Raw genomic sequence first — 115,343 nt, 5'->3', positions numbered from 1 at the left:
AATGATAAAGATGGTGGTGACTTGGTCTACTTCCAAGGTCATATTTCACCGGGTATCTATTCTCGTGCTTTCATCGAAGGACGTTTGACTGAAGAACAATTAGATAATTTCCGTCAAGAAATTCATGGTAAAGGTTTACCATCTTATCCGCACCCTAAATTGTTACCAGAATTTTGGCAATTCCCAACCGTATCAATGGGATTAGGGCCGGTAAGTGCTATTTATCAAGCTCGCTTCTTAAAATATTTAAATCATCGTGGACTAAAAGATACCTCTGAACAAACTGTGTACGCTTTCTTAGGTGATGGTGAAATGGATGAGCCAGAATCTAAAGGTGCAATTACGGTGGCAACCCGTGAAAAACTGGATAATCTAGTATTTGTTGTCAACTGTAACTTACAAAGACTTGATGGCCCAGTTACCGGTAATGGTAAGATTATCAACGAACTTGAAGGGATTTTTGCTGGCGCAGGTTGGAATGTTATTAAAGTGCTTTGGGGTGATCGTTGGGATAAATTATTACAAAAAGATAAATCAGGTAAATTGATTCGTTTAATGAACGAAACCCTTGACGGTGACTATCAAACTTTCAAATCAAAAGATGGTGCTTATGTGCGTGAGCATTTCTTTGGTAAATATCCTGAAACGGCTGAATTAGTAAAAGACATGAGCGATGAAGAAATTTTCAGACTCAACCGTGGTGGTCAAGATCCAGAGAAGATGTTTGCTGCCTTTAGTCGTGCTAAAGAGACTAAAGATCGTCCTACCGTGATATTAGCACATACTATCAAAGGCTATGGTATGGGTGAAGCCGCTGAAGGTAAAAATATTGCTCACCAAGTGAAAAAAATGAATATGGACGGCGTTCGTCATGTTCGTGATTTCTTTAACATCCCGGTTAATGATGAATCACTTGAAAAATTACCTTACATTAAATTTGAAGAACATACACCAGAATATAAATATATTCATGAACGTCGCCAAGCATTACATGGTTATGTACCTTCACGATTAACTAAATTCTCAGGCACAGTGTCAATTCCACCGTTAAGTGAATTTGCACCACTTCTTGAAGAACAATCAAAAGAAATTTCGACCACTATTGCTTTTGTTCGTGCGCTTAACATCATGCTTAAAGATAAAGATCTTGCACCACGTTTAGTGCCAATTTTAGCAGATGAAGCAAGAACATTTGGTATGGAAGGTTTATTCCGTCAAATTGGTATTTATAATCCACATGGTCAACAATATACGCCACAAGACAAAGAACAAGTGGCTTATTATCGTGAAGACGAAAAAGGGCAAATTCTACAAGAAGGTATTAATGAATGTGGTGCAACCGCTTCATGGCTTGCAGCCGCAACATCTTACAGTACCAACGACTTGCCAATGATTCCATTTTATATTTACTACTCAATGTTTGGTTTCCAACGTATCGGTGACTTAATGTGGGCTGCTGGGGATCAACAAGCACGTGGATTTATGATTGGTGGGACTTCAGGACGAACAACGTTAAATGGTGAAGGTCTACAACACCAAGACGGTCACAGTCATATTCAATCTTTAACTATTCCTAACTGTATTTCATATGATCCAGCTTACGCTTATGAAGTAGCAGTAATTATGCAAGATGGCTTACGCCGTATGTATGGTGAGCAAGAAAATGTTTACTATTACATTACCACATTGAATGAAAACTATGCACAACCTGCAATGCCAGAAGGTGTTGAAGACGGTATTCGTCGTGGTATCTATAAACTCGATACGGTTAAAGGTAAAAAAGGTAGTCCAACTGTTCAATTATTAGGTTCAGGGGCAATTTTACGTCATGTTCGTGAAGCGGCAGAAATTTTGGCTAAAGATTACGGCATTGGATCCGATGTATATAGTGTTACTTCGTTCACTGAATTGGCTCGTGAAGGTCAAGATTGTGAGCGTTATAACATGTTACATCCAAGTGAAAAACCAAAAGTACCTTATGTAACACAAATTATGAATAATAACCCAGCCGTGGTTTCAACAGACTATATGAAACTGTTTGCTGAGCAAATCCGTGCCTTTGTACCAGCTGAAAGTTACAGAGTACTGGGTACTGATGGTTTTGGTCGCAGTGATAGCCGTGAAAACTTACGCCATCATTTTGAAGTGGATGCATCTTATGTTGTTGTTGCAGCATTAGGTGAGCTTGCTAAACGTGGTGATATTAAAGCCAGCGTTGTTGATGAAGCGATTAAAAAGTTTGAAATCAATGCTGACAAATTAAACCCACGTATTGCATAAGAGGTAACCAACATGAGTATTGAAATTAAATTACCTGACATTGGCAGTGATGAAGTCGAAGTCACCGAAATCCTTGTAAAAGTGGGAGACAAGGTAGAAGTCGATCAATCATTATTAACGGTTGAAGGCGATAAAGCCTCAATGGAAATCCCTGCGCCACAAGCAGGGATCGTAAAATCTATCTCAGTCAAAGTCGGCGATAAAGTTAAAACTGGTGTCGATATTATGGTATTTGATACCGAGAATGGCGCAGAATCTGCGCCAGCTCAAGCAGAGTCTGCCCCGAAAGTCGATGTTGCTCCAGCGGCTGCAACCGTAAGTCAAACAGTCGATGTTAATGTGCCAGATATTGGCGGTGACGAAGTCGAAGTGACCGAAATTTTAGTGAAAGTCGGTGATACTATATCGGTAGATGATTCACTTATTACTGTTGAAGGCGATAAAGCCTCAATGGAAATACCTGCCTCTATCGCAGGTGTGGTTAAAACGATAACAGTTAAAGTTGGCGATAAAGTGAAGACAGGTTCCAAAATTATGGAATTTGAAACGGCATCCAGCAGTGCGCCAGCTAACGCTGCAACTGCAACGCCAGCGCCGACAGCACCAGAAAAATCAGCTTCAGTTGCTGCACCGGTGAGTAATGTTTCTACTCCTGCTGCAACGGCTTCTACAACGGCAAGTAATGATTTTGTTGAAAATGATGCATATGCACATGCAACACCTTCTGTTCGTCGTTTAGCGCGTGAATTTGGCGTGAATCTGGCTAAAGTATCACCAACAGGGCCTAAAAACCGAATCCTACGTGAAGATATTCAAGCTTACGTTAAAAATGCGGTGAAACAAGTTGAGAGTGGTACAGCAGGCGGAGCATTACCGGGATTATTACCATGGCCGAAAGTTGATTTTAGCAAATTTGGTGAAACTGAAACTTTACCATTAACTAAAATCCAAAAAGTGTCAGGAGCAAATTTACATCGTAACTGGGTCATGATTCCTCATGTTACTGAATTTGACGAAACCGATATTACGGATTTAGAAGCATTCCGTAAACAACAAAATGCCGAAGCAGAGAAGAAAAAACTTGATCTTAAAATCACGCCATTAGTGTTTATTATGAAAGCGGTGGCAAGTGCATTAACTGCTTATCCACGTTTTAATAGTTCATTATCGGAAGATGCGCAAACCTTGATTATCAAAAAATACATCAATATTGGTGTCGCAGTTGATACGCCAAACGGTTTAGTCGTACCGGTATTTAAAGATGTCAATAAAAAAGGCATCGTTGAGTTATCTCGTGAACTTGCCGAAATCTCGAAAAAAGCTCGTGAAGGTAAATTAACCGGTGCGGATATGCAGGGCGGATGTTTTACAATTTCAAGTTTAGGTGGTATTGGTACAACTTCATTTACCCCAATTGTGAATGCACCTGAAGTCGGTATTTTAGGGGTGTCACGCTCAAGTATGAAACCTGTATGGAATGGTAAAGAGTTTACGCCACGTTTAATGTTACCTTTATCTCTGTCATTTGATCATCGTGTGATTGATGGTGCAGACGGTGCACGCTTCTTAAGCCATATTGTTAACGTCTTATCTGACTTACGTCGATTAGTGATGTAGTTTAGGAGAATAAATTATGAGTCAAGAAGTTAAAACACAAGTGGTGGTTTTAGGTGCTGGTCCAGCAGGTTATTCTGCTGCGTTCCGTGCCGCCGATCTTGGATTAGACGTAACGTTAGTTGAACGCTATTCTACATTGGGTGGCGTATGCTTAAATGTGGGATGTATTCCTTCTAAAGCACTTTTGCATGTAGCTAAAGTCATGGACGAAGCCAAATCACTGACAGAACATGGAATTCATTTTGGTACACCTAAACTTGAACTGGATAAAGTTCGAGGTTGGAAAGAGAAGGTCATTAATCAGTTAACTAATGGATTAGCAGGTATGGCTAAAATGCGTAAAGTCAATGTTATTCAGGGCGAAGCGCAATTTACCGGTAGTCATACTATGGATGTGACATCTGCAAAAGGTATTACTAAAATTACGTTTGATAATGCTATTATTGCAGCTGGGTCTCGACCAATTAAATTACCTTTTATTCCGCATGATGATCCTCGTATTTGGGATTCCACAGATGCGCTTGCTTTGACAACCATTCCTAAAAAATTATTATTAATGGGTGGGGGAATTATTGGGCTTGAAATGGGCACGGTTTATCATGCCTTAGGTTCAGAAGTTGATGTGGTTGAAATGTTTGATCAGGTCATTCCTGCTGCTGATAAAGATGTGATCAAAGTCTTTATAAAACAGATTCAGGATAAATTCACCTTACGTCTTGAAACAAAAGTAACGACGGTTGAAGCAAAACATGATGCGATTTACGTCACTATGGAGAAAAAAGACGGAACCACTGAAACACACACTTATGATGCCGTATTAGTGGCAATTGGACGTTCGCCAAATGGAAAACTAATTAGTGCTGAAAAAGCCGGCGTGAACGTTACTGATCGTGGTTTTATTGAAGTCGATAAACAAATGCGCACCAATGTTCCACATATCTATGCTATAGGTGATATTGTTGGTCAACCAATGCTTGCGCACAAGGGCGTTCACGAAGGACATGTGGCTGCTGAAGTGATTGCGGGCAAAAAACACTATTTTGATCCAAAAACGATTCCTTCTATTGCTTATACTGAGCCAGAGGTTGCTTGGGTTGGTTTAACCGAAAAAGAAGCGAAAGAAAAGGGTATCGATTATGAAGTGTCTATCTTCCCATGGGCAGCATCTGGGCGAGCTATCGCATCGGATTGTTCACAAGGGATGACTAAGCTGATCTTCAATAAAGCAGATAATCGCCTTTTAGGTGGCGCAGTCGTTGGTGCTAATGGCGGTGAATTGCTTGGAGAGATTACCCTTGCGGTTGAAATGGGGTGTGATGCCGAAGATATAGCCTTAACTATTCATGCGCATCCAACACTTCATGAATCAATTGGACTTGCTGCTGAAATTTATGAAGGAACGGTAACTGATTTACCGAATCCGAAAGCAGTAAAAAAATAGTTTATATTCAGTCATTCTATCTATCTTAAAATTTATGCCGTCAATGATTGACGGCTTTTTTTTAATCACTCACTTTTGCAAAACATCCTTTCCCACTATAACTATAATATTTGGCATGATACGCAATAAACACCGATTCCCCTTTATTTAAAGTGAGTACTTCATGTTTTGTTGTTAATGTAATAGCACCATCTACACAAAATAGGATTTGAGGGCTGTTGACTTTTTCTTTTCTTAATTGAAGATCACTTTGAATGATTTCAAATTTAAAATCATTAACGGGAACAGGAAAATCAATTTTATTATGATTAATTAACGGATTAATTAGCAGTTCACTAGCATCAGTACTGCTAAAGTTCGTATTCGCTATTAATGCGTCAATATCAATAAACTTATGGGTTAAACCTGCTCTTAAAACATTATCTGAATTTGCCATCACTTCAAAACCGGTTCCCGATAAATAACAATGCGGTGTTTGGGCATGTAAAAACATCGCTTGAGATGGCTTGAGTTCAATCACATTTAAAATTAAAGGCATAAACAAACCAATATCGTTAGGATAATCTTTTACCAGTGTATGAATGGTTAAAAAAGGCTCTTGATTGAAACTTCTAGTACAGGCTAATAATTGATGAATAGCTTGTAATTTTTGGTCTGGTGAAAGATTCAACAAGAATTGAAAAAAGTGTTTCAGTTGTTTTGGATAAGGATTATTTTGTAATTGTGCTAATTCATGGTTAAAGATAGGGATAGTTATTTGCGAAAAAAATGATAATATTTGCTCAATCGGTCGAAACGAATTCATGGCTTTAAATGGCGTGAGTGCATACAATAATTCTGGTTTATGATTGGGATCTTTAAAATTTCGGTTTGGTGAATGAAGATCGATACCTAATTTATTTTCTTTTCAAAACCTTTTTTTGCATCAGCTTTAGTCGGATGAACCTGAATTGAAAGGGGTTTATTTGCTGCGAGTACTTTGAATAAATAGGGAAGAGTACCGAAAAGTTGATAAGTATTTTTACCCAAAATCTGCAATGGGTTTTGATTGATAAGCGCATTAAGATTTATCTTTTCGCCATTTAAACCGATAATCTTTGAACAACCCAGAGGATGTATACCCATCCATATTTCAGCCATCGGCTTTTGGCTTGGGTTTTTAATACCAAATAAAGTCGTAATACTATCGATACTTCCCCAATCATAATCTTTAATACAATTTTCAAGTTTCCATATCGTTTGCTTCATATTATCAACCTGTAAAAGAGTGAATGTGATGCGAATATTGATATTTAAGCTTATTCCTTCTTAATAAACGTTATTTAACAGTAAAATCTGTGCTTTAAACCGATCATTTAGCATATTTTTAGTTATCTTTTCCTGTATTCATAAAAAGCGTTGAATAAAGTAAAGACCTTTTAACAAAGTAATCAATCAACTGAATTATAGTAACGTCTAAGCAAATTTTTGAAAAGATTAAAAAGTGATTTTTGTGAAATGAATAACACTTTTTGAATGTCTGTGTTTAAAATAAAATTCTGAGATATTTCACAGTATTATTAATAGTTGCAAGGATGAAAAAGTAGGGAAACTGTATTTTAAAGGCGATTAAGTATATAATGCCCCGCAAATTCATTTATTCACGATTAAAAATAGACTTTTATATGAAACCCTCAATTATCAGTAAGTTAGAAACTTTGCAAGAGCGCTACGAAGAGGTTCAAGCGTTATTGTCTGATGCCTCGGTGATTGCCGATCAAAATCGATTCCGTACTCTTTCTAAAGAATATGCACAATTAACGGGTGTGGTGAAATGTTTTACAAGTTGGAAGCAGACTCAAGAAGATATTGAAACTGCTAAAATGATGCTTGCCGATCCTGAAATGAGTGAAATGGCTCAAGAAGAGTTAAATGAAGCGTTAAACCGTATCGAAGAGCAAGAAAAGCAGTTACAAGTTTTATTATTACCTAAAGATCCCAATGATGATTATAACTGCTTTGTTGAAGTTCGAGCTGGAACAGGTGGAGATGAAGCAGCAATATTCGCTGGCGATCTTGCAAGAATGTATACAAGATATGCAGAATCCCGTCATTGGCGAGTTGAAATTATGAGTGCCAATGAGGGTGAGCATGGTGGCTATAAAGAAGTGATTATGTTAGTCAGTGGCGACGGCGTTTATGGTAACTTAAAATTTGAATCGGGTGGTCATCGTGTGCAGCGTGTACCTGAAACAGAATCGCAAGGTCGTATTCATACATCTGCATGTACGGTAGCGGTGTTACCTGAAATTCCAGAAGCAGAAATGCCTGAAATTAATCCCGCTGACTTAAAAATTGACACTTATCGTTCGTCTGGGGCAGGGGGTCAGCACGTTAATACAACCGATTCAGCTATTCGTATTACGCATATTCCAACAGGAATTGTGGTTGAATGTCAGGATGAACGTTCTCAACATAAAAATAAAGCTAAAGCGATGTCGGTGTTAGCAGCACGAATCCAAGACGCTGAAACCCGAAAACGCCAACAAGAAGAGGCGTCGACCAGACGTAACCTTTTAGGTACTGGTGATCGTTCAGATCGTATTCGAACCTATAACTATCCACAAGGACGAGTAACAGATCATCGTATCAATTTGACGATTTATCGCTTAGATGAAGTTATGGAAGGCAAGTTAGAAATGTTAATTGATCCAATTGTACAAGAATATCAGGCAGACCAGCTTGCTGCATTATCGGAACAAGATGAATGACTTATTTAGAGTGGCTTAAATATGCATCTCAAACCTTAAGTGAAAGTGAAAGTCCCAAGCGTGATGCGGAAATACTATTGAGTTTTGTGACGCACAAAACGCGAACATTTTTAATGGCGTTTAGTGAAACTTCATTATCAGACGATGAGTTAACGCGCCTCAATGCATATTTAGCTCGTCGGCAAGCGGGTGAACCGATTGCTTACATTACCGGTGAAAAAGAGTTTTGGTCTTTAAAATTTAATGTGTCGGACTGTACCTTGATTCCAAGACCAGATACCGAAAAATTAGTTGAGCTGGGATTAGAATACCTACCTAAAATTCCCTGTGAAGTTTTAGATCTTGGAACAGGTACAGGAGCCATAGCCATTGCTATGGCAACAGAGCGCCGAGACTGTCTTTTTACTGCTGTTGAAAAAAATCGAGATGCGCTAATATTAGCTCAACAAAATGCGACACAAATCGGTGTAAATAATGTTTATTTTTTACAAGGTGATTGGTATAAACCACTAAAAACCCGTAAATTTTCGATGATAACATCCAACCCGCCTTATATTGAGCCAACAGATATTCATCTATCTCAAGGTGACGTTCGTTATGAGCCAAGAACAGCACTTGTGTCAGACGACGATGGACTTGCGGATATAAAGTTAATTGTCAAAGGGGCTACCAAACATCTGAATCAATATGGTTGGTTACTAATCGAGCATGGTTGGAAGCAAGGCTCTGCAGTACAAACGATTTTCAAACAACATGGATTTCAATTAGTTGAAACCTTCACAGACTATAGTGGCAATGATCGAGTGACGCTTGGTCGTTGGTTCAAACCTTAACTAGGAAACAATTTATGATGAAGCAAAAACAAGTAAAAGTCAGGGATATTACGGTCGCAAATGATCTTCCATTTGTGTTATTTGGTGGTATGAATGTGCTTGAATCACGTGATTTGGCAATGAAAATTTGTGAGCACTTTGTGACGGTCACGGATAAACTCAACATCCCTTATATTTTCAAAGCTTCGTTTGATAAAGCGAATCGTTCTTCTGTTCATTCCTATCGTGGCCCTGGTTTGGAAGAAGGTATGAAAATTTTTCAAGAATTAAAACAACAATTTGGCGTAAAAATCATTACTGATGTTCATACCGAACAACAGTGTCAACCCGTTGCCGATGTTGTTGACGTTATTCAACTACCGGCTTTTTTAGCCAGACAAACCGATCTCGTTGTGGCAATGGCGAAGACAGGTGCCGTCATTAACGTTAAAAAACCACAATTTGTTAGTCCCGGACAAATGGGCAATATAGTTGAAAAATTTGAGGAAGCAGGCAATGATCAAATCATTCTTTGTGATCGTGGTAGCTGCTTTGGTTATGATAATTTAGTGGTTGATATGCTTGGCTTTAATATCATGAAAAAAGCCAGCCATGGTTCACCGGTAATTTTTGATGTCACTCATGCCTTACAATGTCGTGATCCTATGGGAGCAGCATCTGGTGGACGTCGTGGACAAGTGACCGAACTTGCTCGTGCAGGCATGGCAGTGGGTATAGCAGGGCTATTTTTAGAATCACATCCTGATCCAAGTCATGCAAAATGTGATGGACCTTCAGCACTTCCCTTAGCTAAACTTGAGCCATTTTTAAAACAGATGAAAGCTATTGATGAGTTAGTAAAAAGTTTTGATGAAATTAATACTGAAAATTAAAATTGATTGATGTGATTAAATCCCTATTAATAAATTAAATTTTATCAATAGGGTTTAATCTCAGTATTGGTAATAAGAATTTTTTGATTTTTCTTTTTTCTCTCCCTATATTTTCATTTCTGACAAGCAAATTTATTTAAACATAGGATTTATACATCTGAATGCGTTAAGCGATCGTCTGGGTTAGTTGAAAACTCTATTAATCTTTTCTTATTTTTTAATATAAAAAAAGTTGTGATATTTATCGAAAAATTAGAAAAAAAAAGGGGTATTTTGGTGATTCGGATCACGATTTAACAACATTTAATTTGATAACCAAAATATGTTTATGCATTATGAAAACACCTTATTCACAGGAGTTTTAGATTAATTTAGTAAATTTAACCAATTGTTTGTACAGAAGATTGACATTAATTTTGTCGTATTTTATTGATTTTAGGTAGAAAATGATTTTTTGATCCATAAAGATAAGTTGTTAACGGACTAATCTGATCGTTGATTTAAAAAAGTCATTTCAAGGAAGCAGATATGAATTTTTATAACCCCCTATTGACCACTCGTTCACTCAGTCGTATCACTAAGCTCATTTTGTCTTGCTCCATTTTAATCAGTGCGTTGCCTGCACAAGCAGAATATACCCATCCCTTTGTTGAGGATGCTTCATTAACCGGTAATGTCTTTTTTTGGAATCGTGATCGGGAAAGAAAGAATGTCACTCAACATAAATATGAGAAAAACCTAAGGCATACTTCTTTCAATACCAATCTGGATTTTAAAACAGGTTATATAGCCGATATGTTTGCTTTAGAATTGGGCGGCTATGGTGCTTGGGAAGTCAGTAATGGTGGTAATGGTCATCCTAATGAAATCGGTTTTAGTGGTGCCAATAATCGTTGGGACGAAAATTGGAAAAAAGATATTAGTGGTCTTAGTTTCTATAAAGCCCAAATGAACTTCAAACTTGATGAACTATTTTGGCTCAAAGCGGGGTATATTCAACCGTCAGGACAAACGTTGCTTGCTCCACACTGGAGTTTATTACCAGGCACTTATCGAGGCGTTGAATTTGGTACAAAGCTTGATTTTGACTCTGCGGGGGTGTTATCTATGTCCTATATGTGGGCAGATAAATATAAAGCACCTTGGTATAAACGACTTTATGAATTTAGACAATGGCAAAAAGGAAGAAAGATCGATTACTTACATTCTGCTGGTTTGAAGTATGATTTTAAAAATAATGTCGTGCTAGAAGGCGCATTTGGTCAATCCCATAACTATATGAATCAGTTTTTTGGTAAAGCGTCTTATCAATTAGATATTTTGGATAACCCGTTAACAATGAGTTATCAATTTTATGGTGCGAAAGATCAGTCTCATAAGGGAGCTAAAGTATATGATGGTTTAGCATGGTTACAAGCTGCGACGTTAGGTTATCAAATGGGGCCAGTAGGGTTACGTCTTGAAGGTGTAGCAGTTAAAGCAGAAGGTGAACAAGGATTCTTTTTACAACGAATGACGCCTGATTATGCTTCCTCAAATGGTCGTTTAGATGTCTGGTGGAATTCACGTTCAGATTTTAATGCCAATGGTGAAAAAGCATTATTTGCAGAAGTTACCTATGATTTAAGTCATCTATCACACTATTTATCTGGTTGGAGAACTGGCGCTTCGTATGCTTATGGCTGGGATGCTAAACCAAGTACTAATAAAGATTTTGACCAAAAAAGACGGTTGATTGAATCAGCGTATAACTTCGATTTAGGTTATACCGTACCACAAGGTTTTGCTAAAAACACCTCTTTCCAGTTACATTATACCAAATATAATAACCACTCAAAAATACCAAGCTGGAGTGAAGGTTATGGCAATATTTTCCAAGATGAACGAGATATCAAATTTATTGTTACCGTTCCATTCACTATATTTAATGCAAAACAAAAATAGGTAATAAAATAATGAAAAAGCTTAAAACTGCAATACTTGCAACCTCGATAGCCTCTTTATTAAGTGTAGGCGTTACACAATCAGCTTATGCAAATCAAAAGACAGTTGATGTAATGAGTGCTCAACTTAATGTTAAATATACTGTTAATGATAATCAGGCAAATGATCATGGTATCAATTGTGCTACTTTAGGTGCGGATTGGGCTGCATGTAATAAAGTGACTATTTCGTTAACAAATAAAGGTTCAGCAATTAATGATAAAGATTGGGCAATTTATTTTAGTAGTATTCGTATGATTTTGTCGGTTGACAATGAGCAGTTTAAAATTACACACCTAACAGGTGATCTTCATAAAATTGAGCCGACGGATAAATTTGTTGGTTTTCCTGCTAAAGGCACTATCGAAATTCCTATGATTGGTGAATATTGGATCTTGAGCGAAAGTGATATTATGCCTCGTTGGTATGTGACATCGACCAATGCAACCCCTAAAATTATAGCAAATACCAATACAGATTCTGATAATTTATCGGCATTTGTGTCGCCAATTAATCAACACTGGAAAAGAACGGCTGATGATCATAATATTTTAATGACACCCGTCAATCGTTTTCAAAATAATGCCGATATTGAAAACTTATCGGCAGAAGCATTACGTGGGCAAATCTTGCCAACACCAAGTAAAATATCCATTGGAAATGAAGATATAACGCTCGATTCGCAAGGGGTAAATTTAGTTTTAAATGGATTAAATCAAGACAGTTTAGCCGTCATACAGACTGAATTTAAAGCATTAAATATCCCGATTACTCAACAAGGCTTTAAAATACAAGCAACAATCGAACCTGAACAATTTTCCCAAAAGCAAGCAGGGGCTTATCAATTAGTAATCAACAAAGACAAAGCAATCATTACAGCTTATGATGAGACTGGAATTTTTTACGCGATCCAATCCATTTTATCGACAATTTATGTCGATCATTCTCATACCATTCCAACACTTAATGTCATTGACTCGCCTCGATTTGAATATCGTGGTGTCATGCTTGATATTGGCCGTAATTTTAAATCTAAACAGGCCATTTTGCGTTTATTAGATCAAATGGCAAAATATAAAATGAATAAATTTCATTTTCATTTAAGTGATGATGAAGGTTGGCGAATTGAGATCCCAGGATTACCAGAACTCACCGAAATTGGTAGTAAACGTTGCCATGATCTTACTGAACAAACTTGTTTACTTCCTCAATTAGGATCTGGTCCTGATAGTAATACATCTGTCTCGGGATATTTAAGTCGTCAAGACTATATTGAAATTATTAAATACGCTAAAGCACGGTTTATTGAGGTCATCCCAGAGATTGATATGCCTGCTCATGCTAGAGCGGCGATTGTCTCTATGGAAGCACGTTATAACCGTTTAATGAAAGAAGGCAAAGCACAGCAAGCGAACGAATTCCGTTTAGTTGACCCAACGGATACTTCTAACACGACAACTGTTCAATTTTATAATCGATTAAGTTATTTAAACCCTTGTCTTGACTCGTCTAAACGGTTTGTAAATAAGATTATTGATGAAATAGCTAGCATGCACATCGAGGCAGGCCAACCTTTGACAACTTGGCATTTTGGTGGTGATGAAGCTAAAAATATCCATTTAGGATCTGGCTACCAAGATTTACAGCTTAAAGAAAAAGTTGCTTTTAAAGGTATTATCGATCAAAGCAATGAAGACCATCCATGGGCTAAATCACAAGCATGCCAAGCTTTTATATCTAAGGGTATTGTCAAACAAATTGAACATCTACCAAGTTATTTTGCTGAGCAGGTTAGTACTATCATTAAGGAACATGGTATTGACCATATGCAGGCTTGGCAAGACGGCATGAAACATGCCGACAGTGCTAAATCTTTTGCTGTTGATAAAGTCACGGTGAACTTTTGGGATACTCTTTATTGGGGTGGGGCTGACTCAGTCAATGAATGGGCAAATAAAGGCTATCAAGTCATTATTTCGAATCCGGATTATGTCTATTTAGATATGCCATACGAAGTCAATCCTAAAGAAAGCGGTTATTATTGGGCTACACGTTACAATGATGAACGTAAAATATTTACTTTTGCGCCTGATAACTTACCTCAAAATGCTGAAACGTCGTTAGACCGCGACGGCAATCCATTCACCGCTAAAGGTACACTTAATTGGTCGGGCGCTTACGGATTATCTGCGCAAATTTGGACAGAAGATATTCGTAGCGATAATAAAATGGAATATATGGCATTTCCTCGTTTGCTAGCGGTGGCAGAAAGAGCGTGGCACCAAGCCGATTGGGAACTTAGTTATCAAAAAGATCGTGAATTCATACAAGGGAAAACACAGTATGTGGATCAACAAAAATTACGGCAAGATTGGGTACGTTTTGCTAACTTAGTTGGTCAGCGAGAATTAGCGAAATTGGATTTAATGGGAATAGATTATCGATTACCTATCCCAGGGGCTAAAATTGAGAACAATCAGCTCAATGCTAATATTGTTTTTCCGGGATTAATTATAGAATATTCGACGGATAATGGTAAAAATTGGCATCGCTATACTGATCCCGTGACAATTAAAAAAGGTGATGTTGTATCAGTACGTAGTCTTTCAGCTGATCGAAAAAGAATAAGTCGTATTGAGCAAGTTAACGAGTAATCGAAACAGTTTACCATTTTTATCCAATCACCATTGGATAAGAATGGTAAATAATTAGTTCAATGTTTCTAGGCTATTAGTGTAACGTTTCATTATCAAAGACGCTATCATCTAAAATATCGTCACTTCCGTCTTCAAAATAAGTGCCCCAACCGTCATAATTCACATTAAATTGGTGCGCCAACGTCATAATTTGGGCAATTTGTGCATTGATTAAATCAGCACTGAGGGGGCTTTCAGCGATGATATCAAAACCAATAATAACGTTACCAGAATCATCGACATCTTCATCAGGATCTGTTGCTTCATAACCTAATTTATAGGCTTCTACTGCAACTTTTTCAAGTTTATCAAAGTTTTCTGAAGAAATATGATGTTCTATCAAATACAGCGCATGGGGATCACTCCCATCTTCTAAAAGTTCATCAATAATTGATTGAGTATCTTGTTGGGCAAGCAGAATTTGATCTTTCATAATATACCTTTTAGTGGTCACGCAAATTGTGTGGTATATTACACGTTTAAAAATAATTTTCGAGAAAAAAGTGATCGTAGATTTGCATTCTCATACTATAGCCTCTGATGGTGTTCTATCACCAAGCGAGCTGGTTAAACGTGCTGTCGATAACCAAATTGACATATTAGCGATAACGGATCACGATACCATAAAAGGAATTCCCGAAGCGCAAAAGTTGATCTTAACTGAAAATCTTCCGGTTAAACTGGTGAGTGGAGTTGAAATATCAACCGCTTGGAAAAATAATGAAATTCATATTGTTGGATTGAATATTGATATTGAGAATCAACAATTATTAACATTGCTTCAAGCTCAAGAACAAGGTCGGATTGATCGCGCAATGGCAATTAGCTATAAATTGGGCAAGTTACATATTGATGATGCTTATGAACAAGCAAAGACTTTTTCAAAGGGGGATATTGTGTCTCGTGCACACTTTGCTCGATTTCTTGTTGCTCAAGGTTTGGTCAAAGATGTGAAAACGGCATTTAAAAAATATCTTGGAAAAAGTGGATATGCTTATGTACCAGCAAAATGGTGTAGTATTGAAGAGGCAATAACGGCGATTCATGTGGCAGGTGGACTTGCAGTATTAGCGCATCCGACTCGTTATGATTTAACTGGCACTAAATTAAAATTATTAATTAATGATTTCAAAACTTGGGGTGGTGATGCTATTGAAGTTTCGCAAAGCCGACAAACACAAGATGACTTACAGCGATTAGCTAAATTAGCCAACGAATTTGAACTGCTTGCTTCGCAAGGTTCGGATTTTCATGATCTGGTTAACTATTTAGATTTAGGAAAAACGCCCCCTTTGCCAGGCAGTGTCACACCGATTTGGCATAATTGGAAACTAAATTAATATGGACTAAAATTGCTTTAAGTTAACATGCTATCAACCTTCATGATAGCCAATCTGACATTGTAAAAAGTGTTTTAAATTTAATATTAATATAGAAGAACATTATGAGCCAAACTTTTTATATTCATCCGGACAATCCTCAAAATCGATTATTAGAACAAGTTGTTAAAATCTTAAAAGAGGGTGGCGTTATCGCTTTTCCTACTGATTCCGGTTATTCATTAGGTTGCTTGCTTGATAATAAAAATGGTGTTGAGCGTATTTGTAAAATACGACAGCTTGATAAATATCATAATTTTACGTTGATGTGTCGAGATTTATCGGAATTATCTTCCTATGCAATGGTCGATAATATTATGTTTCGACTGTTAAAAAATAATACGCCCGGTAAATACGTTTTTATTCTACCTGCAAGTAAAGAAGTACCACGTCGCTTGATGAATGACAAGCGAAAAACCATAGGGTTGCGTATACCGGACAACAAAATTGATTTAGCGTTACTGGATTTATTAGGGCAACCATTGATGACCACAACGTTAATTTTACCAAATGAAGAGGAAGCGCAATCCGATCCGGATGAAATTGAGGATAGAATTGGACATCTACTTGATGCTGTTGTCCATGGTGGTTATATAGGTCAACAACCTACAACCGTTATTGATTTAACAAATGATTACCCTGATATTATTCGTCAAGGAAGTGGTGATATAAAACCTTTTGAATCGTGATCAAATATTTCAAGAGCTCACTATTAAAAGCATCTGGATTATTTAATCATGGTAGCTATTTATTATGTGTTTTTGAAATATTGAAGTTCAAATTATGGATAATCTAAAGATTTTGTTTGGTAAACACTATCCATTTTTAAGTTAGTCAAGCTGAGCACTATCGTATTAATTGTAATGCTAGTAAAGCAATATGAGTAAATCGTCGTTTTTCACAAAACGAACAAAGATATAGTTAATCTGATACCTGTGAAGGTAGCGAGGAAAATATGAAAAAAGTAAATGACAATACTGAAAAGTTGCAAAAAGTGTTAGCTAATTTAGGTAATGGCTCACGTCGTGAAATTGAGGCGATGATAGCCGCAGGAAAAATTAGCGTTGACGGAAAAATTGCAACATTAGGTGATAGGGTTGATGTAAATGCTAACCCTAAAATTCGAATTAATGGACACTTAGTTCAGCTAAGAAGTAAAGAAAAAACGGTTTGTCGTGTATTAGCCTATTACAAACCTGAAGGGGAAATCTGTTCGCGAAGCGATCCACAAGGGCGAGCAACGGTTTTTGCTCGATTACCGCGTTTAAAAAATGCCCGTTGGATTAATATTGGACGATTGGATATTAATACTTCCGGTTTACTCCTTTTTACCACAGATGGTGAATTGGCTAATCGATTAATGCATCCTCGTCATGAAATAGAACGTGAATATGCGGTACGTGTATTTGGAAATGTGACTGATCAGCAAGTTAATCAATTACGCAAAGGGGTGCAACTTGAAGATGGCCCAGCTTCTTTTAAATCTGTAAAAGCGCAAGGTGGTGATGGTTTAAATCAGTGGTTTAATGTCGTCATAACTGAAGGGCGTAACCGTGAAGTGCGACGAATGTGGGAAGCGATTGATGTACAAGTAAGCCGTTTGCTGCGTATTCGTTATGGCAATATAACCTTGCCTAAAGGTTTATCACGAGGAACTTGGATGGAGTTAAGTATTGATTCGGTTAATTATCTACGTGATATTGTCGGATTAGCAAAAGAATCCAAATCATTCATTGACGCCAAAACGGATAAACGTAGTTTCAGACCAAAAAGAACTAAACTTAACAACTTGTCAAAATCATCAAGACAAGCCACAGCCAAAAAACCAACACGAATCTAAAAACTAAATCACATCCTCAATAAAAAACATCAATTTATTGGGGATATGATGACATCTATCCAATTTTTCTTACATAAACAGTAAACCACTTATCATTAACTTCACTGATTAAGTTGATAAACTTAATTTTAATTTATAAATTATTTGGTCACTCAATTGTGGTTTAGACCTTGTTATTGTTGTTGTAGATTTTCCAAATTTAGACTTAAATAACTTGAAATTAACAAATATAAATAAAGTAAAATGACTACGAAAACATTAAGCGTCAAATGTTCACAATGAAGGTGTATTAAGCATATTTCATTAAGCTATATACAACTACCTATAAAAATAAACAATAAAAAATCTTTTTCGTACATTCATAATTAAAAGCCGACATAACGTCGGCTTTTTTGTTTCAATTACTTAATGGCATTAGCAACAATTTGTTGTGCTTCTTCTTGAAGTAAAGCTAAATGCTGATTGCTGATAAAACTTTCCGCATAAATTTTATACGCATCTTCAGTGCCAGAAGGTCGGGCTGCAAACCAGCCATTTTCAGTGATAACTTTCAATCCACCAATTGGGGCATGATTAGCTGGCGCAGAGGTTAAACATTGGGTAATTTTTTCACCCGCAAGTTGATCGGTTGTCAGTTGGCTTGCATCAAGTTTGGCTAGTTTTTGTTTTTCAGCAAATGATGCGGGTGCCTGGATTCTGCCATAATAAGAAACGCCAAATTTATCCTCAAGTTGTTGATATTGTTCTTGAGGGTTTTTGCCTATTTTGGCGGTCATTTCTGCTGCCAGTAGACATAAAATAATCCCATCTTTATCGGTTGACCAAACTTTACCATTCGTTCGTAAAAATGATGCGCCTGCACTTTCTTCACCGGCAAAACCTAATTGACCATCATAAAGTCCTTGGGCATACCATTTAAAACCGACAGGATATTCTAAAAATTTTCGGTTTAAACTATTTGCAACGCGATCTATCATTGAACTTGTCACCACTGTTTTGCCAATGGCAACATCTTTATGCCACTCTGGACGGTGCTGAAATAAATAATTTACACAAGCTGAAAGATAAGCGTTTGGGTTCATTAATCCTTTTGGCGTAACGATCCCATGGCGATCAAAATCGGTGTCATTACCGAATGCTAGATCAAACTTGTCTTTTAAATTTAACAAACCATCCATTGCCCAGCGGCTTGAACAATCCATTCTGATCACTTCGTCGTGATCTAAATGCATAAAACTAAAGGTAGGATCAATTTTGTTATTTACAATATCAAGATTCAGACCATACTTTTCAGCAATTCGAGGCCAATAGGTAATACCTGCGCCACCTAATGGATCAACGCCTATTTTAAGCGATGAAGATTTAATCAATGCAAGATCAACAATGTTTTCCAGATCGTTAATATAATCAGTCTCATATTCTTTGGTATGAATAAATTGTGAATGAGTGGCTTTGTCTAATGAGACCCTTTTCACACCGTCTAATTGCTGTTTAAGGAGTTCATTTGCTCGATGTTCGATTTGTTTAGTGATGTCAGTATCAGCAGGGCCACCATTTGTTGGATTATATTTAATTCCACCATCTTCTGGGGGATTATGGGAAGGAGTAATGACAATACCATCAGCAAGCTGTGATTTTTTATCTTGATTATACGTTAAAATTGCATGTGAAATAACTGGAGTAGGGGTATATCCCCAATCATGTGCAATAACAACAGTCTGTTCGTTAGCAACGAACACTTCAAGCACTGATTTGAGCGCTAATTCAGATAAAGCATGCGTATCTTGACCAATAAAACAAGGACCAGTGATACCATGGGATTTACGGTATTCGGCAATAGCTTGAGCGATAGCGAGTATATGGGCTTCATTGAATGTGCCTTTATTTGAACTACCTCGATGTCCTGAAGTGCCGAAAATCACCAATTGGCTGATATTATCGGTATCGGGTTTAATTCGAAAATAGTTATCTTGTAAGGTTTCCACATTGATTAGATCAGAAGGTTTAGCTAATAATCCCGCTCGGCTATGGTTTGCCATTTTTCGCTCCTCTACATAATTTTTAATCATTTGATAATGGTTACAGCGCTTTTCTGATTAATATGTGACCACAGAAATTTTATTTCACTGATGTTGAAAACACATCTTTAATTTGGTTAATCGTATTTTCTGAAATCCCCATGTCGCTCATGATTGATTCAATGATATAAATTTTTCTTGCCGTATTGGTATTACTGATTACCCAATAAGGTGTGCCAATAATTTCACGAGGTTTAGTATTTTTACCCGAAATCTCTAAAGATTTTTTATCTTTGGCTAGATATTGGCGTTTACTACCATGAAGCGATGTCGCCGCAATGGCAAAAAGTGCTGGATTATAGTTATAAAGCGCAGCGAGTAATAATAAAAAACGACTGATAATCGATTTTTCATTCGTAAAGGTATCGCTGGTTAACAAATCATTGAACATCGAGTAATGACTTTCTAAATGAACTTTGGCGTTTGAGTTAACAGGATCCGCTTCTATTTTTAACAAACGTCGCAATATACTTGATGCATCTTCACCGATGTGTTTTGTTTGCCCTGCAATAAATTTATATAATTCGTCGTCAATTTCGATAGTTTTCATTATGTTAATTATGCCTATTAGATTATCTTACTGGACACCCTTGTACAGCAATATTGTCAATTTTATGTAAGTTTTTTGTTACGCTATTATTTAAACAATCATTATGAACCTCATCTTGCGGCTTAATGTTTGTTATTACGTCATTTTTTTGTTGTTGATATGAATTATGACAGGCCGATATCATAACTGATAATAATAATTGAAAAAATAACCGTTTCATATACTTATTGTATGTCATATAAACTATTAACTTGAGTATACTCCAACTTAAATGTAAATTGTATTATCTATTGATAAAATAATGAAAAAGATATTGTTGTTATTGTAAAAGAATATTATGCTTAATCTGACAAAAAAAGTATAACTTCAATAATATATATGGGGAATCAAATATGAAAAAAATTGTTTTGACAAGTATCATAGTTGCTATCCTTTCGGGATGTAGTAATAGTGATATCTATTCTGGCGATGTTTATACAACCGATCAAGCGAAACAAGTTCAACAAGTAAGTTATGGCACTGTTGTTTCAGTAAGACCAGTTAAAATTCAAACAAATGCATCTAATGGACGAAGTGAAAATGTGGTAGGTTCATTAGGTGGTGCTGTGATTGGTGGTGTACTTGGTAACACCATTGGTGATGGAGCCGGTAGAGCTTTAGCCGTTGCAACAGGTGCGATTGGTGGTGCGTTAATTGGTAACACAATCGAAGATAAAGCAAGCCAATCAAATGCGGTTGAATTAGAAATTAAGCAAGCAAATGGTGCAAATATTGTGATTGTGCAAAAAGGCACAACCAAAGAGTTTTATGTTGGTCAACAAGTTAGATTAGTGAGTAATGGAAGGCAGATAAGTGCTTCTCCTCGTTATACTACTTCAACACAATAGTTGTCATTAAAAGTTACTAACCCATTTATTATTAGTTTACATTCCAAGACTTTTGTTTATACCTTGTATAAATAAAAGTCTTTCTATCTATTTTATATGAAAGCGATTTCATACTCTACTTCATCTAAACTACTAAACGTTTTATCACTCGGTTGATAATGTTTTGCCTGCTATGACACCAAAAAAATTTGCGTCACTAAATATGAACATATAAACTCAATATTAATTTCACTAATAAAAAGGAATATTTTAGCAATGCGCATTTTACATACGATGATACGTGTAGGAGACTTACAACGTTCTATTGATTTTTATACTCAAGTTATGGGAATGAAAGTATTAAGAACAAGTGAAAATACAGAATACAAATATTCGTTAGCTTTCGTCGGTTATGATGATGAATCTGTCAGTTCCGTTATTGAGCTAACGTATAACTGGGGAACGCAAGAGTATGACCATGGTAATGCATTTGGTCATATTGCTATTGGTGTTGATGATGTCGCCAAAATGTGTGAAGATGTTAAACTTGCTGGTGGTAACGTAACCCGTGAAGCTGGTCCCGTGAAAGGTGGAACGACCATTATTGCCTTTGTTGAAGATCCCGACGGTTATAAGATAGAACTCATTCAGAATGATCAGGCTGATCAAGGACTAGGTAATTAACGCTAACGCTTTTATATATCGCCGATAACATCGGCGATATGTGTATTAAATAAGTATCAAATGATTAGTACTCAACTATATCAGCATGATTAATAATTATTGTGCGTTAAAAGTTTTGTGAAGAATGATTGATGAATGACTTCTTGTTTATCACGCTCTAAACTTGCAGCAATAATGATAGAATTAAGGGCGTTTAATGAAGTGTTAAAATCATCATTAATAATCACATAGTCATATTCATGATAATGTGAAATTTCAGCTTGTGCTTTTGCCATTCTTTTACGAATAACTTGTTCGGTATCTTGTCCTCGCTTAATAAGACGATGTTCAAGTTCTGCTAACGAGGGTGGTAAGATAAAAATACTTTTGGATTGTGGCATTTTTTCTCTAACTTGCTGTGCACCTTGCCAATCAATATCTAAAAATACGTTAACTCCTTGTAATAAGCTTTGCTCAATTTCTGCTTTCGAAGTACCATAATAGTGATCAAATACGTTTGCATATTCGACAAATGCCTGCTGACTAATCAATGACTCAAAATGGTCATGATCCACAAAATAATAATCTTCACCATGTTCTTCGCCTGGTCTTGGCGCTCGGGTGGTATGCGAAATTGAAACTTTTGCCGGATACTGATTTTTTTGCTCTAAATAAGCCCGAATCAAACTTGACTTTCCTGCTCCACTCGGAGCCGAAATAATAAAAAGTGTACCCGTATACTGGTTTGATATGTTATTTTTCATATAAAATCGATTTTGATTATCTTAAAAAACAATTTAAAGGATTATAACAAATTTACAGGCGGAGTGGTGCATAGTCGAACTATTTATCTTAATAATTACTATTAACCCGATCAAACTACATTACTGAGTGTAATTACGTTAATGTGATCCTTGTTAAAATAAGTGAATATTTTGCCTAGACTGAAAACGCATAACAAACTGGTCAATCATTTCATTTAAAATAAATTTTAAGATTAATCATTTATTGTTTGACAGTACCGTGTTAATAATTATGATGAAGTTTTTATCAAGAGAATGCGTTATGTCACTCACATTTAAAGATGGTGTTTATGCTTGTATTCCAACGTTATTAGGCTACGTTGGTATAGGTATTGCTGCTGGCGTTGTAGGAAAATCGGCAAATTTAACGATTTTAGAAGTAACTCTACTTGCTGTGATTGTTTATGCTGGAGCGGCTCAATTTATCATAGCTGGATTAATGTTAGTTGCTACACCCATTTCAGCCATTATTTTTACTGTTTTTCTGGTTAATTCCCGCCATTTTTTAATGAGCATGGCAACTGCGCCTTCTTTTCGCCGTTTTTCATTACTGGATAATATTGGTATTGGTAGTTTGCTCACAGATGAGAGTTTTGCAGTGGCCATGAATGCAATTGCCAATCATAAACCTGTCAACGCCGTATGGATGCATGGACTGAATGTCACGGCTTATGTTGCTTGGATATTATCCTGCTTAATAGGTGCTTTAATCGGTGAGTGGTTACCCGATCCCACTATGTTTGGTCTGGATTATGCTTTAGTGGCTATGTTTATCGGTTTACTTTATTTACAGTTGATAGGTGACAAAACAAAAAGTATTTATAACAAGATTCTTGTTATGCTCACTGTTTCAGTACTGCTGATCATCTTAATGCGATTTGTATCCCCTGAAATGGCAATATTAATTAGCACATTTGCTGGATGTTTTATGGGAATAGCGATGGAGCGTAAAGTATGACTACTTATAGTTTACTCATCATTATAGGATGTGGATTGGTAACATGGTTACCTCGAATTATTCCTTTTATACTTGTTAGAAAGTTACATTTGCCTGATATTGTGATTCGATTTTTATCGTATGTTCCACTTTGTATCTTAACGGCACTTTTTGTACAAAACCTATTTATTGCAAAACAAGGGCATTTTCCTGATTTTAAGATCGAATACTGTTTAGCTAGTCTTCCCACTATTTTGGTGGCTTTATTGACGAAAAATCTGATGTGCATTGTTGTGACAGGGATGTGCTTTATGGCGTTGATTCGATATTTTTTATAATACAAAATATTTTATACCTAAAAAAAATAGGGCTTGTCGCCCTGTTTTTATGTTCTTTCTTGATCTTTAATTTTAGCCACTGATTCCAGCAATTTATCTGCTTCGACAGTTTGGCCAAGTTGTTTAAGGTAGTTAGCCATTGCTTTTTGATACGCAGTATTATTAAGTATTGCTTTTGGCTGTGATTTCCACCATTTAATTAATGCGAGCGGATCATTATCGGTTGATAACTGTTTGATTCGAGCAATATAAGCAGCTTGTTTAAACTGATCTAATTGAGAATCACTATATGTTTTTACTTTATACATAATAGGTAATAAATCAATAACAGCTTGATAATTACCCATTTCATAATAAAGTTGATCTGCAAGCCTTAATACTTCGGCATTACGTGGCTTTTCATTTAACAAACTTTCAATAATAGTATGAGCACTATCATATTCATGATTCTTAAGCTGTAAGCGAACTTGAACCAATTGGAAAGCAAATTTTTCGCTAGGTTGGCAAGTCGCTGCGGCTGCTTCGAGCATTTGGTTAGCTTGAATCAACTGATCATTATCAATATTCGCTTGTGCCGCTAATAAATAAGATAATGTTGTATTGGTTGCACCCTTAGCACTTTTCATGAAAAGTTTAGCTGCTTGTTGGTAGTTACCTTCAAGTAATAAAAATTGTGCTTGTTCAATTAATTTTTTTGCTTTATGCGGCGATTTTAAACGAAGCCAATTACCGAAAGCTGTTTTAGAATTGAAGATTTTTTTAAATAATCGATCAATCAAATAAAGACAAAAAAGCGCCAACAATAATAAAATAACAAAGGAATTGAAGGACATGCTAATTTTATAATTGGCGATGATAAATACAGCTGAACCTTGATTGAATTGCAATAAAGGCCCTAAAAAGAATCCCCCAACTAATGCTAAGAAAATAACTAATATTTTAATCATTATTATTCTCCTATTTAGCCAACATAGAACGAACACGAGTTTGCATTAACTTCTCAAGTTCACTTAAGCTAGCTAATCTGTCAGGAACACTTTTATTACTAATGGTTTGATTTTGCAAATTATCAAGATCACTTAGGAAGGCTTTAACACTTGACGAATTATTATCAAAATAAGCATTAACCCAAACTGCAACATCATTAAGCGAACGTTGATAAATCAATTCTTGATGTCGAGGTACAGCTTGTGCGGCTATTAACAGACGGAAACGAATATTTTCACGAAGATACAGTGATTGTTCTAAATTTAGTGGGGTACTTAAAATATGGCATCTAACGATCTGTTTTTCATCTTTGCCTGCTTGTGACAAACAGGTCGCAAAGTTATTGTCATTTTTATCCAATTTTTCAATGGTAATAAATTTTTGCATAAAAGAATCAATGTTTGCCCATAAATTATGCGACCAATCAGAAATTGACGAAGTGACCACATTGTCGGAACTTTTAGTTGGGTCAATTTTATTTTCTGAATCAGCATCTGAAGATGCGCTGTGAGAATCATCAACTGGCAAAGCATCATTATACTGCGTTAAGCCAAGATCAATATCATTATAATTCTCAACCAAAGGAAGATCGGTCAACGAATCCGAAAGACTAATTAAATTCAAAACAATACCGTCAGAATCGATAAAACTCAATTCAGAAAGCGAACTGATATCTTTATTAATGGCTTGTCTGGCAGGCAATAAACTGGGATCATTTGTTTGTGCTAAACTTTCATCTGCATTTCTTAACAACAAACGGGCAGTGGTATAATCTTGATCACTCCAGATTTTTCGAGCTGCTAAATGGACTAAATAGTTAGCTTGCGATATCAGCCAAACATTATTATCAGTGCTCGACATTGCTGATAATCGTTCGTTAAAGTTATGAAGATTTTGTTCATTTAACCTAATTGTGTCATTAATTTGATTGGTTAACTGTCGTTGTAACTTTTGTTGCTCATTTAACTGATTAGTAACACGCTCTTCAAGCGAAGAAAACTGCTGGTCTTGTTTGGTTACTGCATCATTAATATTACTTTCTAAATCCTTAACAATACTCTGCTTGGTAGTTTGTTTTAAATTGGCTATTTCCATTTCGAGCATTGAAATAGTGCGGTTTTGTTTTTCAGTTTGTTCATGGCCGTGATAAAAAACAAAGCCACCTAAGCCTAAAGTTAAAGCAATAGCTACAAGCGATAGTTTTGAAATGGGTGTTTTATTGACATTATTTTTGCTGGATGAAGAAGTCGATTTTTTTTCTGTTGTTAGACTTGAATTTGTCGTTATCGTATTTTTTTCTTCTTTCATAATATTGTTCACTTGTGTTAGTGCATCGGTTGTAAAAGGTTTGCTAAATGAGGTGGTACTAATCGTTGAACTGGTTGCATTAGCTCCATAAAATCGAATCGGCATAAAAACCTCATTTAGATGATTTTATATAATTGATATTATTATGACATAGACTTATCATTGTTTTAAATAAAATTTGATTATTTGCGCTTTTGGCTAAAACAATATTTTGCCAGTTTAGGTGCTTAGCTTCCTCAAAAATTCTTAGACTGGTCACCACTAAACAAGCTTGTTTTTTATGTTCTGTTTGGCAATACAACTCAAGTTGATGTAAATGTTCAATACTGGTAATGATAACGAGCTGATGCTCAATGGAATTACTCAGTATGTCCAACGGATAGGATATAGCATGACGAGAATAACACTCTACCAGTTTGACTTGGGCTTGTTTGGCACTTAATGTATCGGCAATTAGCTGTCTTCCTGAATCACCGCGTAAAATTAAAACTCTTCGGTTTTTCACCATATCAGCATCAAATAAGGCAAGTAATCCTTCACTATTTTCTTGTTTTGGAAAACTTACCGATTTATGGACTAATTGACGAATCAGTTCCGCCGTTTTATTTCCTATGGCAAAATACTGTAAATGTTTAGGAAAATTAAGATGCGGATTAAATGTGGTAATAACATTTGCGACTTGTGGCGACACTGCAATAACAATATCATTTGGTAACAACTGGTTTAAATTATATTGTAAATTCAGCAGATCCTTACCTGCTGAAATCCTAAATAAAGGAAGATGGGTAGCCTGTAAATTGGCTTGATTTAATAATTTAGTCAATGCTTCACCTTGCGGTGAAGGGCGGGTGACGAAAATCATTCGCTATTCAATTCCTCTAAAATTGCTTTAGCACCAAGCATTAACAATTCATTAGCGACATCTCGTCCTAACTGTTCTGCTTGAGTAATGCTACCGGACAAAGGGACTTTGATTATTGTAGAACCATCTGTTTTGCCAACTAAACCCTTTAAAAATAGCTTGTCATCCAAAATTTGGCTATAACAAGCAATAGGAACTTGGCAACCACCTTGCAATTGTTGATTCATTGCTCTTTCAGCTTGTATGCAAATTCGACTATGTTGGTCATCTAAAGGGGCCAGTAAAGCTAAAATTTGCTTATCATTGGCACGTGTTTCAATACCAATTGCCCCTTGACCGACAGCAGGTAAGATTACATCAGTATTAATATATTGTTTAATACGGTCTTGCAATGATAAACGTTTTAATCCTACTGCCGCTAAAATAATTGCATCATATTCTTGATTGTCTAATTTTGCTAAACGGGTACCAATGTTGCCTCGCAAATCTTTAATATGCAAATGTGGGTAAAGCGCACGTAATTGACATTGTCGTCGTAAACTTGAAGTACCAACCACCGCACCAGAAGGTAACTGTGATAAATTTTCGTAGCGATTTGAAATAAATGCATCTCGGACATCATCCCGTTTGCAGATTGTTGCAAGTGTGAGTCCATCGGGAAAATGCACGGGAATATCTTTTATGGAATGCACTGCAATATCAGCTTCATTATTTAAAATGGCTTCTTCCAATTGTTTAACAAATAATCCTTTGCCACCTATTTTTGATAATGGGCTATCAAGTAATATATCACCTTTTGTCACCATAGGGATAAGCTCTACAGACAAATCAGGGTGAATGGCTAATAGCTGCTGTTTAACATAGTTAGCTTGCCAAAGAGCTAAAGGGCTTTTCCTTGTTGCAATGCGGATTTTCAATGGATGTTCCTATAAATACTTTTAATGTTATTTTATTATTGATGTCTTAAAGGTGAATAAGAATAACCGTTTGTTATTTAATCACAAATTGACATCATTCAATCATGTATTGTGATTCAATATAATCTGAAACATTATTCAATGATGTTTCAGATTATTAACCAACAAAAGATAATCAAAGTTTATCAATAAACGTTGATGCGTAACCAATATAGTTGGCTGGTGTTAACTGTTTCAAACGTGATTTTTCATTTTCTGGTAAATCTAACGAATCAATAAACTGCTTCATTCCTTCGGCATCGACACGTTTTCCTCGCGTCAATTCTTTTAGTTTCTCGTAAGGCTTTTCAATACCATAACGTCGCATCACTGTTTGAATGGGTTCAGCTAAGACTTCCCAGTTACGATTGAGCTCATCCAACAAGTACTCTTGATTCACTTCAAGTTTGCTTAATCCTTTTAAGGTTGATTGATAAGCAATGATTGCATAACCAATACCCACACCAAGATTACGCAAAACGGTTGAATCTGTTAAATCACGTTGAAAACGAGAAATTGGCAATTTGCTACCTAAATGATTCATAATGGCATTAGCTATGCCAAGGTTGCCTTCAGAGTTTTCAAAATCGATTGGATTGACTTTGTGTGGCATGGTTGACGATCCGATTTCGCCAGCTACCGTTTTTTGTTTAAAGTGATTTAGTGAAATATAACCCCAAATATCACGATTAAAGTCGATCATAATGGTATTAAATCGAGCAACACAATCAAAAAACTCGGCAATATAATCATGCGGTTCGATTTGAGTTGTGAATGGATTCCATTGTAAACCCAAAGAACAGACAAACTCTTCACTAAATTGATGCCAGTCAATATGAGGATAAGCCACAATATGCGCATTATAGTTACCGGTAGCCCCATTGATTTTACCCAGTATTTCTACCGATTGTAGCTGTTTTAATTGACGCTGTAAGCGATAAGCAACATTAGCAAATTCTTTACCAATCGTTGATGGGGTAGCTGGTTGACCATGAGTTCTGGAAAGTAAAGGTAAATCACGATACTCTTTAGCCTGATCAGTAATTTTATCAATTACTTTTTTCCAATACGGGATTAAAACACTTTCTTTCGCCGTTTTTAACATTAAAGCATATGATAAATTATTGATATCTTCGGATGTACATGCAAAATGAATAAACTCATTGACGGCATGCAACTCTTCATTCGTTTTCACTTTTTCTTTAAGAAAATACTCAACCGCTTTAACATCGTGATTGGTTGTTTTTTCGATCGCTTTAATACGTTTGGCATCATCTTCGTTAAACTGTTCAACAATTTGATTAAGATGCGCCAAAGCCGATTGGCTGAGTGCAGGCACTTCAATAATTTCGGGGTGTGAAGCTAATTTTTGTAACCAACGAACTTCGACTTGTACACGGTATTTTAATAAACCATATTCGCTAAAAATAGTACGTAATTCTGTCGTTTTATCTCCATATCGACCATCAATAGGCGAAAGGACGGTAAGTGCAGATAATTCCATCGGGATAACTCCGTTGCGATGTTAAAATAGTAATAAAAAATTAAAGTGAATTTGCTTTTTCAATTTCTTGCAAAAGCGCCTGAGCCGTTTTTATTAAGCGTTTTCGTTGAAAAAATAGCTGTAAACGGCTTCCTCCTACTTGGTACCATAAAATAGCAGAACGAATACAACCCAACAACGACGTTCTCACCTTTGCTTGAACTAAAGAATTTTGTAAATACTCAATTTTACCCAACACTTTAATTTTAGTGGTTAATGGGCTAATAATATCGGAATAAATACCGGCTAACGAATAAGACAGATCATCTACATGTGAACTAATCGTTTCTTCATTCATGACAGGATACAATCCCGAAATACGCGTTAAACGCTGGTCAATATTATTTAATGCATCATTATTTTTTATTAATCTACTGGTAATACTTAATGTTCTTAACAGATAGCGAACAACATCCAGTTGTTCTTTTTGCCCTGATGAAAACAGATAAACTAATGTTTGTAAACCCGTTTTAATATTCTGAATACCACCATACACTTCTTCGGTCGTTTGTGGTGAGGTAATAAAAAGGCTATGTATAGTTTGCTCATAAAGTGTTGAGCTACAGACCCCAGTATTGGCCAACTGGGGAACCAAAACAGAACTTTGTATCACACCGGCAAGGGCAATAGTAGTATGGTAATACTTATTCGTCACTCGAACTCTCCTTACTACGAATAATACGTTCCTCAATAATGCCGCCACCTAGACACACTTCGTCTTGATAAAACACAGCAGATTGTCCAGGAGTGACTGCCGCTACAGAGTTAGCAAAAATCACTTCGATTTTGTCTTCTGATATTGGATTGACCTGGCATTGAATATCTTGTTGACGATAACGTGTTTTCACCGTACAAGTAAAAGGTTTGGTCACAGCTTTTCTATCAACCCAATGTAGTTGTTGTGCAATCAGACCATCTGAAAATAGCGCAGGGTGATCATGACCTTGAGCAACAATAAGTTCATTATTTTTAATATCTTTATCCACAACATACCATGGGGTATCATCGGCTTGCTTTAATCCACCAATTCCCAGTCCTTTACGTTGTCCTAAAGTATGATACATAATTCCTTGATGTTTACCGATAATATGTCCGTCCACCGTACGAATTGCGCCAGCTTGAGCCGGTAAATATCGAGCTAAAAAGTCACTAAACTTTCGTTCGCCAATAAAGCAAATTCCTGTAGAGTCTTTTTTAGATGCAGTAGCTAATCCTAGCTGCTCAGCGATTTTACGAACTTGCGGTTTTTCAAGTTCCCCAACAGGGAACAGACTTTGTCTAACTTGGTCTTCGCTTAACGTATATAAAAAATAACTTTGGTCTTTATTATTATCTACCCCTCGCAATAATTCGACTTTATCGCCAGTGGTACGTTTACGAACATAATGACCAGTTGCAATATAATCGGCACCAAGATCTTGCGCTGCATACTCTAAAAATGCTTTAAATTTGATTTCTTTATTACATAAAATATCGGGATTAGGGGTTCGCCCTGCTTTATATTCTGATAAAAAATGTTCAAATACGTTATCCCAATATTCGGCTGCAAAATTAATAGTATAAAGTTTAATATTGAGTTTATCACAAACAGCTTGAGCATCGGCTAAGTCAACAGCCGCTGAACAGTATTCATCTGTGTCGTCTTCTTCCCAGTTCTTCATAAATAAACCAACAACTTGATAACCTTGTTGCTGAAGTAAATATGCAGAAACAGAAGAATCAACGCCACCAGACATACCGACGACAACTTTTGGGGAAGTATTCATATTTGGCATAATAACTAACATTGTCTATAAAAAAATAATGGCTAATTTTAGCATAAATGACCCCAAAAGCATAAATTTATGCCAATAAGAATTCTGATTGAGAACATTTTTTTTACTGGAACATAGACGGATACTTAAACATTTTTACGTTTTTTTACTCAGTAATCTTTCTAAAATCTAAAGAAAAAAAACGAGTGCCTAAATTTCTTAATAAGTGGTTCTATCAACATTAATCAACAAAACCACATATTTTATATGCCATAAAAAAATACAATCAATACACAATATTGTTAATAAAGATCCTTTAACAGATAAACGACATGACCAATAATTTTAAAATCTTGAGGTTCATTTTTGTCTACAGTTATAGACGGATATTTTTGATTATCACAGAGCAAAGCAATGTTAGAACCCTGATTTTGGATGCGTTTAATACTTATCTGATCATCATATTGCACGGCATAAAGATATCCATCAATCGGTTTGCTATGTGCAGTATTTATAATCAAAATATCATGATTGGATATCGTCGGCTCCATGCTATCACCTTTAGCCCAAACCGCCCGCAAGTCATCATTATCAAAAAGTTGATGTTTAATCAATGTGATATCAAACGGTATTGCCTCGATTTGTAAAAGTGACTTATTATTACCGAATTCATTTAATTTATAAAAAGGGATATAGACAAAACCACGACGTTCAGTATCGGGAAGTAACCGACACTCACCTTTACCTGTTGCTAACCACTCAATAGGGATATCACATTTTTGTGCGATAATTGCTAATCTATTAAGAGAAGGGTAAGTTTTACCAGATAAATAGTCACGAATAACGGCTTCAGACATTCCCACTTTTTTGGCAAAGGCATTACCCGATAAACTCTCTAAAACTAAGGTAAGTCGATGCTTAAAATCGATAACACCTGTTTCCTTAAGAATTCGTGTTTTTTCTTGATCTTCAGTTGTTTTTATGTTGCTTTCTTTCATTTTTATAATCCATTTTGCGTTATTTTTTATTTTTCTTGTTTTAATTCGTTTTTTTATGTGTTATTCTTTTGCTTGGAATTTACACCATGCTAGTGTTGTATACCGATAATCTTTTGGATAGCAATAAAAATAAACTTATAGAGGATCTCATAATGAGCGAACAAGATCAAGACTGGACTCCATCAAGAGTAGTAGGCGAAATTAAAATTAGAGGTGGAAATTTAAGAGGTCTATCTCGTGCGAGTGGCTTGCAAGCTGATACTCTACGAAACGCACTTTATCGTCATTGTCCTAAGTATGAACATATTATTTCAGAATATTTAAAAGTTCCTGCTGAAAAAATTTGGCCTTCTCGATATAACTCAAAATCAAATAAAGTTAAATATAAATAAATTATTTAAGTTTCTATTGAAAGACGCCAATCTGGCGTCTTTTATCTTATTGTTAAGTTTTAAAAAAATTAATTCTTTGCTTTTTCCGCTGCTTTAACAATAGCTGCAAATGCATCTGCTTTTAATGATGCGCCACCCACTAATGCACCATCAATATCTGGTTGAGTAAATAACTCAGCGGCATTTTTATCATTGACCGAACCACCGTATTGAATAATGACTTGATCAGCTACTTTTGCATCTTGTTTTGCAATATGGTCACGAATAAATTTATGAACAGCTTGAGCTTGTGCAGGCGTCGCTGATTTGCCTGTACCAATTGCCCATACAGGTTCATAAGCAATAACTGCACCATTGAAAGCTTGAACACCTAATGCATTAATCACCGCATCAATCTGACGAGCACAAACAGTTTGAGTTTGACCCGCTTCGTTTTCGGCTTCGGTTTCACCAATACAAAGTACAGGAACTAAACCTGCTTCTTTAATGACTCCAAATTTTTTAGCGATAAATTCATCTGATTCTTTATGATAAGTACGACGTTCAGAATGACCAATAATAATATGCGTGACCCCAACTTCTTTTAGCATGTTAACAGATACTTCACCAGTATAAGCGCCAGATAAATTAATTCCGACATCTTGAGCGCCTAAAAGAATATTTGATCCACCTAATTGGTGTTTAACAAAATCTAAATAAACGACTGGTGGAGCGATCGCAACATCACATTCGACATCCGTAGATAGCTCATTTCTTAGTTCGGCAACTAAGTTTTTAGCCATTTCAATACTACCATTGAGTTTCCAGTTACCCATCACGAGAGGTTTACGCATAATTTTCTCCAACTTAAATTTTAAAAAGGTGTTGATTTTAGAATGAATTCGTTATAATAGTAGACATTATACACCAAGTAAATAAAGTCTGAGGAAAAATATGTCATTAGAAATATTGAATCAATTGGAAAATAAAATCCAACATACTGTGAATACTATCAGTACATTACAACAAGAGATTGCAACGTTAAAACAAGGAAATCAAGAATTAGAACAGTTGATTAATGACAGTTCAGACGAAATGAAAGCACTACGTGATGAAAACGAAAAATTAAAACAAGATCAACAAGTTTGGCAACAACGTATTCAAACTTTATTAAGTAAAATTGGTGAAATAGCACAGTAATATATTTAACTTACACAACGCGACTTAAGTCGCGTTTCTTTTATGCTTCATTAATCTCATTTTAAGATAAGTATAATGCGAGAAAAGTTAAAATCTTTATGGCTTGCTGAAACGATACGCTTGATTGAAAATGAATCAGGTCGATATGCCGATCAAGACATCAATCGAAAGGCAAGGGCTACACAATCATCATTATCCGATCGAATTATCCTACGAGCGGTGATGTTGTCTAAGCAAAATGGACTTTATACTGCACAAACGCTATTACTGCATGCGATAAAAATTTCTTTTGTTCTGCTCCTGTTACTTTCCGTTTTTTTAGGCGTGACATTAGCGTTTAGCGCACTCAATCAAAACCCTGTTAATTTATACTGGGCACTTTTCAGCTTATTAGGCGTTCACCTCATCACCTTTTTAATCTGGGTTTGTTCCTTTTTTTTCTTTTCCAATATGGGCGGAAGTATTCTTATTCATTGTTGGTTATGGTTAGCTAAAAAGCTTTCTCAGAAAAAGACCATACAAGAACTGATTCCTGCTTTTGTACAACTATTTGGGGGTAAAATCCGCTGGCTAATTGGGTTTGTCCTTAATCTTTTTTGGACAATCATATTAAGCTTTGCCCTTGTTGTACTGGTGGTTTTGTTTTCGACACAACATTACAGTTTTGAATGGAAATCAACCCTACTAAACCCCGATGCAATTATACAACTGACCCATTATCTAGGGTTGTTACCTTCAATATTTGGGTTTTCAATTCCGCAAGATGAGATTATTCGATACAGTGAACGCGCACTTAATGCTAGCGAAGTTCGATCTGCGTGGGCGATTTGGTTACTTGGCGTGTTTATTGTTTACGGATTAGCAGTACGTTTTATTTGCATGATCATTTGCGGTATTAACTGGATAGTCAGTTGCCGTAAAGTAAAATTGAATTTAAATTTACCTGAATATCAAATTTTGGCTAATGATTTACAACCGATTTCAATCCACGTTGTGGATGAAGATACGCATAAACAAGATCTTAATATTGATTTAACCAAACATTTTATAAACAATGGCGAAGGAATTTTTTTAGTTGCGGTAGATATTCCTGAAAGCTGGACACCGCCAGCATCTGTTACCTTTTTAGGTTTTGTAAATACGCGTGAACAGCGCAAACAAATTTTAGATTATCTTCAAATAAACCCAGCTAAAAAATTATTAATCGCTATTGATACCGACCGATCACCCGATCGAGGAGTATTAAATTTACTTAGTCAATTAACTGAAAAATCGCAACAAAACCGTATTTGGTTCATCAATCAAGGTCACCAGCTTAACAACTGGCAATCTTTACCGTTTGAGTTTGCTCAACCCTCATGGTTAAAAGAGGAACTGTAAAATGTTAACAACATTAAAATTAGCCGTTGTTGGTCATGCTAATGTTGGTAAAACCTCATTATTACGGACATTAATTCGCAATAGTCATTTTGGTGAGGTTTCGAATAAACCTGGCACAACAAGGCATGTCGAATCCATAAAAATAAAACTAGGCAATCAAAAATCGATTATTTTTTATGATACACCTGGTTTAGAAGATAGCTTGGCTCTATACGACTATATTAATCAACTTTTGCCTACCAATCATAAACTTGACGGCATTGATAAATTAACGATTTTTTTACAAAGCCCAGAAGCGGAAAACCAATTTAACCAAGAAGCAAAAGTTATAAAACAACTCCTAAATAGTGATGCAGCTATCTATGTTATTGATGTGAGAGAGCCTATACTACCTAAATTTCATGATGAATTAGCTATCTTAGCCAATAGTGATAAACCTATTTTAGCGGTGTTAAATTTTACTGCACAACAAAATCAGAATGAAAAAGAATGGAAAATGTTACTTTCACGAGTCGGGATACATGCTATCATAAGGTTCGACGCGATCGTGCCACCATTGGACGGTGAAGAAAGATTGTACAAAAGCCTTGCGCTTATGATAGAGCCAGCTAAAGCTATTTTAGATGAATGGCTAAATAAGATAACCGAATTACGAGACTCTCGCAACCGAAGCGCTAACTTAATTATTGCAGAAACATTGGTTGATGTGACTGCATTTTATCAAATGGCGAAAACAGATGATAAACAAGCCATAGTTGATATGCAAAATAAAGTAAGAAAGCGAGAACAAAAAGCAATTGATGAATTATTATCGCTTTATCAATTTGATGCTGAGCACGAAAGCGAACAAGGTTTACCCTTAATTAAAGGGCGCTACAAAGCGGATCTTTTTAATATTGATGCGTTAAAAAGCATGGGCGTTCATTTAACCAAAGGTTTTGTATCGGGAGCCACTATTGGTGCAAGCATCGACTTAGCAACCGGAGGATTGACCTTCGGATCTGCTGCGTTAATTGGTGGTGCTGTAGGTACGCTAATGCAAACGGCCAAACATTACGGATCTAGAATGCGCTACCAGCTATCTGGATACAGTAAATTAAGTGTTGACGATGCAATTATCTGTTTTCTTTCATTGCGATTAATTCGTCTTAAAGAAAATTTGAATAATCGTAGTCATGCAAATACCGACCCGATTCAATTGTCTAATTTGGATAATAGCGAATGGGAAAAGGGTGTATTACCCAAAAGTCTAAAAGTTGCAAGACGTTATTCACAATGGTCAAACTTAAACAAGGGAACCAAAAGATATGACAAAAAAAGGCAATCAACGATACGTGACGTTGCTAAGCAGTTGTTTTAGTCTAAGGAAACGTTGTTTTATTCTCACGTTAATTTTATCTATGTTTATGCTATTTGGCTGTAGCAGTAGTCGGGGACAAGTGACCTCAAATACGCTAAGATCAGAAACGGCTATGTTAGCTAAAATAGAATCCCATTACAAAAAATGGCAAGGTACGCCATACCGTTATGGTGGAACAACCCTAGCCGGGAGCGATTGTTCAGCTTTAGTCATGAACTTCTTTAAAAATAAGCTAGCTAAACGATTGCCTAGAAGTGCAGCTGAACAAGCTAAACTAGGTTACAAAGTGACGAAACCCAAAGCGGGGGATTTAGTCTTTTTCAAAACCGGTGGACGGGGTAGTGGATTACATGTCGGCATCTATTACACGGATGGAAAATTTTTACATGCCTCGACGTCGAAAGGTGTCATCTATTCCAATTTAAACGAGTCTTATTGGAAACAGCGCTATTGGATGGCAAGACGAATAAATGATATTTAAAAACGACTAAAATGCTCACTCATCACATCATGACAAGTGAGCATGATACTATCAGCACAATCAGTAATTTCAACTTAAATCAAAGACTGACTTTTCAAATTTCGCATAACATTTGCAACATAAAGCATTTCACTTGGTGTCCCTAATGATATTCGACACCAATTTGTGGCAGGCTCAAAATCTCGACCTATTAAAATAAAATTTTGTTTCATGAGTTCTCGATATTTTTTTAAATCAATGGGGCTTTTATGAAACAAAAAGTTCGTTTCAGATTTAAGATAATGTAAACCTAAATCTGACAAAGTCTTTTCCATTATCGTCCGTGACACATCAACCGCTTTTTTAGAATAAGTTAAAAACTGGACATCATCCATTGACGCTAAAGCCGCACAGACACCGCAATAATTTAACTTTTCGCCTGCAACATACTGAGCAATATGACGAATATTATCTGCTGAACTCACCACATAACCGACACGTAGACCAGCCATAGCATGAATTTTTGAAAACGTTTTCAGTAAAACGATATTATCAAACCCCTTCGATATTAAGTAATCAACCGACTTAAAAGCTGGATCATTGACGAATTCGGCATAGGCTTCATCGACAATAAATACCGTATTTTTGGGTTTACTTGTTAACCATGATTCTATTTCGCTATTGGCAAATACAGTCGAAGTAGGATTATTAGGGTTGACTAAATAAACGATTGAAGAGCCTTGATAATCCTCAACCGCTTTTTGTAAGCCTTTAATATCAATTTGCCAATCGGCTAAGCAGGGCACTTTGGTTACCTTTAATTTAAAGATTTTAGCAAAATGTTCGCCGTCACTATAAGTTAATTCTGGTATCACTAACTGTGTATCCGGTTTCACATAAGCTGCTAATGAACTTCGAATACCTTCAGATGATCCTGCCGTTAGCAAAATGTGATCATCGCTTACATGATGATATTGAGCCAATCGTCTATTTAACAGGGGCATTTCAGCTTTAGCATAACGGTTTGCTTTAGGAATCGCGTCAATGGCTGCTTGTTTAGCTGCGCCTGACATACCAAGCGCATTTTCATTAAAGTTCAGTCTAACGGGATTGTTAAGGTTAGGTATCACAACGTTATCTTGTATGGGTAACGAATATGACACTGTTTTTTGTTGTTCTAGCGCATGTGCTTTAGCCAGTAATTGATTAACCGTCAAACCTGCAATTGCAGCGGAAGACAACGTTAATAGTTTTCTACGGTTGATATTCAAATTTGCGACCATTTTTCACCTCTCGATTAATGATTTCTTTACAGGCTAATTAAACAGTGCAAAAAACATACCAAATATAATAATAATCATTAAAAGCGTATTGATACCCTAATTGGGGTCAACAATGGTCCATTTTGAAGATGATAACGATTAACTTGATTAAAAAAACGCACTTAACTGGTGCTAGTTTGCACTAAAGCGCATCACGAATAAAAAAACATTGCGTATGCTGCATAACATACGCAATAGTCTTAATTAAGATGATATGATTCTAATCACAACAGCGATTGATTAGCTGTCTGCGGGCGTTTCGATATCAGAATACGTGGATAACATTTGCAAGAACTTAAATCTAGCGTTTACCATTTTGGTTGAACGTTCATGCAAGGTATTGGCAATCACCGGTTCCAACGTTTCTAAACGTCTAAAACGCTGCTCTTTCAATAAAATACTAGATAATAATTCACTATTTGGTGATTTAGAATCAAGCACCAGACCAGGTTTACCTTCTGCCGTACGTCGTGGATCATAACGATATAGCGGCCAGAATCCTGATTTAACTAAATCTTTCATCTGTTCATGCGATTTTGCTAAATCATAACCATGTTCTTCACAAGGGCTATAAGCAATCACTAAAGAAGGGCCGTCATAGGCTTCGGCTTCTTGCAGGGCTTTTAACGTTTGATTAAGCTGTGCACCTAATGCAATTTGCGCAACATAAACATGCCCATACATCATCACACTCACGCCTAAATCTTTGCGTGCTTTATGTTTACCTAAATCGGCAAATTTAGACACGGCTCCCATTGGCGTTGCTTTAGATTGCTGACCACCAGTATTAGAATAGCATTGTGTATCTAATACCAAAATATTAACGTTATCGGTCAAACTCATTACATGATCCAGTCCACCAAAACCAATATCATATGCCCAACCGTCCCCACCAATTGCCCAAACTGACTTATCGATTAAATAATCCGCATCTTGAATTAACTCTTTTGCTTCAGGCGAGTCCAAATGAGCCAGTTGATCACGCAATAAAGCAACCTGCCTGCGTTTATCATCAATAGTAGAATCAAGGGACTGTAACGCAATGACAATTTCGGGCGAAATCTCACCCGCTACATGTTCAAGCAAACGTAACGCCCGTTTTTTATGTTGGTCATAAGTGATCCGATAACCTAAAGCAAACTCGGCATTGTCTTCAAATAACGAATTTGCCCAAGCAGGGCCACGACCGTAACGATCGGTAGTATAAGGGGTTGAAGGTAAATTACCGCCATAAATTGAAGAACAACCGGTTGCATTAGCTATGGCAAGATGATCACCATAAAGTTGCGTTAACAATTTAATGTAAGGGGTTTCACCACAGCCGGCACAAGCGCCCGAATACTCAAACAATGGTGTTAATAACTGCGATGTGCGGACATCAATACGTTCAAGTGATTTAATATCACGATCAGGCAACTCATTAAAGAACGCAAAATTGGCGCGTTGCGTTTCTAAATTATCAATGCGTGATTGCATATTAATCGCTTTAATATCAAAATTATTACGATCCCGAGACGGACACACCTCAACACACAAATTACAACCCGTACAATCTTCCGGCGCAACTTGTAAAACGTAGCGTTGACCTCGCATATCGCGGGCTTTTACCTCGAGCGAACTCAATGAATCGGGTGCGTTTGCCAAATCGTCAGGTAACACCACTTTAGCTCGAATTGCCGCATGTGGGCACGCAACTGCACAATGATTACATTGGGTACAAAGGTCGGGTTGCCAAATTGGAATCGCTTCGGCAATGTTTCGTTTTTCCCATTTTGTGGTGCCCGTTGGCCAAGTGCCGTCGAGTGGAAAGGCAGATACTGGCAAGTTATCGCCTAAACCGGCAAGCATTGATGCCGTCACTACTTTCACAAAGTCAGGCGCATTACTTGGTACTATAGAAGGGCGTGATGCGCTACTTTGATCGACACAACTTAACGGAATTTGCTCTAAAGAAGCAATCGCTAAATCAAGGGCTTTCCAGTTGTTTTCGACTAATTCTTGACCTTTGCTACTGTAACTTTTGGCTATCACTTCTTTAAGCTGTGTGATACTAAAATCATTTTTAAATATTTCAGAAAGATGAAAGAAAGCCGCTTGCATAACGGTATTAATACGGGCTCCTAAATTACATTCTCGGGCAATTTTAGCGGCATTAATAATATAAAAGTGTGCTCTTTTCTGGATTAATTGTACTTGAACTTCTTTCGGTAAACGATGCCAAACTTCATCTTTACTATAAGGTGTATTAAGTAAAAAGATCCCGTCATCTTTTAGTTTTTCAACAATCTGGTATTTATCGATAAATTGATCTTGATGACAGCCAATAAAATGTGCGCTAGTGATTAAATAAGGAGAATCAATAGGCTCCAAACTTACTCGTAAATGCGAAGTCGTTAAGCCACCGGCCTTTTTAGAGTCATAAACAAAATAGCCTTGCACATAAAAAGGTGAGCTATCACCAATAATTTTAATATTATTTTTAGTCGCCGAAACCGTACCGTCACTACCCAAACCATAAAATAATGCTTCAAGCGCAGATTTTTGTGGAATAGATTGTTCGGGTAATTTTAATGACAACCCAGTTACATCATCATAAATCCCAACGGTAAAACGAGGTTTAGGTTTTTCTGCTAACAGCTCGTTAAAGATAGCCAAGACACAGCGAGGATCAAACTCTTTCGATGACAAACCATAACGTCCACCAACAATGGTTGGTAAACAATGGCGTTCACCTTGGCTAAAGCTTTCGGCAAAAGCAGTCATAACATCTAAGTACAAAGGTTCGGCCTGGGCACCAGGTTCTTTTGTTCTATCTAAAACCGCTATATTTTTAACAGAATCCGGAATGACCGCTAACAAATGTTTTGCAGAAAAAGGGCGGAATAATCTAACAATCACCACACCGACTTTTTCATGATTATCAATCAGATAATCGACAACTTCTTTACAAGTACTCACGCCTGAGCCCATTATGACAATCACACGTTCGGCATCACTTGTCCCATAATATTCAAACGGTTGGTATTGTCTGCCTGTCTCTTTTTCAAATGCTTGCATAGCATCGACAACATGCTGATAAGTCTGATCATAATAAGAATTTACTGCTTCACGACATTGAAAATAGGTATCAGGATTAGCCGACGTGCCACGAATGACAGGATTATCGGGCGTCAAAGCACGGCTACGATAAACTTTTATAGCATCATGCGGTAACAGGTTATGAATTTGTTCATCGCTTAAAGGATGAATTTTATTCACTTCATGGGACGTTCGAAAACCATCAAAAAAGTGGACAAAAGGCACACGACTATTCAATGTTGCCATTTGCGCAATTAACGCAAAATCTTGGGCTTCTTGAACTGAACTTGAACACAGCATAGCAAAGCCCGTTTGTCTGATTGACATCACATCGGAATGATCACCAAAAATTGACAGCGCATGGGTGGCAACCGTACGAGCAGCGACATGTAACACAAAAGGTGTTAATTCACCGGCTATCTTATATAACGAAGGGATCATTAACAACAAGCCTTGCGATGATGTAAACGACGTCGCTAATGCGCCCGTCATTAAAGAACCATGCACAGTTGAAATAGCACCCGCTTCGGACTGCATTTCAACTACTTTTGGAATATCGCCAAAGACATTAGGCTTATTAAATTCAGCCCAAGTGCTTGCTTGCTCAGCCATGGTTGAGCTTGGCGTAATAGGATAAATTGCTATGACTTCATTGGCACGATAAGCAACGGATGACACCGCACTATTAGCATCAGATATGATCATTAAAAAACCTTGTGTTTTATAGTGTTACGACATTACTTCATTATTATAAATTTAGACTATTGTATCAGAAACCAAGATAGCTTTGAGTTATTTTTGAATTAAAATTTTTTGATTTGAAATTAGTGTTCAATAATTGGATTAGGATTAACTAAATAAACCCAACCTTTTTTAAACATGATTGATGACTTTGTAGATATTAAAAAAGAATTGCATAGTTTCATTCATCTAATATGTGCTCGATAATGAACAAATGAAATGGTTTTGGCATTTTACATTGAATAGATTGTTACTATACAATTTATCTAAATTATATAGTAACAGATGTCTATTTTACAGAATAATGACTTGTTCATCCGATGTTGACTGTTTTATTTCACCCATTAACCACGCTTTTTCACCATGGTTATTGAGTAACGTTAAGGCGTCATTAACACAATGTTGGGGTAAGACAATAATCAAACCTACACCGCAGTTAAAAGTACGGTACATTTCGTGCCGACTGACATGACCTGCTTGTTGTAGCCAATTAAATAGTGGTGGCCATTGCCAACTGCTTTCGTTAATGATTGCTTGCATATTGTCGGGTAGCACTCGTGGAATGTTTTCCCAGAATCCACCGCCTGTAATGTGCGCTATGGCATGTACATTGACATGTTCAATTAAATCAAGAATCGATTTGACGTAGATTTTGGTCGGTGCAAGGAGGTGAGCAGCAAGTGGCATACCATTTAATTGTTCAGTTGCCGGATTTACCCCACTGACTTCAATAATTTTTCGAATTAATGAGTAGCCATTAGAGTGCGCCCCACTCGATGCTAACGCAATGATGGCATCACCGTCTTGTACTTGACTGCCGTCAATCATTTTTGATTTTTCAACGACACCCACACAGAATCCAGCTAGATCGTAATCGTTATCCTGATACATGCCTGGCATTTCGGCCGTTTCGCCACCGACCAGTGCACAACCAGCTTGTTTACAACCTTGTGCTATTCCTGTCACTACCGTTGCTGCAATGTCAACATTGAGTTTTCCTGTTGCATAATAATCAAGAAAGAATAGGGGTTCAGCACCTTGAACAATAAGATCATTTACACACATGGCGACTAAATCAATGCCGATAGAGTCATGGCGTTGTAAGTCCATTGCTAACCGTAATTTAGTCCCGACACCATCTGTACCCGACACTAGAATCGGTTCGTGATATTTTTGTGGGATTGCGCATAGTGCGCCAAATCCACCTAATCCACCCATGACTTCAGGACGTTTGGTTTCTTTGACAACTGATTTAATACGATTAACCAGTGCATTACCGGCGTCGATATCGACACCGGCATCTTTATAGCTAAGAGGCGTTTTATTTGACACGAGAAGCAGTCCTTAAATAAGAAAACTGCTGATTATTTTAGCAAGTATGTAAATGATTAGCGATGAATTATTTGTAAAATAAATAAAAGGTTAAAATAGTTAATGGTTTTCAAACCAACTTTCTAAAATAATAATTGCCGAAGTAGCATCAATATGACCTTTTTCAAGTGCACGGTAACCACGTGACGCAAAGATGTGCGATTTAGCTTCGACCGTCGATAATCGTTCATCCTGTAAATGAACTTGATAACCAAACATGCCATGTAAACGGTTAGCAAATTTTCGTGCTCTGGCTGTCAGTGGTTGTTCGCTACCGTCCATGTTGAGGGGTAACCCAACCACTAAGTAATCAGGTTTCCACTCTTTAAGTACCTTTTCAATAGTTTGCCAATTAGGAATGCCGTCTCGTGCTTTGAACGAACAAAGTGGATTGGCTGTTTTGGTGATGTCTTGTCCAATCGCCGCACCAATACTTGAGGTTCCAAAATCAAATGCAATAATGGTTGCCATTGTTTATGCATTTCCCATTTGATGCGATATGCGATTGATATTAATCCCTAGCGATTCGGCGGCTTTTTGCCAGCGTTCTTCAATAGCAACATTAAAAATAATATTGGGATCGGCTTCTGCCACTAACCAATCGTTGCGGGCAACTTCTGATTCAAGTTGCAGTGATTGCCAACTTGAATAACCTAATGCAAGAAAAAGATCTTTCGGTTGTTCAGGTGTCCCAATCGATTTTAATGCATCAAGTGATGTGGTTATCATCACGTCATCAGATATTTGAATGCTCGATGAAAAGCCCGATTGTGGAGTATGTAAAATAAATCCTTGTTCATCCGCTAAAGGGCCACCACAAAATACAGGGTATTCTAGTTCAGCACAGTTTTTTGGTGCCATAATTTCAAGACGAGTCAATACGGTGGCAACATTGAGTTCAACAAGAGGTTTGTTAATGATGATACCCATTGCTCCATCTCGATTATGTTCACAAATATATACCACCGATCGGCTAAACAAGGTTTCGGATACGTTTGGCATTGCAATGATAAAATAATTTTTTAGATTCATATGCTCACATTTTAGTTTTATTTAAATTGCACACTTGCCGATTTTTACGTTGTGTTCAACTAAGCAACGCATCAATAATTCGGGTTCATTGGTTTCTTCATTGATGGATTCGGAAACAATTTCAAAATTTTGTGAAAGATAAAAATTAATAGCTGTACTATTTTGTTTGTAGACATGAACAAGTAATTCGTTGTAACGCTGTTTCGCTTTATTAACCAGTGCTTTTCCTGTCCCTTGTCGGCGGAATTCTTCGTCAACAAATAAACCAGAAATATAGTTTTCGGTTAAGCCAATAAATCCTTTTACGCCATTAAGATCTTGCACGTAAATGGTTGACATTGGAATGAGCATTTTAACAAATTCATAATTTTGTTTGAAAAATTCAGGATCAATAAAATTATGGGCTTGAATATTTCCTTCAAGCCATAGTTGCATAATTTTATCGAGATCCGTTTTTTTATATTCTCTAATCATGTTTAGCTCTTTTTATTTAATCGTTTTTCAATGGCATCCATTAACATGCCTGTAATAGATATGTCTGGGTTTGCCGCTTCAATTTCACGTACACAAGTCGGGCTGGTGACGTTTATTTCAGTTAATTTATCACCAATAATATCTAAACCAACAAACAATAGTCCTTTTTCTTTTAAGGTTGGTGCTACGCTTTTAGCTATTTGCCAATCACTGTCACTGAGTGGTCTTACTTCGCCATATCCCCCAGCTGCCAGATTTCCACGAGTTTCCCCTTTTTGAGGGATTCTAGCAAGACAGTAAGGCACCGGTTGACCGTCAACGACCAAAACACGTTTGTCGCCGTCTTTAATTGCAGGAATAAACGCTTGAGCCATGCAATATCGGGTGTTCATTTCGGTTAGGGTTTCGATAATAACGGATATATTGGGATCATCTTGTTTTATTCTAAAAATTGACGATCCGCCCATGCCGTCAAGTGGTTTTAAGATGATATCTTGGTGTTCTTGATGAAATGCTCGTATTAATTGAGTTTGACGAGTCACGAGGGTTTCTGGCGTAAATTGGGCAAACCATGCTGTAAATAGTTTTTCGTTACAGTCACGTAAGCTTTGTGGTTTATTTACCACAAGTACACCATTTGCTTCTGCTCGTTCTAAAATATAAGTTGAATAGATAAATTCAGTATCAAAAGGGGGATCTTTACGCATTAGTATGACATCAAGATCACTTAATGGTAGTGTTTGTTCTTCATCCATATCAAACCAATGATTGAGATCGTGATGAACGGTTAACTTTCGTGTTGTTGCATAAGGTTGACCATTACGTAAAAACAGATCGTTCATTTCCATGTAAAAAAGTTGATAACCCCGTTTTTGTGCTTCAAGCAACATTGCAAAACTGGTGTCTTTTTTTATCTTGATATGACTGATTGGATCCATAACAATACCAAGCTTAATCATGGTAACTCCTTTTGTATTGTTCAATAAAATATGAATTGTGACAGATAGTGTTTTTATCACTATGCAAAAGCTTTGGCAACTATCATACTCGTAACAGATTAAGATGCAATGTAAACATGATGAATTATGATTTTTTACAGTTAATTATCCTAAATCACCAAATTGAACTTGTAGTGCTGTTAAGGCTGTAAGCGCTGCTGTTTCGGTACGCAGTATTCGTGGCCCTAGTAAAATATCGGTAAATTGATACTGATGTGTCATGTTGATTTCGTCATCAGATAATCCCCCTTCAGGCCCGATTAGTAAACTGATATCCGTTTGTCCGGTAGGAAGGTGTTTTACTCCATGCGTTGCTTTAGGGTGTAAGTTTAAACGTAAACCGCTGTTTAAGTTGGCACACCAATTTTCTAGTTTCATGACGGGATGAATCACCGGAATGATATTACGACCACATTGTTCACAAGCTGAAATCACAATTTTTTGCCACTGATTCACTTTTTTGTCTAATCGTTCTGCATCGAGTTTTACTCCACAACGTTCAGAAAGTAGGGGCGTAATACTGGTTACCCCTAATTCGACAGATTTTTGTATGGTAAACTCCATTTTTTCACCGCGTGATATGACTTGTCCAAGATGAATTTTTAAAGGGGATTCACGGTTGTCTAATAGGGTGGTCGCCGTTTTGACGGTTACCGATTTTTTATTGATTTCATGTATTGTTGCTGGTGTGATGTGATTAGTACCATCAAAAAGGATAATATTTTCACCTGTTTTCATTCGTAAAACCCGAATAAGGTGATTAAATGCATTATCATCTAATGTCATGATGCTATTTTCAATAATCGAAACAGGTTGATATATACGGGTCATAAGTGCTATGGTTAATTTCATTACAATTTAAAATAAATTATAGCGTAATTTGTTGAGATTCGGTAATCTTCTGTTTAAAGTAGATAAACTTAATCTGTTTTTAGGGTGAAATATGCGCATAAATAATCATGATCGTGTTTTGATTGAAGGTTTAACTATTTTTACAACCATTGGGGTCTATAGTTGGGAAAAAGACATTAAGCAAAAGCTTATCTTGGATTTAGAGATGGCTTGGAATAATCAACCGGCAGGCAAAAATGACGATGTTTCGCTCTGTTTAGACTATTTTTTGGTTAGTCAGTCTGTTACTTTGTTTGTTGAAAGTCAGCAATTTGAATTAATTGAAACCGTTGCTGAACAGGTTGCTGAGCATGTTATGCAAAAGTTTTCAGTTGGTCATATTAAAATTAAAGTCTCTAAACCCGATGCTATTGCTAATGCTAGTAATGTCGCTGTGTTAATTGAGCGATATGCAAATTAATAAGGGTCGTTTTAATGAGTTATGAACAGAAAAATATCGTTGATCAATCTCACCATAACGGTAAAAAATTTAAAAATCAGGAGCCGTTTAAGCTTACTTTAAGTGATACTTGTCGTTGGTATTTTAATCGGAATGTTTTGCCCCCACAAGCAGGTTATCTTGGTTTTAATCATCAATGGTGTCAATCGATTGATATGACGTTAGACGATGATAGAATTTGGTGGATAGGGCATTCAACTACGTTGATTCGTCTTAACGGTAAAATGATTTTAACCGATCCTGTTTTTTCTGATCGTGCTTCACCTTTTCAGTTTTTAGGCCCTAGACGCCGTACACCACCCGCACTGAGTATTGAAGAACTTCCTAACATTGATTTTATTGTGATTTCACATAATCATTATGATCATCTTGATTATCATAGCATTCGACAATTAGTGAGTCGTTTTGCAAATGTTGTTATTTTAGTGCCATTAGGTTTAAAAACTAAACTTCATAAGTGGGGGGCGAAGACGGTTATTGAGCTGGATTGGTGGGGATCGGCGGATATCGATAATCTTACTTTTACTGCAACACCTGCCAAACATTGGAGTAAACGTGGTTTATTTGATGTGAATAAGGTATTGTGGTGTGGTTGGGTGATTCAATCAAATGTGGCTAATGCTAATCAAACAAAAACACTCTATTTTATGGGCGATACCGCTTATTCATCAGTTTTAAAGCATATTGGTGAATATTTTACACATATTGATTTGGCACTTATTCCAATTGGTGCTTATGCGCCTCGTTGGTTTATGCAGTCACAACATATCGATCCTGAGCAAGCAGTACAACTTTATGATGAGTTACATTGCCATGCCGCAATGGCAATACATTGGGGAGCGTTTGAGTTAGCCGATGAACCTTTAGATGAACCGCCAACTTTGTTATCTCAATACCGTGAAGCTCGAGCCTTTCATTTGTTAAAAATAGGTGGTAGTCTATCTATTCATCAAACAGATTCTAAAATAGAATAACAATTATTAATCTATATAGCTTGAGTAATCATTTCTACATTAACATCGGAGAAAACCATGAAAACAGTACTGATTACATTGTCTTGTGTGATACTGAGTTTAAGCTTAATTGCTTGTGGTGGTAAGAATGATCACGGTAAACAATATCGTTGGTCAAAAGCGCACGGTGTGTTAGAAGGTTGTGATGGTGTGATGAGTAATTCACAACAATGCCAAAAAAATTCAAATAACCAGCAATATATGATTCAAATAGACAGGAATTAAAGATGAGTGCTTGGCTTATTTATGCCTTGTTGTCTGCCATTTCTGCGGCTTTCGTGGCAATTTTGGGCAAAATTGGTTTACAGCATCTTGATGCAAATACGGCAACCGCAATTCGAGCTATTGTTATGGCGATATTTTTGGTTGGCGTGGTGGCAGTTCAGGGTAAATTAAACTTAATTAATACGTTTTTTAATGATAAAAAAGCATTACTGATTATTGCATTAAGTGGTATTGCCGGTGCGTTGTCATGGCTGTTTTATTTTATGGCAATCAAAGACGGTAAAGTGTCGCAAGTTGCCCCTATTGATAAGCTAAGCGTGGTGTTTGCAGTGGTATTTGCCGCGGTTTTATTTGGTGAAAAAATTTCATTTTTATCAGGCGTAGGGGTTGTGATGATTGCCGCTGGAGCCATTTTAGTGGCACTATTTTAATAAGTCATTAAACAGCGTAATGGTGACATATTCTCCTTTACTGACGTTTCCGCGTTCTTGTTCTAATATTATAAAACAGTTAGCTTTATTGAGCGATTGGGTAATATGTGAACCTTGTTGACCCGTTGATTTAACTTCTAACTCGCCTTGGTCATTTGGTTCCACTCTACCACGTTGAAAATCTATGCGCCCAACACTTTTTTTAAGATCGGTTGCTGTTTTAACTTGAAAAGTTAAATCCGCTGATAGCGTTTGTTGTCCTGCAAGCGCTGAAATTAAAGGTTGAACGAGTTGATAAAATGTCACTACTGTTGAAACAGGGTTACCGGGTAAACCACAAAATAGCGCTTTGCCAATTTGTCCAAAGGCAAATGGTTTACCGGGTTTCATCGCTATCTTCCAAAAATTAATTTGTCCTAACTCTTCTAAAGCCGTTTTGGTGTAGTCAGCATCGCCTACCGATACCCCACCACTGGTAATGATTAAATCAGCTTGGGTTGAGGCTATCATTAAAGCTTGTTTAATTTGGTTAGGATCATCAGGAATAATACCTAGGTCGATCACTTGGCAATTCAGTTTTGTTAATAGCTGTTTTAATGTGAAACCATTACTGTCATAAATAGCACCATTGTCGGTTAACGGTTGACCAATTGGCGTTAGTTCGTTGCCGGTTGAAAAGATAGCAACGTTTAATGTTTTATACACGCAAACTTGATGAATGCCAAGCGTTGCTAATGTCGATAAAGTAGGAATTGATAAGCGTTGACCTTTGGCAACTGTGATTGCATCTTTTTTGATATCTTCACCGATTCGGCGAATATTATCCCCAACTTTAATATCTTTAAGAAAAGTAATGTGTTGACCTTTTACTTGTGTATGTTCTTGCATAACAACCGCATCAGCATCATTAGGAACAGGCGCACCTGTCATAATTCGTAAACAACTGCCAATTGCCCAGTTAAGATCACCGATATCATCACCTGCATAAACAGTCTTAGAAACCGGTAAGGTTCTTGATTTTTCAATATCAGCTAATCTGACAGCATAACCATCCATTGCCGAATTATCAAAACGAGGGACGTTAATGGGGGATATAATGGGTACAGCGGTAATTCGGTCGAGTGCATCATTTAATGATACTGTTTCGTGTTCAAGTGATTTTACGGTGGTGCAAGCTTGCAATATTTTTTGTTTTGCTTGGTCGAAAGTCAGTAACATAGTTTTTCCTTACCTAGTTGATGCATCCATTTTATCAATAGTGTTAATGTTTTATTAACATGGTTATTTGTGTTTCAATGGATCGACTCGATGTGTTTTGATTATTGTTTAATGATTTAGGCTTTGGTTATCGTGTTTTTTATCGTTAAACGTTAACGCCACCTTGTGGTGACGTTAATGTATTTCATCATACGTGTTACTATTAGACATTAAATAAAAAGTTCATAATGTCGCCGTCTTGTACGATGTAGTCTTTACCTTCAGAACGCATTTTACCTGCTTCTTTTGCCCCTTGTTCACCCCCGTATTTGATAAAGTCATCAAATGCGATAGTTTGCGCTCGGATAAAGCCTTTTTCAAAATCAGTGTGGATTTTTCCAGCCGCTTGCGGTGCGGTATCACCAACGGATATTGTCCATGCCCGTACTTCTTTCACACCTGCGGTAAAATAGGTTTGTAAATTAAGTAATTTATAACCTGCACGTATGACACGATTTAACCCCGGTTCAGTTAATCCTAGGTCTTGCATAAATTCATCTCGGTCGGCATCATCTAGTTCTGAAAGTTCCGCTTCAATGGCAGCACAGACAGGAACAACAACCGCTTTTTCTGCTTCTGCAATGGCTTTAACTTTATCTAAATAAGGATTATTTTCAAAACCGTCTTCGTTGACATTAGCAATATACATGGTTGGTTTTAAGGTTAAGAAGCTAAGATACTTTATTGCGTTTAGTTCTTCTTTGCTTAAATCCAATAGTAATAATTTTTTACCTTGTTCTAAGTGGGGTAGACATTTTTCTAAAATTTCAAGTTCAAACTTGGCATCCTTGTCACCGCCTTTTGCTCGTTTTTGTAGTCGAGTCATAGCACGTTCACAAGCTTCAAGGTCTGCTAACGCTAGCTCGGTGTTAATAATTTCAATATCTTCGGCAGGGTCAATTTTACCTGCTACGTGAATGATGTTTTCATTTTCAAAGCATCGTACGACATGACCAATTGCTTCGGTTTCACGGATATTGGCTAAAAATTGGTTTCCAAGCCCTTCACCTTTTGATGCACCTTTCACTAATCCAGCAATATCAACAAATTCCATTGTGGTTGGTAAAGTGCGTTGTGGTTTGACAATTTCAGCAAGCTGATCGAGACGAGGATCGGGCATTGGCACTACACCAGTGTTTGGCTCGATTGTACAAAACGGAAAGTTAGCCGCCTCAATGCCTGCTTTAGTTAGTGCGTTAAAAAGTGTTGACTTACCAACATTTGGTAGTCCGACGATCCCACATTTGAATCCCATACTGTTTGTTACCTTTTATCATTAAATTACTTGAAAATAGTGGCTAATTATATACTAAATCGCACTATTTGTGCCAATGTTCTTATCGATGTTTTACTGTCTAATTTTATTCGAGGTTAACGCTTTCTTACTATTTAGCTAGTAAGTTTGTTTTAGCTCAATAGCTATTAATTGTTAGTTGATTGATGCTTTCATTATTCCAAACTCAATCCAATTTGATAAAGTTGGTTCTTTTTAAGTCCGTATATTTCGGCGGTGATTGCAGCCGCTTTTTTTAATGGAAGCTCTTTGGTTAATAACTTTAATGTGTGAATGACATTGGGATCGATATCCGTGTCAGTTTTAGTATGGCCTTCAACAATTAAAACAAACTCCCCTTTTTGACGGGCAATATCTTCATTTAGCCAATTAATTAATTGAGTCACCGGATAGCTAACAATCTTTTCCCATGTTTTTGTTAGCTCTTTGGCTAATACGATTTGTTTGTCTGCGCCAAATACAGTTTGCATATCATGTAAGGTATCAAGTAAACGATGTGTTGATTCATAAAATATCATCGTTCGTGTTTCATTCACCAGTGTCATTAAATAGTCCTGACGAGCTTTACTTTTAGCGGGTAAAAAACCTTCATAGCTGAATTTATCTGACGGTAGTCCTGCAACCGATAAGGCTGCAATCGCTGCGCAAGCGCCAGGAATAGGAACAACGTTAATCTCATTTTCACGGCAAGCTTTCACTAAATGATAGCCTGGATCATTTATTAAGGGAGTTCCTGCATCAGATATTAATGCTATCGATACGCCAGACTTGAGCTTTTCAATTAATAGCTGAGATTTTTCTTGCTCGTTGTGATCGTGCAGTGCAAAAAGTTTGGCTTTGATTCCCAAATGTTGCAACAGTAATCCACTGTGGCGAGTGTCTTCGGCAGCAACTAAATCAACCTTTTTAAGGATCTCAATTGCGCGAAGCGTGATATCGTTTAAGTTTCCAATTGGGGTGGCTACAATATATAAAGTCATTAGATTTGGTCACATTTTAATTTTGAAAAAAATACCACAAATATACTATACGAAAACCTATTTTATTGTATATACTCATTGCGTTCAAAACAATTTCAGTTTTTATCATTTTATACCCATTGTAAAATTGCATTTTGAATATTTAATCTTAGTTGATAAGCAAGTTTGCTTGTTGATTCACTAATGGTATAGTGGTGTTAAATTTCTTGTCAGAAAGGGCATTCATTTTTATACAGCTTATTGGATTTATGGCGTGAGTTTGTCTTTAATTAAGTACTCATCATCATTCTTCGACCATGATCAAATTAGCATGAATATTTTAAAGATAATAGCTTTTTACGGTAAAAACGTTAAAATGTATAATCATGGGCAATTTCTACCAAAATAAGATTAACGAATGAAAGGTATTAAAGTGAAAAAAATTCTCACATTAAGTAGTTTAAGTTTGCTGATTGCTGCGTGTACTCAAACAAACCCTGCTACAATTGTAGATATTTCAGATTCTTCCGGGAGTTCAAATCCGTCTGTTTATAGCAGACCACCGACAAATATTTCGACAGGTAACCGAATATCGAACTCTACTTATCCTAAATCGTCCTCAAGCTCAAGTTCAACCGTGCAATCTTCCAGCTCGTCTGGTCAAAGCGTTGCAGCAACGAATGAACGTATTGTGTATAATCGTAATTATGATGATATTCCTAAAGGTGGCTATAAGGGGGATACTTATACTGTTAAGCGTGGTGACACCCTATTTTATATTGCTTGGGTAACGGGTAACGATTATCGTTCATTAGCCGCAAAAAATAATATTAAAGAACCTTTCGCCGTTAATGTAGGTCAAGTTTTGGATGTCAGTTTTGGAACAACGGTTGTTGAAACTAAAAATAACGTTACCCAAAAAGTTGTGACGATCAAAGATAATTCAAATGGTACTTCATCAAGCCGTTCATCTGATCAAGGTAGCACCATTCAATCTGTTCAAAGTAATACTATTACATCTGTTCCAAGTAGTTCTAATTCATCGGATCAAAGTCGTTCCAATTTAGGAGGCGCAACAGCCACGGTTGCTAATATTTCTTGGCAATGGCCAGCTAATGGTAAGATTATTGAAAAGTTTTCTAACGCAAGTAAAGGGATTGATATTTCAGGATCGTTAGGTGATAAAGTTGTCGCTGCGGCTGATGGTCGAGTGGTTTATTCTGGTAATGCGTTACCGGGATACGGTAATTTAATTATTGTTAAACATAATGATGATTATTTAACAGCTTATGCGCATAATCAATCAATCTTAGTTAAGGAACAACAAACAGTTCGAGCCGGTGAGCAAATTGCAACAATGGGCGCAACAGGAACTTCATCAGTTAGACTACATTTTGAGATTCGTTATAAAGCGCAATCCGTTGATCCTGCAAAATATTTACCAAAATAATGTGTATAGTTTAAAAACGTTTATTGAAATACAATCGGCATACATGATTAAAATCATGTATTCCTATTGATAACAAGATACATCAAATTTATTTTACGTAACAAAGGAGTTATATTCATGGCAGTAAAAAAATTAGTTCTTATTCGACATGGAGAAAGTGTTTGGAATCAAGAAAACCGTTTTTGTGGTTGGACTGATGTTGATTTATCTGATAAAGGTAATAAAGAAGCAGCAGAAGCAGGTCAATTACTTAAAAAAGAAGGTTTCGAATTTGATTATGCGTATACCTCAGTGTTAAAACGTGCTATTCATACATTATGGCATGTTTTAGATGAAGTGGATCAAGCATGGTTGCCTGTTGAAAAAAGTTGGAAATTAAATGAGCGTCACTATGGTGCACTTCAAGGTTTAAATAAAGCGGAAACTGCTGCAAAATATGGTGATGAGCAAGTAAAATTGTGGCGTCGTGGTTTTGCTATTACCCCACCTGCATTAGAAAAATCAGATGAGCGTTTTCCGGGACATGATTCACGTTACAGCAAATTGCCTGAATCAGAATTACCATTAACTGAAAGCTTAGCATTAACAATTAAACGTGTTCTTCCTTACTGGGAATCAACGATTGCACCACGTGTAGCAAGAGGCGAGCGTGTTATTATTGCTGCTCATGGTAACTCTTTACGTGCTTTAGTTAAACATTTAGATAATATCAGTGATGATGATATTATCGATCTTAACATCCCAACGGGTGTGCCTTTAGTATATGAATTTGATGATAATATGAAAGTGATCAAACATTACTATTTAGGTAATGCTGATGAAATTGCCGCCAAACAAGCAGCTGTTGCAAATCAAGGCAAAGCAAAATAGTTTTTATTTCATTATAATGATAAAAGGTAGGTTTGATAACTTACCTTTTTTATTTTCTAAATTATTCTGTTTCTTTATTAATTTATTTTGAGGCCTTATTTTGTCAAAAATTTATTATATTTATGCCGTCATGAATGCGGGTAAATCAACTGAATTATTACAAATCGACCATAATTATTTAAGTAATAATATGCAAACATTGCTACTTAAATCGTCTGTCGATACGCGTGATTCTGCCGTAGAAATTGTATCACGTTTAGGATTACGCAAAAAAGCGTTACAGCTTGATGATAATAGTGTTGATGAGATAATTGAATTAATTAAACAAAATGATTATGCCTGTATACTGATCGACGAAAGTCAGTTTTTATCCCGAAATACAATCTGGAAATTATCTGATGTTTGTGATGAGTATGGAGTACCAATGATGTTTTTTGGATTAAAAACAGATTATATGGGACATCTTTTTGAAGGCTCAAAAACCTTACTTGAAATCGCAGATAATTTTAGAGAGCTTAAAACCGTTTGTTGGTGTGGAAAAAAAGCAACGATGAATTTGCTAGAAGGTAAAGATGGTAAGATTGTTAAGTTTGGTAACTCTATACATTTAGGTGATAGCGAGTTTCATTCTGTTTGCCGTAAACATTGGAAAGCAGGGCAGGTTAGACCCAATCGTTAATTGTGGTTAAATAAAATCATTTCATTATAACTCATAAGATTATTGATATTTTTTCTGTTTAAAAAGTGTGAATAATCTCTCATTTTTGATATTTTCTTTTTGTTGATTTATCTCGTTTTATGCCATATTGACTGAAGCGATTCAGTTTAGTTGTTTTAATAAATTATGAGGAATTAACATGAAAGTTAAAATCATTTCACTTGCAGTATTAGCATGTTTTACAACCATGACGGCTAATGCTAAAGAATTTGTGCTAATTGATACCGAGAAAGATGTAGCAAAAGGAAATTGGTCTATCTCCAATAAAGATTTAGGGATAAACGCCGAAAAATTTTTTATTGCAAATACTGTCCTTAAAGGTGGAAAACAAGAAGGAAGCGAGTTATTAACAATCAACAGTAATGATTTTACCATAAAATTGAGTCCGACTCGTGGACTGGGAATTATTTCAGTTGTTGGTGACGGTATTCGAATGGGGTGGGATTCACCAGTTGACGAAATTGTTCACCCGAAATTTATAAATCTTGAAAGCCGTGCAGGGCTGGGTTGGTTGGATGGTTTTAACGAAATGATGGTGCGTTGTGGTTTTGAATGGACAGGTCATGCAGTGCAAGCAGACGGAATGATGTATACATTGCATGGGCGAGCTCAAAACACTCCGGTTTCAAAATTAGTCGTCGAAGTTTTAGATAAAGCACCTTACACAATCACGGTTAAAGGTTTAATAAAAGAAAACACATTCAAAAAGAGCAATCTTGAAACGTGGGCATCAATAAGTTACGTACCAGGTAGTAAAGAGTTTACGGTACATGATGTTGTGACCAATAAAGGTGATTACACGAAAGATTTCCAAATCATTTATCATAGCAATTACGGTACGCCAATTTTGGAAGAGGGTGCTCAATTTGTTGCACCAGTCCGAGAAATCTCGCCATTTAACGATTATGCTAAAGATGGGTTAAAAACATGGCAAACTTATCTAGGGCCAACCAAAGGTTTTGACGAAATGGTATTTAACGTTTTTCCGTATGCCGATGCTAATGGTAAAACGCAAGTTATGTTAACGAATAAAGCAGGGGATAAAGGCACGGGTATTGCTTTTAATACCAAAGAACTTCCTGTTCTTTCTTTGTGGAAAAATACCGATACACTTAAGCAAGGTTATGTTACTGGTTTAGAACCGGGAACCAGTTTTGCCTATCCTGTGACTATTGAACGTGAACAAAAACGGGTACGCCAGTTAGAGCCGGGACAAAGTACCGAATTTACCTTAACTTATAGTCTGTTATCCGGTAAAGATGCTGTCGCCAAATATGCTCAACAAATCCAAGCAATTCAAGGTAATCAAGAAACCAAAGTGGTTGAACAGCAAATGGCTAAGGAATAACGGAAAGTATACTACGCCTAAGCCTATTAAATTAGGCGTAGTTAGCGCATTTTATCTTAATTCATCACATTTCATCCTGTAATGTTGTATTTGTGTCGCTGATATCCAAATCCTTAAACTTAATGTAATATCGTTTTATTAAAACGATTAATTTTATTAAATATGTTTATTCTTTTTTGTTCTCAATTTTTATATAAGCTTTCCCTTACTTGAAAGCTAAATTCGATATAGGTATGATGTGTTGTGATGAATTGATCATAATCAATCTTTTTAACTTGACAGCTTTTTTGTTCAATGAGCTATCAATGATAAGTGATAAGATTTACTCATGCATAACATCTCAGTTTATCGAATGAAAAAATTGGAGTCATCTTATTTTGAACATATCAATGTCAACCGATGTTGTTTGTATTCAAAATACTATAGGAATTAACATGACAGCAAAGCGTATCATTATAGGAATCAGTGGCGCAACGGGGTTTGCTTATGGCATAAAAGCGTTAACGCTTTTAAAACCATTGGATATTGAAACTCATTTGGTAATCTCTAAAGCTGCCCACATGACCTGTTCTTACGAAGTTCCCAATATGAACATCAAACAGATAGAGGCGCTTGCCGACAAGGTTTATTCTATTAATAATATCGGGGCAGCAATAGCAAGTGGTTCTTATAAAACAATGGGCATGTTAGTTGCACCGTGCTCAATGCGTAGTTTGTCTGCAATTGCTAACAGTTTATCGGATAATTTGCTAACTCGGGCTGCCGATGTAGTTTTAAAAGAACGTCGCCGTTTAGTTTTAATGGTACGTGAAGCACCTTTACATTTAGGACATATTAAAAATATGGAGGCTGTCACTTTAATGGGTGGGGTGATATTTCCACCTGTGCCGGCACTGTATCAACGTATTGATAGTATTGATGATATGATAACTCATAGTGTAGCTAGAGCGTTAGACCTGTTTGATATCGATATTTCTGCATTACCTCGTTGGGGTGAAGATATGCATTTAAATAACACACCATCTTAATCGAGTTTAACTTTCATTAAATATGCAGCCCAATAAAAAAATCCTTGAATTCATTAACAAACACCATGTGTTATCACTCAGTATGATTCTGCCTGATCATCAACTTTGGGCGTGTAATGCTTTTTATGTTTTTAATGAAGATTCCATGTGTCTTTATATCCTTTCTGACGTGAAAACAATTCATGGTAATGCGATGTTAACCCATTCACACGTGGCGGGTACAATAAGCATAGCACCAAAGACCGTTGCAAAAATCCAAGGTATTCAATTTCAAGCCATCGCATCGCGATTAGCGGATCACGATGCCACCCAAGCTTACTCACACTATTATCGAAAATTTCCTTTTGCCAGAATGATTAAAGCGCCAATTTGGTCACTTAAATTACAACGAATTAAAATGACCAATAATTTAATGGGATTTGCACATAAAACCCATTGGGATAGGGCAGAGGAATAAATAATGAGTGAGTTTTTTAGTAAAATCCGCTTAGTCCAATAGAGCTAATTAACATAACGATCTGTTATGCAATGATCCAAAATAGCGTCGGTACATAAGCGCATGGCAAGTATAAATATTGCATAAATTTCTTTACTAATATTGCTTAATAAATTGATAATATTATAAATCTTGTCAAACTCCATCAGAATTTCAATCGCTTAAAAAAAGCAGCAAAAAAGTTGGTGGAATTTTACACCCTCCTATTTTAATTAATAAACAATAGGTTATAATTAGAGTATTCCTTGTATACACAGGGATAAACCGATTTTTCAATACATTTAATGCATTTAAATCATGTGTTCCCTGTATACACAGGGATAAACCGCGCTGGCGTATGAAAGCTATATTGAAGAACAAGTGTTCCCTGTATACACAGGGATAAACCGGACGTGCTCACACAGGATGAAATCTGGCACATGTGTTCCCTGTATACACAGGGATAAACCGGTTTTGGTCAAAATGCAGATCTGGGATACCTCGTGTTCCCTGTATACACAGGGATAAACCGGATAAATCAACATTATACAGCATCCACCCCCCGTGTTCCCTGTATACACAGGGATAAACCGCGGAATGGTTGAACGATTTTATTGTTGAACATGTGTTCCCTGTATACACAGGGATAAACCGCGAGTAGCCGACGTAGTGAACTATTGACAACTCGTGTTCCCTGTATACACAGGGATAAACCGCGCAACAAGTAGCAAATCCTGTACAGTCATTAGTGTTCCCTGTATACACAGGGATAAACCGGGACCCCTAATGCCGTAGCATTCGCTAACAGTGTGTTCCCTGTATACACAGGGATAAACCGGGACTAATTTAATGACAGAGCCAACTACAACAGTGTTCCCTGTATACACAGGGATACATCATCAACAAAATCAATAAATTCTATACTTAACTATTATAATGCAACTATAGAAGGTTATTTTTAGCTTGTAATCACTCTTAATGATCAACCCTTATTATTCTGCAAATTTATTTTTGTGATCGTAACGATCATAGTGAACATCATCGCTAATCAAATATTGATAAATATCATCCACGATTTCGATCCCATTTTTAATATAATCTGCTTCCCGTTTTTTTCCTCTTTCACCAGGGAAGAATACTTCACTATTGCCTTTTGCGGGTTTTACCTGTTTCAATTGATCTAACATCGCAGACATGCTTTTTTTGAATACTTCAAGCCCAACAAAGTATTCTGGGTTAATGACAATATGTAAATGCCCTAGATCACGTCCTTTGGATAAATCGGCATACATCGAAGACACGTTTTTACCAAATGGTACACCAAGCAAAATTCCAGATAACACATCAACCATCATCATTAATCCATATCCTTTTGCATCTGCAATAGGTAATAAGGCATTGACTTTATAAGGATCGGTAGTGGCTTCACCTTGCTCATCAACAGCCCAAGTAGGGGGGATTGCTGCACCTTTAGAGCGAGCATACAATACTTTACCCCAAGCTTGTACAGTCGTTGCCATATCAAATGATACGACTCTTTCATCAGCAGAAGGGGCGGCAAAGGCGATAGGATTAGTGCCAAAAAATTCTTCGGCACCGCCAAAAGGTACTGCCATCGGATCAGATTGACACATTGAGATAGCAACAAGATTATGAGCGGCTGCCATTTCAGTAAAATAACATAATGAACCACTGTGTGACATGCGTCGAATACCGACAACGGCAACGCCATTTTTTTTGGCTAGTTCAATCGCTTTATCCATACCAATTTTTGCGCCAACCAAACCACATCCATTATCAAAATCGAGAATCGCACTAGCTGGCCCGGTTTCTTTATAGGTCATATTGGGATTTGTGGTCATGCCACCTTTGGCTATCCGCTCAGAATAGTATTCAACTCTTACCGCTCCATGTGAGTGTATTCCCCTTGCATCAGCAAAGGCTAGTGCATCGGCAGCAATATCAGCATGTTCTTTGCTTAATCCTGCTTTATGTAGTTTTTTCGCAATTAAATTATGTAATGTTTTTCGGTCTACTCTCATGTTTGTACTCCTCTGAATGGATTCTATTTAACCATGGAATGGTTTTTTATTACGGTTCCTTTTTGACCTTTTAATAAGGATTCAATATCTGTTAGGGTACCGATATAAGCTGTATTCCCTGTTTTTTCGACAAATTCAATGACGGATTTGACTTTAGGGCCAATGGCACCATCATCGATAGCAAGCGGTTTTAGGCGTTCAGTATCAACATGATCAAGTGCTTTTTGTTGTGGTGTCCCCCAGTTTTCATAAACGGCATCAGCATCGGTTAATATCATTAGGTGATCAGCTTGTAGCTGTATGGCTAATTGCGCAGCAGACAGATCTTTATCAATGACCGCTTCCACTCCTTGGTAGCCATGGTCAATGCTGATAACAGGAATACCACCACCTCCATTACAGATCACGATAGTATTGTCATTCAGCAATTTTTGAATGGTTGCAATTTCCAAAATTTTTTTGGGTTTAGGGGAGGGGACTACCCGTCGAATGTATTGACCGTCTTGTTTAAATATCCAACCATATTGTTGTTTGAGTTGATTTTGTTGTTCGGGTGGATAGACAGGCCCGATAAATTTTGTCGGGTGAGTAAACGAAGGATCACATTTATCAACTTCCACTTGCGTAAGTAACGTGACCACCTGGATAACATTAGGTTGTTGCTGTAAACTTTGACCTATCATATATCCTAGCATGCCTTGAGTTTGCGCAACTAATATATCAAGCGGATAAGCCGGTACCTTTGAATAAGCTGCATTTTGCAAGGCTAAAAGTCCCACTTGCGGACCATTACCATGTACAATGACTAATCGATATTTACCTGCTAATTTAGCAATTAATTTGGTTGTAGAATGAATATTTTGATATTGATTCTCAACCGATAAAGGTTCATTTCGTTTGGCAATTGCATTACCACCTAAAGCAATGACAATCAGTTCCATATGGTTTCCTTGATCATTTGTTAAAGTTATTGGATTTATCCGTTTTTAAGTTTACGTTGTCTTATTATTGATTGATTAGATAGCAACGTCTCGATGACAATCTTTAGAATAGATATAACTTAAAGGCACTTTACCAACGGCATAACAGGCTTGTAAGGCATAGGCACCCATAAAAATATAGTCATCTTTTTTAACGGGGATCCATTCATTATCAAGTAGGTACATCCCTTCACCACTTAGCAGATAAGCACCATGTTCTTGGACATGGGTTTCAATGTAACCATGACTGGCGCCGGGATTGAAGGTTAAAATATGGAAATTCATATCAAATCCAAGTTCTTTAGGTAATAAGTCTTGGATAAATACGTTATCCATATTTTCATAATTTAAGCTTTCTAACTGCTGAACGTGATTGGAAATAATGCGAGTTTGATAATCTGCTAAGGGGATATAACGTCTTTTGTAGAGAAATAATCGTGAACTTTCGGCATGATTGTGTAGATATAATTTTACCCCAGCAGGACAATATAAATAGCCACCAGTCTTTAATCTAAACGATTGGCTATCTGCGTTGGCGGTAATATCTCCACTAAGGACATAAACAAAAAGTTCAATCCCTTCACTGCCAAAACCTTGTACATTTTTTGCGTCTTGATGCATGGTGACAAGATAATCTACGAAGGATGCACCTAACTTAGGTGTCGATAAGATAGTGATATCACAATTTTCGAATCCCGGAATGACATTTTTGACTAATCCATCAGGTGGAATAAGCGCATAATTTTGTCGTTTGATGATGGCTCTGGAAGCCAGCAAATCTTTTGGATAACCAGTATTGTGATTGAAGTACCCCATATTTATCTCCTTGAAAAATAATAATCTTATACTTTGCTGTTCGTTTTTTTTTAGGGTAAAAGGCAACTAGCCTGTAAAACAGCATCGTTTTAAAGCAATATAGTTATTGCCGACTACCGCAATGGATCGGCAATGATTGATTTGTTAATTGGTGATATGTTTACGCATGTTGATTAGGAAAAAAAGCAGCGTAGCGATAATTAAAATGCCGATTGCCACGTAAAATCCTGTCATTTTTGTTCCGGTCAGATCAGCTAAATAACCGGTTAATGGCGGTGCAATTACCGATGAACTCATACCAAAAAAGTTAAATACTCCAAACGAAGTGCCATAATTTGTTTTCGGTGCTGTATCAGCCACGTGTGAGATGAGGATAGGCTCTACCGCCAATTTACCAAACAGTCCATAAAAAATGAGCCCACCTAGCAATAACGTGATGGTTGTTGCTTGTACGGTCGTTAACAGGGTCGCTGCTGCAATTAACTCAAGTACAATAATGAAAAACAGCCGTTTATTTTGGTATTTATCTGATATTTTACTGATGATTAACGCCCCGGGTATGGCAGCAAAGGCAACCAAAGACGATGCAGATCCAATGTTTCCACCCGTAAAGCCACGCTCGGTTTCGAGAAAGTTAGGTAACCAACTAACTATCATGTAATACCCATAGCAGGTTGCAAAATACATAATATAAGAAGCCACCATTTGACTACTAAAAAATCGGTGTTTTGCGTTCGGTTCGTCAGCGGATGTGACCGCTTCTTTTGCTGACGATGATTGACTTTGATTTTGTTTTTGTTTTGGCGTTTCCTTAATAATCAGGGCAAACCCTGCCACTAAACAAAGTAATAAGGCTGCAATGATATATAGCATATACTCCCAAGGCATTCCCCATGATTTGACCAAAAAGCTGGTGGCAAGCAGACTGATCCCCATTCCTAATGCTGAACCAGTATTAATAATGGCAGAAGCAAAACCGCGATGTTGCGAAGGAATGTTTTCAGCAGAAAGTGACCAAGCTGATCCATAATAAGAGCCACATCCTAATCCAGCCAATAGGCTACCGACATAAATCATCATAATTGAATGTGCATTACCAATGATTAATGCCGCTATGGTAAAGAGTAAAAATCCCGGAATCACCACGGCTTTTTTACCGAATCGATCGACAAGAATGCCAGCCGGAATTTGCATAGCGGTGTAAGCAAAAAAATAGCAACTTGCAATAAGTCCAAGTTCCGTATTGGATTGAGGGCCTATAGTTTGTTGAACTTCAGGAAAGATAGCGGTTAGCACAGGGCGATAGATCCACATCACTGTCCAACCCAGACATAATAATACGACGATTTTATGCCAATATTGAATACCGCCTGTTTTTTCTGTCGTGGTCATATTGATTCCTCTTACTCTTGATAAGCTAGTTTATATAGGGCATAAGTGAGCGCTTTAATGCCTTCAACTAAATCTTCGGTTTTGGTATCTTCGGCAATATTGTGACTAATGCCTTTTATACTCGGCACAAATAGCATTGCTGTTGGAACACGAGGCGCGAAAATCTGTGAGTCATGACCTGCACCGCTATGCATTACCCGATAACTTAATCCTTCTTGATCACAAATTTCTTCTAGCAGATGAATTAATTTAGTGTCCATAGGAATGGGATCTTCATCCATCCAGCGATTGATTTCGATCTCAAGATTAAGTTGATTGGCGATGCGAATCATATCCGCTTCAATCTCTTCGGTGAAGGCGACGAGTTCCGCTTTATTGGTATGTCGACAATCCATCGTGAATAGCACTTCACCCGGCACGACGTTTACAACATTCGGTTTAGGTTCAACGTGCCCAAAAGTCAGGACTAAGGGATCACCCACTTTTATGGCTTTATTAATTGATTGATAACAGATTTGACTAAAGGCATAAACTGCGTCTTTACGATAACCCATTGGTGTTGTGCCGGCATGGTTAGCTTCGCCAATTAAGCGGATGTTATAACGGCGCTGACCAACTATGCTTGTCACCACACCGATACTTTTTTGTTCTTTTTCAAGCACGCCTCCTTGTTCGATATGAATTTCTAGAAAAGCTTTAATGTCGTTGCGTGCAGGCTGAGTTTTGAAATTAAATCCACATGCTTTCATGGCATCAACAAATTTGATTCCGTCACTATCTTCAATCTCATTAACATCATGATGATCGGCAATGGCAAACACATTTTTACTTCCCCAAAAAACATACGGAAAACGGCTACCTTCTTCTTCTGCCATTGAGATGAGTTCTAGTGTTCGTAACGGTTGACCATAATGTTGATGTAAGTATTGCATGGCAAGTAACGCAGCAATAATACCAAGTTGCCCGTCAAGTTTGCCACCGTTAACAACGGTATCAACATGCGACCCAGACATAATGACTTCATCCGGATATTTGCTACCTTTGAATCGTCCATAAAGATTGCCTATTTCATCAAAGTCGCTTTCCATACCGATTTGCGTCATTCTGTCTTTTAAGGCATTTTGGGCGGCTAGCCATTCTGGTGTATATAGCAGTCGGGTGGTACCGCCTTGTTCAAGCCCCCCAAAACTCGATATCCATTTAACTGCATTAGCCACATCATCATACAAGATATTCATAAGCGTTTACCTATCATTAACCATTCGTTTAGAAAAATTGCTTTAACTCTTTTTAACTACTCGTTTTTAATTAGGTTTTTAGTTCTGGAACAAATTCTATAATTGTTTATTTGCCTTTTAGACTATCTATTAATAGCAGAGAATAATGTGATCAAACTAACTATTTTAGATTTATAAAATTTAATTAAATTAATGGGTTATTATTATAAAAAATTTTTTAATAATAATTTATCTTCATGATTATATTCATATTTATTTAATGATGTAGATGATTGTTTTGTGACTTATGACCTATTTATTCCGCTTTTTTTACGTAATATATAAATATAGTCTGATAGTTAGATTTAATAGGTTAACGCAATATTGTTGTTGTAAAACAGATTCAAAGCGGATAGCAGGGTATGACTGAGTAGGATAATTTATCGCGTCAATGAAAATGTCTTTTAACATCTAGCAAGCGCATAACTATTTATTTCCAATTACCATTACAGCATTTGTTACAATAATTTAATAACTGAGAGGTCCAATTCTCATGATTCAATCTTTCATAAAAAAAGGTAGTTTTCAGGATTCTGTTAGCCTCATGTTGATATCTAAAAAGCTGAGTAACCTTGAAGAAGTCGATGAAGTTTCCGTTATGATGGGAACACCAGCCAATAAATCATTGCTTGTAGCCACGGGATTTTGGAGTGATACTTTCAATCAAGCAACGCCTAATGATATCTGTGTAGCAATTAAAACGCATGATGATGCTAGCGATGCCATAGATTTAATTCGTTCCCAACTTGAAGAAGCTTTAAAAAATATTGCTCAGCAACAGCAAGGGGGCAGTAAATTACTAAAAGCAAGACGTTTGGCAACCGCTAATCGAAAACTGCCTGATGCTAATTTGGTGCTTATTTCAATTGCCGGTGAATATGCGGCAGAATTGGCAGAACAAGCGTTAGATGAAAATAAAAATGTCATGATATTTTCCGATAATGTGTCGCTTGAAGATGAACTCCGTTTGAAAAAAAGCGCAGCAGCAAAAGATCTTATTGTCATGGGGCCGGATTGTGGAACGGCAATCATAGCTGGGGCGCCATTGGCATTTTCTAACGTGATACCTAAGGGTAACATTGGGGTGATTGGGGCATCGGGAACCGGCATTCAAGAAGTGATTTCACAAATTGCATTACTCAATCAGGGAATTACACAAGCAATTGGACTTGGCGGACGTGATTTATCGCAAGCAGTAGGGGGGATTAGCGCATTAACCGCATTAACTATGCTAGCGGCTGATAAGCAAACGCAAGTCATTACTTTTATTTCTAAACCGCCAGCAGAAAGTGTCCGTATAAAAGTGATTAATGCAATGAAGCAAATAGCTAAACCTATTGTGGCGCTCTTTTTAGGTTCCCGTATTGATAAACGGCAAGACGATAATATCTTTTTTGCCAGTACGTTAGATGAAGCAGCTAGATTAGCTTGTTTATTAGCCAAAGTTGAAAGTGCGATGAGCACGTTGCCTAGTGTGGATCATCAAACCATTATGGGATTATATACCGGTGGTACATTAGCATCGGAAGCCGCAATGTTGCTGGCTAATCAACTCAATCTTTTGCTCAGTGATAACCACGACAAAGGCATCATGTTCGATCAGCAAGGTCATAAAATTATCGATCTGGGCGATGACTTTTATACCGTTGGGCGCCCACATCCCATGATTGACCCATCCGTACGTGAACATGCAATAGCACAATTGGGCGAGCAAACAGGGGTGGGGGTATTGTTACTGGATCTGGTCATAGGCTATGGCGCAAATGCGAATCCGGCTGAATCAATAATCACAGGTTACAACAAGGCTATCGCTAAACGATCTTCTCATCATCCCTTAATTGCTATTGCCACGGTGACAGGATCTGAATCCGATCCACAATGTCGTAGTAAGCAAATTGTAGCACTTCAATCGGCAGGTATTACCGTAATGGATAATTTACCCGAAGCCATTTTATTAGCCACAAAATTAATTACGCCAGCAAATAAGATTGATTGCTTAAAACCTTACCCTTTACTTGATCATATCAGTGTGATTAATGCCGGTTTGCGGAGTTTTGCTGAAGATCTGCAATCATCAAATATTCCTGTGGTGCATTATCAATGGGCACCGTTAGCTGGTGGCAATCAAAAATTAGCGGCTATTTTGAAAAAATTAAACTAAGAGGTTGTGACAATGAATTCATCAATTAATGAAGCAAATCAGGCCATTATTGAAATAATTAAAGCGGCAAGACCGCATTGGGTTGGTGTTATTGCTGCTAAAGAAGCGATCCCGACTTTGGCACAAGGTTACAAATTATTACATGCAGGCCCACCGATTATATGGCAGGACATGACCGGACCAATGCAAGGTGCCTGTATTGGTGCCTGTTTATTTGAAGGCTGGGCGCAAAATGAAGAACAGGCACTAGCTTTGCTAACGACAGGTAAAGTGGAATTTATACCTTGTCATTCGGTTCATGCTGTTGGCCCTATGGGTGGGATTACTTCGGCAAATATGCCTGTTGTTGTGGTTGAAAATATTACTCATGGCAACCGGGCTTACTGCAATTTGAATGAAGGTATTGGAAAAGTCATGCGTTTTGGTGCCTATGGGCAAGAGGTGTTAAATCGTCATCACTGGATGAAAACGTCATTAGCACCGGCGCTTAATGAAGCATTAAAATTATTTGAAAAAGGAATCGACTTAACCGCACTGATGGCTCAAGCCATTTCAATGGGGGATGAGTTTCATCAACGCAATATTGCTGCATCGGCATTATTACTTCGTACCTTATCACCTAAATTAGCTCTGCTTAATTGTAGTAAAGAAGAAATGGCGAAGATTTTTGATTTTTTAAGTGTCACCGACCAATTCTTTTTGAATTTAGCCATGGCATATTGTAAATCAGTTATGGATAGCGCAGCACAGATCCAAGCCGGCACTATTATTACTGCGATGACACGTAATGGTAAAGATTTTGGCATTAAAGTCAGTGGACTGGGTGATGAATGGTTTACTGCACCCGTTAACACACCACAAGGACTTTTCTTTACCGGATACTCCCAAAAGGATGCGAACCCCGATATCGGTGATAGTGCAATTACTGAAACATTTGGTATTGGTGGGGCGGCAATGGTTGCTGCACCAGGGGTAACCCGTTTTGTTGGCGCAGGTGGCGCGGATGTTGCATATGAAGTATCAGAAGAGATGAGCGAAATCTTTTTAGAACATAATATGCAACTACAAATACCGTCTTGGAACTTTCAAGGATGTTGTATGGGATTAGATCTACGTCTGATTGTAGAAACCGGTATTACGCCCTTAATTAATACAGGAATTGCCCATAAACAAGCAGGTGTGGGTCAAATTGGTGCAGGAACGGTGCGTGCGCCGTTAGCCTGTTTTGAAAAAGCGCTTGAGGCATTAGCGATAAAATTGAAAGTGTAATTTATGAATCAGGAACTTGCAGATTGTCATCGTACCGATAAACAAGCTGAAAATCAGCAATGGCTCTTACCATTCTCTGCCGATTTTAATCGGCAGGGACTTTGCCATACCTCAAAACATATTACGCAATCTATAAAGCCATTGCTTAAAAGTGCCCATGTACCATTTACTGTGAGTGATTTAACACTATTTAGTCTGCATGAACATACCATTAATCTGATTAATAATGCAAAGCAGCTTATCACTTTACACCGTTATGGTCACGGTTTGTCGCCAATGGGTTGGGTACTAAAAAGTGCTCAATTTGATTTAATCAAACAGACACTAACTCAACGTCATAAACCAATCGAACAATTAGCAACGGGTGACATAGTTATCGGACATATTCAAATTAGTGCGAAAACACACATCTGCTCTTTGCAATTACTTCCTTATCCGCATACCAATTATGATAAAAATGGAGTTGCTCAATTATTCAAGCGGATCAATAATCCTACAGGATTGTTTGGCGAGTTAAGACAAAATATTACTGAAAAAAGGGCGCCTGAATTGTGCCAGTTTTGTGACAAAATTGACGCATTATTAAATGGATATTCTGATGATATTACCCCTTTTATTGGTCTAGGAGCAGGATTAACCCCCAGCTTTGATGATATTTTGATTGGCATGATTGCAGTACTATTAAGTGATCAGCGTTTTTATCGTCGATGTAACTTGTTACAACGTGCCATACTTAAGCTTGATCTTGATTCTTTAACGACAACTATTAGTGCGACTTTTTTACGTCATGCCCTGCAAGGAAGATTTTCATTACAAGTACTGCAAGTTATAACCGCACTCAATCAACAAAAATATCAACATCGATCTTTGGCTGAGATATCAAATTATGGTCATACTTCAGGGGCTGATCTGTTGCTTGGTATTTGGCTTGGTATCGATCGTTTTGTCATAAGGGATTGAAGTATGTTAGATACAGAAACTATGCGCACATTTACTAAAGTTGTTGAGTGTAACAGTTTTTCTAAAGCCGCAAAGTTATTATATAAAACCCCAGCCGCAATTAGCTATCGAATAAAATCATTAGAAGCTGAACTCAACACTCAGCTATTTGAACGAACCACTCGAACCGTTTCACTTACGCTAGCCGGTCAACACCTTTATGAGCACTGTAGTCAGTGGTTATTATGGTTAAATTCAATGCCCGAAGAGTTACAACAAATTCGTGATGGCGTTGAACGTAGAGTCAATTTAACGATTAATAACCTATTATATGACAGCGACGCTATTACAGAACTGCTAGATTATCTACTAGAAAAATATCCTTTTACCCATTTTACGATTAATCGCCAAGTTTATATGGGGGTGTGGGATTCATTGTTATATGGAGAATGTCATCTTGCTATTGGGGCAACAGGCACGGAATCACTGGATAATATGATTAATATCTTTCCATTAGGCGAAATAACTTGGGCATTTGTAGCTGCTAAGCATCATCCTATCACTCGTATAGATACTCCTTTATCAAATGATGCATTGCGTAAATATCCTGCAATCAATGTTGAAGACACCTCTATTCACATGAATAAACGTGTTGCATGGCTATTGCCAAGTCAGACCGAAATCATCGTACCGGATATTTCAACTAAATTGGCTTGTCATTTAAAAGGGCTTGGTATTGGATTTTTGCCTCGCTCTTTGTGTCAACCCTATTTGGACACGGGGGAATTAATTGAATGCAAAGTGATTAATGAACGCAAACCCTCACCACTTTCGTTAGCATGGAAAAAATCGAATATGGGTAAAGTGATGAATGAAATCGTCAATTTGTTTAAATATCATCATCCTATTGCGCTTCGTTTTTTAAAAAATATTGATAAAAAAAGGTAATCCAATTCGTTCTAAAAGTAGACATTGTTAATTAACAAATTTGATATTAATAAAGGAAAAATAATATGTTAGACCTAGATAAGTATGATCAAATTAATCCGCCAATGCGTTTACTCATGGGACCGGGGCCAATTAATGCCGATCCAAGAGTGACCCGTGCTATGGCTGCGCCATTAATTGGTCAATTTGATCCAGTTATGACGGATTATATGAATCAAACAATGGCACTGTATCGAGATATTTTCAAAACCACCAATGAGCAAACTTTTGTGATTGATGGCACAGCACGAGCAGGGATTGAAGCGGTTTTAATCTCAACTATTCGTCCGGGTGATAAAGTTTTGGTACCGGTTTTTGGTCGATTTGGATTATTGCTATGCGAGATTGCCCATCGTTGTCGGGCACAAGTCCACACGATTGAAGTACCATGGGGTGAAGTGTTTGATCCTAATGTGATTGAAGATGCGATCAAAAAAGTGAAACCGAGATTATTACTTTGTGTTCAGGGGGATACTTCGACAACGTTACTTCAACCGCTTGATAAAATCGGTGAAATTTGTCGCCGACATGGTGTGTTGTCGTATGTTGATGCGACTGCTTCAATCGTCGGTAATACTTTGGAAGTGGATAAATGGCAACTCGATGGGGTATCAGTCAGTTTACAAAAATGTCTAAGTGGCCCACCGGGTGTTGCACCATTAACCTTAAGTCCTGCGATGGTCGACGTTATTCAAGCTCGCAAATGCGTTGAATTAGGCATTCGTTCAGAGGGTGATATCAGTGGCAATGATGAAATCATCTATTCTAACTATTTTGACATCGATATGATCATCCGCTATTGGGGGGCGGAACGCATTAATCATCATACAGAAGCAACTTCGATGCTTTACGCCGCAAGAGAGTGTGCCCGTATTGTGTTACAAGAAGGACTAGATAATGTCGTTGAACGCCATCGTATTAATGGCGAGGCAATGGTCGCAGGATTGCAAGCGATGGGGCTTAAACTTTTTGGCGATCTTAAATACAAAATGAATAATGTGGTTGGGGTTATGCGTCCTGAAAATATCGACGACCAACAAGTTCGTAACCTAATGCTGAATGATTTCGGTATCGAAATAGGGGCATCTTTTGGCCCACTTAAAGGGAATGTTTGGCGCATTGGTACAATGGGATATAACGCCAGAAAACAGTGTGTTTTACAAACCTTGACCGCATTTGAAGCAGTGTTAAACCGTCTTGGCTTTAAAACCATACAAGGTGCTGGACTTCAAGCTGCCTGGAACATTTATCAAAATTCGTAATATATCGTCATCGTTATAAAGCTCACTAAGGTGAGCTGATCTTATAACTATTAAAAGTATTAGATACACCATTTATATCGAAAAGTAAGTTAGTTGTTATTGGTTGCAATGAAAGCAGATTATCAAATTAACGTCTAAAAGCGTTGTGATTCGTTGCTCATTGATTTGAGTGATGGAGGACAATAGCCTAATTATACTTAAGGAAATTCTATGAGTATCTTAACAAATAAAGAGCCGACATCGGGATATCATCCTAAAAAGTGGAAAGGTCGTTATAGTGTCCTGTTGTTATTATGGTCTGCTTGGTTAGTATCATTTCTCGATCGAATGGTGATGAATGTATCGCTTCCCTTTATTGGTGACGATTTAGGGTTGGATAAAATAGAACAAGCATCAATTATCAGTGCTTTTTTTATTGGTTATGCCCTTTTTCAAATACCGGGCGGGTATTTATCCGATAGATTTGGATCCCGTAAAGTCATGGCATTCGCCATCGTTTGGTGGTCAGTTTTTACTTTTTTCACAGGTTTAATCTATATTCTGCCTTTAATGTTATTAGTCAGATTTCTGTTTGGTCTAGGAGAAGGCGGGTTTCCTGCTTCATCATGGAAAACCATTGCCACTTATTTTCCTGCTAAAGAACGAGGTCGAGCCACTGCGATTCAATCTTCTGTCAATACATTAGGGCCTGCTATTTCGGTCATCGTTGCGGTGACAATTATCGAATGGTTAGGTTGGCGTGCCGTGTTTATTCTGTTGAGCCTGCCCGGATTAGTATTAGGTTATCTTATCTACCGTTTGATACACAATCATCCTGCTGAAAATCCCTTAATCAAGCCTGAAGAATTGCATGAACTACAAGAATGCAATGACAATTTTAATCCCCCTAATCATAACGTCAATTTGCGCAATAATAGCCAGTCGCTAGCGGATGTGTTGAAAATGCCTTTATTATGGAAGCTGTCGCTAATTTGGTTTTTATTTGATATTACTTTTTGGGGATTTACGACTTGGTTACCCAGTTATTTACTGGAAGCAAGAGGATTATCGTTATCCAAAACTGGGATATGGGCAGCTATTCCATTTTTATTTGGTGCAGTAGGTACCTTGATCGGTGGCTATCTTGCCGATAAATTTGTACAACGACTCAAAATTATTTATGGCGTTACCGCAATCTTATCTGCTAGTTTTTTATTTCTCATGTTTAACGTTGAAAATCTAGATGCAGCCATTGCTTTTCAATGTATTTCAGCGTTGTTTATGTTTATTGCCTTTGCTATTTTTTGGGGAATGTTAATGCAACTTATTCCAACGGTCATTATGGGTAAAGCTTCCAGTATCGTTAATTTTGGCGGACAAGTTGCCGGAATTATTTCACCCTTTATCATCGGTTTTTTAATTGAAAAATCAGATGGTGGATACCAAAGTGGTTTTTTATTTATGGTGCTATCACTGATTGCATCGGCAATTTTAACGCTATTCATTCAAAAAATAACACGTTAAAAAAGTGGAGCAATGCTCTGCTTTTTGTTATTGCTATTCAATCAATTAATATGGTTGCCATAAGGTTTGATTAAACAAGTGGAATAAAAGTAGTCAGAATAACTAAGAAGAAATCTATACGATTAACCTAATCGGAAAAGTAAAATTATTTTATTTTCTCTAAAAATCATCTTGTTGTAAAAGAGATAAAAATATCTGCGAAATTTATTGATTACTATGTGATTCAAAAATAAGTCAGGTTAACGTAACGCATTAATTAGTTAACCAATGAAAAATAGGATGTTTATAAAATGAATGTTTGCGATATTTTTGAACGTGAATAAAAAAACCGTTCCAAAGAGAACGGTTTTTATTTAACTAAAACACTAGACTAAGCTTTATATTTTTTCATGACAATTGAAGCGTTAGTTCCACCAAATCCGAAGCTATTCGACATGACTGTCGTTAATTCACGCTCGGTTGGTTCAGTGATAATGTTCATGCCAATAGCGGCTTCATCAAGTTCATCAATGTTAATACTTGGCGTAATAAAGCCATGTTCTAACATTAATAATGAATAAATTAATTCTTGTGCACCGGTCGCACTTAACGAGTGACCCGTCATTGATTTAGTGGATGAAATCGCCGGGATATTATCACCAAATACTTGCTTGATAGCCCATAGCTCTTTAACGTCACCAACAGGAGTTGATGTACCGTGTGTATTGATATAATCCACAGGCACATCTAAATCTTGGATCGCAAGTTGCATACAACGCATTGCACCTTCACCAGATGGGGCTACCATGTCATAACCGTCAGATGTAGCAGCATAACCAACCAGTTCACCATAGATATGGGCACCACGAGCAAGCGCATGCTCTAACTCTTCAACTACAACCATACCAGCACCGCCGGCAATCACAAATCCATCACGGTTGGCGTCATAGGCACGAGATGCTTTTTCAGGTGTATCATTGTATTTAGTTGATAACGCACCCATTGCATCAAATTCACATGACATTTCCCAACAAAGTTCTTCACCACCACCGGCAAAAACAATATCTTGTTTACCGAGTTGAATCAGCTCAGCAGCATGACCAATACAGTGTACAGACGTTGCACAAGCTGACGTCATAGAATAGCTAATCCCTTTGATTTTAAATGGTGTTGCTAAACAAGCTGAAATGGCTGATGACATTGATTTTGTCACAGCATAAGGCCCCACGCCACGTAATCCCTTTTCTTTCATACCTGCAACGACGTTATATTGAGTTTTGGTTGAACCACCATAGCCCGCAATTAAACCAGTTCGAGGATTTGAGACTTGTTCAGGAGTCAATTTTGCATCGTCAATAGCTTGTTGTAGAGCAAGATAACCATAGATAGAAGCATCATTCATAAAGCGCACGATTTTGCGATCGATAAGTCCAGTAGTATCTAATTTAACATTACCGCAAACATGGCTTCGCATTCCGCTATCTTTCATTTCTTGAGAAAAAGTGATTCCACTACGACCCACTTTTAATGATTCTAAAACCTCTTTAGTATTGTTCCCAATACTCGAAAGAATACCTAATCCGGTAATAACAACTCGTTTCATGTAATATTCTGCTCCTAAATTAACTGGCTTCATAAGAAAAATTGATGTGATTATAGCGTACACTTGTAAGCTGAACAATACCTAACGAAGCTATTTTATTTATAATATTAAATCGAGTAATTTCGAAAGTAAAAAATATATCAATTATCCTTTAAATTATATTAATTATTATGTTTTATTAACAATAAACCTCATACTTTGTTAAGTACCTAAAATTACACTTTTCTGATTGTTTATTTACTTGCTAATTAAAAAGTGATTAGTATAATACTGTTTGTTTATACAGTATAAGGGGTTAGCAATGAATGAAAAGATGATATCAAAGCTTGAAATATTAGCTGAATCAGCAAAGTATGATATTTCTTGTGCTTCAAGTGGCTCATCTCGAACTAATAAAAATAAAGGGATTGGCAGTGCGCATCGTTGTGGAATATGTCATTCATTCACTGCTGATGGGCGTTGTGTCTCTTTGCTTAAAATCATGTTAACTAACTATTGCATGTTTGACTGTGCTTATTGTATAAATCGCCAAAGCAATGATATTCCCAGAGCTGGATTTACGCCTAAAGAATTAGCTGATTTAACCATTGAATTTTATCGTCGTAACTATATTGAAGGACTTTTCTTAAGTTCTGGCATTGTCAGAAGCCCTGATCATACGATGGAAAAAATGATTAGAGTGGTAAAAATATTACGTAATGAACATGGATTTAATGGCTATATCCACATGAAAGCCATTCCTGGTGCCAGTAATGATCTTATAGTTCAGGCTGGTTTGTTGGTTGATCGAATGAGTGTGAACTTAGAGATCCCGACAGAAAAAAATCTAAAGTTATTAGCGCCCGATAAAGATCATCAAAGCATTTATCAACCAATGCGCCATATTCATCAAAACTTACTTGAAAACATAGAAGATCGAAAAAAAATTAAATCTACGCCAAAATTTGTACCAGCAGGGCAGAGCACTCAAGTCATTATTGGGGCGACAGATGAGACAGACAGCCAGATTTTACAACTAACGGCTAAACTCTATAAACGACCAAGCATGAAGCGTGTTTATTATTCAGGGTTTATTCCTGTTAATGGTTATGATAAAAGATTACCCGTATTGCAAGAAGTACCAAGAGTGCGAGAAAATCGCCTTTATCAAGCTGATTGGTTATTACGATTCTACGATTTTAGTGTCGACGAAATTGTCAATGATCAATATCCTGATCTTGATTTAACTGTTGATCCTAAACTGGCGTGGGCTATTCGAAATCCCCAATTCTTTCCGGTAGATATAAACCGTGATAGTTATCAAAAAATTTTACGGGTACCGGGTATTGGTGTTAAATCGGCAAAATTAATTGTTTTAGCAAGGCGACATCGTAAATTAAATTTAGAAGCTTTAAAACGAATAGGCGTTGTTCTAAAAAGAGCCCAATTTTTTATTATTTGCCATGAAATGCGAAAATTTAAATTATTAGACTCATCCGAGCAGTATATTCGGCTTTCTTTGCAAGAAAAACCGTTGCTTGAAGTCAAAAATGATAATATTCCTCAGCAATTAGTGATGGGTTGGTAAATCATGTTAGCTTTTCAATATGATAAAAGTTTTGAAGGATTGCTATGCGCAGTGTTTGATGCGTTTGAGCAAAAAAAGATGCCCGATTGTTTGTTGGCGCATAATGATCTTGTGCCTTTGTTAGTATCCGATACGCATCATGTGGAAGTACGTAATAGTAAATATGAACGGGTTCAAGTAGCTTTGAACAAAAAGTTATCTCACGTTGCGCTTAATCAATTAAAGTATGTTTGGCTTTCTGAATTACCAGAAAGTGATTTCATTATTTTTCGTTATATCTGTAAAGTTTTCAAATCAAAGCATCCTATTGAAACGGATTTTGGTGATCCTGATGTACTAATTGTTCACGACATTGCTAAAAAAGTAAGTCGGGAACGGCATCATTTAATGCAATTTGTTCGTTTCAATACTATTGAAAACCCAATTGATAACACAAATGACGGACAAAATGAAAAGATCTATTTTTCGGTTATTGCTCCTATCTATAACGCATTGCCTTTAGTCTTAGATTTTTTTAAAGATCGTTATGCCGATCAGAAATGGGCGATTTATGATGAAAAACGTAAATATGGCTACTTTTATGATCTCGACAAACTTGAAAAAATTTCACTTGTTGATCATGAGGAGTTGATCGTAGATAACAAAGTCAATCAACGGTTTTTAACGAAAGATGAACAACTATTTCAAACCCTATGGCATCGTTACTTTAATGCTTTATCTATCAAAGAAAGAGAAAATCCTAAATTACAACGTCAACAGATGCCAAAACGGTTTTGGCACAATTTACCTGAAATGAAAGGCAAATAAAAAACCGCTATTGAAGCAGCGGTTTTTTTTATCTATAAATCATGATAAAACAAGTTATTGTGAATCGATATCATTAATAAAACTATTGATGCTTTCTTCACGTTGTTGCTGTTTCTTTTCATCGACTTTACCACCAGAAGCAATAAAATCATTTCGTTGGAAATAAGCATTACGCATAAAGTTATAAGGATCGTCACTGTTTTTAATCAGATCTTCGTATTCAATCGCCATCGCACGAGCCTCAATACCGTCGAACACGCCTCGTACTAATGCCCATTTCCAATTTAACCAAGCTAAAGGTGGATAAAGCGTATCAACTAAGGCACCGCCTTCCTCTCTAAGCGTTGCTGAACCATAGAAAGGTAAAACCACATATGGACCATACGGTACGTCATAGTGACCAAGCACATCACCAAAAGTATGCCTATTGCCTTTTTGTAATTGTGGGTCAGCTAAACTGGCAACATCAAATAATCCTGCAACACCAAAAACAGTGTTTAAAAAGAATCGTGCTAAGTGTTTTCCGGCTTGGTGGACATTTCCTTGTAAAAGATTATTCACCATCGAAGCAGGTTCAGAAAGGTTAGAAGAAAAGTTCACGACACCTTTACGAAGTGGTGTTGGTACATAATCTTTCCAAACGACAGCAGCTGGACGCAAAACATACGGATCTAATGCATAATAGTTAACATTAAACATTGCTTTATTGAATCCAGATAAAGGATCACTGTATGAATTGCTTTCAGGATCATATGAAGCGCAACTTGTTAGTGCCATAACAGAGAACAGCATGCCAATTATTCTTTTTTTCATAGGATTTTCAACTAAACAAAATTCAGATTATTGATTTTTTAATTGTATCATGTTTACACATAATACAAAATTTTTCATTATTTAAATGGTATTATTTTTTTAAATTTATTAAAATGGGCGCCCCCGATGACCTCATAGTTAAATGGATATAACGAGCCCCTCCTAAGGGCTAGTTGCAGGTTCGATTCCTGCTGGGGTCAAGTACATATATAAACCTATCTATTAAATATAGCAACTGTAAAAAATTTTTTACTGAAAAATATAACAATTTGTCATGTTCTATCTTAACTTATTTGTCATCACTTTGTTTGGTGTATTTTAATTATTTTTTGTTATCAATATAATAATAGTCATCAATTCAAATGTATAATGTATTAATGGATGCTGATTAAAATAGTTGAAGTTTAGTCAGAAAATTTAACACCACGATTGAAGCATTTTATGCACCGGCTTATGTTGAAAGTCGACAACTTAAGCAAGCTTTTATTCAAATCGGGTTATAAAAGATACCTTAAAATAATCTACTAAGGCTGATATTTTATTGGTTGGTTTAGGCAATAATCCCTTTGTTATTGTCATTGCTTTCTAGGCGCATTGTGCTTAGAGCGATTGATATTTTTGCAATTAGTGCTTCAAATGGCCGAACGGTTTTAAGTTTGCAAAAAAATAGCCCTGAATAAATATTATTTCGTTAAATTTTTAAAGCTATAGAGATTAAATTTGACTAAGAACAGTTGTTATTATCTTTAATAACTAGTCAATTTTATTCTCTATAGCTTATTTTAGTTGACGATTTACTAACAGCTTATCATTTATTTTCGTTTTATAATAAGCGTTTTATAATCCGATCAACACGTATGCGAGTTAATCTTTTAATTAACTTATGTACGTGAGGTGGGTAAAACTGGCTGGCTTGAATTTGTTGAAAATGTGTCACCAATGTGGTTTTTTCTCTGATTGTATCAAGTTCTTTATCAAACTGATCTTGCAATTCTTGTTTAGGATCATGAATTAAAATACCATTTTCAAGATCTAATCGCCATGCCCTTGGGTTAAGATTATTACCCGTAATTAATACCCATTTTTTATCGACCCAAATACCTTTAAGGTGATAAGTTTGTTCGCCATCTTTCCATAATCGAATAATGAGTTGTTCTTTATCAATAAAAGGTTGCAGTCGCTCGATAAATTTTCTTAAGTTAATTTCATATAAATAAGGTAGCCCACCTGAAATATTGAAAGGTTTATCTTCTGGAATATAGAAATCATTGGCGATTTTGTCACCGATTATAATTTCTACTTGTTTACCTTTGCGCAATAAGCGAATAATGTCACGAACTAAAATATTAGGTAAGTTGAAATAAGGGGTACAAAAGATAATTTTTTGCTGAGTAACATTAATTAGGTGATGTATCGTTCTATTTAATGAGTTATTACGGCCTAAACCTGAAATAGGGGATACTGAAAGGGATTGATTATCGGCATCGCCCGTATAATGATATTTTGCATTCATTAAATGTTGACGAAGGGCTTTAATCTCAGCTTTTAGTTGTTTTCTGGTTTTATGGTTTTCACCATCCAGCCGTTGTAATCCGCTAAAAGGTAAAAAATTGTCATTAATATAGTTCACCATACTATCGGCGAGTACTTTATTGGTAATAAAGTGGTAGCGGTCGTAGCGATATTTATCCAGCTTATGTAAATAGACGTTATTTATACTTGCACCGCTATAAATCACGGTATCATCGATAATAAACCCTTTAAGGTGAAGAACGCCCAGCACTTCACGGCGATTAACAGGCACACCATAAATAGGAATATCAACTTGAGGATTTTCTTGTTTTAATTGGTAATAATATTTTGCATTAGTTTGACTTTTGTCTTCACCAATCCTACCGCGTTGTGCTCGATGCCAATCGACAAAGATTTTTATATCTAAATTGGGATTTTGTTGCTTAACATTATATAATTCTTTAAGAAATTCTTTTCCTGCTTCATCTTGCTCTAAATATAACGCAACAATATAGATGCGTTCCTTGGCATGTTTAATTGCATCAAGCAAAGCAAGCCGATAGTCTGTAGGATTATATATAATACGGTATTGATCGGCATGTTGAGAAATTTTTGCTAATTCATCAAGCTGTTTTTGGTGATTATATTTTATAAATGGTATTCGCATGATTTCTATATCATTTTAACTGACGCATATCGTTGAGTAATACGAATTATATCAGAAAATAATTCTCCTTTTTATACAACATTTGTTAATGTATTTAGTCACAACGTTATAAAATCTTATTTTCGGGATGATAATAAATTGTTTAAGATTGTTCATCAACCCATGTCTGAATAATTTTATAGGTTAAGGCTAATACGACTGGTCCGATGAATAATCCCATAATACCAAATCCAAGTAATCCACCAATAACACCAAATAGAATAAGTAAAAAAGGTAAATCAGCGCCTTTTTTGATTAAATAAGCACGCATAACACTATCAAGTGTCGTCAGTATTACTGCGACGACAATTAAGATAATACCTGAAGCCGTATGACCACTCCAAAATTGCCAAATTATACAACCTAGCATGACGACAACTGGCCCAATTTGGGCAACACAACAAATAAATAGTACTAGAGTTAATAGACCCGCTAACGGCATATTCGTTAACACAAAGCTTAAACCACCAATTAAAGCTAAAGTAATGGCGGTTACCACTACGCCTAATGCGACTGCACGAATTGATTGGCCTGCTAAGGTGACGGTTGTTTCGCCATATTGTTTAGAGAGTCGATTAGCAAATACATAAACATATTTGGTAATACTTTCACCTTTTAAGAAAAGTAAAAGGCTAAAAATAATCATGACACCAGCATGGAAAATGAAAATACCTAAATTAGTTACTTGCTCGATCAACCACTTAATCATAGTGCCAATATAGGGTTGAACATTGCTCATTAAATCTGAACCATCGGTTTTGATCAGCTCTAACCATTTTTGATGTAATTCCTCACCAAACATAGGAATGCTATTTAGCCAATCAAGAGTGGGTAACTCGTGATGAGATAGTGATTTTGCCCATTCAATCAGATAGTGTCCATTTTGTGCTACACTACTAATAATGAGAAGAAAAGGAATGACACAAACAAAGGCTAAAATTAATGCCATAACCAACAAAGATAACCAGCGTTTATGGAAAAGTTTGTTTTGAATTTTGATCATAAGTGGCCAAGTTGCAATCACGACCATGACCGCCCAGAAGAATCCAAACAAAAAAGGTTCAACAATCCGATAAGTAATGATGATAAATAATCCAATTAATAGCAGATTAAGAATTAATTTTAATAAATCATTAGTATTTTTTTCTTTAGGCATTTTATAACCATAGTAAATAGTAAATATAATGCTATTATACGCATTATCATTTAAAAAGCATATCATGCAATATTAATGAACCTATTTTTACAGGAGACAAAAAAATGAAAAAAATAATATTGGTAGCCTTAATGGGCGTATCTTTATTTGCTTGTGCTGAAAAAACTAAATTGCCAGAAACAGTGCAAAATGTGAATGACATTGCACCTTATCCTGAAGCGAAAGCTGGTTACACCCGTTTTGCAATAAATCTACCTGCATTGCCTGATGAGAATAATGCTCGTATTGAATTACTAATTGGCAAAGAAATGAATGTTGATTGTAATTCTCAACGTTTGGCAGGGACAGTTAAAGAGGAAGAATTAAAAGGTTGGGGTTATTCTTATTATGTTGTAGAAGCCGGTAACGGTGTTCTATCAACCATGATGGCTTGCCCGGCAGGTTCTAATAAAAATCAGTTTGTTACTCTTCATCATAATTTGGGTTGGTTAGACTATAATAGTCGCTTACCAATTGTCATTTATGCACCAAATGATTTCCAAATTAAGTATCGTGTTTGGCAACCTGATGCAAAAATTCTACCAGCCAAAGCTGAATAAAATTGGAAAGGACGCTATTGGCGTTATCTATTTTTAGTATCGTTAAAAAGGGTTGAGTGAACAAAATATCGTCACTCAATCTCAAATCTTAAGTTATTTTACATTTTATGTAGACTTCTTTGAAAAAAAAGGTATTTTATGCCACGTAATGCAAAGCTAACCATTTATTTTTATCAATATAATAATAAATAATTTGCTTGCTTACCTCGGTTTCGCCAGACTGTGTGTTTTCAACAGGTTTTTGGTAAAATTTGGGGGTCCATTGTTTTGATTCAGTGGGCTTGTGTTTAACATGTAATATCCCTATTACTAGAGGAGAAGTGGTGAGCATGTTTACTCAACGTAAAACAATTCTTTCAATTCTTGCTGGTGTCACACTAGCGTTATCTCAATCTGCTATTGCTAAAGATCGTGTCGTACATTTTTATAATTGGGCAGGTCAAATTGGTCATGAAACCATTAATGATTTTGAAAAATCAACAGGTATTAAACTTGTTTATGATGTTTATGACTCTAATGAAGCACTTGAAGGAAAACTCATGGCGGGGCATTCCGGCTTTGATGTTGTTTCACCTTCTGATAGCTTTTTAGCAAGACAGATTAAGTCAGGTATTTATCTTCCATTAGATAAAAGTAAATTACCGAATTGGAAAAATCTTGATCCTAACTTAATGAAACTAATGGCGACCCATGACCCAGATAATACTTATGCTATTCCTTATGTCTGGATGACAACGGGTATCGGTTATAATATCGATAAAGTCAAAGAGCGTTTAGGTGAAGATGCCCCAGTTAATAGTTGGGATTTAGTCTTTAAACCTGAAAACATGGAAAAACTTAAAGATTGTGGTGTTGCATTTTTAGATGCGCCTACTGAAATTTTTGCCAGTGCGTTACAATATTTAGGTAAAGATCCTAATAGCACTGATGCCAAAGATTATACTGGTGTGGCTTATGATCTTTTAGCAAAAGTAAGACCGAATATTCGTTATTTTCATTCATCTCAATATATAACCGACCTTGCTAATGGTGATATTTGTGTCATTTTAGGTTGGTCTGGCGATATTTTACAAGCACGAGATCGCGCAAATGAGGCTAAAAATGGTGTCCATATCGGTTATCAAATACCTAAAGAAGGGGCATTAGTCTTTTTTGATACTTTTGCGATTCCAAAAGATGCGGCTAATGTTGATGAAGCCCATGAATTTTTAAACTTTATCATGAAGCCAGAAATCGCTGCGCAAGTGACTAATGATGTTAATTTTGCAAGTGCCAATAAAGTCGCAAATGACAATTTTGTTAAACCGGAAATTAAAAACGATCCTGCGGTTTATCCATCACCTGAAGTCATGGAAAAATTGTTTACATTAAAAGTTAAAGAACCTAAACTTGAACGCGTGATTACTCGTACGTGGACAAAACTTAAAACTGGTCGATAAAGTTTTAACAAATAATTGATTATTAAGTGTTATTTATTATAGACGGAGAGATTGATTTAATCTTTCCGTTTCGTTTTTTATGGCTTGTTGTTATGAGGAAAAAAGAGTGAATAATAAAACAACAATTCAGGTTCAGCCTAAAAAAAAGATGGTTACGCCATTATTGGAGATCAAAAATTTAACCAAAGTGTTTAATGATGATTATTATGCTGTTGATGATATTAATCTCACTATCTACACTGGTGAAATTTTTGCTTTGCTTGGTGCTTCAGGTAGTGGTAAATCGACCCTATTACGGATGTTAGCAGGATTTGAGCAACCAACATCTGGGCAAATTATTTTAGATGGTAAAGATTTATCGCAAGTTCCGCCTTATAATCGTCCAATCAATATGATGTTTCAATCGTATGCTCTCTTTCCTCACATGACGGTTGAGCAAAATATTGCTTTTGGTTTAAAGCAAGATAGATTAGACAATAAAGAGATCAAACACCGTGTTGAAGAAATGCTTGCGCTTGTGCATATGGAACAATTTGGAAAACGTAAGCCACATCAATTATCTGGTGGTCAAAGACAACGCGTAGCGTTAGCACGTAGTTTAGCAAAACGTCCAAAATTATTGCTTCTTGATGAACCGATGGGAGCGTTAGATAAGCAACTGCGTGATCGTATGCAACTTGAAGTTGTCAGTATTTTAGAACAAGTAGGGGCAACTTGTGTTATGGTTACCCATGATCAAGAAGAAGCCATGACCATGGCTGGTCGTATTGCCATTATGAATAAAGGTCAATTTGTTCAAATTGGTGAGCCTGAAGAAATTTATGAACATCCAAACAGTCGTTATAGTGCTGAGTTTATTGGATCGGTAAATGTGTTTGATGGCATTTTACAAGAAACACTTGAAGACGGATTGATTATTAGCTGTCCAATGATAAAACATCCAATAAAAGTTGATTATGATTCACCAGCGGTTGAAGGTGTGCCAATTCAAGTTGCGCTTCGTCCTGAAAAAATCAAATTATGTGACGACATTCCAGAAGACGGTTATAACGTTGCAACAGGTGAAGTAGTTGAAATTGCCTATTTAGGTGATTTATCAATATATCATGTTAAGTTATCAAGTGGGCAAATTATCATTGCACAACTACAAAATGAGCACCGTTATCGAAAAGGAATGCCTACTTGGGGAGATATAGTTAACCTAAGTTGGGAAGTTGATAGCTGTGTGGTACTTACCGAATAAACAAAAGAGGATATAACGATGCGTTCCATTTTTTGGAGTGTAGTATTAAATGCATTTGTCTTGCTCTGTGTTTATTGGCGTTTTGTCACCACAGATGCATTTGATAACTTATTTTTAGATGCGCTATTTACTGCATTAGTATTAAGTTTTTTAATGTCATGTTTTGGTTTGTTTTTAGCAAATTACAAGCCTTCTAGACTTGCTTATCGAATGATTATTGCTGGCAGTATTCTATTTATACCTGCTGGTTTAGTTGCTATTTATTTTGCAATTAAGAAAATTAAAAAACAGCCTGATGATACAGATTTGATGACGCTTTATGGTCGTTTAACAGTCATTGCTATTCCATATTTATGGATGCTGCTACTGTTTTTATTACCATTTTTAATTGTTTTTAGGATCAGTTTTTCCGAAATAGCATCCGCTGTTCCGCCGTATACGGATTTATTTAGCTTTGACGATGGATTGCTCAATATAACCTTAAATTTTGGTAATTATCTCAATTTATTGAGTGATACCATCTATTTTGATTCTTATTTGCAATCATTAAAAATTGCGGCTATATCAACTTTATTATGTATTTTAATTGGTTACCCACTAGCTTGGGCTATTTCGCAATGTAAACCGTCAACGCGAAATATTTTGCTTTTACTGATTATTTTACCGTCATGGACATCCTTTTTGATTCGTGTTTATGCGTGGATAGGTATTTTAAATCCTAATGGGCTTTTAAATCATTTTTTAATGTGGTTAGGCGTTATCGATCAGCCGTTAATCATTATGAAAACCTATTTCGCTGTGTATATAGGAATTGTGTATTCTTATTTGCCTTTTGTCGTTTTACCGATTTATACATCGTTAATCAAAGTTGATTCAACGCTAATTGAAGCGTCGTTAGATTTAGGCTGTAAACCGATTAAAACGTTCTTTCAAATCATTGTACCATTGACAAAAAATGGAGTAATTGCAGGGGGAATGTTAGTGTTTATTCCTGCCGTTGGTGAATATGTTATTCCTGAATTATTGGGGCCGTCAGAAGGAATCATGATAGGTACTCAGTTATGGACAGAATTCTTTAATAATCATGATTGGCCTGCCGCTTCAGCGGTTGCATCGGTGATGTTGTTAATATTGATTGTGCCGATTTATTATTTCAACAAATTCCAAAATCGACAAATGGGAGGTAAATAGATGAACAATTTACCAATTATCCTACGTTCAGCTTTGATTGTCTTTGTGTCATTGTTGATCGGTTCATTTATATTAACGCTTTTAATTTCATCATCGGGATTTGAACTTATTACAAATGGCAGTGTTTACGTGGGCTGTTTTGTTTTTAGTCTGATTGTCACGTTAATTATTACATTAGCGTTAGCTTGCCGATGTTTAAAAGGGCTTATATTATTGGCGGTATTCTCTTTTTTATATATCCCAATGATTATTTTGATTGTTTATTCATTTAATAGTTCACGTTTGGTGACTGTTTGGGCAGAATTTTCAACCAAATGGTACGTTGAATTGATTCATAATCAAACTTTACTCAAGGCGGTTGGTTTAAGTTTAACTATCGCAGCTTGTGCAGCAACATTTGCGATTGTACTTGGTACTTTAGCTGCTTTTGCCATTATCCGTTTTAGGCGTTTTCGTGGGTCAAATCTGTTTTCTTTTATGACAACAGCACCTTTGGTTATGCCTGATGTAATAACGGGTTTAGCTTTGCTATTGCTCTTTGTAGGAATGGGGCAGGTACTGGGTTGGCCAAAAGATCGGGGGGCGATCACGATTTGGATGGCTCATACTACATTTTGTACAGCTTATGTCACCGTCGTTATTAGCGCACGGTTACGAGAGTTGGATAAATCCATTGAAGAAGCTGCATTAGATTTAGGCGCAAATCCATTAAAAGTCTTTTTCGTGATTACTTTACCAATGATTGCGCCGGCATTAGTGTCAGGGTGGTTGCTTGCATTCACATTATCACTTGACGATGTGGTTATTGCTAATTTTGTGACCGGCCCAGGTGCGATGACATTACCTAAACTGATCTTCTCCAAAGTTCGCTTAGGTGTGGATCCTCAAGTTAATGCACTTGCCACAATTATTTTGTTAATTGTTGGCATCATTGGATTTATTTCGTGGTTATGGATGCGTAAATCTGAACGTCGTCGATTGCGTGAAACTCGCCTGCATTAAATCTTTTTAAAACTTAATATTGCCGCACAATGCGGCAATATTTTCCTTTCAAAATATCCGTGTCTTTTTACTAGATTTGTATTATAGTGTTGAGAGTTAGTTTACTAACAAAATTCTCAGGGCGGGGTGAAAGTCCCCACCGGTGGTATAGCCCACGAGCGCTTAATATTTTAGTCAGTCAATATTTCAAATAGCTAAAATCAATTTCATTGTTGTGCAAAATGATTTGAAGTGAATTTGAAGATGATTAATAGGTATTAAGGTCTAGCAGATTTGGTGAAATTCCAAAGCCGACAGTGAAAGTCTGGATAAAAGAGAGTTGCTTATCTTTTCTTAATTTGCTATTAGTTGCATAGTTTACTTTTTAGCAATATCACTATGGTCAAGCACAGCCCTGATTCTGGTATTAAGTTTATTTTTAATTAAATTAGCTTGGAAATGCATAAAATACGATTGATGAGTATTAATTTCGAATACCAAGATAATTTAGAAAAATAATAAATATATTAAAAAAGGACCTAGGTATTTACCATGAATCAGTTTAATTTAAATGAATTTGGAACCCCATCAGAACGTGTCAAAAAAGCGATTGCATCGATTCAAGCAGGGCAAGGCGTGTTAGTTTTAGATGATGAAGATCGGGAAAATGAAGGTGATATTATTTGGGCAGCGCAAACCATAACGACAGAACAAATGGCACTGACAATTCGTTATGGAAGTGGAATCGTTTGCTTATGTATGCCAAAAGAACAATGTGAAAAATTGAATCTTCCCATGATGGTGGCAAACAATACCAGTAAAAATCATACCGCCTTTACTATCTCAATTGAAGCGGCAAAGGGGGTGTCAACTGGCGTATCAGCGGCAGATCGCGTTACCACGATTAAAGCTGCCGTAGCCGATGAAGCTAAACCCAGTGACTTAAATCATCCTGGTCATGTTTTTCCACTGGTAGCAAAAGAAGGTGGAGTACTTGCTCGTCGAGGACACACCGAAGCATCGGTTGATCTGGTCAAGCTAGCTGGATTGAAACCTGCCGCTGTGATTTGCGAATTAACGAATGATGATGGTTCAATGGCAAGAGCGCCCCAAGTGGTTGAGTTCGCTAAAAAGCATCAATTGCCTGTGGTGACAATAGAAGATATAGCAAACTATTTACAGTCTTTATAATCATTACGTTAGAAGTTTACTTCCTTTTATATAGGGAAGTAAATTTACGTGTAATTGTGTGCTTAAACATTTATTCATATCTGTTTAAACCGTTTTAATCAACTTATCTTCAATTTTTTAATGAAACACTGAAATATAGCGAATAATCAGGGTTAGCCTTGCCAATTTTGTATCTTCATTATAGAATTGAATAAGAATAAGCTAAGTAAACTAGTAATGATATATCAAAATGTTTTAGTGCGACTTAAGTTAGTTTAATCTTAAACCACGTAGTTTTTCTGCATTAACATGTTGATCTTTCGGTGGCAAACCTTCATGTTTGCGAACCATCTTATTTTTCAACGATATAAACATCGGTAGAAAAAGCAAAATCAAGCAATAAGTAAAATGATAGCAGCGAGGTAGCTATGTTTGGCATTAATAAAGAGTGGGGATTTGTTATATTGACCTGCTTTTTTGAATTATGTTGGATTTTAGGATTTAGTGTTGCAACGGAGTATTGGCATTGGATGATTATTATCACATTAATTATTGTCGATTTTACATTTTTAACTAATGCCTGTAAGACCATTCCAACAGGCACTGTTTATGCCATATTTTCCGGCGTTGGTGCCGTTGGGGCAACGATTATTGATATGGTGCTTTTTGGTAAAGAAATCAAAATGATGCAACTCTTTTTTGTAGCATTAATCATAATTGGCGTTGTGCAACTTAAACGTACAGATAGTTAATCGACAAAGATCAGATTGAGGATTTTATTATGGGATGGCTTTTAATATTAACAGCATCATTTTTTGAAGTGATAGGGGCAATAGGATTGAAACTCTATGCTGAACAAAAAAAAATAATAAGATTAGTTTTATATTGGGGAGGATTTTTTGTTTCTTTTGTTCTTTTTTATTTCTCCCTTCATTATCTTGAACTGAGTATTGTTTACCCTGTATGGGTTGGACTTGGCACATCCGGAGCAGTATTTGCCAATATGTTTTTATTCAATGAGCCTAAAAGTTTACCGCGTTTATTGGGATTGGTCATTATTATTGTTGGCGTGGTTGGACTGCATATGACAATGTAAAACGTAGTGTTAAATTATTTTCCATTAGTGTTTTTAATCGTTCGCAAACTATTTTCAACTGGTAACTCAATTTGATAAAGTATTTTTATTGATAAAAGATCCGTTTCAAGTCACAGAATTTATCTAAATAGACATTCATTTCAATCTTTTCATCTTCTAGTTAATGTACACAAAACTATTGAATGAATTTATTCAAAGTAAAAAGGGAATTAAGAAAACAATTAAGAATAATAAAAACCGGAGAACATCTCCGGTTTAACAAAGTAACTTGAATTGAAAGTTAATCTTTTCAATAAGTTATTCAGTATAGAGTAGAATATTAAAGTTCGTTAGCGTGTTGTTTTAAGTAGCTTGCAACACCATTAGGATTGCCTTGCATACCTTGTTTACCTTTAGTCCATTGTGCAGGGCAAACTTCACCGTGTTCTTCATGGAATTGGAAAGCATCAACAATACGGATCATTTCATCAATATTACGCCCAATAGGTAAATCATTGATAGTCTCGTGACGAACAATTCCATTTTTATCAATAAAGAATGATGCACGAAGCGCTACACCTGCTTCAGGATGTTCAACACCATAAGCTTGCATAATAGTGTGCTTGATATCGGCAACAATTGGGAATTTAACTTCGCCAATTCCACCTTTATCTTGCGGAGTGTTTCGCCATGCGTTATGAACATATTCTGAGTCCATTGAAACACCAATAACTTCAACACCACGTTTTTTGAATTCTTCAAGACGATGATCGAAAGCAATAATTTCTGATGGACAAACAAAAGTAAAATCCATTGGCCAAAAGAATACAACGGCATATTTACCTTGAATATGCTGAGCTAAATTAAAGTTATTTACAATTTCACCAGAACCTAAAACTGCTGATGAAGTAAAATCAGGTGCTTTTCGCGTGACTAATGTCATGTGTTTCTCCTTGTATAAAACCAAAAATATTGTAAACCTTGATGGAATGTATTATAGCAACTGATAAAAATTGTCCAAGTTGTTATTAACAATCGCTTTCATAAGCTCTGACTATGTCAAACTTTTGAATTAGTCGATTCGCTCAATTTGTGTTTGGGTTTACCTTTATTTTTGGTGTCACGTAAACGGACTTTAACTTTTTTCTTTGCTGTGTCATCCTGTTTTTTTGCACCACGCTTCAATTTTGATTTATTTGACGGTTTTTTCTTGCTAGTCGGTTTTGGTGCTTTAGTTTTAGGACGTAATCCTTCAATCGTTCTCAATTTTATGGGTTCTTGAATGTAGCGTTCAATTTTCAGTAATAGATCATTGTCATGCGCTTCAACTAACATGATAGCCGTACCTTTTTTACCTGCTCTTGCTGTACGACCAATACGGTGTAGATAAACATCTGCTGTTTTTGGCGCATCAAAATTGATCACGTGCGTAACATCATCAATATCGATTCCCCGAGCAGCCACATCAGTAGCCACTAAGACGTTTACGGTGTTGTTACTGATTCTTTTTATTGCTTCATTGCGTTTTGCTTGTACCATTTCGCCTTCTAAATAACAACTTTTTATACCTGCTTGATGTAACCAAGTTACCAGTTCGTGTACCCGTTCACGTTTTCGAACAAATACAATTGTTTTTTGAAATTCATCTTGCTTGAGAAGATGGGTTAATAAAGCAACTTTATGATTGAGATCATCAGCACGATAATAAAATTGGATGATTTTTTTACGCTCTTTACGGGACGGAGTCGCATTAATTTCAACAGGCTGATCGAGAATTCGACTGGCAAAATTGAATAAACCTTCACCTTCCAGTGTCGCTGAAAAAAGTAAGGTTTGTTTGCGCCAACGGGTTTCGGCAGAAATTGTTTCCACATCTTGTGAAAAGCCCATGTCTAACATGCGATCGGCTTCATCTAATATCAACATTTCCACCGCTCGGCAGTCGAAGTTTTCTTCTTTAATATACTGCAATAGTCGTCCGGTTGTGGCAATGACAATGTCTTGGTTTTTACTAAATACTTCTGCATGATTCATATAAGCGACACCACCAGTAATTGTCGCAATACTCAGATGCGTTGATTGCGTTAAGTTTTTTGCCTGTTCTGCAATTTGCATTGCAAGCTCACGCGTTGGCGTTAAAATTAAAATTCTTGGTGGCCCCGGTTTTCGACGCGGAAAGTCTAAAAGATGTTGTACCGCTGGGATTAAAAAAGCAAGTGTTTTACCGGTACCAGTTGGTGCCGATCCTAAGATATCTTTGCCATCTAAAGCTACAGGGATCGTTTGTGCTTGAATTACGGTAGGGGTAATAATATTTTGGGCTTTAAGATTGTTAATTAATACATCATCTATTTGTAAATCGGAAAAAGTTTGCGTTGTCATAATGACCTTTATAACGAGAAATTTAAAACACATTATAACGGCAATCAATATAACTACAATATTATCACACCAATGATTGTCTATGGTGATACCAACATTTCAACCAAATGAAAGCTTAATGCGCTAATTTTAGTAAATCTCCAGATAATTAATGTCAATGAATGAAAATAACTTATTTAAGTGAATGTAATATTCATTAAGAAAAAACGTCAATTCTGACCAACTGCATAAATTGAATTTCATGATGCAAATTTGATGACAAGTGACTTAAAGTTAACGTTGGGTGGTATCAGGCTTACCATTGATAGTGGTTTATGATAACATAGATAAAATAATGGGGCTAAAATCTTTGTGATATACTAAGCGAAAATCAATTTTTATATCTCTGTTTAGTCTATAGCATTAAATCAAATTGACTAATTTTTTATAACCACTTTTTAATAATCTGATAATTAAAATGGCAGAATGTTTCTCTAACGAAAAATATCAACAACAGCTTGAAAATAAAGTCACGAATTTAAAAGCGCTTTTATCACATTTTTCACTACCTGATTTAACCGTTTATTCGTCTCCAATCAGTCATTATCGTATGCGTGCAGAATTTAGAATATGGCATGATAAAGATGACCTTTATCATATCATGTACGATAAAAATACAAAAAAGCGAATAAAAGTAGAAACTTTCCCGATTGCAACAGCACTTGTTAATGATGCTATGCAAAAAATTATTCCACTTTTAAAACCTAATTATTTGCTTCGCCATATGCTTTTTCAAATCGATTATTTTTCGACATTAAGTGGTGAACTGCTTATTACACTTTTATATCATAAAAAATTATCCGATGAATGGCGGGTAGAAGCTGAAAAATTAAAGCAACAGTTAGCCGAACAAGGTGTTAACTGCCATATTATCGGTCGAGCAAGTAATCAAAAAATTGTTATTGATGTTGATTATGTTGATGAAGTTTTACCGGTTATGGGTAACAATTTGATTTATCGCCAAGTTGAAAATAGTTTTACGCAGCCTAATGCAGCCGTCAATATTAAAATGCTTGAGTGGGCTACTTCGGTCACCCAAGGTTTATCCGGTGATCTGCTAGAGTTTTATTGTGGAAATGGTAATTTTTCAATTGCGTTGGCTCGAAATTTCCGAAAGGTATTAGCCACTGAAATTGCCAAAGCTTCGGTCTATTCGGCACAACATAATATTGCGGTCAATCATATTAATAATCTGATTATTGCTCGATTATCGGCTGAAGAGTTTACGTCAGCTATAAGAAAAGAACGAGAATTTAATCGATTGAAAGGAATTAATTTAGATGACTATCAGTGTGATACGGTACTTGTTGATCCTCCTCGTGCAGGATTAGACATAGAAACATTAAATAATTTAAAAAGTTATAAAACCATTATTTATATTTCTTGTAACCCTCATACATTGCGTGAAAATTTACAGCAACTGACAGAAACGCACTCGATTAAACATTTTGCTCTGTTTGATCAGTTTCCTTATACAGAACACATCGAAACAGGCGTAGTTTTGCATAAAAATAACTGAATTTGATATTCAGATTCAGTTATTTTTGTTAGAATGCCGAGATTTTAAAGTCAATCATTTATTGTTTCAGAGATTAATTCGAGCTTATCGTGATTTATAAGCAAAAAAAAACCCTAGATAAACTAGGGCTGCATTAAATTGCAAGGAATGGATGAAAGGAAATAAAACAATGAAACAATAATGTCTAGCCTCATGAATCATTGTGTGGATACTATAACAAACACATTCAAACGGATTAATGACAAGTAGATTACAAAATAGTCATGGAAATATCATGAATGTTTTTGAACTTTTCATATATCATAGGAACAGTATTATGTAAGTTAGATAACCTGATACTTTGGCAAAGGAAATATTTAAAATGAAATTGTTAGTTGTTGAAGATGAACAGAAAACAGGTGAATACCTTCGTCAAGGATTAATTGAATCAGGCTTTATTGTTGACCTAACCAAAAATGGTTTAGATGGCTATCATCGGGCAATGACAGAAGATTATGATTTAATTATCCTGGATGTAATGTTACCGGATATTGTTGGTTGGAAAATTGTTCAGTCATTGCGTGAAGCGGGCAAAGACACCCAAATTATATTGCTGACAGCAATGGGAAGTGTTGAAGATAAAGTTAAAGGATTAAATTTAGGTGCCGACGATTATTTAGTGAAGCCTTTTTCATTCGCTGAATTATTAGCGAGAGTTAAATCGTTATTAAGACGAAATGTGCCGCAAGTAAACAATTATCAATTAAGTATTGCTGATTTAGTCATGGATTTGCCAAAGCGAACAGTGACGCGTTCAGATAAACGTATCGATCTCACCAATAAAGAGTTTTTATTACTTGAATACTTCTTACGTTATCCGGGTGAAGTGTTACCGCGATCGTTAATTGCTTCACAAGTTTGGGATATGAATTTTGATAGCGATACTAATGTGATTGATGTAGCCATAAGACGGTTACGTAACAAAATAGATGCTGGATTCGAACCTAAACTTATTCATACTGTGCGTGGAATGGGTTATAAAATAGATGTATTAGATGAAACAGAGTAAATTAATTTCCGTTCGGTTACCCATTATTGTTTGTCTGATAACATGTGGACTACTTTATTGTTTCAGTTATTTGATCGAGCGGTCTTTTGAAAAATTTTCAATCAGACAAAATGTGACCGAATTAAATTCGGTTATTACCTCTATAGAAAGAGAACTAACTTATTATTCTCCGAATGATAATCGTGATGAATTTATCCAAAATTTATTGCTAATTCTCACCGGGCATCATCACTTATTTGTTTATATCATTGATGATATGGGGAAAATAGTCTATCGCACTCGAGGCCCCAACTTAGCGATAGCACTAAAATCACAAGAGTTAGAACGGATTATTGAAAATGACAGTACTTCTATTGAGACGATAGATAAATCATCTTATCGGATTGCGGCATCAAGGGTGATAGGGGAAGACGGTAAACGATTCACTACGATTGTTGCCGTTCGTCGTGATGTGCAACTTGAATTTATTAATCGATTAAGAAACGGATTAGGTCTGCTAATTATTATTTCTTGTGTGTTAGCATTAATCGGTTCATTCATCAGTATTTACTATACTCAAAAACCAATCAATCGCTTAATCAAGAAGATTGAAAGAATTAGTTTAAATAATTTAAATTATCGTATTCCAACCTCGTCAGTACCGGTTAAATATGTAAGCTTGGTCAGAGCATTTAATAACATGCTTAATCGTATGGAAGATGTTTTTACTCGTCAGCATAATTTTACTGCCGATATTGCACATGAAATGCGTACACCAATTACTAATCTTACCACGCAAACGCAAATTGTACTCAATAACGCTCGTACGACAAATGAGTACCGTGAAATTTTATATTCTAATTTAGAAGAATATGAAAAAATGTCACAAATGATTTCTGATATGTTATTTTTGGCGCAGGCAGACAATCGCCAGCTTGTGCCTAATTTGATTGACATTGATCTTACTAACATGGTTATGATGATGTGTGATTATTTTGAGCCTCTCACCGATGAAAAAAATATTACTTTCCAACTCGACGGTCACTGTTCTCACATACAAGGTGATAAAATGATGTTAGGGCGTGCAATTGGTAATATTTTGTCTAATGCGATTCGTTATACACCGAATAACGAGGTCATAACTATCACGTTAAGTCAAATGAGTGAAAAACGGGTTAAGATTATTATCTCTAATCCGGGCAAAAAAATTGATAAAAAACATTTACCACATCTTTTTGACCGATTCTATCGTGTCGATGAATCACGTCATCGTAATGACAGTTCCGGCGCAGGTATTGGGCTAGCCATTGTTAAATCCATTATTGAAACCCATAAGGGATCAATTTATGTAGAATCAGATGATAAATCGACACGTTTTATTATCAATTTACCAACGGCTATTTAATATCATAGTCACTCATTAATAAGTTAGCTGCTGCATAAGCAGCTTTCTCTCTAAGTTCAGTAGGTACTTGTTTATCAGCTGCAACTTCATTTAAAACCAACATAACGGCTCCTAAAGCATCTTCAACATAGCCTAATTCATTACTGCCGATTTGAGCATATTTTTCCCGAATGAGCTCACAATATTTATTCATTAGTTCGATTCCTTTAATCTTTTTCAATAACGTTATTTCAATTCTATCCTGTTTTACAAAAAACGGGCTAATTGCTCATATACCTTCGTTGCTGAGATAGTTTGCATTTTTTGATCTGGAGAGACAAGACTAAATTGATTTTTACCATAACCGCCTATTAATTTCGGATCGGTTTGACCAAATAAAGTTATGTTTGGGCGATCGAGTGCCGCAGTTAAATGACTTAATCCTGTATCGACTGAAACCACAGCTTTAGCCCCAGCAAGTTCAGTCGCCACTTGAGAAAGAGACAATTTTGGTAGCACTTCGACATGATTAAATCCTTGTGCTAAGCGTTGAGCGCTTTGCATTTCATTCGCCGTTCCCCAAGGTAATTTAATTTTTAAACCGGTTGGCGCTATCAATTGTATTAATTGACGCCAAGCGTCTTCTGTCCAATGTTTTTCATATCTGGTAGTGGCATGTAAAAATATCAAATATTGTCCATGATCAGACGGTAATTCTGATAAAAAATGGCTTGCAATTGCATAGTCACCCATGTCACCAGATAGGTCGTACCCAAGACTTTTTGCAAAGAGTTGTCGTACTCGTTCAATGGCATGCATTGATTTTGGAACAGAATGTTTAACATCATAAAACCAACTGGCAATCGGTTCTCTTATGCTATGACGATCTAAACCGTGCTTAATGCCTCTTGCTTTACGTGTGATAAAAAAAGCACTTTTTATTAATCCTTGCGCATCAATAATACAGTCATATTCCCGTTCAAGTAGTGATTGAATAAATTGGTGACGCTCTTGACGAATAGATTTACCGAACCAGTTTTTACGCCAGCGCCGAATGGCCACAGGGATCACTTTATCTACCGCAAAATGCCATGTTGGAATTTGCGCAAAATTTTCTTCAACCACCCAATCAAAAGTCATATTAGGTAAATGACGGGCAGCATCAGTTAACGCGGGTAAAGTATGAAGTACATCACCCATTGAAGATGTTTTAACAATAAGTACACGCATAATTAATGACTCTTTTCACAACGAGCAATAAGCTTCATTAAAGTTTCAAACACAGTTTCAGGTTTTATATCAATCAAACTTTGATGATAGCCTTGTTCTGCATCGCCTTTACGGACTTTATGATACCCTGTTATTAAGCGAATAACTTCAGCTTTATCAGAAAGGGGTGGGGTAAAGTCTGGACTACTTGGGCCATAAAGCGCAACCAAAGGGCGATCCAAAGCTGCGGCGACATGCATCAATCCTGTATCATTAGTCACAATTGCTTTACAAGCCGCAATTAAATTAACCGCTTGATCCAATTTTGTTTTACCGGCAAGATTAATACACTGATCGCCTTGTGTCATTTGTTCAATAATTTTTTCGCCAACTTGTCGATCATTATCAGAACCAAAAATAACAATTTTGGCATGTTGCTTTACAAGCATATCACCAAGAGCGGCATAATGATAATCCGGCCAACGTTTTGCTGGACCAAATTCAGCACCAGGACAAAAACCAATTAACGGCAAATTATCATTGATCTTAAACGTGTTAAGCGTGCCATTGATGTCTGTTTGACAAACTTCAAGTTTAGGCCAAAGTATGGGTTGTGGTATTTGCTTTGCTGTGTGGATCTGATCCTTAGGGTAGGCAAGGGCAACATAACGTTGAACCATTAATGGAAAGGCTTGTTTATTAAGTTTACGAAGATCGTTAATCAGTCCATAACGCATTTCACCTTTCCAACCTGTTCGCTGATGAATCCTAGCAAAAAAAGGGATTAAAGCTGATTTAAACGAATTAGGTAAAATTATCGCTTGGTCGTAATGATTATGACGGAGTGATTTGCCGAGTCGATAGCGTTGGGTTAAACCGAATTTACCATGACCAATTGGCATCTCAATAGCTCGATTCACTTCTGGCATTTTATTCAATAGTGCTTGGCACCATGCTGGTGCCATAACATCAATTTCAATATTAGGATGAAGTTGTTTTAACGTTCGATATAAACTTTGCGACATCATCATATCGCCAACCCATGAAGGACCAATAATTAGTGTTCTCATTTAATGTCCTTTTATAATCGTTGATGAACAAACATTGTGATGAAATATTGCTTTAATGTCTAATTGCTGATCGGCAACGATAGCCGTAGTAAAGTCATCTTTATCAATAAAATCAGCCATATTTAAATCAAGTAAATTGGCAAATTTTGTCTCATCAGTTAAATTATCAACGTCTAAAACATCTTTAATTTTTTGATTATTCAGACTATTAACAATATTACTTTCAATAGAGACAATACCATCAGTTATGATGATTATCATTATTTTCCTTAATTAATTGAATTACGCTGTTTATCATACCGAGTTAAGCCAATATTTTCGAGTGAAGTTTAACTATTTCAAGCTTAGTATCAGTATGATGAAAAGTGTTAACCATTTTTTGCAGTAACTAAAATGTATCGAGCAAGACTTAGATACGGTTCTGCTTGGCAGTACTGCTTTTCAAGTGCCAATAACTGATCAAAATGACTATTTATTTTTTCTTTATTATTCATGTAATCATGAAATAGACGAATTCCCGTTTTTTTTATAATATGAAAATCAAGCGTGGTTAACCATTGATAGACATCATCTGGTATTCGAGGGAAATCGGGTGATAATGTTTTTTTCTTACGTTTTGCAAGCCCTGATTGAGTATAACCAAAATTACCAAGTGTCACCGTTTTAAAAAGAAGTGCATGATAATTATAGAACATCAAGGATAAATAACCTTCGGGTTTGAGGTGTTTTTTTAATGATTCAAGAACACTGATCGGATCGGCAACCCACTCTAATACTGCATGACAAATCACCATATCATATTGTTCATTAATGATATGATCAATATCTTGAATAGCACAACAATGACAATTAATATTTAACTTTTCTGCTTGGGCATTTTTTTGTGCCAGTTCAAGCATTTGCATAGAAATATCACATAATGTGACATGATGTCCTAATTTTGCCAATCGGCAAGCCATTTGTCCTTGTCCACCACCTGCATCAAGAATTTTCAACGGTTTGGTTGTTGGAAATGTGGCTAATATATTTTCTAATTCCTGCCAGACAATGGCTTCACGAATTTTTCCTTTACTTGTGCCATAAATATTTTGTGCAAACTTATGACTGATATCATCAAAATTACGGTCTTGCATATTCATTAATTATTTTTTACTGTTTAGTTGCTTAACTTCATTGTTGATTTCAATTAATTTTTCAGTCATTTGTTGATAACATTGTTCCATTAATGTTCTGGCGTCTTCTTTACGTAACGATTTGGTGTCAATAGGATCCAACATTTCAACAATCATATGACCGTTATTTAAACGATTTAATTGAATGTTATTGGTATCAGAGACGCAAATAGGCACAATAGGAACACCTGCCGCAATTGCTGCTTTAAATGCGCCTGTTTTAAACGGTAATAATCCACGTCCTCGACTTCGTGTTCCTTCAGGAAACATCCAAATCGATATGCCACGTGTTTTAATTTCTTTAACAACTTGTCCAATGGTATCGTGGGCTTTTGATTTATTATTACGATCAATTAAAATATTACCGGTCAGATAGTATAATTGCCCAAAAAAAGGAATCCACGCTAAACTTTTTTTTCCGACAGTCACGGTTTTCGGTTGGACAACGTCTGCGGCAACAACCATATCAAAGTTGTTTTGATGATTAGCGATATAAACACAACTGCCTATTTTACTAATCTCAGGATAGAGACGAGTATCAACTTTAACGCCCAAAATAGGTTTAAAGAAAAAACTAAATAAATGTGCAAATCTGGCTACGTTTTTGGGATTCCGAGGATTGAATAGGCAAAATATAATGCCCAGTACACAAACTACAATACCTATTAATACAACTGTAATTAAGCGGAAAAGAAAAACCATAATTTACCTCATAAATTGATTTAGCGTATTATATACGTAAACTGTGCCAATATACAGTTTGATCAACGATAACTGAGTAAAGAGGCGTCATGCAAAAATCAACAATTATTTGGAACGAAAATCAAGCCCCAGTTTCTGTCTATTTTGATGATATCTATTTCAACACACAAGGTGCAGTTGCTGAAACAAAATATGTTTTTATTGAAGGCAATCATCTACACCAACGTTTTATCCAACATGATAAAGATACTTTTATTATTGGTGAAACGGGTTTTGGTTCGGGGCTAAGCTTTCTCATAGCCTGGCAAACGTTTTTAGCTTTTAAAAAAGAATATCCCAATCATCAACTCCAGCAACTTAAATTTATCAGTATTGAAAAATATCCGTTATCAGTGACAGAAATGATGATGATGCATCAAACCGCCATAGAAGATGAATGCCAACTTCAACTATTAGCCAAGCAGTTATATGCCTATTTAACGGATAACACCTGTCATTTAGACAAGGTCAGTTTAGATATACTTTATGATGACATTCAATATTTTCCGGAATTTTTGGCTAAACAAAATGGGTTTATTGATGCTTGGTTCTTTGATGGATTTTCACCCGCTAAAAATCCTGACATGTGGTCAGAATCCTTGTTTAAAAGCTGTTTTCAATATACGTCACAAAAGGGAACGTTTGCGACTTTTTGTGCGGCTGGATTTGTTCGGCGAAACTTAATCAATGCAGGATTCAATGTGATAAAACAAAAAGGTTTTGGGTTGAAAAGAGAAATGTTAATCGGCAGTAAAAAATAGCTAGCCTTAACCAAATAATTGATAAGGCTAACTCAATTATCCTAATAAGTGATTAAAATTCAAATTGGTAGATAAAATCTAACGTTTGTGCAAGTCCAGATGTTGCTTCTAAATAGAGTCTTGGCATCAATCGGTATCGTAAAGTAAATGTCGCCAGTGAATCAAAAATACCTACACCATATTTCAGTTGTAGGTTAGGCAAAATATACCCACTAACAACCACTTTAGAATTATTACCGGCTCCTTGCGTGTCTAAAGAAAGATTTTTTATTCCAAAGACATTACCAATATCACCAATATATTTACCTGTTTTTGCCGTACCGATACCAACGAGTAAGGCGGTCATCATATCATTATCGCTTTGATCGGTGCTTTCAAGTCCTTGACCTCGTATTAGATAAGATAATGCTTCTTGCTGGGACATGGCTGGATCTGAAAATATTTCAATTTTGGGCTCTTCCGAAGATCCTGTTACACGAATACCCGCTGTAATACTACTGTTATCAATTGAGTCTGGATTACGAATAGCTTCAATATCTAACTTAGCTTGGTCAGTAGGGCCCGAAAAAGTGATAATTCCTTTACGGATAACTAAATCTTGACCATAAGCGTGAAATCTTCCTGTTGGAATCAAAACTTGCCCATGCAGATCTAAGCCTTTGTTGGTTTGTGCCGCAAGGAGATTGCCTTTCAGTGATGCGTTTAACCCAAAAGCATCGACAGTCACATGTTCACCAATATCAATTTCAATATGGCTACTGATTTTTATGCCAAGTTTTTGTTTTTCGATTACTTGATAATTTTTATCTAACATAACTTCGTCAGGCGATACATCAACACTAGATGCCGGTAAAGATTCGACGGTAATCTTACCTTTAGGGATACTGACTTTTCCGGAAAGAATTATCTCATCTTGGGTCGCATCAATTCTAATATTGGGGATAATACTTAACACAACCATTGGCGGTACGGTAACTTCCATTGCTGCACCCGTGACAGAAAGATCCGCTTGCCATTTATCAAATGTATCCCAATTGGCGTGACCGTTAATATCAATATTACCAGACTTGGTGGATAAAATTCCTTTTAAGGTGGAGGATTTACCATTGAAATTAACATCTACCTTTGCTGATTTCAAATCAATTGGTAATTGACTGGATTTTATTTCACTGTGTTTTAAATCAATATTACCTGTTAAATAAGGATCCATTAAAGACCCGGAAAAATTAACGTTGCCATTTATCGAGCCTTTAGCAAAATCATCTTTATCTAATAAGGGATTGATTATTGCTAAGGCAAGATGATCAATGTTTAATTTTCCATTTAATTTCTTTTGTTGAGTGGGATCGATAATAGTTAAATCACCGCTCATTTTACCTAATTGTTTTAAGCTAAATAACCAATCAAACTTTGCTTGTTGTTGATTAAATTCAGCATTAATAGTAAATATTTCAAATGGAATAGATAATGATTGGGATGTGATCATCTGTTGAATATAAACTTCATTCCCTTTGATATTGGCCTTGATATTCGGCATTTCACTATTTGCATTAAATTTTATATAAGCTTTACCATTTATCAAGCCAGCTAGTTTTGTTTCACCATCGTTTGGAATAGGGAGTTTTGCCAGATTAATATCTTTTAACGTGATACTTGTATTACTGTTAGCTGTTGGAGATAGTGCTTGATCTAAACAAATACTTGACCCTTGGTTTGACCAACAATGCGTGCCTATAGTGGGCACTTGATGAGTAACATCATAAGATAAAGGTAAGGTTTTAACCAATTGCCAATGATTTTTATCACCTAAATTTAACACAGCGTGGGATAAATCCCCCGTCCATTTTGTTCGATCAGGATCTAATTTTCCATTGAGTGATGTTGTAAATGAGGCTGGTGTTCCTGTAAGATTGATATCTAAAACATGATGACTTTCATTACCTTTAAGCTCAATATTGGCATTTTTTATGCTTTGATTAGGAAGTTCTATATCGTGTCCTATGAGTTTTAAATGTCCACTAATTTGTTTTTTATATTCTATTTTTCCGGAAAGTTGGGCTGATGATATTGACATATTCATCAAACTTAATTGGTGAATATTGATATCGGTATCCACGTTTGGTTCATTAAAGCTGCCATTCATTTTCAACGTGCCGACAATTGAACCCTGTAAGTCATCAGCCAATAATGATAAAGAGGATAATTCTAACTTAGCACTTAAATTTTCTTTATCTGAAGCGCCATTGATATTGATATGATTTTTTCCCCAATCCATAACAAAATTATTCGCACTGATTGATTGATGAGAGTTAATTTGAATACTGCCATTAGTTGAAAAATCAGCGTGATTAATATTACCTTTTAATTGGATTTCGGGAAGATTCAATTGCCATTTATCACCTTCTATCTGACCATTGGTTTTAAGTTGACCATTTAATCGTATAGGATAGTTTGGTAAATCTTTGCTGGTATCAACATCAGCTAATTTAACTTTTGCATCCCAGTGTAAGGCTTTTTGCCAGTCAAGATTACCTGAAACATTGATTTCCCCTTGTGGTAGTTTCACTATTCCATGATCGAATATGGCTGATTGATTCGTTCCCTTGCCTATAACATCAAACGACGTATCGGGCAGATCGTCACCTTTAAATTTACCTTTAGCTGATAAGTCATACTGTTGGACGTTACCTCCTATTGAAAGATTAAAATTATTAACTTGATATTGCGCTTGTCCTTCAATTGGCCATTGAATGTGTTTACCCTTTAAGTCGGTCATCACCGGTAAATATTTTTCGATAAAATTGATTTTTGCATTAATTTTTGCTGAATTAAGTCCTTCAAGTACCGTATTTGTCGTCAATTCACCTAACAATTTACCTGAAAATTGGCTATGTAGTTGATTACTGGCTGTTTTTAATTGAATAAATGCCAAAACAGGCCAATCATTGCCTAATGTAATATCTCCTGAAACAAAAGCATGCCCATTAGCATAAGGAGTTGTCGCATCCGTATTCACCTGTTGAACGATAATATGATTATCGATGATATTAGTTTGAATAGTCACATTGTTAAATCGATAATCTTCTCCGCCAATATGTAAAAGCCAATTATTACCCGTTAAGCGACCGACATTGATATCGAGAGGAATAGTAACTTGGGGTAATGATTCGATTAACGGCTGATTGAATAATTGATTTATCTTTTCATTAAGAGGCAAATCATTCTGATCTGAATCTGTTGTTGATTTTACTTGTGGGAGATCAGCAAAAATAGCACTTAAATCCTGAGCCTCAGCAGGAAATACATAAATTTTTTCGTTTACCCAAGTCGCCTTACCCGTAAAATCAGACAGACCAAATTGCATATCATCAATATCAACTTTCACATCTGATACATGTGCCGTTTTCAGTTCGATTGGTAATGGGGTTTTCAAAACAACCCGTTTGTCTGGTATTGGCTTATTGGGGTCGGTAATAATCTGATCGGTGTTCAGTTTTACTTTAATACCCTTTGATTCAAACTGTTCGATACAGATTTTAGTTTCAAGCAAACATAACCCAGATAATTTTAACGATGCATGATCAACCTGAACATCAATACCCGGTAGTTGCAATGAAAGACCATTCACCTGTAAATCGCTTAATGTCCCTTCCACTTGTTCAATTTTCAATTCGGGTAGGGCTTTACCTAAGACATAAGTGGTTAACTTAACGCCTAAACTGGTATAAAGCAGTAAGATAATAAACACGACCAAAAACACGAAAATAGATAATACTACAATACTACGCTTTTTCCATTTTCGTATTCTTTTAATTTTTTTTAATTTTTTTTCTCTAATGGGATTTTTAGCCATATTATAATTCGGATCCTAAACCAATATATAGGTGAACTGAACCAGAGTCTCTTCGCGTTAACGGAGTTGCTAAATCGAATTTTATTGGTCCAACCGGAGAAGCCCAACGCACACCAATACCACTTCCTGTATAAAATTTAGTTTTATCGACTTTATCAATTGCTTCACCTGAATCAATAAAAACAGCACCCCACCAAGCACCGGTTAAATTAAATTGGTATTCAACTGAACCAGTGATGAGCTTTGACGCACCTTTTAATTTACCATTTTTATCTTTAGGCGAAATAGATTGGTAACTATAACCTCGTATACTACGGTCACCCCCTGCAAAGAATCGAAATGAAGGCGGAACACGATCAAAATTATTTGCCTGAATTATGCCGAAATTACCCCGAAAAATAAATCGATGACTATCAAACAAGGATCGAATCCAAGTTTGTTGCGTTTGAAAACGAATAAGATTGAGATCGGATCCTAAAGAATTTGTAGCTGCCTCAACAGAATAGCGTTGTGAATCTCCCCACATTGGCATAAGATTGCCATCGCTACGAATTCGTGAAAGACTAATAGAAGGGTAGTACAAAAGGGTATTAAAACTTGAGTCACCTTGCGTAAAGTCATCATGTAAAAGATTTAAACCTAGCGCGCTTTGCCACCCTTCAAAATTGTCCCAATATCGAACCACACCAAAGGTATAGGAACGTGATTTAGTATCGTTATTGTCGATTTTTTTATAACCACCTTGAATAGTATAGTATTGTTCAAGGGGAGATTTTTTGAGTGGGATCTTATAGCTCATTGTAATGGATTGTTCGGGTGAAGAAAGTGATAAATTACTTTGTAAACTTTGTCCACGACTGTTAATCCAAGGTTTATTCCAAGTTATTTTGCCATATACGCCATTGTCGGTTGAGTATCCAAGCCCTAAATCCATGCTATTTTTTTTTCGGGGAGAGGTGACAACATTGATTGGTAGTGATTTGTCTGCTGTAACATTTGGAAAATCAGGAACAACAACAATTGAACTAAACCAATTTGTAGAAGTTAATCGACGATTAAGAATGGAAAGTTTTTCGGCACTATAAGGTTCACCTTCTTTAAACGGTATAATATTTTTAAGATAATCATCTCTAATTTTGGTATTAGAAAATTTAACTTGACTGAATTTATAGCGCTGCCCGGTATTAAAATCGATATTCCAAAAAGCTTGATGATGATCCATGGACACCGCTAATTGGTGTTGCGTCATATTGGCATCAAAATAGCCTTTTTCTAACGCGAGATTTTTCAAACTTTTCTTGAAAGACTCATAAATGCCATGATTTAAAATATCACCCGTTTTAGGTAGGTTTTTTTCGAGTAAATGTTGGTAATCATTATCATGCTGGCCTTCACCTTCAATAATCACATTTAATTGTTCAATTTTAATCGGTTCACCAGCTGAAATCGTTACCGCTAATACTCTTGGATTTTGAGTGTTATATTGAAACACAGGAGCGTAATAACCCAAAGCTCGGAGCGCTTTTTTAACCTCGCTTTCAAAATACCGTTTAAAATTAGGCGTGTTATCGACTTTATCTGGAGTGATTAATGAAACACGAGCATCGACATTGTCAGCAAGTTCACCCGATAAACCTTTAATCGATAACTTCATATCAGCATAGCTTGATGTTGATATGATTGTTAACATTAAAAGTAAACAAAACCTATAGGAAAATTGTGACACAAAGACCTCGAAGAAGTTTAAGTTAAAAAACGATCAATTGTTAATTTCTGGGCTAATCATGAACGTAAATTTAACATATTTAATATTTCATCGTCTATGATAAGCTAACTAAATCAGTTTTGATATCATCTTTTGTAAGGATCAATGTCTAATTTATTAATATTGAGTTTTAACATTTTAAGTTTAAGATTGTAAAGGTAACCCCTTGATCTTTGGGAAAAACCTTTTATAAGCAAATAAAATATTATAAATTACTATAAGCATTTAGTTTATTCTGAAGTGGGACTAAGATTTCTACTATTTCATTAATGTATAATATCAATGAAGCAAAGTAGGGACTAATTAATGGTATATTTACTTAATTTATGCAGATACTTTAAGTTAACATTATTAAAATGTAAAAAATATACTTAGCTGTTTTGATATAGGATCGATTGATAGACATCGATCCTTTTTTGTTTCAGAAATTTTAAAAAGGTTATTGATTGCGCTATAACGCAGTACTATAACTTTAAATGATTATGCAAACTACGATTTATTAACATTTGTTCAGTTTAATACTAAGGGCTTTTAATTAAGTCGTATCACAGATTTATTCTATTAATGACTAAATTTTCGACCAACATTTATTTAGGCTTCTAGCAGTGTAACCTGACCGATATAAGGTAAATGGCGATAATGTTGAGCATAATCAATTCCATAACCAACGACAAATTCATCAGGAATTGAAAAACCAATGTATTTTACTGGTACAGCCACTTCCCGACGTGATGGCTTATCTAAAAGCGTACAAATTTCGATACTGCGAGGATGACGTAATTTTAAAATTGCCATGACTTTACTTAACGTATTACCAGTATCAATAATATCTTCAACAATTAGCACATCTTTATCACGAATATCTTCATCCAAATCTTTCAATATTTTGACATCTCGATTACTGACAACGGCATTACCATAACTTGATGCGGTCATAAAATCAACTTCATGCCCGACAGTAATAGCACGGCTTAAATCCGCCATAAAAATAAATGAACCACGTAGCAGACCGACTAAAATAAGTTCATTTTGGCTGTGTTTATAATCTTGACTAATTTGTTGCCCTAGTTCTTTGATACGTTTTTGAATATCATCCGTTGATATCATCATTTCTAAAGTGTGTTTCTTCATTACTAATACTCAAAAAATAAAATTTAAATTAGATTCTAACAATTTTCATAGATAAAAAGAATAACAAAGCTTATTTTAATCTGCTTAGCATAACATTTGATAACCCTATACTATTCATAGTATGTTCTTATCTATCATCTTGTTAGCATCGATCTTGGCTGCTCTTTTTTCTAAGCGACGTTTTTTGAAAAATTGACTGAGTAGCAAGCTGCACTCATCAGCTAATACGCCACCTTGCACTTGTGCAATGTGATTAATGCCTTGATAAGCTAGAATATTAATAAACGAGCCGGCAGCCCCTGTTTTATAATCGCTTGCTCCAAATACTACTCGTTTTATTCGACTATGTATAATGGCACCAGCACACATCATACACGGTTCAAGTGTGACAAAAAGGGTCGTATTAATTAAACGGTAATTATTGATACACTTACCCGCTTGCTCGATAGCAAGCATTTCAGCGTGAGCAGTTGGATTATGGGTAAGTATTGATTGGTTAAAACCTTCGCCAATGACTTGACTGTTTTCATCGATAATTACCGCTCCTACCGGAATTTCACCTAAGGATTCAGCACGTTTGGCAAGCGTTAATGCATATTGCATCCAATATTCATCTGACATTGCAATTATTTATAGATTATTCAAATTTAATACGTCTCGCATGTCATAAAGTCCGACAGGCTGTTTTGCAAGCCATAATGCAGCACGGACGGCGCCATTTGCAAATGTCATCCGACTAGACGCCTTATGACTAATTTCCACACGTTCGCCAATATCGGCAAAAATTGCCGTATGTTCGCCAACAATATCACCCGCTCGGATAGTTGAAAAACCAATTGCTCCTTTTGGTCTTTCACCGGTATGACCTTCACGACAATAAATCGCACGATCGTTCAAATTGAATTTTAAAGCTTCAGCTATCGATTCACCCATCGCAAGTGCAGTACCCGATGGGGCATCGACTTTATAACGATGATGAGCCTCAATAATTTCAATATCTGTATAATCCCCCATGATTTTTGCCGCTTTTTCAAGTAATTTAAGTACCAAATTTACACCTACACTAAAATTGGCAGCAAAAACAATAGCGATATTTTTTGCCGCATCCGTTATGGCTTGCTTACCTGTAGAATCAAAACCAGTGGTTCCTATAATCATCATTTTTTTATGTTCAACACAAAAATTCAAATGGGCAAGCGTACCTTCAGGTCGGGTAAAATCAATTAACAAATCAAATTGATCTTTGGCGAGTTCTAAATTATCCGTAATAGTGACACCACAAATGCCTATTCCAGCAAGTTCACCTGCATCGCTTCCAATGAGGGAAGAACCTTGTCTTTCAAATGCCGCACCTAAAGTTACTCCTTCGATTTGTGCAACAGATTGAATTAATTGACGTCCCATTTTTCCACCTGCGCCAGCAATAGCGATACGGATGAGGTTAGTTGACATAAAATTTTCCTTACCTATTTTCAAAATATTATCGAATATTATATCGGAAAACAAAAGACTTATACACCGTGCAAAATTAAAATGCTGTAATATAAGTTATAAGTAATGTATCGTAATTCTTTAAATGAACAATTTTATCTGTTGTTCTTGGTACATCGGAAAGGATGGTATTATTGGTGCTGATTTCTATTTTAATCGTCGTTAACTTTTAAACATTATTGTTATTGGCAGGTTATTTAGAGCTTATAGTTAGATTATAAAAAAAGGACGCTTAAATGCGTCCATTAGATTTATAAAACTTTCAATAATTCGACATCAAAAATTAATGTACTGTAGGGTGGAATTGAGCCTCCTGCACCTTGTGCTCCATAAGCAAGTTCTTGAGGAATATACAATCTCCATTTTGAACCTTCAGGCATTAGCTGTAAAGCTTCAACCCAACCTTGAATAACGCCATTAACAGGAAACTCAGCTGGTTGTCCACGTTGTACAGAACTGTCAAAAATCGTACCATCGATTAATTGTCCCGTATAATGAACTTGAACACGGTCTGTTGATTTAGGTAAGGCGCCTGTACCTTCGGTAATGACTTCATATTGCAAGCCGGATTCAGTTGATTTAATCCCATCTTTTTTAATATTTTCTGCTAAAAAATCTTTACCTGCTTGAGCTATTTTCTCAGCTTGTTTTGCTTTCTCTTGAGTGGCTTTTTCATGCATATGGCGAAGCGCATCATGCAATTCTTGTAATGGTAGAATAGGTTGATTATTTGCTAGAACGTCTTGCATAGCTAATTTTAATGCATCAAGATCTAGACCATTCAAACCTGACTCCTTTAATTGTTGTCCAATTTGTAATCCAATAGCATAACTCGCTTTTTGATCTATGGTTTCTAATTTCATTTTTTACCTTTTGTTTGTCGTTTATAAACAGTATTCGAGACCCATTAAGTTTGTGATCAACAGAATAAATATTAATTAATAAAATAGAATAACGCTTTTTTTATAAAATGCATAAAGAATTTATTAATTTGGCTAGCACTTAGTGCAAATATCAGCGATAATACATCTTATTATAATTTCAATATGGATTAAGTTAAATGCAGTTTCGTAAATTTACCTCGCTTGCAATTGTGGCTAGTATATTATTAACTGGTTGTTCAGTGGTAGACCGTTGGGTATATAGACCTGATATCAATCAAGGTAATTATGTAACACAAGATGCAATTGATTTATTGAAAGTTGGTCAAACAAAAGATCAAGTTATTTTTATAATGGGTTCACCTATGTTAACGTCGGTATTTGGTGATAACGTTTGGTATTATGTTTTTCGTCAACAACCACAACATAATGGTATAAGCCAAATTACTTATTCTATTTATTTTAACGAAATGGGCATAGTGACTGACATTAAAAACTCAACGCTTGATGGTTCCAAAACACTACAAGAAATGAATAAACAAATCATTTCTGATCCTATCGATGTAATTTCTGACAACAACGAAGATATAGAATAAAACTCATTCCAAAGTTGTTTTTCTTAAAAAATAAAAACCTCATTAATTAATGAGGTTTTTATTGTTATCTTTTATATTTAAAACCTAAGTTTAGGAACGATAATTTATTGTTAATAATATTGATTATTCACTGCACTAATAATGGATAAAAGAGCAAATATAAAGAAAATAACCATCATTACAATAGAACAGATAAAAACAATAAGGTTGAATTTCCAATAACCATGTAAATTTTGAATAGCATAAATAATATCTTCTTCTCGTCCAAGAGTCGCTGTTTGATTAAATCCTTTTCCCGATTGAAACAGTTTGACCCCAGTTATAATTAACGGAACACCTACTATTGCTGTAATAATACCTAAACAAGTTAAAGAGCCACTAATGATTCCTAAAACCCCAAAAATTTGCTGCATCGTTCCCACAAATCTTAATTGTTTAAATAACAATTGGTTCATACTAAATGATATTATCTTATTTTCAGTTGTATTCATTTCTTTCCTCTTCCTTCATTTATAGTTGTATTTAAAAAGGAGCATAGAATATCAGTTTTATCATAGATGTCTAGGTGTTTTTCATCATAAATTACAAGGTTTAATTACTATTCATAATCGCGATAATATTTAAGATTTTTACATTTTAATCTTTATGTTTTGAGAGGCAAAATTAGGGAAAATACTTTTACATATAAAGAGTATTTAAATAATCACAATAAATAGTGTTTAAAGTTACTATATAAAATCTATGCGTTAAAGTGAGTGATTAGTATTGACCTTTTGTAGGTTATCGTTATAATATAAATCGTCATTTCTTTAGTTTTGAAATGATACGAACATAGCGTTACTATGCAATTAAAAAATGTTATTATCATGAAAAATGAACTTAAAAATTTTAAGTTAAAAGACCTAGGATGTGTCGCAGGATCATGTCTGTCAGGTCTCGAAATCAAAGTACTAGGCTATCGAGATCCTGAGACTAATTGTGAGTGTTATGGATTATTAGCTGAGTATTATTGTTTACCAATTCCTGGAACGCAAGTCTCAATTAGCGAAGAGACTTATAATGAAATTACCGGTCAATTTGAAAAGCCTGGATATGCTTTTACTAAAGCTGCCCAAATTTGTAAATTGAGTAAGCACGCAAAATTTGATATTCGTCCTTATAATCGATGATTTCATCCAATGAACCCCAGTTATTAATAACTGGGGTTTTTTATTGCATAATCAGAATGATAGACCTTATGAGGTTATGCTTAAATATTATAGGCTTTCTTAATTGTTTTTTTATAAATAATATTGACTTAAATCGATTATCTATATAATATAATCAGCAGTTAATTTTTAAAATTAACTAACTACAAAGTATAATTTACCTATGCCTTAATGAATTCAAATGTTTTATTAACTTTAAATTTTTAGTATTATGCAAACGTTAAGAACGCACATTCCAGAATTCAGAATCGGGGAAGTTCCTGGTTCAATTTTGAAAGACTTTCAAATTTTTGTTAGTCGAAGTCAAACAGCCGAAAAAGAAGTATGCTACAAATTGTGTGCTTATATCAACGGAATGCGCATTAAAGAAACAGAAACGATTATAACTGAACAAGTTTATCGGCAGAATTTTCAAAGTTATTTTGATTCTTCTATCCTGTTTTATAATGCGTTGGAGTTGATTGGATTCGACAAATTTGTTCTTGGAGGTTTGACAACGAATTAAATTTTAATTTAATTCACCCCCCAGTTATTTATTTAACTGGGGTTTTATTGCTTGATATAGGTGAAAATTATCAAAAAATTATTTAAATTGTCAGTTATATTTTATTCACTTAATCTAAAACTAATTTGATATAAAAATTATCTACAAGTTTTACGCAATTTACACCATTGCTCTTTCAATAAAAAAGCTATTTAATTACTGAAAATCTCTGATAACTTAATATCAAATCAAGCTAATAAACTAGCTATATAACCAGCACTAATGTTAATGACGTTTTGGCAGAAAGATAAATTAACCAAATAAAGGTATGATTAAGTATCGATCAATAAACTATGGAAGTTATATAAATAGTCATTACAAGATAAACAAAACAAAAAATGGCAAATTCTATCAAATCTTCTATTTTAATTTATTAAACAAAATTAGCATTCCCATAATTTTTATAACTGACAGTGGCGTTAGCGTTGCCTACTGTCTACATAAAACAGTTTTTGAGAAATAAATAATTTGAATTATATGAATTATCGGTATAATATAGATTCTGAGTTTTGTCAACTCCCATGTGAGGTGCACATATTAAACAAAAATAAAAATTTAAGAAATGAATGATTTACTATTTAAAGGCTTCTTATATGAAAGTCGTACAGGTGAAATCTCAGTAGCAGTTTATACAGATATAAATTCTACTTGTTATCGTATAGCCATAATAGGCTCGAAATCAGAACAAAGAGGTGAAAGCATTTTTGCCGACTATACTAAAGAAGAGTATGAGCAATTTATTTTATCTGTTTGTCGGAATAAATATCGATTATTAAAAGCTTATGAAGCTTCTGGTTATACATTAGATGTCGATGATATTAATAAGCTTATCCGAAAAATGGAAAAAAGGGCTGAAATAAAAAGATTGATAGTCAGATTCTCGATTATTGCTTTTAATGTTATTTGGATTTTATTGATAATTTTGTTATTGGGACTATTTTTTTCTTATATCTTTTAATTGTTCTAAACAGACCCTGGTAATTCAACTGGGGTTTTTTATTATAGTAAGCATGAATGATTTCAAGTGAGAAACATTTAACAAAATGTCACTTATATCAATCCAAACTAGTTAAGCGTAATCGAAAAAAATACTTTTCAAAAAAAGTGATTGATTATTCAACCGATTGAAAATAATGTTCAATCAAGACATATTTATTTAGTAGAAAGCAGGAATATTGTGATTTTCGTTATCAACTTTATGGGCTTTCTTAATAGATAATTTTTATGGATGTTATTGACTTAAGTCGATTATCAATATAATATAAAAAAGTTAATTATTAAAATTAACTGACTACAAAAGTATAATTTAACTATGCCTTAATGATTTTAAAATTTTTAAATAATAAAAAAATTAAATCATGCAAAAAAGAAGAAGTACAAAAAGAAGAGTTCGCGAAATCGAAATGCTTTCGAGTTCAATGTTCCTAGCGGTGACAATCTCAGTTAATCGAATTGAAGAAGACAATCAATACTCATTGATCCTTTGTAAGAATAGACAAATCATTGAAAGAACAGAGGTTATTATAAGTGAACAAGTTTTTAAAGAGAATGTCGATACTTATGATGATCAATATATAAGGTTTGTTAAAACCTTTAGGTTGTTTCCTTCTAATTCTGTTAAGATTGCCATCTTTATAGAAATATCTTCTAGACTCAGAAAATTAAATTAGTTTAATTTTATCTAACCTCAATTTATTAATTTAAATTGGGGTTTTATTGTTTGATATAAGTTGACATTGACATCAAATTATCAAAATTGCCAATCATATTGTATCTAATTAATCTAAAATAAAATTGATTTAAAACAGAGATTTATATATAAATTTTACGCAATTCACACCATTGCTCTTTTCAATAAAAAGTTATTTTTTTACTGAAAACCTCTGATAACTTAATATCAAATCGAGGTGATAACCCGCTAACATCAAACGTAATAACATTGATGACGTTTTGGCTGAAAGATAAATTAATCAAGTTAAAATGTGATTAAGTATTCAATAAACTAACCGATGAACAAATAATTTGGATAGTAGAATTGATTAAAATACATTAGGGATAAAAAAATATTGAAATTTATAATTATCGGTATAGTATAAAAACAGGTTGCTTTAATTCACAGTATTGAATTAAATACTACCTACTGGTGAGGTAATTCACAAAATTTAATTAATTAAAATCTTATTATGAAGTTTAAAATTAACGGATTTCTATCCGAAAACAGTGAAAATGGAATATCGATAGCAATATTGATGAATCCAGATCGTTCGATGGTCAAATTAGTGGCAATGCGAAATGACGAAAAAATTGAAGGTACAACTGAAGTTGAATTAACTTCAGCGCGTTTTGATGAACTGATAGCTGATTATCCTGACATATCAAAACGTTTGTATCATGTCTTTGACATGTGTAAAGTGGACAAGGATTTTTTATCACCAAGTGTAATTGTTCGAACAATAGCTAGGACTGATTCAAAATCTAAGAAATATTTACTAAGTAAGGAAGATCGTTTACATTTCGAATTTATGCTGATAATTGCTTTATTTATGGCTTTGTTTTATTTGTTAGGTAAATGGCTTCATATTTTTTAGATAGAATTTCCTTTATCTGTCAAAAGTTTTTTAAGATCATCTTGAATTTAATTAATTGATCTAAATAAACCTCAGTTATTTAACTGGGGTTTTTTTATTACATGATTAAATCAAAAGTCTTGTTGAGGTCATACTTAGAATAAATTAAAGAGTTAATATGTGATCTAAAGCAATATTAAGGTAACTTAAGAATATTTCAAATCTAGTTTGTTTTAATGCTAATAGATGTTAATTAAAGGTTATGATTAATTGTTATTATTTGCAAATGAAAATGTATTTAGAATTTGTGTGTTATTATCAAAAAATCTTATTATAAGTTAAGAAAAATTGAAACATTTTTGTTATCGGTGTAATATAACTATTGAGTTTCTGTTAACTCCCAGGTGTGGTACACACAATTTTAATCATTAAAAAAATTAAAAAATGAAACATTATGATTTTAAAGGCTATTTATTCCTAGATAGTCAAAGTGAAATGTCATTAGGAATTTTTGCAAATGCAGATCTTACTATTTATCGCATAGTTTTGATGCGTGGAAATGAAATTGTTGAAGATTCACTTATTTTAGAAATGCCTAAAACGCTTTATGATGAGGCTGTTAGTAAGGATCCTCATATTGTAAGTCGTATTTTTCAACAGTTCTATTTGTGTAGATTTATGGAACATGTCAAATCTTTACACTTAGCAAAAAAGGGGATAAAGCCGTTTTTATCGTCTTTATTTAATGGGTTGAAAAGAGGTATGTTATTGATTATAGATTCTTTTAAAAGAAAAAATAAGAATCTATAGAAGAATCTACAAAAAGAGATTTAAATTTCAAACACGAATTTGAACAATTTGGCGAACAAAAAATGACTTCAGAGCAATCACGTTTAACGTTATTACTAGTGATGATTCTGATTATCATGATGGCTACCTTAGTTTATTTGGTTTCTAAATCGTGTTAATTTATTTCTGTCTCTTATACACATCT

At 35.9% G+C, this 115,343-nt stretch carries 105 protein-coding genes, 1 tRNA gene, 1 pseudogene, 1 CRISPR repeat array and 1 riboswitch (1 of these 109 running past the window's edge); of the genes and pseudogenes, 57 read left to right on the top strand and 50 right to left on the bottom strand.

What is annotated here, in order from left to right:
• The 3 genes in view from aceE to lpdA are tightly spaced (at most 16 nt apart) and all read left to right on the top strand, a layout consistent with a single transcriptional unit that may run on beyond the window.
• A protein-coding gene (aceE, locus tag ACGH47_RS07185) for a pyruvate dehydrogenase (acetyl-transferring), homodimeric type (RefSeq protein WP_267352538.1) crosses the window boundary here: on the top strand, nucleotides 1-2,280 show its 3' portion. It extends 387 nt beyond the left edge of the window; the window shows 2,280 of its 2,667 coding nt (coding positions 388-2,667); the start codon falls outside the window, past its left edge; the stop codon is at nucleotides 2,278-2,280.
• 12 nt (nucleotides 2,281-2,292) lie between these two features.
• Nucleotides 2,293-3,897: a pyruvate dehydrogenase complex dihydrolipoyllysine-residue acetyltransferase gene (gene aceF / locus ACGH47_RS07180; protein WP_411590202.1), complete on the top strand. Its 1,605-nt coding sequence runs from the start codon at nucleotides 2,293-2,295 to the stop codon at nucleotides 3,895-3,897.
• Between the two features lie 16 nt (nucleotides 3,898-3,913).
• On the top strand, nucleotides 3,914-5,338 hold the full coding sequence (gene lpdA / locus ACGH47_RS07175; protein ID WP_411623073.1) for a dihydrolipoyl dehydrogenase: 1,425 nt from the start codon (nucleotides 3,914-3,916) through the stop codon (nucleotides 5,336-5,338).
• 61 nt (nucleotides 5,339-5,399) lie between these two features.
• Here the strand turns inward: lpdA and manA are convergent, their stop codons facing one another.
• Nucleotides 5,400-6,227: a mannose-6-phosphate isomerase, class I gene (gene manA / locus ACGH47_RS07170; RefSeq protein ID WP_411623084.1), complete on the bottom strand. Its 828-nt coding sequence runs from the start codon at nucleotides 6,225-6,227 to the stop codon at nucleotides 5,400-5,402.
• Between the two features lie 2 nt (nucleotides 6,228-6,229).
• Complete coding sequence (locus ACGH47_RS07165; protein WP_411623072.1) at nucleotides 6,230-6,586, bottom strand: type I phosphomannose isomerase catalytic subunit; 357 nt, start codon at nucleotides 6,584-6,586, stop codon at nucleotides 6,230-6,232.
• 416 nt (nucleotides 6,587-7,002) lie between these two features.
• Here ACGH47_RS07165 and prfA point away from each other — a divergent pair, with 416 nt between their 5' ends.
• The 5 genes from prfA (at nucleotide 7,003) to ACGH47_RS07140 (ending at nucleotide 14,430) form a co-directional block, all read left to right on the top strand.
• The gene (gene prfA, locus ACGH47_RS07160; RefSeq protein ID WP_267352540.1) at nucleotides 7,003-8,088 is read left to right on the top strand and encodes a peptide chain release factor 1; all 1,086 of its coding nucleotides are present in this window, start codon (nucleotides 7,003-7,005) and stop codon (nucleotides 8,086-8,088) included.
• A complete protein-coding gene (gene prmC / locus ACGH47_RS07155) occupies nucleotides 8,085-8,921 on the top strand; it encodes a peptide chain release factor N(5)-glutamine methyltransferase (protein WP_267352541.1) in 837 nt (278 codons plus the stop codon). The genes prfA and prmC overlap by 4 nt, the downstream gene beginning before the upstream one ends.
• A gap of 17 nt (nucleotides 8,922-8,938) precedes the next feature.
• Nucleotides 8,939-9,793 (top strand): 3-deoxy-8-phosphooctulonate synthase, encoded by an 855-nt coding sequence (gene kdsA, locus ACGH47_RS07150; RefSeq protein WP_324123836.1) that lies wholly within the window; start codon nucleotides 8,939-8,941, stop codon nucleotides 9,791-9,793.
• 528 nt (nucleotides 9,794-10,321) lie between these two features.
• Nucleotides 10,322-11,737, top strand: coding sequence for an OprD family outer membrane porin (locus ACGH47_RS07145; protein ID WP_267352543.1), 1,416 nt, complete (start codon nucleotides 10,322-10,324; stop codon nucleotides 11,735-11,737).
• An 11-nt stretch (nucleotides 11,738-11,748) separates the two neighbouring features.
• On the top strand, nucleotides 11,749-14,430 hold the full coding sequence (locus tag ACGH47_RS07140) for a beta-N-acetylhexosaminidase (RefSeq protein ID WP_411623071.1): 2,682 nt from the start codon (nucleotides 11,749-11,751) through the stop codon (nucleotides 14,428-14,430).
• Between the two features lie 76 nt (nucleotides 14,431-14,506).
• On the opposite strand, the gene rraB is transcribed toward ACGH47_RS07140, so the two are convergent.
• On the bottom strand, nucleotides 14,507-14,905 hold the full coding sequence (rraB, locus tag ACGH47_RS07135; protein WP_267352545.1) for a ribonuclease E inhibitor RraB: 399 nt from the start codon (nucleotides 14,903-14,905) through the stop codon (nucleotides 14,507-14,509).
• Between the two features lie 70 nt (nucleotides 14,906-14,975).
• On the opposite strand from rraB, the gene rnm reads away from it, so the two are divergent.
• The 3 genes from rnm (at nucleotide 14,976) to rluB (ending at nucleotide 17,691) form a co-directional block, all read left to right on the top strand.
• Entirely contained in the window at nucleotides 14,976-15,812 is an 837-nt protein-coding gene (rnm, locus tag ACGH47_RS07130; RefSeq protein ID WP_267360283.1) for an RNase RNM, read from the top strand.
• 104 nt (nucleotides 15,813-15,916) lie between these two features.
• On the top strand, nucleotides 15,917-16,540 hold the full coding sequence (locus ACGH47_RS07125) for an L-threonylcarbamoyladenylate synthase (RefSeq protein WP_411623070.1): 624 nt from the start codon (nucleotides 15,917-15,919) through the stop codon (nucleotides 16,538-16,540).
• A 266-nt stretch (nucleotides 16,541-16,806) separates the two neighbouring features.
• The gene (gene rluB / locus ACGH47_RS07120; RefSeq protein ID WP_267360285.1) at nucleotides 16,807-17,691 is read left to right on the top strand and encodes a 23S rRNA pseudouridine(2605) synthase RluB; all 885 of its coding nucleotides are present in this window, start codon (nucleotides 16,807-16,809) and stop codon (nucleotides 17,689-17,691) included.
• 401 nt (nucleotides 17,692-18,092) lie between these two features.
• Here rluB and pgm read toward each other — a convergent pair whose 3' ends face one another.
• Together pgm and ACGH47_RS07110 are read right to left on the bottom strand one after the other, a co-directional pair.
• Entirely contained in the window at nucleotides 18,093-19,730 is a 1,638-nt protein-coding gene (pgm, locus tag ACGH47_RS07115; RefSeq protein ID WP_267352549.1) for a phosphoglucomutase (alpha-D-glucose-1,6-bisphosphate-dependent), read from the bottom strand.
• 79 nt (nucleotides 19,731-19,809) lie between these two features.
• Nucleotides 19,810-20,319 carry a hypothetical protein gene (locus tag ACGH47_RS07110; protein WP_065559380.1) on the bottom strand — a complete coding sequence of 170 codons (510 nt, stop codon included), beginning with the start codon at nucleotides 20,317-20,319 and terminating at the stop codon, nucleotides 19,810-19,812.
• A 392-nt stretch (nucleotides 20,320-20,711) separates the two neighbouring features.
• On the opposite strand from ACGH47_RS07110, the gene ACGH47_RS07105 reads away from it, so the two are divergent.
• Together ACGH47_RS07105 and gloA are read left to right on the top strand one after the other, a co-directional pair.
• Nucleotides 20,712-21,206: a glycine zipper 2TM domain-containing protein gene (locus ACGH47_RS07105; RefSeq protein ID WP_267352550.1), complete on the top strand. Its 495-nt coding sequence runs from the start codon at nucleotides 20,712-20,714 to the stop codon at nucleotides 21,204-21,206.
• A 255-nt stretch (nucleotides 21,207-21,461) separates the two neighbouring features.
• Nucleotides 21,462-21,869: a lactoylglutathione lyase gene (gene gloA, locus ACGH47_RS07100; RefSeq protein WP_267352551.1), complete on the top strand. Its 408-nt coding sequence runs from the start codon at nucleotides 21,462-21,464 to the stop codon at nucleotides 21,867-21,869.
• Between the two features lie 89 nt (nucleotides 21,870-21,958).
• On the opposite strand, the gene gmk is transcribed toward gloA, so the two are convergent.
• Complete coding sequence (gene gmk / locus ACGH47_RS07095; RefSeq protein WP_267352552.1) at nucleotides 21,959-22,612, bottom strand: guanylate kinase; 654 nt, start codon at nucleotides 22,610-22,612, stop codon at nucleotides 21,959-21,961.
• A 301-nt stretch (nucleotides 22,613-22,913) separates the two neighbouring features.
• On the opposite strand from gmk, the gene ACGH47_RS07090 reads away from it, so the two are divergent.
• Nucleotides 22,914-23,609 carry an AzlC family ABC transporter permease gene (locus tag ACGH47_RS07090; RefSeq protein WP_411623069.1) on the top strand — a complete coding sequence of 232 codons (696 nt, stop codon included), beginning with the start codon at nucleotides 22,914-22,916 and terminating at the stop codon, nucleotides 23,607-23,609.
• Nucleotides 23,606-23,926, top strand: coding sequence for an AzlD domain-containing protein (locus ACGH47_RS07085; RefSeq protein ID WP_267352554.1), 321 nt, complete (start codon nucleotides 23,606-23,608; stop codon nucleotides 23,924-23,926). The genes ACGH47_RS07090 and ACGH47_RS07085 overlap by 4 nt, the downstream gene beginning before the upstream one ends.
• Before the next feature lie 47 nt (nucleotides 23,927-23,973).
• Here ACGH47_RS07085 and ACGH47_RS07080 read toward each other — a convergent pair whose 3' ends face one another.
• The 8 genes from ACGH47_RS07080 to ACGH47_RS07045 form a co-directional block, all read right to left on the bottom strand.
• Nucleotides 23,974-24,873 (bottom strand): heme biosynthesis HemY N-terminal domain-containing protein, encoded by a 900-nt coding sequence (locus ACGH47_RS07080; protein WP_411623068.1) that lies wholly within the window; start codon nucleotides 24,871-24,873, stop codon nucleotides 23,974-23,976.
• A gap of 10 nt (nucleotides 24,874-24,883) precedes the next feature.
• The gene (locus tag ACGH47_RS07075) at nucleotides 24,884-26,326 is read right to left on the bottom strand and encodes a uroporphyrinogen-III C-methyltransferase (protein WP_411623067.1); all 1,443 of its coding nucleotides are present in this window, start codon (nucleotides 26,324-26,326) and stop codon (nucleotides 24,884-24,886) included.
• Between the two features lie 7 nt (nucleotides 26,327-26,333).
• Nucleotides 26,334-27,083 carry a uroporphyrinogen-III synthase gene (locus ACGH47_RS07070; protein WP_411623066.1) on the bottom strand — a complete coding sequence of 250 codons (750 nt, stop codon included), beginning with the start codon at nucleotides 27,081-27,083 and terminating at the stop codon, nucleotides 26,334-26,336.
• Nucleotides 27,080-28,000 carry a hydroxymethylbilane synthase gene (gene hemC, locus ACGH47_RS07065; protein WP_411623065.1) on the bottom strand — a complete coding sequence of 307 codons (921 nt, stop codon included), beginning with the start codon at nucleotides 27,998-28,000 and terminating at the stop codon, nucleotides 27,080-27,082. Before hemC ends, ACGH47_RS07070 begins: the two co-directional genes overlap by 4 nt.
• Before the next feature lie 175 nt (nucleotides 28,001-28,175).
• Nucleotides 28,176-29,543, bottom strand: coding sequence for an adenylosuccinate lyase (gene purB, locus ACGH47_RS07060; RefSeq protein WP_411623064.1), 1,368 nt, complete (start codon nucleotides 29,541-29,543; stop codon nucleotides 28,176-28,178).
• 40 nt (nucleotides 29,544-29,583) lie between these two features.
• On the bottom strand, nucleotides 29,584-30,237 hold the full coding sequence (gene hflD / locus ACGH47_RS07055) for a high frequency lysogenization protein HflD (RefSeq protein ID WP_411623063.1): 654 nt from the start codon (nucleotides 30,235-30,237) through the stop codon (nucleotides 29,584-29,586).
• Entirely contained in the window at nucleotides 30,227-31,357 is a 1,131-nt protein-coding gene (gene mnmA, locus ACGH47_RS07050; protein ID WP_411623062.1) for a tRNA 2-thiouridine(34) synthase MnmA, read from the bottom strand. The genes hflD and mnmA overlap by 11 nt, the downstream gene beginning before the upstream one ends.
• Nucleotides 31,358-31,638: 281 nt before the next feature.
• A complete protein-coding gene (locus ACGH47_RS07045) occupies nucleotides 31,639-32,334 on the bottom strand; it encodes a helix-turn-helix transcriptional regulator (RefSeq protein ID WP_267352562.1) in 696 nt (231 codons plus the stop codon).
• A gap of 152 nt (nucleotides 32,335-32,486) precedes the next feature.
• Here ACGH47_RS07045 and ACGH47_RS07040 point away from each other — a divergent pair, with 152 nt between their 5' ends.
• The gene (locus ACGH47_RS07040; protein ID WP_267352563.1) at nucleotides 32,487-32,726 is read left to right on the top strand and encodes a transcriptional regulator; all 240 of its coding nucleotides are present in this window, start codon (nucleotides 32,487-32,489) and stop codon (nucleotides 32,724-32,726) included.
• A gap of 68 nt (nucleotides 32,727-32,794) precedes the next feature.
• Here ACGH47_RS07040 and tpiA read toward each other — a convergent pair whose 3' ends face one another.
• Nucleotides 32,795-33,559: a triose-phosphate isomerase gene (tpiA, locus tag ACGH47_RS07035; protein WP_267380670.1), complete on the bottom strand. Its 765-nt coding sequence runs from the start codon at nucleotides 33,557-33,559 to the stop codon at nucleotides 32,795-32,797.
• Nucleotides 33,560-33,659: 100 nt separating this feature from the next.
• Between tpiA and zapB the strand changes: the two genes are divergently transcribed.
• The 4 genes from zapB (at nucleotide 33,660) to ACGH47_RS07015 (ending at nucleotide 37,126) form a co-directional block, all read left to right on the top strand.
• A complete protein-coding gene (zapB, locus tag ACGH47_RS07030; RefSeq protein WP_267352565.1) occupies nucleotides 33,660-33,905 on the top strand; it encodes a cell division protein ZapB in 246 nt (81 codons plus the stop codon).
• Between the two features lie 75 nt (nucleotides 33,906-33,980).
• Nucleotides 33,981-35,285, top strand: coding sequence for a DUF2868 domain-containing protein (locus tag ACGH47_RS07025; protein ID WP_267352566.1), 1,305 nt, complete (start codon nucleotides 33,981-33,983; stop codon nucleotides 35,283-35,285).
• A gap of 1 nt (nucleotide 35,286) precedes the next feature.
• Entirely contained in the window at nucleotides 35,287-36,645 is a 1,359-nt protein-coding gene (locus tag ACGH47_RS07020) for a GTPase/DUF3482 domain-containing protein (RefSeq protein ID WP_411623061.1), read from the top strand.
• Nucleotides 36,593-37,126: a C40 family peptidase gene (locus ACGH47_RS07015; protein WP_081299181.1), complete on the top strand. Its 534-nt coding sequence runs from the start codon at nucleotides 36,593-36,595 to the stop codon at nucleotides 37,124-37,126. Before ACGH47_RS07020 ends, ACGH47_RS07015 begins: the two co-directional genes overlap by 53 nt.
• Nucleotides 37,127-37,200: 74 nt before the next feature.
• On the opposite strand, the gene ACGH47_RS07010 is transcribed toward ACGH47_RS07015, so the two are convergent.
• From ACGH47_RS07010 to rsmE, 8 genes are all read right to left on the bottom strand, one after another.
• The gene (locus ACGH47_RS07010; protein WP_267352568.1) at nucleotides 37,201-38,388 is read right to left on the bottom strand and encodes a pyridoxal phosphate-dependent aminotransferase; all 1,188 of its coding nucleotides are present in this window, start codon (nucleotides 38,386-38,388) and stop codon (nucleotides 37,201-37,203) included.
• A gap of 279 nt (nucleotides 38,389-38,667) precedes the next feature.
• Nucleotides 38,668-42,210 carry a pyruvate:ferredoxin (flavodoxin) oxidoreductase gene (gene nifJ / locus ACGH47_RS07005; protein ID WP_411623060.1) on the bottom strand — a complete coding sequence of 1,181 codons (3,543 nt, stop codon included), beginning with the start codon at nucleotides 42,208-42,210 and terminating at the stop codon, nucleotides 38,668-38,670.
• Between the two features lie 330 nt (nucleotides 42,211-42,540).
• The gene (gene purM, locus ACGH47_RS07000; RefSeq protein WP_267380661.1) at nucleotides 42,541-43,578 is read right to left on the bottom strand and encodes a phosphoribosylformylglycinamidine cyclo-ligase; all 1,038 of its coding nucleotides are present in this window, start codon (nucleotides 43,576-43,578) and stop codon (nucleotides 42,541-42,543) included.
• Nucleotides 43,579-43,677: 99 nt separating this feature from the next.
• Entirely contained in the window at nucleotides 43,678-44,088 is a 411-nt protein-coding gene (gene ruvX / locus ACGH47_RS06995; RefSeq protein ID WP_267352571.1) for a Holliday junction resolvase RuvX, read from the bottom strand.
• 3 nt (nucleotides 44,089-44,091) lie between these two features.
• Entirely contained in the window at nucleotides 44,092-44,649 is a 558-nt protein-coding gene (locus tag ACGH47_RS06990) for a YqgE/AlgH family protein (RefSeq protein WP_267380659.1), read from the bottom strand.
• A 21-nt stretch (nucleotides 44,650-44,670) separates the two neighbouring features.
• On the bottom strand, nucleotides 44,671-45,123 hold the full coding sequence (locus ACGH47_RS06985; RefSeq protein ID WP_267352573.1) for a GNAT family N-acetyltransferase: 453 nt from the start codon (nucleotides 45,121-45,123) through the stop codon (nucleotides 44,671-44,673).
• A 2-nt stretch (nucleotides 45,124-45,125) separates the two neighbouring features.
• On the bottom strand, nucleotides 45,126-46,082 hold the full coding sequence (gene gshB / locus ACGH47_RS06980; RefSeq protein ID WP_267380657.1) for a glutathione synthase: 957 nt from the start codon (nucleotides 46,080-46,082) through the stop codon (nucleotides 45,126-45,128).
• 144 nt (nucleotides 46,083-46,226) lie between these two features.
• On the bottom strand, nucleotides 46,227-46,952 hold the full coding sequence (gene rsmE, locus ACGH47_RS06975) for a 16S rRNA (uracil(1498)-N(3))-methyltransferase (RefSeq protein ID WP_267380656.1): 726 nt from the start codon (nucleotides 46,950-46,952) through the stop codon (nucleotides 46,227-46,229).
• Between the two features lie 112 nt (nucleotides 46,953-47,064).
• Here rsmE and folB point away from each other — a divergent pair, with 112 nt between their 5' ends.
• From folB to ACGH47_RS06955, 4 genes are read left to right on the top strand one after another with little or no spacing between them, the layout of a single operon-like run.
• Entirely contained in the window at nucleotides 47,065-47,433 is a 369-nt protein-coding gene (folB, locus tag ACGH47_RS06970) for a dihydroneopterin aldolase (RefSeq protein WP_411590241.1), read from the top strand.
• A 14-nt stretch (nucleotides 47,434-47,447) separates the two neighbouring features.
• The gene (locus tag ACGH47_RS06965) at nucleotides 47,448-48,446 is read left to right on the top strand and encodes an MBL fold metallo-hydrolase (RefSeq protein ID WP_267360473.1); all 999 of its coding nucleotides are present in this window, start codon (nucleotides 47,448-47,450) and stop codon (nucleotides 48,444-48,446) included.
• A 57-nt stretch (nucleotides 48,447-48,503) separates the two neighbouring features.
• The gene (locus tag ACGH47_RS06960; protein WP_267352578.1) at nucleotides 48,504-48,710 is read left to right on the top strand and encodes a hypothetical protein; all 207 of its coding nucleotides are present in this window, start codon (nucleotides 48,504-48,506) and stop codon (nucleotides 48,708-48,710) included.
• Nucleotides 48,711-48,712: 2 nt separating this feature from the next.
• Nucleotides 48,713-49,141 (top strand): EamA family transporter, encoded by a 429-nt coding sequence (locus ACGH47_RS06955; RefSeq protein WP_267352579.1) that lies wholly within the window; start codon nucleotides 48,713-48,715, stop codon nucleotides 49,139-49,141.
• Here ACGH47_RS06955 and moeA read toward each other — a convergent pair.
• The 3 genes from moeA to rsmI form a co-directional block, all read right to left on the bottom strand.
• Nucleotides 49,133-50,359: a molybdopterin molybdotransferase MoeA gene (moeA, locus tag ACGH47_RS06950; RefSeq protein WP_411623059.1), complete on the bottom strand. Its 1,227-nt coding sequence runs from the start codon at nucleotides 50,357-50,359 to the stop codon at nucleotides 49,133-49,135. The two genes, ACGH47_RS06955 and moeA, sit on opposite strands and share 9 nt — an antisense overlap.
• Nucleotides 50,360-50,561: 202 nt before the next feature.
• The gene (gene ychF / locus ACGH47_RS06945; RefSeq protein ID WP_065559414.1) at nucleotides 50,562-51,653 is read right to left on the bottom strand and encodes a redox-regulated ATPase YchF; all 1,092 of its coding nucleotides are present in this window, start codon (nucleotides 51,651-51,653) and stop codon (nucleotides 50,562-50,564) included.
• Between the two features lie 194 nt (nucleotides 51,654-51,847).
• Nucleotides 51,848-52,672 (bottom strand): 16S rRNA (cytidine(1402)-2'-O)-methyltransferase, encoded by an 825-nt coding sequence (gene rsmI, locus ACGH47_RS06940; protein ID WP_411623058.1) that lies wholly within the window; start codon nucleotides 52,670-52,672, stop codon nucleotides 51,848-51,850.
• Nucleotides 52,673-53,069: 397 nt separating this feature from the next.
• Here rsmI and nlpD point away from each other — a divergent pair, with 397 nt between their 5' ends.
• The 6 genes from nlpD to ACGH47_RS06910 all read left to right on the top strand — a co-directional run bounded on the left by nlpD (nucleotide 53,070) and on the right by ACGH47_RS06910 (nucleotide 58,522).
• On the top strand, nucleotides 53,070-54,101 hold the full coding sequence (gene nlpD, locus ACGH47_RS06935) for a murein hydrolase activator NlpD (RefSeq protein WP_411623057.1): 1,032 nt from the start codon (nucleotides 53,070-53,072) through the stop codon (nucleotides 54,099-54,101).
• 117 nt (nucleotides 54,102-54,218) lie between these two features.
• Complete coding sequence (gene gpmA, locus ACGH47_RS06930) at nucleotides 54,219-54,971, top strand: 2,3-diphosphoglycerate-dependent phosphoglycerate mutase (RefSeq protein WP_065559417.1); 753 nt, start codon at nucleotides 54,219-54,221, stop codon at nucleotides 54,969-54,971.
• A gap of 100 nt (nucleotides 54,972-55,071) precedes the next feature.
• Complete coding sequence (locus ACGH47_RS06925; protein WP_065559418.1) at nucleotides 55,072-55,650, top strand: thymidine kinase; 579 nt, start codon at nucleotides 55,072-55,074, stop codon at nucleotides 55,648-55,650.
• A gap of 178 nt (nucleotides 55,651-55,828) precedes the next feature.
• Nucleotides 55,829-57,037, top strand: coding sequence for an aldose 1-epimerase family protein (locus tag ACGH47_RS06920; RefSeq protein ID WP_411623056.1), 1,209 nt, complete (start codon nucleotides 55,829-55,831; stop codon nucleotides 57,035-57,037).
• Nucleotides 57,038-57,471: 434 nt separating this feature from the next.
• Nucleotides 57,472-58,065, top strand: a complete 594-nt coding sequence (locus tag ACGH47_RS06915) for a UbiX family flavin prenyltransferase (RefSeq protein ID WP_411623055.1) — start codon at nucleotides 57,472-57,474, stop codon at nucleotides 58,063-58,065.
• Nucleotides 58,066-58,132: 67 nt separating this feature from the next.
• Entirely contained in the window at nucleotides 58,133-58,522 is a 390-nt protein-coding gene (locus ACGH47_RS06910; protein ID WP_267369601.1) for a hypothetical protein, read from the top strand.
• Nucleotides 58,523-58,799: 277 nt separating this feature from the next.
• Nucleotides 58,800-59,439: a CRISPR direct-repeat array (repeat unit 29 nt; unit sequence GTGTTCCCTGTATACACAGGGATAAACCG).
• A gap of 93 nt (nucleotides 59,440-59,532) precedes the next feature.
• Here the strand turns inward: ACGH47_RS06910 and allD are convergent.
• The 5 genes from allD to allC form a co-directional block, all read right to left on the bottom strand.
• Nucleotides 59,533-60,582: an ureidoglycolate dehydrogenase gene (allD, locus tag ACGH47_RS06905; RefSeq protein ID WP_267360130.1), complete on the bottom strand. Its 1,050-nt coding sequence runs from the start codon at nucleotides 60,580-60,582 to the stop codon at nucleotides 59,533-59,535.
• A gap of 23 nt (nucleotides 60,583-60,605) precedes the next feature.
• The gene (locus tag ACGH47_RS06900) at nucleotides 60,606-61,523 is read right to left on the bottom strand and encodes a carbamate kinase (RefSeq protein ID WP_411623054.1); all 918 of its coding nucleotides are present in this window, start codon (nucleotides 61,521-61,523) and stop codon (nucleotides 60,606-60,608) included.
• A 75-nt stretch (nucleotides 61,524-61,598) separates the two neighbouring features.
• Nucleotides 61,599-62,378 (bottom strand): (S)-ureidoglycine aminohydrolase, encoded by a 780-nt coding sequence (gene allE / locus ACGH47_RS06895; RefSeq protein WP_411623053.1) that lies wholly within the window; start codon nucleotides 62,376-62,378, stop codon nucleotides 61,599-61,601.
• A 144-nt stretch (nucleotides 62,379-62,522) separates the two neighbouring features.
• Nucleotides 62,523-63,770 (bottom strand): MFS transporter, encoded by a 1,248-nt coding sequence (locus tag ACGH47_RS06890; protein ID WP_220216985.1) that lies wholly within the window; start codon nucleotides 63,768-63,770, stop codon nucleotides 62,523-62,525.
• 11 nt (nucleotides 63,771-63,781) lie between these two features.
• Nucleotides 63,782-65,008, bottom strand: a complete 1,227-nt coding sequence (gene allC / locus ACGH47_RS06885; RefSeq protein ID WP_411623052.1) for an allantoate deiminase — start codon at nucleotides 65,006-65,008, stop codon at nucleotides 63,782-63,784.
• A 532-nt stretch (nucleotides 65,009-65,540) separates the two neighbouring features.
• Between allC and fdrA the strand changes: the two genes are divergently transcribed.
• The 6 genes from fdrA to ACGH47_RS06855 all read left to right on the top strand — a co-directional run bounded on the left by fdrA (nucleotide 65,541) and on the right by ACGH47_RS06855 (nucleotide 73,168).
• Complete coding sequence (gene fdrA / locus ACGH47_RS06880; protein ID WP_411623051.1) at nucleotides 65,541-67,208, top strand: acyl-CoA synthetase FdrA; 1,668 nt, start codon at nucleotides 65,541-65,543, stop codon at nucleotides 67,206-67,208.
• 12 nt (nucleotides 67,209-67,220) lie between these two features.
• Nucleotides 67,221-68,477 carry a DUF1116 domain-containing protein gene (locus ACGH47_RS06875; protein ID WP_411623050.1) on the top strand — a complete coding sequence of 419 codons (1,257 nt, stop codon included), beginning with the start codon at nucleotides 67,221-67,223 and terminating at the stop codon, nucleotides 68,475-68,477.
• A 3-nt stretch (nucleotides 68,478-68,480) separates the two neighbouring features.
• A complete protein-coding gene (locus tag ACGH47_RS06870; RefSeq protein WP_411623049.1) occupies nucleotides 68,481-69,437 on the top strand; it encodes a DUF2877 domain-containing protein in 957 nt (318 codons plus the stop codon).
• A 3-nt stretch (nucleotides 69,438-69,440) separates the two neighbouring features.
• On the top strand, nucleotides 69,441-70,364 hold the full coding sequence (gene allS, locus ACGH47_RS06865) for an HTH-type transcriptional activator AllS (RefSeq protein ID WP_411623048.1): 924 nt from the start codon (nucleotides 69,441-69,443) through the stop codon (nucleotides 70,362-70,364).
• Nucleotides 70,365-70,429: 65 nt separating this feature from the next.
• Nucleotides 70,430-71,665, top strand: coding sequence for a pyridoxal-phosphate-dependent aminotransferase family protein (locus tag ACGH47_RS06860; RefSeq protein ID WP_267352443.1), 1,236 nt, complete (start codon nucleotides 70,430-70,432; stop codon nucleotides 71,663-71,665).
• A 210-nt stretch (nucleotides 71,666-71,875) separates the two neighbouring features.
• On the top strand, nucleotides 71,876-73,168 hold the full coding sequence (locus ACGH47_RS06855; RefSeq protein WP_411598694.1) for an MFS transporter: 1,293 nt from the start codon (nucleotides 71,876-71,878) through the stop codon (nucleotides 73,166-73,168).
• 370 nt (nucleotides 73,169-73,538) lie between these two features.
• On the opposite strand, the gene fabB is transcribed toward ACGH47_RS06855, so the two are convergent.
• Nucleotides 73,539-74,750 carry a beta-ketoacyl-ACP synthase I gene (gene fabB, locus ACGH47_RS06850; RefSeq protein WP_065559433.1) on the bottom strand — a complete coding sequence of 404 codons (1,212 nt, stop codon included), beginning with the start codon at nucleotides 74,748-74,750 and terminating at the stop codon, nucleotides 73,539-73,541.
• Between the two features lie 301 nt (nucleotides 74,751-75,051).
• Here fabB and ACGH47_RS06845 point away from each other — a divergent pair, with 301 nt between their 5' ends.
• Together ACGH47_RS06845 and ACGH47_RS06840 are read left to right on the top strand one after the other, a co-directional pair.
• Entirely contained in the window at nucleotides 75,052-76,317 is a 1,266-nt protein-coding gene (locus ACGH47_RS06845) for a putative DNA modification/repair radical SAM protein (protein WP_411598693.1), read from the top strand.
• Between the two features lie 3 nt (nucleotides 76,318-76,320).
• A complete protein-coding gene (locus ACGH47_RS06840) occupies nucleotides 76,321-77,124 on the top strand; it encodes a TIGR03915 family putative DNA repair protein (protein ID WP_411598692.1) in 804 nt (267 codons plus the stop codon).
• A gap of 54 nt (nucleotides 77,125-77,178) precedes the next feature.
• Here the strand turns inward: ACGH47_RS06840 and ACGH47_RS06835 are convergent, their stop codons facing one another.
• Nucleotides 77,179-77,937 carry an MlaA family lipoprotein gene (locus ACGH47_RS06835; protein WP_411598691.1) on the bottom strand — a complete coding sequence of 253 codons (759 nt, stop codon included), beginning with the start codon at nucleotides 77,935-77,937 and terminating at the stop codon, nucleotides 77,179-77,181.
• Nucleotides 77,938-78,065: 128 nt separating this feature from the next.
• Between ACGH47_RS06835 and ACGH47_RS06830 the strand changes: the two genes are divergently transcribed.
• Nucleotides 78,066-78,137: transfer RNA gene (locus ACGH47_RS06830), tRNA-Arg, on the top strand.
• A 623-nt stretch (nucleotides 78,138-78,760) separates the two neighbouring features.
• Here ACGH47_RS06830 and pssA read toward each other — a convergent pair.
• Together pssA and ydiK are read right to left on the bottom strand one after the other, a co-directional pair.
• Nucleotides 78,761-80,116 carry a CDP-diacylglycerol--serine O-phosphatidyltransferase gene (gene pssA, locus ACGH47_RS06825; RefSeq protein ID WP_267350672.1) on the bottom strand — a complete coding sequence of 452 codons (1,356 nt, stop codon included), beginning with the start codon at nucleotides 80,114-80,116 and terminating at the stop codon, nucleotides 78,761-78,763.
• A gap of 142 nt (nucleotides 80,117-80,258) precedes the next feature.
• A complete protein-coding gene (ydiK, locus tag ACGH47_RS06820; protein ID WP_267350674.1) occupies nucleotides 80,259-81,311 on the bottom strand; it encodes an AI-2E family transporter YdiK in 1,053 nt (350 codons plus the stop codon).
• Nucleotides 81,312-81,415: 104 nt separating this feature from the next.
• Here ydiK and eco point away from each other — a divergent pair, with 104 nt between their 5' ends.
• From eco to ACGH47_RS06780, 8 genes and pseudogenes are all read left to right on the top strand, one after another.
• Complete coding sequence (gene eco / locus ACGH47_RS06815) at nucleotides 81,416-81,910, top strand: serine protease inhibitor ecotin (RefSeq protein ID WP_065559441.1); 495 nt, start codon at nucleotides 81,416-81,418, stop codon at nucleotides 81,908-81,910.
• Between the two features lie 329 nt (nucleotides 81,911-82,239).
• Nucleotides 82,240-83,349 (top strand): extracellular solute-binding protein, encoded by a 1,110-nt coding sequence (locus ACGH47_RS06810; RefSeq protein ID WP_411623083.1) that lies wholly within the window; start codon nucleotides 82,240-82,242, stop codon nucleotides 83,347-83,349.
• A gap of 148 nt (nucleotides 83,350-83,497) precedes the next feature.
• Nucleotides 83,498-84,592, top strand: coding sequence for a putrescine ABC transporter ATP-binding subunit PotG (gene potG / locus ACGH47_RS06805; protein WP_065559507.1), 1,095 nt, complete (start codon nucleotides 83,498-83,500; stop codon nucleotides 84,590-84,592).
• Nucleotides 84,593-84,913: 321 nt separating this feature from the next.
• Nucleotides 84,914-85,783: pseudogene (gene potH / locus ACGH47_RS06800) on the top strand (putrescine ABC transporter permease PotH); the annotation flags it as partial.
• Nucleotides 85,784-86,026: 243 nt separating this feature from the next.
• A complete protein-coding gene (locus tag ACGH47_RS06795; RefSeq protein WP_411596692.1) occupies nucleotides 86,027-86,785 on the top strand; it encodes an ABC transporter permease subunit in 759 nt (252 codons plus the stop codon).
• A gap of 108 nt (nucleotides 86,786-86,893) precedes the next feature.
• Nucleotides 86,894-87,109: riboswitch (FMN riboswitch) on the top strand.
• Nucleotides 87,110-87,316: 207 nt separating this feature from the next.
• Nucleotides 87,317-87,955: a 3,4-dihydroxy-2-butanone-4-phosphate synthase gene (gene ribB, locus ACGH47_RS06790; protein WP_267350682.1), complete on the top strand. Its 639-nt coding sequence runs from the start codon at nucleotides 87,317-87,319 to the stop codon at nucleotides 87,953-87,955.
• Nucleotides 87,956-88,362: 407 nt separating this feature from the next.
• Nucleotides 88,363-88,686: a DMT family transporter gene (locus ACGH47_RS06785; RefSeq protein WP_411623047.1), complete on the top strand. Its 324-nt coding sequence runs from the start codon at nucleotides 88,363-88,365 to the stop codon at nucleotides 88,684-88,686.
• 29 nt (nucleotides 88,687-88,715) lie between these two features.
• Entirely contained in the window at nucleotides 88,716-89,030 is a 315-nt protein-coding gene (locus ACGH47_RS06780; RefSeq protein WP_411623046.1) for a DMT family transporter, read from the top strand.
• A gap of 319 nt (nucleotides 89,031-89,349) precedes the next feature.
• On the opposite strand, the gene ACGH47_RS06775 is transcribed toward ACGH47_RS06780, so the two are convergent.
• Together ACGH47_RS06775 and srmB are read right to left on the bottom strand one after the other, a co-directional pair.
• Nucleotides 89,350-89,952 (bottom strand): peroxiredoxin C, encoded by a 603-nt coding sequence (locus tag ACGH47_RS06775; protein ID WP_065559446.1) that lies wholly within the window; start codon nucleotides 89,950-89,952, stop codon nucleotides 89,350-89,352.
• A 116-nt stretch (nucleotides 89,953-90,068) separates the two neighbouring features.
• Nucleotides 90,069-91,391 (bottom strand): ATP-dependent RNA helicase SrmB, encoded by a 1,323-nt coding sequence (gene srmB / locus ACGH47_RS06770; protein ID WP_411605588.1) that lies wholly within the window; start codon nucleotides 91,389-91,391, stop codon nucleotides 90,069-90,071.
• 457 nt (nucleotides 91,392-91,848) lie between these two features.
• On the opposite strand from srmB, the gene trmA reads away from it, so the two are divergent.
• From trmA to ACGH47_RS06755, 3 genes are all read left to right on the top strand, one after another.
• Entirely contained in the window at nucleotides 91,849-92,949 is a 1,101-nt protein-coding gene (gene trmA / locus ACGH47_RS06765; RefSeq protein ID WP_267350690.1) for a tRNA (uridine(54)-C5)-methyltransferase TrmA, read from the top strand.
• Between the two features lie 361 nt (nucleotides 92,950-93,310).
• On the top strand, nucleotides 93,311-93,997 hold the full coding sequence (locus ACGH47_RS06760) for a heavy metal response regulator transcription factor (protein WP_065559449.1): 687 nt from the start codon (nucleotides 93,311-93,313) through the stop codon (nucleotides 93,995-93,997).
• Complete coding sequence (locus ACGH47_RS06755) at nucleotides 93,984-95,381, top strand: heavy metal sensor histidine kinase (protein WP_267359651.1); 1,398 nt, start codon at nucleotides 93,984-93,986, stop codon at nucleotides 95,379-95,381. Before ACGH47_RS06760 ends, ACGH47_RS06755 begins: the two co-directional genes overlap by 14 nt.
• On the opposite strand, the gene ACGH47_RS06750 is transcribed toward ACGH47_RS06755, so the two are convergent.
• The 6 genes from ACGH47_RS06750 to ACGH47_RS06725 form a co-directional block, all read right to left on the bottom strand.
• Nucleotides 95,374-95,574 carry a YaeP family protein gene (locus tag ACGH47_RS06750; RefSeq protein ID WP_411596553.1) on the bottom strand — a complete coding sequence of 67 codons (201 nt, stop codon included), beginning with the start codon at nucleotides 95,572-95,574 and terminating at the stop codon, nucleotides 95,374-95,376. The genes ACGH47_RS06755 and ACGH47_RS06750 overlap by 8 nt on opposite strands.
• A gap of 53 nt (nucleotides 95,575-95,627) precedes the next feature.
• A complete protein-coding gene (gene rfaC, locus ACGH47_RS06745) occupies nucleotides 95,628-96,590 on the bottom strand; it encodes a lipopolysaccharide heptosyltransferase RfaC (RefSeq protein ID WP_267350697.1) in 963 nt (320 codons plus the stop codon).
• Between the two features lie 2 nt (nucleotides 96,591-96,592).
• The gene (rfaF, locus tag ACGH47_RS06740; RefSeq protein WP_411623045.1) at nucleotides 96,593-97,639 is read right to left on the bottom strand and encodes an ADP-heptose--LPS heptosyltransferase RfaF; all 1,047 of its coding nucleotides are present in this window, start codon (nucleotides 97,637-97,639) and stop codon (nucleotides 96,593-96,595) included.
• Nucleotides 97,640-97,900: a hypothetical protein gene (locus ACGH47_RS06735; protein WP_267350701.1), complete on the bottom strand. Its 261-nt coding sequence runs from the start codon at nucleotides 97,898-97,900 to the stop codon at nucleotides 97,640-97,642. It abuts the gene before it with no gap.
• A 107-nt stretch (nucleotides 97,901-98,007) separates the two neighbouring features.
• Entirely contained in the window at nucleotides 98,008-98,772 is a 765-nt protein-coding gene (locus ACGH47_RS06730; RefSeq protein ID WP_411590936.1) for a methyltransferase domain-containing protein, read from the bottom strand.
• A 9-nt stretch (nucleotides 98,773-98,781) separates the two neighbouring features.
• Nucleotides 98,782-99,513, bottom strand: coding sequence for a 1-acylglycerol-3-phosphate O-acyltransferase (locus ACGH47_RS06725; RefSeq protein ID WP_267350703.1), 732 nt, complete (start codon nucleotides 99,511-99,513; stop codon nucleotides 98,782-98,784).
• Nucleotides 99,514-99,602: 89 nt separating this feature from the next.
• Between ACGH47_RS06725 and mnmD the strand changes: the two genes are divergently transcribed.
• Entirely contained in the window at nucleotides 99,603-100,313 is a 711-nt protein-coding gene (gene mnmD / locus ACGH47_RS06720; protein ID WP_411623044.1) for a tRNA (5-methylaminomethyl-2-thiouridine)(34)-methyltransferase MnmD, read from the top strand.
• Nucleotides 100,314-100,365: 52 nt separating this feature from the next.
• On the opposite strand, the gene ACGH47_RS06715 is transcribed toward mnmD, so the two are convergent.
• The 6 genes from ACGH47_RS06715 to ACGH47_RS06690 all read right to left on the bottom strand — a co-directional run bounded on the left by ACGH47_RS06715 (nucleotide 100,366) and on the right by ACGH47_RS06690 (nucleotide 109,416).
• Nucleotides 100,366-104,166, bottom strand: a complete 3,801-nt coding sequence (locus ACGH47_RS06715) for a translocation/assembly module TamB domain-containing protein (protein WP_411623042.1) — start codon at nucleotides 104,164-104,166, stop codon at nucleotides 100,366-100,368.
• A 1-nt stretch (nucleotide 104,167) separates the two neighbouring features.
• On the bottom strand, nucleotides 104,168-105,856 hold the full coding sequence (locus ACGH47_RS06710) for an autotransporter assembly complex protein TamA (protein WP_411623041.1): 1,689 nt from the start codon (nucleotides 105,854-105,856) through the stop codon (nucleotides 104,168-104,170).
• A gap of 666 nt (nucleotides 105,857-106,522) precedes the next feature.
• Nucleotides 106,523-107,062 (bottom strand): hypoxanthine phosphoribosyltransferase, encoded by a 540-nt coding sequence (hpt, locus tag ACGH47_RS06705; protein ID WP_267350709.1) that lies wholly within the window; start codon nucleotides 107,060-107,062, stop codon nucleotides 106,523-106,525.
• Nucleotides 107,063-107,176: 114 nt separating this feature from the next.
• Nucleotides 107,177-107,683, bottom strand: a complete 507-nt coding sequence (tadA, locus tag ACGH47_RS06700) for a tRNA adenosine(34) deaminase TadA (protein ID WP_267359635.1) — start codon at nucleotides 107,681-107,683, stop codon at nucleotides 107,177-107,179.
• 9 nt (nucleotides 107,684-107,692) lie between these two features.
• Nucleotides 107,693-108,514 carry a 4-hydroxy-tetrahydrodipicolinate reductase gene (gene dapB / locus ACGH47_RS06695; RefSeq protein ID WP_267350711.1) on the bottom strand — a complete coding sequence of 274 codons (822 nt, stop codon included), beginning with the start codon at nucleotides 108,512-108,514 and terminating at the stop codon, nucleotides 107,693-107,695.
• A 290-nt stretch (nucleotides 108,515-108,804) separates the two neighbouring features.
• On the bottom strand, nucleotides 108,805-109,416 hold the full coding sequence (locus ACGH47_RS06690) for an FKBP-type peptidyl-prolyl cis-trans isomerase (RefSeq protein ID WP_411598681.1): 612 nt from the start codon (nucleotides 109,414-109,416) through the stop codon (nucleotides 108,805-108,807).
• A 197-nt stretch (nucleotides 109,417-109,613) separates the two neighbouring features.
• Between ACGH47_RS06690 and bamE the strand changes: the two genes are divergently transcribed.
• Nucleotides 109,614-110,030, top strand: a complete 417-nt coding sequence (gene bamE, locus ACGH47_RS06685) for an outer membrane protein assembly factor BamE (protein WP_065559463.1) — start codon at nucleotides 109,614-109,616, stop codon at nucleotides 110,028-110,030.
• A 110-nt stretch (nucleotides 110,031-110,140) separates the two neighbouring features.
• Here the strand turns inward: bamE and ACGH47_RS06680 are convergent, their stop codons facing one another.
• Nucleotides 110,141-110,521: a DUF5362 family protein gene (locus ACGH47_RS06680; protein ID WP_267380489.1), complete on the bottom strand. Its 381-nt coding sequence runs from the start codon at nucleotides 110,519-110,521 to the stop codon at nucleotides 110,141-110,143.
• Between the two features lie 375 nt (nucleotides 110,522-110,896).
• On the opposite strand from ACGH47_RS06680, the gene ACGH47_RS06675 reads away from it, so the two are divergent.
• The 5 genes from ACGH47_RS06675 (at nucleotide 110,897) to ACGH47_RS06655 (ending at nucleotide 115,159) form a co-directional block, all read left to right on the top strand.
• A complete protein-coding gene (locus tag ACGH47_RS06675) occupies nucleotides 110,897-111,199 on the top strand; it encodes a hypothetical protein (RefSeq protein ID WP_267359633.1) in 303 nt (100 codons plus the stop codon).
• Nucleotides 111,200-111,449: 250 nt separating this feature from the next.
• A complete protein-coding gene (locus ACGH47_RS06670) occupies nucleotides 111,450-111,743 on the top strand; it encodes a hypothetical protein (protein WP_267359631.1) in 294 nt (97 codons plus the stop codon).
• A 601-nt stretch (nucleotides 111,744-112,344) separates the two neighbouring features.
• The gene (locus ACGH47_RS06665) at nucleotides 112,345-112,740 is read left to right on the top strand and encodes a hypothetical protein (RefSeq protein WP_065559467.1); all 396 of its coding nucleotides are present in this window, start codon (nucleotides 112,345-112,347) and stop codon (nucleotides 112,738-112,740) included.
• Between the two features lie 1,225 nt (nucleotides 112,741-113,965).
• Entirely contained in the window at nucleotides 113,966-114,370 is a 405-nt protein-coding gene (locus ACGH47_RS06660) for a hypothetical protein (RefSeq protein ID WP_411623040.1), read from the top strand.
• Nucleotides 114,371-114,793: 423 nt separating this feature from the next.
• On the top strand, nucleotides 114,794-115,159 hold the full coding sequence (locus ACGH47_RS06655; RefSeq protein ID WP_065559470.1) for a hypothetical protein: 366 nt from the start codon (nucleotides 114,794-114,796) through the stop codon (nucleotides 115,157-115,159).
• Nucleotides 115,160-115,343: the final 184 nt, after the last annotated feature.

Source organism: Gilliamella sp. CG16, from assembly GCF_046635785.1.
Classification (GTDB): Bacteria; Pseudomonadota; Gammaproteobacteria; order Enterobacterales; family Orbaceae; genus Gilliamella; species Gilliamella apicola_I.
This window is presented reverse-complemented; position numbering and strand designations above follow the sequence as displayed.

Excerpts from the sequence above, each read along its gene's own strand:
- aceF (WP_411590202.1), top strand. The coding sequence starts at position 2,293 with ATGAGTATTGAAATTAAATTACCTGACATTGGCAGTGATGAAGTCGAA.
- lpdA (WP_411623073.1), top strand. The coding sequence starts at position 3,914 with ATGAGTCAAGAAGTTAAAACACAAGTGGTGGTTTTAGGTGCTGGTCCA.
- ACGH47_RS07165 (WP_411623072.1), bottom strand. The coding sequence starts at position 6,586 with ATGAAGCAAACGATATGGAAACTTGAAAATTGTATTAAAGATTATGAT.
- prfA (WP_267352540.1), top strand. The coding sequence starts at position 7,003 with ATGAAACCCTCAATTATCAGTAAGTTAGAAACTTTGCAAGAGCGCTAC.
- prmC (WP_267352541.1), top strand. The coding sequence starts at position 8,085 with ATGACTTATTTAGAGTGGCTTAAATATGCATCTCAAACCTTAAGTGAA.
- kdsA (WP_324123836.1), top strand. The coding sequence starts at position 8,939 with ATGAAGCAAAAACAAGTAAAAGTCAGGGATATTACGGTCGCAAATGAT.
- ACGH47_RS07145 (WP_267352543.1), top strand. The coding sequence starts at position 10,322 with ATGAATTTTTATAACCCCCTATTGACCACTCGTTCACTCAGTCGTATC.
- ACGH47_RS07140 (WP_411623071.1), top strand. The coding sequence starts at position 11,749 with ATGAAAAAGCTTAAAACTGCAATACTTGCAACCTCGATAGCCTCTTTA.
- rraB (WP_267352545.1), bottom strand. The coding sequence starts at position 14,905 with ATGAAAGATCAAATTCTGCTTGCCCAACAAGATACTCAATCAATTATT.
- ACGH47_RS07125 (WP_411623070.1), top strand. The coding sequence starts at position 15,917 with ATGAGCCAAACTTTTTATATTCATCCGGACAATCCTCAAAATCGATTA.
- rluB (WP_267360285.1), top strand. The coding sequence starts at position 16,807 with ATGAAAAAAGTAAATGACAATACTGAAAAGTTGCAAAAAGTGTTAGCT.
- pgm (WP_267352549.1), bottom strand. The coding sequence starts at position 19,730 with ATGGCAAACCATAGCCGAGCGGGATTATTAGCTAAACCTTCTGATCTA.
- ACGH47_RS07110 (WP_065559380.1), bottom strand. The coding sequence starts at position 20,319 with ATGAAAACTATCGAAATTGACGACGAATTATATAAATTTATTGCAGGG.
- ACGH47_RS07105 (WP_267352550.1), top strand. The coding sequence starts at position 20,712 with ATGAAAAAAATTGTTTTGACAAGTATCATAGTTGCTATCCTTTCGGGA.
- gloA (WP_267352551.1), top strand. The coding sequence starts at position 21,462 with ATGCGCATTTTACATACGATGATACGTGTAGGAGACTTACAACGTTCT.
- gmk (WP_267352552.1), bottom strand. The coding sequence starts at position 22,612 with ATGAAAAATAACATATCAAACCAGTATACGGGTACACTTTTTATTATT.
- ACGH47_RS07090 (WP_411623069.1), top strand. The coding sequence starts at position 22,914 with ATGTCACTCACATTTAAAGATGGTGTTTATGCTTGTATTCCAACGTTA.
- ACGH47_RS07085 (WP_267352554.1), top strand. The coding sequence starts at position 23,606 with ATGACTACTTATAGTTTACTCATCATTATAGGATGTGGATTGGTAACA.
- ACGH47_RS07080 (WP_411623068.1), bottom strand. The coding sequence starts at position 24,873 with ATGATTAAAATATTAGTTATTTTCTTAGCATTAGTTGGGGGATTCTTT.
- ACGH47_RS07075 (WP_411623067.1), bottom strand. The coding sequence starts at position 26,326 with ATGCCGATTCGATTTTATGGAGCTAATGCAACCAGTTCAACGATTAGT.
- ACGH47_RS07070 (WP_411623066.1), bottom strand. The coding sequence starts at position 27,083 with ATGATTTTCGTCACCCGCCCTTCACCGCAAGGTGAAGCATTGACTAAA.
- purB (WP_411623064.1), bottom strand. The coding sequence starts at position 29,543 with ATGGAATTATCTGCACTTACCGTCCTTTCGCCTATTGATGGTCGATAT.
- mnmA (WP_411623062.1), bottom strand. The coding sequence starts at position 31,357 with ATGCCAAATATGAATACTTCCCCAAAAGTTGTCGTCGGTATGTCTGGT.
- ACGH47_RS07045 (WP_267352562.1), bottom strand. The coding sequence starts at position 32,334 with ATGAAAGAAAGCAACATAAAAACAACTGAAGATCAAGAAAAAACACGA.
- ACGH47_RS07040 (WP_267352563.1), top strand. The coding sequence starts at position 32,487 with ATGAGCGAACAAGATCAAGACTGGACTCCATCAAGAGTAGTAGGCGAA.
- tpiA (WP_267380670.1), bottom strand. The coding sequence starts at position 33,559 with ATGCGTAAACCTCTCGTGATGGGTAACTGGAAACTCAATGGTAGTATT.
- zapB (WP_267352565.1), top strand. The coding sequence starts at position 33,660 with ATGTCATTAGAAATATTGAATCAATTGGAAAATAAAATCCAACATACT.
- ACGH47_RS07025 (WP_267352566.1), top strand. The coding sequence starts at position 33,981 with ATGCGAGAAAAGTTAAAATCTTTATGGCTTGCTGAAACGATACGCTTG.
- ACGH47_RS07020 (WP_411623061.1), top strand. The coding sequence starts at position 35,287 with ATGTTAACAACATTAAAATTAGCCGTTGTTGGTCATGCTAATGTTGGT.
- ACGH47_RS07015 (WP_081299181.1), top strand. The coding sequence starts at position 36,593 with ATGACAAAAAAAGGCAATCAACGATACGTGACGTTGCTAAGCAGTTGT.
- ACGH47_RS07010 (WP_267352568.1), bottom strand. The coding sequence starts at position 38,388 with ATGGTCGCAAATTTGAATATCAACCGTAGAAAACTATTAACGTTGTCT.
- nifJ (WP_411623060.1), bottom strand. The coding sequence starts at position 42,210 with ATGATCATATCTGATGCTAATAGTGCGGTGTCATCCGTTGCTTATCGT.
- ruvX (WP_267352571.1), bottom strand. The coding sequence starts at position 44,088 with ATGGCAACCATTATTGCATTTGATTTTGGAACCTCAAGTATTGGTGCG.
- ACGH47_RS06990 (WP_267380659.1), bottom strand. The coding sequence starts at position 44,649 with ATGAATCTAAAAAATTATTTTATCATTGCAATGCCAAACGTATCCGAA.
- ACGH47_RS06985 (WP_267352573.1), bottom strand. The coding sequence starts at position 45,123 with ATGATTAGAGAATATAAAAAAACGGATCTCGATAAAATTATGCAACTA.
- gshB (WP_267380657.1), bottom strand. The coding sequence starts at position 46,082 with ATGATTAAGCTTGGTATTGTTATGGATCCAATCAGTCATATCAAGATA.
- rsmE (WP_267380656.1), bottom strand. The coding sequence starts at position 46,952 with ATGACCCGTATATATCAACCTGTTTCGATTATTGAAAATAGCATCATG.
- folB (WP_411590241.1), top strand. The coding sequence starts at position 47,065 with ATGCGCATAAATAATCATGATCGTGTTTTGATTGAAGGTTTAACTATT.
- ACGH47_RS06965 (WP_267360473.1), top strand. The coding sequence starts at position 47,448 with ATGAGTTATGAACAGAAAAATATCGTTGATCAATCTCACCATAACGGT.
- ACGH47_RS06960 (WP_267352578.1), top strand. The coding sequence starts at position 48,504 with ATGAAAACAGTACTGATTACATTGTCTTGTGTGATACTGAGTTTAAGC.
- ACGH47_RS06955 (WP_267352579.1), top strand. The coding sequence starts at position 48,713 with ATGAGTGCTTGGCTTATTTATGCCTTGTTGTCTGCCATTTCTGCGGCT.
- moeA (WP_411623059.1), bottom strand. The coding sequence starts at position 50,359 with ATGTTACTGACTTTCGACCAAGCAAAACAAAAAATATTGCAAGCTTGC.
- ychF (WP_065559414.1), bottom strand. The coding sequence starts at position 51,653 with ATGGGATTCAAATGTGGGATCGTCGGACTACCAAATGTTGGTAAGTCA.
- rsmI (WP_411623058.1), bottom strand. The coding sequence starts at position 52,672 with ATGACTTTATATATTGTAGCCACCCCAATTGGAAACTTAAACGATATC.
- nlpD (WP_411623057.1), top strand. The coding sequence starts at position 53,070 with ATGAAAGGTATTAAAGTGAAAAAAATTCTCACATTAAGTAGTTTAAGT.
- gpmA (WP_065559417.1), top strand. The coding sequence starts at position 54,219 with ATGGCAGTAAAAAAATTAGTTCTTATTCGACATGGAGAAAGTGTTTGG.
- ACGH47_RS06920 (WP_411623056.1), top strand. The coding sequence starts at position 55,829 with ATGAAAGTTAAAATCATTTCACTTGCAGTATTAGCATGTTTTACAACC.
- ACGH47_RS06915 (WP_411623055.1), top strand. The coding sequence starts at position 57,472 with ATGACAGCAAAGCGTATCATTATAGGAATCAGTGGCGCAACGGGGTTT.
- allD (WP_267360130.1), bottom strand. The coding sequence starts at position 60,582 with ATGAGAGTAGACCGAAAAACATTACATAATTTAATTGCGAAAAAACTA.
- ACGH47_RS06900 (WP_411623054.1), bottom strand. The coding sequence starts at position 61,523 with ATGGAACTGATTGTCATTGCTTTAGGTGGTAATGCAATTGCCAAACGA.
- allE (WP_411623053.1), bottom strand. The coding sequence starts at position 62,378 with ATGGGGTACTTCAATCACAATACTGGTTATCCAAAAGATTTGCTGGCT.
- ACGH47_RS06890 (WP_220216985.1), bottom strand. The coding sequence starts at position 63,770 with ATGACCACGACAGAAAAAACAGGCGGTATTCAATATTGGCATAAAATC.
- allC (WP_411623052.1), bottom strand. The coding sequence starts at position 65,008 with ATGAATATCTTGTATGATGATGTGGCTAATGCAGTTAAATGGATATCG.
- fdrA (WP_411623051.1), top strand. The coding sequence starts at position 65,541 with ATGATTCAATCTTTCATAAAAAAAGGTAGTTTTCAGGATTCTGTTAGC.
- ACGH47_RS06875 (WP_411623050.1), top strand. The coding sequence starts at position 67,221 with ATGAATTCATCAATTAATGAAGCAAATCAGGCCATTATTGAAATAATT.
- ACGH47_RS06870 (WP_411623049.1), top strand. The coding sequence starts at position 68,481 with ATGAATCAGGAACTTGCAGATTGTCATCGTACCGATAAACAAGCTGAA.
- allS (WP_411623048.1), top strand. The coding sequence starts at position 69,441 with ATGTTAGATACAGAAACTATGCGCACATTTACTAAAGTTGTTGAGTGT.
- ACGH47_RS06860 (WP_267352443.1), top strand. The coding sequence starts at position 70,430 with ATGTTAGACCTAGATAAGTATGATCAAATTAATCCGCCAATGCGTTTA.
- ACGH47_RS06855 (WP_411598694.1), top strand. The coding sequence starts at position 71,876 with ATGAGTATCTTAACAAATAAAGAGCCGACATCGGGATATCATCCTAAA.
- fabB (WP_065559433.1), bottom strand. The coding sequence starts at position 74,750 with ATGAAACGAGTTGTTATTACCGGATTAGGTATTCTTTCGAGTATTGGG.
- ACGH47_RS06845 (WP_411598693.1), top strand. The coding sequence starts at position 75,052 with ATGAATGAAAAGATGATATCAAAGCTTGAAATATTAGCTGAATCAGCA.
- ACGH47_RS06840 (WP_411598692.1), top strand. The coding sequence starts at position 76,321 with ATGTTAGCTTTTCAATATGATAAAAGTTTTGAAGGATTGCTATGCGCA.
- ACGH47_RS06835 (WP_411598691.1), bottom strand. The coding sequence starts at position 77,937 with ATGAAAAAAAGAATAATTGGCATGCTGTTCTCTGTTATGGCACTAACA.
- pssA (WP_267350672.1), bottom strand. The coding sequence starts at position 80,116 with ATGCGAATACCATTTATAAAATATAATCACCAAAAACAGCTTGATGAA.
- ydiK (WP_267350674.1), bottom strand. The coding sequence starts at position 81,311 with ATGCCTAAAGAAAAAAATACTAATGATTTATTAAAATTAATTCTTAAT.
- eco (WP_065559441.1), top strand. The coding sequence starts at position 81,416 with ATGAAAAAAATAATATTGGTAGCCTTAATGGGCGTATCTTTATTTGCT.
- ACGH47_RS06810 (WP_411623083.1), top strand. The coding sequence starts at position 82,240 with ATGTTTACTCAACGTAAAACAATTCTTTCAATTCTTGCTGGTGTCACA.
- potG (WP_065559507.1), top strand. The coding sequence starts at position 83,498 with ATGGTTACGCCATTATTGGAGATCAAAAATTTAACCAAAGTGTTTAAT.
- ACGH47_RS06795 (WP_411596692.1), top strand. The coding sequence starts at position 86,027 with ATGATTATTTTGATTGTTTATTCATTTAATAGTTCACGTTTGGTGACT.
- ribB (WP_267350682.1), top strand. The coding sequence starts at position 87,317 with ATGAATCAGTTTAATTTAAATGAATTTGGAACCCCATCAGAACGTGTC.
- ACGH47_RS06785 (WP_411623047.1), top strand. The coding sequence starts at position 88,363 with ATGTTTGGCATTAATAAAGAGTGGGGATTTGTTATATTGACCTGCTTT.
- ACGH47_RS06780 (WP_411623046.1), top strand. The coding sequence starts at position 88,716 with ATGGGATGGCTTTTAATATTAACAGCATCATTTTTTGAAGTGATAGGG.
- ACGH47_RS06775 (WP_065559446.1), bottom strand. The coding sequence starts at position 89,952 with ATGACATTAGTCACGCGAAAAGCACCTGATTTTACTTCATCAGCAGTT.
- srmB (WP_411605588.1), bottom strand. The coding sequence starts at position 91,391 with ATGACAACGCAAACTTTTTCCGATTTACAAATAGATGATGTATTAATT.
- trmA (WP_267350690.1), top strand. The coding sequence starts at position 91,849 with ATGGCAGAATGTTTCTCTAACGAAAAATATCAACAACAGCTTGAAAAT.
- ACGH47_RS06760 (WP_065559449.1), top strand. The coding sequence starts at position 93,311 with ATGAAATTGTTAGTTGTTGAAGATGAACAGAAAACAGGTGAATACCTT.
- ACGH47_RS06755 (WP_267359651.1), top strand. The coding sequence starts at position 93,984 with ATGAAACAGAGTAAATTAATTTCCGTTCGGTTACCCATTATTGTTTGT.
- ACGH47_RS06750 (WP_411596553.1), bottom strand. The coding sequence starts at position 95,574 with ATGAATAAATATTGTGAGCTCATTCGGGAAAAATATGCTCAAATCGGC.
- rfaC (WP_267350697.1), bottom strand. The coding sequence starts at position 96,590 with ATGCGTGTACTTATTGTTAAAACATCTTCAATGGGTGATGTACTTCAT.
- rfaF (WP_411623045.1), bottom strand. The coding sequence starts at position 97,639 with ATGAGAACACTAATTATTGGTCCTTCATGGGTTGGCGATATGATGATG.
- ACGH47_RS06735 (WP_267350701.1), bottom strand. The coding sequence starts at position 97,900 with ATGATAATCATCATAACTGATGGTATTGTCTCTATTGAAAGTAATATT.
- ACGH47_RS06730 (WP_411590936.1), bottom strand. The coding sequence starts at position 98,772 with ATGCAAGACCGTAATTTTGATGATATCAGTCATAAGTTTGCACAAAAT.
- ACGH47_RS06725 (WP_267350703.1), bottom strand. The coding sequence starts at position 99,513 with ATGGTTTTTCTTTTCCGCTTAATTACAGTTGTATTAATAGGTATTGTA.
- mnmD (WP_411623044.1), top strand. The coding sequence starts at position 99,603 with ATGCAAAAATCAACAATTATTTGGAACGAAAATCAAGCCCCAGTTTCT.
- ACGH47_RS06715 (WP_411623042.1), bottom strand. The coding sequence starts at position 104,166 with ATGGCTAAAAATCCCATTAGAGAAAAAAAATTAAAAAAAATTAAAAGA.
- ACGH47_RS06710 (WP_411623041.1), bottom strand. The coding sequence starts at position 105,856 with ATGTTAACAATCATATCAACATCAAGCTATGCTGATATGAAGTTATCG.
- hpt (WP_267350709.1), bottom strand. The coding sequence starts at position 107,062 with ATGAAGAAACACACTTTAGAAATGATGATATCAACGGATGATATTCAA.
- tadA (WP_267359635.1), bottom strand. The coding sequence starts at position 107,683 with ATGTCAGATGAATATTGGATGCAATATGCATTAACGCTTGCCAAACGT.
- dapB (WP_267350711.1), bottom strand. The coding sequence starts at position 108,514 with ATGTCAACTAACCTCATCCGTATCGCTATTGCTGGCGCAGGTGGAAAA.
- ACGH47_RS06690 (WP_411598681.1), bottom strand. The coding sequence starts at position 109,416 with ATGAAATTAGAAACCATAGATCAAAAAGCGAGTTATGCTATTGGATTA.
- bamE (WP_065559463.1), top strand. The coding sequence starts at position 109,614 with ATGCAGTTTCGTAAATTTACCTCGCTTGCAATTGTGGCTAGTATATTA.
- ACGH47_RS06680 (WP_267380489.1), bottom strand. The coding sequence starts at position 110,521 with ATGAATACAACTGAAAATAAGATAATATCATTTAGTATGAACCAATTG.
- ACGH47_RS06675 (WP_267359633.1), top strand. The coding sequence starts at position 110,897 with ATGAAAAATGAACTTAAAAATTTTAAGTTAAAAGACCTAGGATGTGTC.
- ACGH47_RS06670 (WP_267359631.1), top strand. The coding sequence starts at position 111,450 with ATGCAAACGTTAAGAACGCACATTCCAGAATTCAGAATCGGGGAAGTT.
- ACGH47_RS06665 (WP_065559467.1), top strand. The coding sequence starts at position 112,345 with ATGAATGATTTACTATTTAAAGGCTTCTTATATGAAAGTCGTACAGGT.
- ACGH47_RS06660 (WP_411623040.1), top strand. The coding sequence starts at position 113,966 with ATGAAGTTTAAAATTAACGGATTTCTATCCGAAAACAGTGAAAATGGA.
- ACGH47_RS06655 (WP_065559470.1), top strand. The coding sequence starts at position 114,794 with ATGAAACATTATGATTTTAAAGGCTATTTATTCCTAGATAGTCAAAGT.